The sequence below is a fragment of the Pseudobacillus wudalianchiensis genome (genome assembly GCF_001685015.1).
GTDB lineage: Bacteria > Bacillota > Bacilli > Bacillales > Domibacillaceae > Pseudobacillus > Pseudobacillus wudalianchiensis.
On the sequence record NZ_MAYT01000001.1, the window covers coordinates 1 to 115,343 of the forward strand.

Annotated in this window: 107 protein-coding genes, 20 tRNA genes, 1 rRNA gene, 1 riboswitch and 2 other annotated features (1 of these 131 running past the window's edge); of the genes, 96 read left to right on the forward strand and 32 right to left on the reverse strand. The window is 42.4% G+C overall.

Features of this window, described 5'->3' with window-relative positions; translation table 11 throughout:
• Positions 1–64 precede the first annotated feature (64 nt).
• From rrf to A8F95_RS00105, 21 genes are all read left to right on the forward strand, one after another.
• Positions 65–180 (forward strand): 5S ribosomal RNA (gene rrf, locus A8F95_RS00005).
• 9 nt (positions 181–189) lie between these two features.
• Positions 190–265, forward strand: a tRNA-Val gene (locus A8F95_RS00010).
• A gap of 20 nt (positions 266–285) precedes the next feature.
• A tRNA-Thr gene (locus A8F95_RS00015) sits at positions 286–361 on the forward strand.
• Positions 362–365: 4 nt separating this feature from the next.
• Positions 366–441, forward strand: a tRNA-Lys gene (locus A8F95_RS00020).
• Between the two features lie 7 nt (positions 442–448).
• A tRNA-Leu gene (locus A8F95_RS00025) sits at positions 449–530 on the forward strand.
• A 35-nt stretch (positions 531–565) separates the two neighbouring features.
• Positions 566–640: transfer RNA gene (locus A8F95_RS00030), tRNA-Gly, on the forward strand.
• A 6-nt stretch (positions 641–646) separates the two neighbouring features.
• Positions 647–735: transfer RNA gene (locus tag A8F95_RS00035), tRNA-Leu, on the forward strand.
• 13 nt (positions 736–748) lie between these two features.
• A tRNA-Arg gene (locus tag A8F95_RS00040) sits at positions 749–825 on the forward strand.
• Positions 826–840: 15 nt separating this feature from the next.
• Positions 841–914 (forward strand) — tRNA-Pro (locus A8F95_RS00045).
• Between the two features lie 36 nt (positions 915–950).
• Positions 951–1,026, forward strand: a tRNA-Ala gene (locus A8F95_RS00050).
• An 18-nt stretch (positions 1,027–1,044) separates the two neighbouring features.
• A tRNA-Met gene (locus A8F95_RS00055) sits at positions 1,045–1,118 on the forward strand.
• Between the two features lie 6 nt (positions 1,119–1,124).
• A tRNA-Ile gene (locus tag A8F95_RS00060) sits at positions 1,125–1,201 on the forward strand.
• Positions 1,202–1,217: 16 nt separating this feature from the next.
• Positions 1,218–1,310: transfer RNA gene (locus tag A8F95_RS00065), tRNA-Ser, on the forward strand.
• Between the two features lie 15 nt (positions 1,311–1,325).
• Positions 1,326–1,399, forward strand: a tRNA-Met gene (locus A8F95_RS00070).
• A 4-nt stretch (positions 1,400–1,403) separates the two neighbouring features.
• A tRNA-Asp gene (locus A8F95_RS00075) sits at positions 1,404–1,480 on the forward strand.
• Positions 1,481–1,514: 34 nt separating this feature from the next.
• Positions 1,515–1,587, forward strand: a tRNA-Phe gene (locus A8F95_RS00080).
• Positions 1,588–1,595: 8 nt separating this feature from the next.
• Positions 1,596–1,669: transfer RNA gene (locus A8F95_RS00085), tRNA-Gly, on the forward strand.
• Positions 1,670–1,683: 14 nt separating this feature from the next.
• Positions 1,684–1,757, forward strand: a tRNA-Ile gene (locus A8F95_RS00090).
• Between the two features lie 6 nt (positions 1,758–1,763).
• Positions 1,764–1,838 (forward strand) — tRNA-Asn (locus A8F95_RS00095).
• Between the two features lie 10 nt (positions 1,839–1,848).
• Positions 1,849–1,939 (forward strand) — tRNA-Ser (locus tag A8F95_RS00100).
• 4 nt (positions 1,940–1,943) lie between these two features.
• Positions 1,944–2,015, forward strand: a tRNA-Glu gene (locus A8F95_RS00105).
• Positions 2,016–2,070: 55 nt separating this feature from the next.
• On the opposite strand, the gene A8F95_RS00110 is transcribed toward A8F95_RS00105, so the two are convergent.
• Positions 2,071–2,820 carry a TraR/DksA C4-type zinc finger protein gene (locus A8F95_RS00110; protein ID WP_065408710.1) on the reverse strand — a complete coding sequence of 250 codons (750 nt, stop codon included), beginning with the start codon at positions 2,818–2,820 and terminating at the stop codon, positions 2,071–2,073.
• 254 nt (positions 2,821–3,074) lie between these two features.
• Between A8F95_RS00110 and A8F95_RS00115 the strand changes: the two genes are divergently transcribed.
• From A8F95_RS00115 to A8F95_RS00135, 5 genes are all read left to right on the forward strand, one after another.
• A complete protein-coding gene (locus A8F95_RS00115) occupies positions 3,075–4,490 on the forward strand; it encodes an isochorismate synthase (RefSeq protein WP_065408711.1) in 1,416 nt (471 codons plus the stop codon).
• Entirely contained in the window at positions 4,483–6,246 is a 1,764-nt protein-coding gene (gene menD, locus A8F95_RS00120; RefSeq protein WP_065408712.1) for a 2-succinyl-5-enolpyruvyl-6-hydroxy-3-cyclohexene-1-carboxylic-acid synthase, read from the forward strand. The genes A8F95_RS00115 and menD overlap by 8 nt, the downstream gene beginning before the upstream one ends.
• Positions 6,237–7,046 (forward strand): 2-succinyl-6-hydroxy-2,4-cyclohexadiene-1-carboxylate synthase, encoded by an 810-nt coding sequence (gene menH / locus A8F95_RS00125; RefSeq protein ID WP_342669928.1) that lies wholly within the window; start codon positions 6,237–6,239, stop codon positions 7,044–7,046. Before menD ends, menH begins: the two co-directional genes overlap by 10 nt.
• Before the next feature lie 23 nt (positions 7,047–7,069).
• A complete protein-coding gene (gene menB / locus A8F95_RS00130) occupies positions 7,070–7,882 on the forward strand; it encodes a 1,4-dihydroxy-2-naphthoyl-CoA synthase (RefSeq protein WP_425414966.1) in 813 nt (270 codons plus the stop codon).
• Between the two features lie 225 nt (positions 7,883–8,107).
• The gene (locus A8F95_RS00135; protein WP_065408713.1) at positions 8,108–9,553 is read left to right on the forward strand and encodes an o-succinylbenzoate--CoA ligase; all 1,446 of its coding nucleotides are present in this window, start codon (positions 8,108–8,110) and stop codon (positions 9,551–9,553) included.
• 208 nt (positions 9,554–9,761) lie between these two features.
• Here the strand turns inward: A8F95_RS00135 and yidD are convergent, their stop codons facing one another.
• Together yidD and ytzI are read right to left on the reverse strand one after the other, a co-directional pair.
• The gene (gene yidD, locus A8F95_RS00140; protein ID WP_065408714.1) at positions 9,762–10,031 is read right to left on the reverse strand and encodes a membrane protein insertion efficiency factor YidD; all 270 of its coding nucleotides are present in this window, start codon (positions 10,029–10,031) and stop codon (positions 9,762–9,764) included.
• A 13-nt stretch (positions 10,032–10,044) separates the two neighbouring features.
• A complete protein-coding gene (gene ytzI / locus A8F95_RS21490) occupies positions 10,045–10,209 on the reverse strand; it encodes a YtzI protein (protein ID WP_077247145.1) in 165 nt (54 codons plus the stop codon).
• Positions 10,210–10,338: 129 nt separating this feature from the next.
• Here ytzI and A8F95_RS00145 point away from each other — a divergent pair, with 129 nt between their 5' ends.
• Positions 10,339–10,779 (forward strand): Dps family protein, encoded by a 441-nt coding sequence (locus A8F95_RS00145; RefSeq protein ID WP_049663906.1) that lies wholly within the window; start codon positions 10,339–10,341, stop codon positions 10,777–10,779.
• A 100-nt stretch (positions 10,780–10,879) separates the two neighbouring features.
• Here the strand turns inward: A8F95_RS00145 and A8F95_RS00150 are convergent, their stop codons facing one another.
• Positions 10,880–11,128: a DUF6154 family protein gene (locus A8F95_RS00150; protein ID WP_049663905.1), complete on the reverse strand. Its 249-nt coding sequence runs from the start codon at positions 11,126–11,128 to the stop codon at positions 10,880–10,882.
• A 170-nt stretch (positions 11,129–11,298) separates the two neighbouring features.
• On the opposite strand from A8F95_RS00150, the gene A8F95_RS00155 reads away from it, so the two are divergent.
• From A8F95_RS00155 to A8F95_RS00170, 4 genes are all read left to right on the forward strand, one after another.
• Positions 11,299–11,610, forward strand: a complete 312-nt coding sequence (locus A8F95_RS00155) for a hypothetical protein (protein WP_049663903.1) — start codon at positions 11,299–11,301, stop codon at positions 11,608–11,610.
• A 114-nt stretch (positions 11,611–11,724) separates the two neighbouring features.
• Positions 11,725–12,201: an RNA deprotection pyrophosphohydrolase gene (ytkD, locus tag A8F95_RS00160; RefSeq protein ID WP_065408715.1), complete on the forward strand. Its 477-nt coding sequence runs from the start codon at positions 11,725–11,727 to the stop codon at positions 12,199–12,201.
• 21 nt (positions 12,202–12,222) lie between these two features.
• Positions 12,223–12,999 (forward strand): alpha/beta hydrolase family protein, encoded by a 777-nt coding sequence (locus tag A8F95_RS00165; protein WP_065408716.1) that lies wholly within the window; start codon positions 12,223–12,225, stop codon positions 12,997–12,999.
• Positions 13,000–13,024: 25 nt separating this feature from the next.
• On the forward strand, positions 13,025–13,267 hold the full coding sequence (locus A8F95_RS00170) for a DUF2584 domain-containing protein (RefSeq protein ID WP_049663898.1): 243 nt from the start codon (positions 13,025–13,027) through the stop codon (positions 13,265–13,267).
• A 218-nt stretch (positions 13,268–13,485) separates the two neighbouring features.
• On the opposite strand, the gene pckA is transcribed toward A8F95_RS00170, so the two are convergent.
• On the reverse strand, positions 13,486–15,072 hold the full coding sequence (gene pckA, locus A8F95_RS00175; RefSeq protein ID WP_049663896.1) for a phosphoenolpyruvate carboxykinase (ATP): 1,587 nt from the start codon (positions 15,070–15,072) through the stop codon (positions 13,486–13,488).
• Between the two features lie 238 nt (positions 15,073–15,310).
• Positions 15,311–15,476: riboswitch (SAM riboswitch) on the forward strand.
• A 147-nt stretch (positions 15,477–15,623) separates the two neighbouring features.
• Between pckA and metK the strand changes: the two genes are divergently transcribed.
• A complete protein-coding gene (metK, locus tag A8F95_RS00180) occupies positions 15,624–16,823 on the forward strand; it encodes a methionine adenosyltransferase (RefSeq protein ID WP_065408717.1) in 1,200 nt (399 codons plus the stop codon).
• A 27-nt stretch (positions 16,824–16,850) separates the two neighbouring features.
• Here the strand turns inward: metK and A8F95_RS00185 are convergent, their stop codons facing one another.
• Positions 16,851–17,378 carry a gamma carbonic anhydrase gene (locus A8F95_RS00185; RefSeq protein ID WP_049663893.1) on the reverse strand — a complete coding sequence of 176 codons (528 nt, stop codon included), beginning with the start codon at positions 17,376–17,378 and terminating at the stop codon, positions 16,851–16,853.
• Between the two features lie 135 nt (positions 17,379–17,513).
• Here A8F95_RS00185 and A8F95_RS00190 point away from each other — a divergent pair, with 135 nt between their 5' ends.
• The 3 genes from A8F95_RS00190 to A8F95_RS00200 are packed head-to-tail and all read left to right on the forward strand — an operon-like array spanning position 17,514 to position 20,461.
• Positions 17,514–18,323, forward strand: a complete 810-nt coding sequence (locus A8F95_RS00190) for an alpha/beta hydrolase (RefSeq protein WP_065408718.1) — start codon at positions 17,514–17,516, stop codon at positions 18,321–18,323.
• Between the two features lie 9 nt (positions 18,324–18,332).
• Positions 18,333–19,427, forward strand: a complete 1,095-nt coding sequence (locus A8F95_RS00195; RefSeq protein ID WP_065408719.1) for a tetraprenyl-beta-curcumene synthase family protein — start codon at positions 18,333–18,335, stop codon at positions 19,425–19,427.
• Positions 19,428–19,459: 32 nt separating this feature from the next.
• Positions 19,460–20,461, forward strand: coding sequence for an LLM class flavin-dependent oxidoreductase (locus A8F95_RS00200; RefSeq protein ID WP_065408720.1), 1,002 nt, complete (start codon positions 19,460–19,462; stop codon positions 20,459–20,461).
• A gap of 143 nt (positions 20,462–20,604) precedes the next feature.
• Here the strand turns inward: A8F95_RS00200 and mnmM are convergent, their stop codons facing one another.
• Entirely contained in the window at positions 20,605–21,177 is a 573-nt protein-coding gene (gene mnmM, locus A8F95_RS00205) for a tRNA 5-(aminomethyl)-2-thiouridylate-methyltransferase MnmM (protein ID WP_065408721.1), read from the reverse strand.
• 127 nt (positions 21,178–21,304) lie between these two features.
• On the opposite strand from mnmM, the gene A8F95_RS00210 reads away from it, so the two are divergent.
• From A8F95_RS00210 to A8F95_RS00225, 4 genes are all read left to right on the forward strand, one after another.
• On the forward strand, positions 21,305–25,252 hold the full coding sequence (locus A8F95_RS00210) for a tetratricopeptide repeat protein (RefSeq protein WP_065408722.1): 3,948 nt from the start codon (positions 21,305–21,307) through the stop codon (positions 25,250–25,252).
• Positions 25,253–25,516: 264 nt separating this feature from the next.
• The gene (locus A8F95_RS00215; protein WP_065408723.1) at positions 25,517–26,335 is read left to right on the forward strand and encodes a basic amino acid ABC transporter substrate-binding protein; all 819 of its coding nucleotides are present in this window, start codon (positions 25,517–25,519) and stop codon (positions 26,333–26,335) included.
• A gap of 51 nt (positions 26,336–26,386) precedes the next feature.
• Entirely contained in the window at positions 26,387–27,331 is a 945-nt protein-coding gene (gene mmuM, locus A8F95_RS00220) for a homocysteine S-methyltransferase (protein WP_065408724.1), read from the forward strand.
• An 85-nt stretch (positions 27,332–27,416) separates the two neighbouring features.
• Positions 27,417–27,602 (forward strand): H-type small acid-soluble spore protein, encoded by a 186-nt coding sequence (locus A8F95_RS00225; protein ID WP_049663877.1) that lies wholly within the window; start codon positions 27,417–27,419, stop codon positions 27,600–27,602.
• Positions 27,603–27,623: 21 nt separating this feature from the next.
• On the opposite strand, the gene mnmL is transcribed toward A8F95_RS00225, so the two are convergent.
• Complete coding sequence (gene mnmL, locus A8F95_RS00230) at positions 27,624–28,577, reverse strand: tRNA modification radical SAM protein MnmL/YtqA (RefSeq protein ID WP_065408725.1); 954 nt, start codon at positions 28,575–28,577, stop codon at positions 27,624–27,626.
• 189 nt (positions 28,578–28,766) lie between these two features.
• On the opposite strand from mnmL, the gene A8F95_RS00235 reads away from it, so the two are divergent.
• The 4 genes from A8F95_RS00235 (at position 28,767) to A8F95_RS21495 (ending at position 33,439) form a co-directional block, all read left to right on the forward strand.
• Positions 28,767–29,963, forward strand: coding sequence for an MDR family MFS transporter (locus A8F95_RS00235; RefSeq protein ID WP_065408726.1), 1,197 nt, complete (start codon positions 28,767–28,769; stop codon positions 29,961–29,963).
• A gap of 49 nt (positions 29,964–30,012) precedes the next feature.
• Positions 30,013–30,233: a binding site (T-box leader), on the forward strand.
• A gap of 45 nt (positions 30,234–30,278) precedes the next feature.
• Complete coding sequence (leuS, locus tag A8F95_RS00240; RefSeq protein ID WP_065408727.1) at positions 30,279–32,690, forward strand: leucine--tRNA ligase; 2,412 nt, start codon at positions 30,279–30,281, stop codon at positions 32,688–32,690.
• 16 nt (positions 32,691–32,706) lie between these two features.
• On the forward strand, positions 32,707–33,012 hold the full coding sequence (locus A8F95_RS00245) for a rhodanese-like domain-containing protein (RefSeq protein ID WP_065408728.1): 306 nt from the start codon (positions 32,707–32,709) through the stop codon (positions 33,010–33,012).
• Between the two features lie 271 nt (positions 33,013–33,283).
• Entirely contained in the window at positions 33,284–33,439 is a 156-nt protein-coding gene (locus A8F95_RS21495) for a YpzG family protein (RefSeq protein WP_077247147.1), read from the forward strand.
• A gap of 34 nt (positions 33,440–33,473) precedes the next feature.
• On the opposite strand, the gene A8F95_RS00250 is transcribed toward A8F95_RS21495, so the two are convergent.
• The 4 genes from A8F95_RS00250 to A8F95_RS00265 all read right to left on the reverse strand — a co-directional run bounded on the left by A8F95_RS00250 (position 33,474) and on the right by A8F95_RS00265 (position 37,763).
• Entirely contained in the window at positions 33,474–34,727 is a 1,254-nt protein-coding gene (locus tag A8F95_RS00250) for a BaiN/RdsA family NAD(P)/FAD-dependent oxidoreductase (RefSeq protein ID WP_065408729.1), read from the reverse strand.
• 103 nt (positions 34,728–34,830) lie between these two features.
• On the reverse strand, positions 34,831–36,600 hold the full coding sequence (locus A8F95_RS00255; RefSeq protein WP_065408730.1) for a DHA2 family efflux MFS transporter permease subunit: 1,770 nt from the start codon (positions 36,598–36,600) through the stop codon (positions 34,831–34,833).
• Between the two features lie 13 nt (positions 36,601–36,613).
• Positions 36,614–37,270, reverse strand: coding sequence for an HlyD family secretion protein (locus A8F95_RS00260; RefSeq protein WP_065408731.1), 657 nt, complete (start codon positions 37,268–37,270; stop codon positions 36,614–36,616).
• 67 nt (positions 37,271–37,337) lie between these two features.
• Positions 37,338–37,763, reverse strand: a complete 426-nt coding sequence (locus tag A8F95_RS00265; RefSeq protein WP_065408732.1) for a MarR family winged helix-turn-helix transcriptional regulator — start codon at positions 37,761–37,763, stop codon at positions 37,338–37,340.
• Between the two features lie 180 nt (positions 37,764–37,943).
• Here A8F95_RS00265 and A8F95_RS00270 point away from each other — a divergent pair, with 180 nt between their 5' ends.
• The 3 genes from A8F95_RS00270 (at position 37,944) to A8F95_RS00280 (ending at position 41,279) form a co-directional block, all read left to right on the forward strand.
• Entirely contained in the window at positions 37,944–39,563 is a 1,620-nt protein-coding gene (locus tag A8F95_RS00270; protein WP_065408733.1) for a putative polysaccharide biosynthesis protein, read from the forward strand.
• Positions 39,564–39,635: 72 nt separating this feature from the next.
• Positions 39,636–40,538 carry a DMT family transporter gene (locus tag A8F95_RS00275; RefSeq protein ID WP_065408734.1) on the forward strand — a complete coding sequence of 301 codons (903 nt, stop codon included), beginning with the start codon at positions 39,636–39,638 and terminating at the stop codon, positions 40,536–40,538.
• A gap of 21 nt (positions 40,539–40,559) precedes the next feature.
• Positions 40,560–41,279, forward strand: a complete 720-nt coding sequence (locus A8F95_RS00280; RefSeq protein WP_065408735.1) for a pseudouridine synthase — start codon at positions 40,560–40,562, stop codon at positions 41,277–41,279.
• Between the two features lie 69 nt (positions 41,280–41,348).
• Here the strand turns inward: A8F95_RS00280 and A8F95_RS00285 are convergent, their stop codons facing one another.
• On the reverse strand, positions 41,349–41,570 hold the full coding sequence (locus tag A8F95_RS00285; RefSeq protein WP_041097857.1) for a DeoR family transcriptional regulator: 222 nt from the start codon (positions 41,568–41,570) through the stop codon (positions 41,349–41,351).
• Positions 41,571–41,985: 415 nt separating this feature from the next.
• Between A8F95_RS00285 and pepV the strand changes: the two genes are divergently transcribed.
• A complete protein-coding gene (gene pepV / locus A8F95_RS00290; RefSeq protein ID WP_065408736.1) occupies positions 41,986–43,410 on the forward strand; it encodes a dipeptidase PepV in 1,425 nt (474 codons plus the stop codon).
• Positions 43,411–43,531: 121 nt separating this feature from the next.
• On the opposite strand, the gene cysK is transcribed toward pepV, so the two are convergent.
• Entirely contained in the window at positions 43,532–44,461 is a 930-nt protein-coding gene (gene cysK, locus A8F95_RS00295; protein ID WP_065408737.1) for a cysteine synthase A, read from the reverse strand.
• A gap of 162 nt (positions 44,462–44,623) precedes the next feature.
• Here cysK and thpR point away from each other — a divergent pair, with 162 nt between their 5' ends.
• The 4 genes from thpR (at position 44,624) to trmB (ending at position 47,862) form a co-directional block, all read left to right on the forward strand.
• A complete protein-coding gene (thpR, locus tag A8F95_RS00300) occupies positions 44,624–45,178 on the forward strand; it encodes an RNA 2',3'-cyclic phosphodiesterase (RefSeq protein ID WP_065408738.1) in 555 nt (184 codons plus the stop codon).
• A 6-nt stretch (positions 45,179–45,184) separates the two neighbouring features.
• A complete protein-coding gene (locus tag A8F95_RS00305; protein WP_065408739.1) occupies positions 45,185–46,159 on the forward strand; it encodes an NERD domain-containing protein in 975 nt (324 codons plus the stop codon).
• A gap of 228 nt (positions 46,160–46,387) precedes the next feature.
• On the forward strand, positions 46,388–47,164 hold the full coding sequence (locus A8F95_RS00310) for a phosphotransferase family protein (protein WP_065408740.1): 777 nt from the start codon (positions 46,388–46,390) through the stop codon (positions 47,162–47,164).
• Between the two features lie 56 nt (positions 47,165–47,220).
• The gene (gene trmB, locus A8F95_RS00315; RefSeq protein WP_065408741.1) at positions 47,221–47,862 is read left to right on the forward strand and encodes a tRNA (guanosine(46)-N7)-methyltransferase TrmB; all 642 of its coding nucleotides are present in this window, start codon (positions 47,221–47,223) and stop codon (positions 47,860–47,862) included.
• A gap of 75 nt (positions 47,863–47,937) precedes the next feature.
• Here trmB and A8F95_RS00320 read toward each other — a convergent pair whose 3' ends face one another.
• Positions 47,938–48,513 carry a YhcN/YlaJ family sporulation lipoprotein gene (locus A8F95_RS00320; RefSeq protein WP_065408742.1) on the reverse strand — a complete coding sequence of 192 codons (576 nt, stop codon included), beginning with the start codon at positions 48,511–48,513 and terminating at the stop codon, positions 47,938–47,940.
• A gap of 150 nt (positions 48,514–48,663) precedes the next feature.
• On the opposite strand from A8F95_RS00320, the gene A8F95_RS00325 reads away from it, so the two are divergent.
• On the forward strand, positions 48,664–49,521 hold the full coding sequence (locus A8F95_RS00325; RefSeq protein ID WP_065408743.1) for a YtnP family quorum-quenching lactonase: 858 nt from the start codon (positions 48,664–48,666) through the stop codon (positions 49,519–49,521).
• A 126-nt stretch (positions 49,522–49,647) separates the two neighbouring features.
• Here the strand turns inward: A8F95_RS00325 and A8F95_RS00330 are convergent, their stop codons facing one another.
• Entirely contained in the window at positions 49,648–49,968 is a 321-nt protein-coding gene (locus tag A8F95_RS00330) for a PepSY domain-containing protein (protein ID WP_065408744.1), read from the reverse strand.
• A gap of 163 nt (positions 49,969–50,131) precedes the next feature.
• On the opposite strand from A8F95_RS00330, the gene A8F95_RS00335 reads away from it, so the two are divergent.
• On the forward strand, positions 50,132–51,205 hold the full coding sequence (locus A8F95_RS00335; protein WP_065408745.1) for a M42 family metallopeptidase: 1,074 nt from the start codon (positions 50,132–50,134) through the stop codon (positions 51,203–51,205).
• A gap of 89 nt (positions 51,206–51,294) precedes the next feature.
• Here A8F95_RS00335 and A8F95_RS00340 read toward each other — a convergent pair whose 3' ends face one another.
• A complete protein-coding gene (locus A8F95_RS00340; RefSeq protein ID WP_218060654.1) occupies positions 51,295–52,164 on the reverse strand; it encodes a hypothetical protein in 870 nt (289 codons plus the stop codon).
• Between the two features lie 165 nt (positions 52,165–52,329).
• On the opposite strand from A8F95_RS00340, the gene A8F95_RS00345 reads away from it, so the two are divergent.
• The 12 genes from A8F95_RS00345 (at position 52,330) to motS (ending at position 65,362) form a co-directional block, all read left to right on the forward strand.
• The gene (locus A8F95_RS00345) at positions 52,330–52,848 is read left to right on the forward strand and encodes a DUF84 family protein (RefSeq protein ID WP_065408746.1); all 519 of its coding nucleotides are present in this window, start codon (positions 52,330–52,332) and stop codon (positions 52,846–52,848) included.
• Positions 52,849–53,346: 498 nt separating this feature from the next.
• The gene (locus A8F95_RS00350; protein WP_065408747.1) at positions 53,347–53,658 is read left to right on the forward strand and encodes a thioredoxin domain-containing protein; all 312 of its coding nucleotides are present in this window, start codon (positions 53,347–53,349) and stop codon (positions 53,656–53,658) included.
• An 84-nt stretch (positions 53,659–53,742) separates the two neighbouring features.
• Positions 53,743–54,552 carry a DUF1444 domain-containing protein gene (locus A8F95_RS00355; protein ID WP_065408748.1) on the forward strand — a complete coding sequence of 270 codons (810 nt, stop codon included), beginning with the start codon at positions 53,743–53,745 and terminating at the stop codon, positions 54,550–54,552.
• Between the two features lie 150 nt (positions 54,553–54,702).
• A complete protein-coding gene (locus tag A8F95_RS22865; protein WP_065408749.1) occupies positions 54,703–57,828 on the forward strand; it encodes a DNA translocase FtsK in 3,126 nt (1,041 codons plus the stop codon).
• A gap of 196 nt (positions 57,829–58,024) precedes the next feature.
• Complete coding sequence (gene murC / locus A8F95_RS00365; RefSeq protein ID WP_065408750.1) at positions 58,025–59,329, forward strand: UDP-N-acetylmuramate--L-alanine ligase; 1,305 nt, start codon at positions 58,025–58,027, stop codon at positions 59,327–59,329.
• A 332-nt stretch (positions 59,330–59,661) separates the two neighbouring features.
• On the forward strand, positions 59,662–60,153 hold the full coding sequence (locus tag A8F95_RS00370) for a DUF948 domain-containing protein (protein WP_065408751.1): 492 nt from the start codon (positions 59,662–59,664) through the stop codon (positions 60,151–60,153).
• An 18-nt stretch (positions 60,154–60,171) separates the two neighbouring features.
• On the forward strand, positions 60,172–60,879 hold the full coding sequence (locus A8F95_RS23355; protein ID WP_065408752.1) for a YtxH domain-containing protein: 708 nt from the start codon (positions 60,172–60,174) through the stop codon (positions 60,877–60,879).
• Between the two features lie 63 nt (positions 60,880–60,942).
• A complete protein-coding gene (ytxJ, locus tag A8F95_RS00380; RefSeq protein ID WP_065408753.1) occupies positions 60,943–61,269 on the forward strand; it encodes a bacillithiol system redox-active protein YtxJ in 327 nt (108 codons plus the stop codon).
• 268 nt (positions 61,270–61,537) lie between these two features.
• On the forward strand, positions 61,538–62,614 hold the full coding sequence (locus tag A8F95_RS00385) for a bifunctional 3-deoxy-7-phosphoheptulonate synthase/chorismate mutase (RefSeq protein ID WP_049663821.1): 1,077 nt from the start codon (positions 61,538–61,540) through the stop codon (positions 62,612–62,614).
• A gap of 72 nt (positions 62,615–62,686) precedes the next feature.
• A complete protein-coding gene (gene ccpA / locus A8F95_RS00390; RefSeq protein ID WP_065408754.1) occupies positions 62,687–63,682 on the forward strand; it encodes a catabolite control protein A in 996 nt (331 codons plus the stop codon).
• Positions 63,683–63,833: 151 nt separating this feature from the next.
• Positions 63,834–64,643, forward strand: coding sequence for a flagellar motor protein MotP (gene motP / locus A8F95_RS00395; protein ID WP_065408755.1), 810 nt, complete (start codon positions 63,834–63,836; stop codon positions 64,641–64,643).
• The gene (motS, locus tag A8F95_RS00400; protein WP_065408756.1) at positions 64,640–65,362 is read left to right on the forward strand and encodes a flagellar motor protein MotS; all 723 of its coding nucleotides are present in this window, start codon (positions 64,640–64,642) and stop codon (positions 65,360–65,362) included. The genes motP and motS overlap by 4 nt, the downstream gene beginning before the upstream one ends.
• A 215-nt stretch (positions 65,363–65,577) precedes the next feature.
• On the opposite strand, the gene A8F95_RS00405 is transcribed toward motS, so the two are convergent.
• Genes A8F95_RS00405 through A8F95_RS00415 form a run of 3 tightly spaced genes read right to left on the reverse strand, consistent with a single transcriptional unit; the run spans position 65,578 to position 68,032 of the window.
• Entirely contained in the window at positions 65,578–66,765 is a 1,188-nt protein-coding gene (locus A8F95_RS00405; protein ID WP_425414962.1) for an acetoin utilization protein AcuC, read from the reverse strand.
• Positions 66,735–67,382, reverse strand: a complete 648-nt coding sequence (locus A8F95_RS00410) for an acetoin utilization AcuB family protein (RefSeq protein WP_065408757.1) — start codon at positions 67,380–67,382, stop codon at positions 66,735–66,737. The genes A8F95_RS00405 and A8F95_RS00410 overlap by 31 nt, the downstream gene beginning before the upstream one ends.
• A gap of 17 nt (positions 67,383–67,399) precedes the next feature.
• Positions 67,400–68,032 (reverse strand): GNAT family N-acetyltransferase, encoded by a 633-nt coding sequence (locus A8F95_RS00415; protein WP_065408758.1) that lies wholly within the window; start codon positions 68,030–68,032, stop codon positions 67,400–67,402.
• 201 nt (positions 68,033–68,233) lie between these two features.
• On the opposite strand from A8F95_RS00415, the gene acsA reads away from it, so the two are divergent.
• From acsA to A8F95_RS00445, 6 genes are all read left to right on the forward strand, one after another.
• The gene (gene acsA / locus A8F95_RS00420; protein ID WP_065408759.1) at positions 68,234–69,952 is read left to right on the forward strand and encodes an acetate--CoA ligase; all 1,719 of its coding nucleotides are present in this window, start codon (positions 68,234–68,236) and stop codon (positions 69,950–69,952) included.
• A gap of 120 nt (positions 69,953–70,072) precedes the next feature.
• Positions 70,073–70,284, forward strand: a binding site (T-box leader).
• 57 nt (positions 70,285–70,341) lie between these two features.
• Complete coding sequence (gene tyrS, locus A8F95_RS00425) at positions 70,342–71,604, forward strand: tyrosine--tRNA ligase (RefSeq protein WP_065408760.1); 1,263 nt, start codon at positions 70,342–70,344, stop codon at positions 71,602–71,604.
• A gap of 207 nt (positions 71,605–71,811) precedes the next feature.
• On the forward strand, positions 71,812–72,150 hold the full coding sequence (locus A8F95_RS00430) for a metal-sensitive transcriptional regulator (protein ID WP_049663807.1): 339 nt from the start codon (positions 71,812–71,814) through the stop codon (positions 72,148–72,150).
• 16 nt (positions 72,151–72,166) lie between these two features.
• The gene (gene copZ / locus A8F95_RS00435; protein WP_065408761.1) at positions 72,167–72,373 is read left to right on the forward strand and encodes a copper chaperone CopZ; all 207 of its coding nucleotides are present in this window, start codon (positions 72,167–72,169) and stop codon (positions 72,371–72,373) included.
• Positions 72,374–72,663: 290 nt separating this feature from the next.
• Positions 72,664–75,099 carry a heavy metal translocating P-type ATPase gene (locus tag A8F95_RS00440; protein ID WP_065408762.1) on the forward strand — a complete coding sequence of 812 codons (2,436 nt, stop codon included), beginning with the start codon at positions 72,664–72,666 and terminating at the stop codon, positions 75,097–75,099.
• Between the two features lie 15 nt (positions 75,100–75,114).
• On the forward strand, positions 75,115–75,933 hold the full coding sequence (locus tag A8F95_RS00445; protein ID WP_065408763.1) for a hypothetical protein: 819 nt from the start codon (positions 75,115–75,117) through the stop codon (positions 75,931–75,933).
• 513 nt (positions 75,934–76,446) lie between these two features.
• Here the strand turns inward: A8F95_RS00445 and A8F95_RS00450 are convergent.
• Together A8F95_RS00450 and rpsD are read right to left on the reverse strand one after the other, a co-directional pair.
• A complete protein-coding gene (locus A8F95_RS00450; protein ID WP_065408764.1) occupies positions 76,447–76,896 on the reverse strand; it encodes a hypothetical protein in 450 nt (149 codons plus the stop codon).
• A 306-nt stretch (positions 76,897–77,202) separates the two neighbouring features.
• Complete coding sequence (gene rpsD, locus A8F95_RS00455) at positions 77,203–77,805, reverse strand: 30S ribosomal protein S4 (protein WP_065408765.1); 603 nt, start codon at positions 77,803–77,805, stop codon at positions 77,203–77,205.
• A 422-nt stretch (positions 77,806–78,227) separates the two neighbouring features.
• Here rpsD and A8F95_RS00460 point away from each other — a divergent pair, with 422 nt between their 5' ends.
• On the forward strand, positions 78,228–80,054 hold the full coding sequence (locus A8F95_RS00460; RefSeq protein WP_065408766.1) for a sensor domain-containing diguanylate cyclase: 1,827 nt from the start codon (positions 78,228–78,230) through the stop codon (positions 80,052–80,054).
• Between the two features lie 93 nt (positions 80,055–80,147).
• Here the strand turns inward: A8F95_RS00460 and A8F95_RS00465 are convergent, their stop codons facing one another.
• Complete coding sequence (locus A8F95_RS00465) at positions 80,148–80,630, reverse strand: GAF domain-containing protein (protein WP_065408767.1); 483 nt, start codon at positions 80,628–80,630, stop codon at positions 80,148–80,150.
• A 30-nt stretch (positions 80,631–80,660) separates the two neighbouring features.
• Positions 80,661–81,479, reverse strand: coding sequence for a histidinol-phosphatase HisJ (gene hisJ / locus A8F95_RS00470; protein WP_065408768.1), 819 nt, complete (start codon positions 81,477–81,479; stop codon positions 80,661–80,663).
• A 190-nt stretch (positions 81,480–81,669) separates the two neighbouring features.
• On the opposite strand from hisJ, the gene ezrA reads away from it, so the two are divergent.
• The 5 genes from ezrA (at position 81,670) to rarD (ending at position 88,632) form a co-directional block, all read left to right on the forward strand.
• On the forward strand, positions 81,670–83,358 hold the full coding sequence (ezrA, locus tag A8F95_RS00475; protein WP_065408769.1) for a septation ring formation regulator EzrA: 1,689 nt from the start codon (positions 81,670–81,672) through the stop codon (positions 83,356–83,358).
• 141 nt (positions 83,359–83,499) lie between these two features.
• Complete coding sequence (locus A8F95_RS00480; RefSeq protein ID WP_065408770.1) at positions 83,500–84,636, forward strand: cysteine desulfurase family protein; 1,137 nt, start codon at positions 83,500–83,502, stop codon at positions 84,634–84,636.
• A 5-nt stretch (positions 84,637–84,641) separates the two neighbouring features.
• Positions 84,642–85,844 (forward strand): tRNA uracil 4-sulfurtransferase ThiI, encoded by a 1,203-nt coding sequence (gene thiI, locus A8F95_RS00485; protein WP_065408771.1) that lies wholly within the window; start codon positions 84,642–84,644, stop codon positions 85,842–85,844.
• Between the two features lie 135 nt (positions 85,845–85,979).
• The gene (mbcS, locus tag A8F95_RS00490; RefSeq protein WP_065408772.1) at positions 85,980–87,560 is read left to right on the forward strand and encodes an acyl-CoA synthetase MbcS; all 1,581 of its coding nucleotides are present in this window, start codon (positions 85,980–85,982) and stop codon (positions 87,558–87,560) included.
• A 142-nt stretch (positions 87,561–87,702) separates the two neighbouring features.
• The gene (gene rarD, locus A8F95_RS00495) at positions 87,703–88,632 is read left to right on the forward strand and encodes an EamA family transporter RarD (protein WP_065408773.1); all 930 of its coding nucleotides are present in this window, start codon (positions 87,703–87,705) and stop codon (positions 88,630–88,632) included.
• A 320-nt stretch (positions 88,633–88,952) separates the two neighbouring features.
• Here the strand turns inward: rarD and A8F95_RS00500 are convergent, their stop codons facing one another.
• Positions 88,953–89,753 carry an NAD kinase gene (locus A8F95_RS00500; protein ID WP_065408774.1) on the reverse strand — a complete coding sequence of 267 codons (801 nt, stop codon included), beginning with the start codon at positions 89,751–89,753 and terminating at the stop codon, positions 88,953–88,955.
• Positions 89,754–89,897: 144 nt separating this feature from the next.
• Here A8F95_RS00500 and sppA point away from each other — a divergent pair, with 144 nt between their 5' ends.
• From sppA to A8F95_RS00535, 7 genes are all read left to right on the forward strand, one after another.
• Positions 89,898–90,908 (forward strand): signal peptide peptidase SppA, encoded by a 1,011-nt coding sequence (gene sppA, locus A8F95_RS00505; protein WP_049663778.1) that lies wholly within the window; start codon positions 89,898–89,900, stop codon positions 90,906–90,908.
• 14 nt (positions 90,909–90,922) lie between these two features.
• Positions 90,923–91,513, forward strand: a complete 591-nt coding sequence (locus A8F95_RS00510; protein WP_065408775.1) for an RDD family protein — start codon at positions 90,923–90,925, stop codon at positions 91,511–91,513.
• Positions 91,514–91,653: 140 nt separating this feature from the next.
• Entirely contained in the window at positions 91,654–92,274 is a 621-nt protein-coding gene (locus A8F95_RS00515) for a DUF2953 domain-containing protein (RefSeq protein WP_065408776.1), read from the forward strand.
• A gap of 27 nt (positions 92,275–92,301) precedes the next feature.
• On the forward strand, positions 92,302–92,733 hold the full coding sequence (ytfJ, locus tag A8F95_RS00520; protein WP_049663774.1) for a GerW family sporulation protein: 432 nt from the start codon (positions 92,302–92,304) through the stop codon (positions 92,731–92,733).
• 109 nt (positions 92,734–92,842) lie between these two features.
• Positions 92,843–93,343, forward strand: a complete 501-nt coding sequence (gene tpx, locus A8F95_RS00525) for a thiol peroxidase (protein ID WP_065408777.1) — start codon at positions 92,843–92,845, stop codon at positions 93,341–93,343.
• A gap of 255 nt (positions 93,344–93,598) precedes the next feature.
• A complete protein-coding gene (locus tag A8F95_RS00530; RefSeq protein ID WP_065408778.1) occupies positions 93,599–94,588 on the forward strand; it encodes a class I SAM-dependent methyltransferase in 990 nt (329 codons plus the stop codon).
• 61 nt (positions 94,589–94,649) lie between these two features.
• Positions 94,650–95,840 (forward strand): acetate kinase, encoded by a 1,191-nt coding sequence (locus A8F95_RS00535; protein ID WP_065408779.1) that lies wholly within the window; start codon positions 94,650–94,652, stop codon positions 95,838–95,840.
• Positions 95,841–95,945: 105 nt separating this feature from the next.
• On the opposite strand, the gene A8F95_RS00540 is transcribed toward A8F95_RS00535, so the two are convergent.
• The gene (locus A8F95_RS00540) at positions 95,946–96,518 is read right to left on the reverse strand and encodes a YitT family protein (RefSeq protein ID WP_245671042.1); all 573 of its coding nucleotides are present in this window, start codon (positions 96,516–96,518) and stop codon (positions 95,946–95,948) included.
• A 274-nt stretch (positions 96,519–96,792) separates the two neighbouring features.
• Here A8F95_RS00540 and A8F95_RS00545 point away from each other — a divergent pair, with 274 nt between their 5' ends.
• Positions 96,793–97,644: an EcsC family protein gene (locus A8F95_RS00545; protein ID WP_065408781.1), complete on the forward strand. Its 852-nt coding sequence runs from the start codon at positions 96,793–96,795 to the stop codon at positions 97,642–97,644.
• Positions 97,645–97,734: 90 nt separating this feature from the next.
• On the opposite strand, the gene A8F95_RS00550 is transcribed toward A8F95_RS00545, so the two are convergent.
• From A8F95_RS00550 to A8F95_RS00565, 4 genes are all read right to left on the reverse strand, one after another.
• Positions 97,735–99,387 (reverse strand): b(o/a)3-type cytochrome-c oxidase subunit 1, encoded by a 1,653-nt coding sequence (locus A8F95_RS00550; RefSeq protein WP_065408782.1) that lies wholly within the window; start codon positions 99,385–99,387, stop codon positions 97,735–97,737.
• A complete protein-coding gene (locus A8F95_RS00555) occupies positions 99,384–99,872 on the reverse strand; it encodes a cytochrome c oxidase subunit II (protein WP_065408783.1) in 489 nt (162 codons plus the stop codon). The genes A8F95_RS00550 and A8F95_RS00555 overlap by 4 nt, the downstream gene beginning before the upstream one ends.
• 14 nt (positions 99,873–99,886) lie before the next feature.
• Entirely contained in the window at positions 99,887–100,018 is a 132-nt protein-coding gene (locus A8F95_RS00560; protein ID WP_065408784.1) for a subunit I/II of b(o/a)3-type cytochrome C oxidase, read from the reverse strand.
• A 175-nt stretch (positions 100,019–100,193) separates the two neighbouring features.
• Positions 100,194–100,493 carry a hypothetical protein gene (locus A8F95_RS00565; protein WP_065408785.1) on the reverse strand — a complete coding sequence of 100 codons (300 nt, stop codon included), beginning with the start codon at positions 100,491–100,493 and terminating at the stop codon, positions 100,194–100,196.
• 215 nt (positions 100,494–100,708) lie between these two features.
• On the opposite strand from A8F95_RS00565, the gene A8F95_RS00570 reads away from it, so the two are divergent.
• The 9 genes from A8F95_RS00570 (at position 100,709) to A8F95_RS00610 (ending at position 111,473) form a co-directional block, all read left to right on the forward strand.
• Entirely contained in the window at positions 100,709–101,917 is a 1,209-nt protein-coding gene (locus A8F95_RS00570) for an argininosuccinate synthase (RefSeq protein WP_065408786.1), read from the forward strand.
• Positions 101,914–103,308 carry an argininosuccinate lyase gene (argH, locus tag A8F95_RS00575; RefSeq protein ID WP_065408787.1) on the forward strand — a complete coding sequence of 465 codons (1,395 nt, stop codon included), beginning with the start codon at positions 101,914–101,916 and terminating at the stop codon, positions 103,306–103,308. The genes A8F95_RS00570 and argH overlap by 4 nt, the downstream gene beginning before the upstream one ends.
• Before the next feature lie 416 nt (positions 103,309–103,724).
• Positions 103,725–104,744: a putative 2-aminoethylphosphonate ABC transporter substrate-binding protein gene (locus A8F95_RS00580; RefSeq protein WP_065409406.1), complete on the forward strand. Its 1,020-nt coding sequence runs from the start codon at positions 103,725–103,727 to the stop codon at positions 104,742–104,744.
• A gap of 22 nt (positions 104,745–104,766) precedes the next feature.
• The gene (locus tag A8F95_RS00585) at positions 104,767–105,786 is read left to right on the forward strand and encodes an ABC transporter ATP-binding protein (protein WP_065409407.1); all 1,020 of its coding nucleotides are present in this window, start codon (positions 104,767–104,769) and stop codon (positions 105,784–105,786) included.
• A complete protein-coding gene (locus A8F95_RS00590) occupies positions 105,787–107,544 on the forward strand; it encodes a putative 2-aminoethylphosphonate ABC transporter permease subunit (RefSeq protein WP_065408788.1) in 1,758 nt (585 codons plus the stop codon). It abuts the gene before it with no gap.
• A gap of 10 nt (positions 107,545–107,554) precedes the next feature.
• Positions 107,555–108,358, forward strand: a complete 804-nt coding sequence (gene phnX, locus A8F95_RS00595) for a phosphonoacetaldehyde hydrolase (protein ID WP_065408789.1) — start codon at positions 107,555–107,557, stop codon at positions 108,356–108,358.
• Between the two features lie 15 nt (positions 108,359–108,373).
• A complete protein-coding gene (phnW, locus tag A8F95_RS00600; RefSeq protein ID WP_065408790.1) occupies positions 108,374–109,471 on the forward strand; it encodes a 2-aminoethylphosphonate--pyruvate transaminase in 1,098 nt (365 codons plus the stop codon).
• Positions 109,468–110,658, forward strand: coding sequence for a saccharopine dehydrogenase family protein (locus A8F95_RS00605; protein WP_065408791.1), 1,191 nt, complete (start codon positions 109,468–109,470; stop codon positions 110,656–110,658). Before phnW ends, A8F95_RS00605 begins: the two co-directional genes overlap by 4 nt.
• A 29-nt stretch (positions 110,659–110,687) precedes the next feature.
• Positions 110,688–111,473, forward strand: coding sequence for a DeoR/GlpR family DNA-binding transcription regulator (locus tag A8F95_RS00610; protein ID WP_065408792.1), 786 nt, complete (start codon positions 110,688–110,690; stop codon positions 111,471–111,473).
• A gap of 67 nt (positions 111,474–111,540) precedes the next feature.
• Here the strand turns inward: A8F95_RS00610 and A8F95_RS00615 are convergent, their stop codons facing one another.
• Together A8F95_RS00615 and A8F95_RS00620 are read right to left on the reverse strand one after the other, a co-directional pair.
• Positions 111,541–111,990 carry a universal stress protein gene (locus tag A8F95_RS00615; RefSeq protein WP_065408793.1) on the reverse strand — a complete coding sequence of 150 codons (450 nt, stop codon included), beginning with the start codon at positions 111,988–111,990 and terminating at the stop codon, positions 111,541–111,543.
• Positions 111,991–112,071: 81 nt separating this feature from the next.
• Positions 112,072–113,166 (reverse strand): M24 family metallopeptidase, encoded by a 1,095-nt coding sequence (locus tag A8F95_RS00620; RefSeq protein WP_065408794.1) that lies wholly within the window; start codon positions 113,164–113,166, stop codon positions 112,072–112,074.
• Between the two features lie 144 nt (positions 113,167–113,310).
• On the opposite strand from A8F95_RS00620, the gene A8F95_RS00625 reads away from it, so the two are divergent.
• Both A8F95_RS00625 and A8F95_RS00630 read left to right on the forward strand, forming a co-directional pair.
• On the forward strand, positions 113,311–113,991 hold the full coding sequence (locus tag A8F95_RS00625; protein WP_065408795.1) for a metal-dependent hydrolase: 681 nt from the start codon (positions 113,311–113,313) through the stop codon (positions 113,989–113,991).
• A gap of 114 nt (positions 113,992–114,105) precedes the next feature.
• Positions 114,106–115,343, forward strand: the 5' portion of a protein-coding gene (locus tag A8F95_RS00630; RefSeq protein ID WP_049663747.1) for a DRTGG domain-containing protein. It continues 76 nt past the right edge of the window; 1,238 of the gene's 1,314 nt are visible here — the first part of the coding sequence; it begins with the start codon at positions 114,106–114,108; its stop codon lies off the right edge, out of view.

A 115,343-nucleotide genomic window follows, 5' to 3' on the forward strand; every position in this document is an offset into this window, starting at 1 on the left:
TGAAAGAACAAAAAAAGCTTGCCAAACAAGAGTTTTTTGTTATAATAGTAAATGTCTTTAATAGTCTGGTGGCGATAGCGAAGAGGTCACACCCGTTCCCATCCCGAACACGGAAGTTAAGCTCTTCAGCGCCGATGGTAGTGAGGGGCCTCCCCTTGTGAGAGTAGGACGTTGCCAGGCATACATATCGGAGGATTAGCTCAGCTGGGAGAGCACCTGCCTTACAAGCAGGGGGTCGGCGGTTCGAACCCGTCATCCTCCACCATACATTTTTAATGTGTATATGCCGGTGTAGCTCAATTGGTAGAGCAACTGACTTGTAATCAGTAGGTTGGGGGTTCAAGTCCTCTTGCCGGCACCACTAAGAGCCATTAGCTCAGTCGGTAGAGCATCTGACTTTTAATCAGAGGGTCGAAGGTTCGAGTCCTTCATGGCTCACCATTTATATGCGGGTGTGGCGGAATTGGCAGACGCACCAGACTTAGGATCTGGCGCCGCAAGGCGTGGGGGTTCGACTCCCTTCACCCGCACTTACTATATTTAATAGAAGAAATGCATTTTGTGTGCGGAAGTAGTTCAGTGGTAGAACACCACCTTGCCAAGGTGGGGGTCGCGGGTTCGAATCCCGTCTTCCGCTCCATAAAATGCCGGGGTGGCGGAACTGGCAGACGCACAGGACTTAAAATCCTGCGGTAGGTGACTACCGTACCGGTTCGATTCCGGTCCTCGGCACCATTTACAAAACTAAGCGCCCGTAGCTCAATTGGATAGAGCGTTTGACTACGGATCAAAAGGTTAGGGGTTCGACTCCTCTCGGGCGCGCCATTATATAAAAGTAGCCGGGAAGTAGCTCAGCTTGGTAGAGCACTTGGTTTGGGACCAAGGGGTCGCAGGTTCGAATCCTGTCTTCCCGATATCCAGTACTGCTAGAAGGAGTCGTCATATAAAATGGGGCCTTAGCTCAGCTGGGAGAGCGCCTGCTTTGCACGCAGGAGGTCAGCGGTTCGATCCCGCTAGGCTCCACCAAATTTAATTATTCATTTTGGCGGTGTAGCTCAGCTGGCTAGAGCGTACGGTTCATACCCGTGAGGTCGGGGGTTCGATCCCCTCCGCCGCTACTTATTGGACCTTTAGCTCAGTTGGTTAGAGCAGACGGCTCATAACCGTCCGGTCGCAGGTTCGAGTCCTGCAAGGTCCACCATTTGAATAGTCATAGTGGAGGAATACCCAAGTCTGGCTGAAGGGATCGGTCTTGAAAACCGACAGGCGGGTTAAACCGCGCGGGGGTTCGAATCCCTCTTCCTCCGCCACTATATAATGATCGTCGCGGGGTGGAGCAGTCTGGTAGCTCGTCGGGCTCATAACCCGAAGGTCGCAGGTTCAAATCCTGTCCCCGCAATCTTGGTCCGGTAGTTCAGTTGGTTAGAATGCCTGCCTGTCACGCAGGAGGTCGCGGGTTCGAGTCCCGTCCGGACCGCCATTTATACATATAACTTAAAAACTATTATAATGATGGCTCAGTAGCTCAGTCGGTAGAGCAATGGACTGAAAATCCATGTGTCGGCGGTTCGATTCCGTCCTGAGCCACCTTCTATGCGGGTGTAGTTTAATGGTAAAACCTCAGCCTTCCAAGCTGATGTCGTGGGTTCGATTCCCATCACCCGCTCCATTTTTATTTTAAATGGGCCTGTAGCTCAGCTGGTTAGAGCGCACGCCTGATAAGCGTGAGGTCGATGGTTCAAGTCCATTCAGGCCCACTTCGTTCCGCAGTAGCTCAGTGGTAGAGCAATCGGCTGTTAACCGATCGGTCGCAAGTTCGAATCTTGCCTGCGGAGCCATTATTTTTACGGGGAAGTACTCAAGAGGCTGAAGAGGCGCCCCTGCTAAGGGTGTAGGTCGCGTAAGCGGCGCGAGGGTTCAAATCCCTCCTTCTCCGCCATAAAGGCCCCTTGGTCAAGCGGTTAAGACACCGCCCTTTCACGGCGGTAACACGGGTTCGAATCCCGTAGGGGTCATAAAATTGTTTCAATATAAAAAATCCACTTGTCGCTTAGACGACAAGTGGATTTTTTATTTATGATCTTCTAGATAGCTGTCTTTTTTCTTGTAAGGAATGTTTCCTAATGGTGATTCGATTCCTTCCTCATCTAATTCTTCTACATATCTTTGTTCTTTTGTAGAACGGTAAAAACCTTCATGCTCACCTTCTATATCTGTTGCTGTGAAGTTCTCATATTCTTCTGTAAATCCCTCTGTTACCTCGTCTATGTCTTCGTATAAGTCATTGTAGTCTCGATGGCCTCTCGTAAAGTCAGAAGGGGTTTCTGACGTACCGTATTTTGCTGCTTCTTGAAAGCTATCTTCATAGTCTTTTATTTCCTTATCTCTATGCAAAAAATGACCATTTCCTCCTGGCTGAAGTATTTCTTCTTCTACTGGACGATCGTTAGCTATTGTTTTTTCAGGAGTATGCTCTACACAATAGAGGGAGGTTGGTACGGCTTGCAATCGCTCAAAGGGGATATCCTTGCCGCATTCCAGACACCTTCCATACTGATCCTTCTCCATCGCTTCTAATGCTCTTACTACTTTTTCAAGTTCGTTGTTATGGTGATCACTTAAAGCAAGATTTTTTTCCCGTTCATGCAGCTCTGTCGCTATGTCTGCGGGATGGTTATCATACATAGAGAGTTCGCCTGTTGTGTCTCGTTCACTGCCCGCCTCAGGCTCTGTTCCTTCTCTGTCTTTATGGTGAATAAGCTGTTCTTTTTGCGCAAGCAAATCGTCTTTTAGCAGCTGTTTTTGTTCTTTTGATAACATTACTTTCACATCCTTATCTCATCTACTGGACGATTATTCGAAAAGCTCTTCTTATCTTTCTTATTTCCTTTCTTTCTTTAATTGAAACATAAGATAGTGGTGTGAAAAAATAACGGGTACACTAAACAGGTGATGGTCAAGGAGGTAGGGTGTAAATAAGGGGGAAACATTGACAGGAAGAGTTCTGGAGGTGTATCTTTAAATAGGTTTGACTAGAATGAATAACTGATTTAAGTGCAATGGAGGAGAGTTCATTGTCTACTATAAAAAGCCAGCCGATCAAAGAAGCTTTTATACAATCGATTCGTGAAAAGCAGCATGACAAACAAACTGCTCTATTTAGTTATGTCGAAAAAATTGATTGGATGGATTCTTTACAATTTTATAAATGCGGACGAGCTCTTTATGCGGGAGAACGTTTTTTTTGGAAAGACCGCGATGGAGAAGTGGAAATTGTCGGTTTAGGCAATATTTATACTGTTCGTAATGAGAATAAGGATCAATCACGTTATACAGCGGCCGAGAAAAAGTGGAATGACATGATTGAAAGTGCATTTATTCACAATTCTTTCGATGCTTACGGAATAGGGCCTGTTTTGTTTGGCGGTTTTTCTTTTGATCCAGAGCAGAGACAAGAGGAAGAATGGTCTACATTTTCATCTGCCTTTTTTTATTTGCCAGAGTATATGCTGACAATATATGAAGGAGAATGTTATGTAACGACCAATGTTATTTGCCCTTCTGATGAGTTAGAAGAGCTCATTGATAAATTAGAAGTGAAAAAGGACTGCCTTTTGTCACAGGTTAACATAGAACGTTCAGAAGAGGGAACGACGTTAACTTCTCTAGAAGAGAAAGGTAGAGAGCAGTGGAAACAGGCAGTCGATCAAGCAGTAAAACAAATTCGCTTAGATGGTGATTTGAAAAAGGTAGTTCTTGCTAGAAAAATTGTGGCAAATTTTGATCAAGAAATTGCTCATGATCAAGTATTAGAACGACTCATTGAACAACAGCCTGACAGCTTTATTTTTTCATTAGAAGTAATGGAATCCTGTTTTTTAGGGGCATCCCCTGAACGATTGGTTCGTAAGCGAAACGAGATTGCTTTGTCTACATGTCTTGCTGGTTCAATTAGAAGAGGACAGAACGACATAGAGGATGCAGCATTAGGAAATGAGTTGCTTAACGATCAAAAAAATCGGATTGAGCATGATTATGTCGTTCAAATGATTAAGAAGGAAATGGAGCGCTTATGCTACACGGTAAATATCCCTTCTGTTCCTGGATTAATGAAGGTACGGGACATACAACATTTATATACGCCTGTTACCGGTTTTACCGAGGAGAATCGTTCGATTTTGCAATTTGTTGAAAGGCTCCATCCGACCCCTGCACTAGGCGGACTGCCAAATGAGAAGGCACTTCCTGTTATTCGCCAGCTTGAGGGAATGGATAGAGGGTTTTATGCTGCTCCTGTCGGCTGGATGGATTACCGGAAAAATGGTGAGTTTGCTGTTGCTATTCGCTCAGGCTTATTAAGCAAACAACAGGCCTTTTTATATGCAGGCTGTGGGATTGTTGCCGATTCAGAGGCGGAGAGCGAGCTAGCGGAGACACGAATTAAGCTCCGACCGATGTTGCGGGCGTTAGGAGAAATAGCTCATGAATAATAAACAAAAAGATTTAACGTTATATAACGCCCATTTCATCGATGGGCTTGTGAAAGCAGGAGTAGAAAGCGCCGTGATTAGCCCGGGTTCGCGGTCTACTCCTATGGCGCTTTTGTTAGCTGAGCACCCTGACATAAAAGTATATGTTCAGATCGATGAGCGGTCAGCCGCTTTTTTTGCCCTCGGATTAGCGAAAGCCTCCGGAAAACCGACAGCTTTGTTATGTACATCAGGTACGGCTGCAGCTAATTACTTACCTGCTGTAGCGGAAGCCAAAAATGCGCGCATTCCGCTTATCGTGCTTACATCTGATCGGCCGCATGAGCTGAGAGAAGTAGGAGCGCCCCAATCTATTGATCAAAATCGTCTCTATGGAACCCATGCAAAGTGGTTTGCTGAGATGGCCCTGCCGGATGCAGAGGAGCATATGCTGCGTTATGTCCGGATCACGGCTGCAAAAGCCGTCTATATAGCGAAGCAGTCGCCAGCTGGACCTGTCCATTTGAATTTTCCATTTCGTGAGCCTCTCCTTCCCCAATATGATGGTTTATTTGAGCGGTTAGAGATCGAAGACTTGCCGGCAATCCATCTTAGTGAAGGAATGCGTATGCTTCCCAAGCAGGAGATAGAGGTACTTGCGGCTATTTTTAAGGAAAAGGAAAAAGGTTTGATTGTTTGTGGGGAACAGCAATCTGAGGGATTTGAAAAAGCGGTAGTGGAATTAGCTGAAAAGCTGGGCTACCCTATATTAGCAGATCCGCTGTCTGGCCTACGGAGTGGAGAGGCTCATTCTCACTTAATTATAGACAGTTATGATGCTTTTCTGCGAAATGAGAAAATCAAGCAAGAGGCTTCCTTTGATATTGTGCTTCGTTTTGGAGCGATGCCTGTATCAAAAGCCCTTACCCAATTTATTGGCAGACATGATGCTATCGTTCATTGTGTAGTTGATAGCGGCGGTGGTTGGAGAGAGCCGATTGGAGTGGCTACTCATATGCTTGCTGCCGATGAAAGTGCTTTTTGCCAAGCCTTATCCGCGCGCCTGAACGAGCAAAGAGACAGAAGTTCTTGGTTGGAAAATTGGATGCACATTAATCAAGCAGCTAAAACCATTATGCAGAGTGTAGGGGAACATGCGGAGCTGGATGAGGGCAAGCTGTTTTATGAGGTATTACAGCGCCTTCCTGATCATTCGGCCCTATTTGTCGGCAATAGCATGCCTATTCGCGATTTAGACTCGTTCTTTTTCACAGACGAGCGCAGAATCCGTTTGCTGGCCAATCGGGGAGCGAATGGAATTGATGGACTAGTGTCTAGTGCGCTCGGAGCGGCGGCTGTTACTTCCCCGCTGTATTTAATTGTGGGAGATTTGTCTCTTTTCCATGATCTGAATGGTTTGTTGGCTGCTAAGTTGAATGGAATCAATATAACGGTTATTGTCATTAATAATAACGGCGGAGGCATTTTTTCTTATTTGCCGCAGGCGGGAGAACAGAAGCACTTTGAATTGTTGTTTGGTACTCCAGCAGATCTTGATTTTTCCCATGCAGCGAAACTTTATGGGGGAGATTATGAGCGGGTGACAGATTTAGCTTCTTTAGACAACAGTATGGCTAAAGCAGCTAAAGGGGATGGTTTGCTCATTATTGAAGCGATTACCGATCGAGCAAAAAATGTAGTGGCTCACCGCGAATTATGGGAGAAAGTTTCCCAGGAAATGAATAAATTGACGGCAGGTGAGGGCTTTTGGAAATAGAAGTCCACGGCTGCCGATATTATGTTGAAGTAAGCGGCAAAGGAGAACCTTTGCTATTATTGCACGGATTTACTGGGAATGTAGACACTTGGACAGAAACGATCGCTTATTTAAGAGACCATTACCTGTGTGTAACGGTTGACATTATTGGCCATGGGAAAAGCAGCTGTCCGGCAGATGAAGAAAGATACAAGATGGAGTTAGTCGCCCGGGATATGATCGAACTCATGAACAAGCTAGGTTATGCTAAGCTTCATCTGTTAGGCTATTCCATGGGAGGAAGGTTGGCGCTTACGATGGCTGCCTTATTCCCAGACGCTGTCGAATCTTTGTTGTTAGAGAGTACTTCTCCCGGTTTAAAAACGGAGGAGGAACGCTTACAGCGCAAAAAAGGAGACGCCGCTCTTGCTGAGAGAATAGAGCGGGAAGGAATGGAAGCCTTCATCGATTACTGGCAGGAGATTCCCTTATTTGCGACACAGCGTACATTGCCAAGTATACAGCGAGAAGCGATCAGACAGCAGCGGTTACAGAATTCTGTTAAGGGGCTTAGCTGCTCGTTAAAGGGTATGGGAACAGGTTCGCAGCCTTCTTGGTGGGAAGCTCTGCCCAGGCTTTCTATGCCGGTACTGTTGATCACTGGCACAGAAGATAAAAAGTTTACAAAGATTGCTGCTGAAATGGCTCGGTTGCTTCCTTCAGCTGTGTGGAAAGAAATAAACGGAGCAGGGCATGCGATTCATGTGGAAGATTCCGCGAAGTTTGGTACAATAATAAAGGAGTTTTTATCCCATACATAATAAGGAGGAAATAATAGGTGGCTATTAATTGGGTTAGCGAACGCGAATACGAAGACATTTTGTACGAAACATATAACGGTATTGCGAAGGTAACGATTAATCGTCCTGAGGTACATAATGCTTTCCGTCCTAAAACGGTAATGGAATTAATCGACGCTTTTGCTTACGCACGGGATGATGAAAAAATTGGTGTCATTGTTTTAACAGGCGCTGGAGAAAAAGCATTTTGCTCAGGCGGAGACCAAAAAGTACGCGGTCATGGCGGTTACGTTGGCGAAGACCAAATTCCACGCTTGAATGTATTAGACTTACAACGATTAATTCGTGTTATTCCAAAGCCAGTAGTTGCGATGGTAGCGGGTTATGCAATTGGCGGCGGACACGTTCTTCATGTTGTGTGTGATTTAACGATCGCAGCAGAAAATGCGGTGTTTGGTCAAACAGGTCCAAAAGTCGGCAGCTTTGATGCTGGTTATGGTTCTGGTTATTTAGCTCGTATCGTCGGCCATAAAAAAGCACGTGAAATTTGGTACTTGTGCCGCCAGTACAATGCACAGGAAGCGCTTGATATGGGTCTTGTGAACACGGTTGTTCCATTAGATCAATTAGAAGCAGAAACAGTAAAATGGTGTGAGGAAATGCTTGAGAAGAGCCCAACTGCTTTACGTTTCCTTAAGGCAGCGATGAATGCAGATACGGACGGTCTTGCTGGCCTCCAACAACTTGCTGGGGATGCGACATTGCTTTACTATACAACGGACGAGGCAAAAGAAGGAAGAGATGCGTTTAAAGAAAAACGCAAGCCAGACTTTGGCCAATTCCCTAGATTCCCTTAATAGAAAGTGGGAATACCTGTTTAAAGCAGGTAACAATAAGACAAGCCGGTGAAATAAATAGGCGCTTTTTAGCTATATGTCTAATATATAAAGATTGGCTTGAATAAGAGTGTCACTAATTTTTACCATGAATAAAATATCCCCCGGCTGGCGGGTAAATGTGAAAGCTTGATGGGCAGCCATCAAGCTTTTTTTGTCAGTCAGGTGAGGCAGGAGGAATGAGAAATGGCCGAAAGAGTGCCGAACTGGTTAAAACAGCGGGCTTTCTTAACCCCTGATCGTCCGGCTCTGTTTTTTGAAAAAAGCACCTGGACATTTGCCCAATTGTATAAAAGATCACTGAGCTGGGCAGCAGAATTAGAAAGGGAAGGGTTGAAGAAGGGAAACCGAATCGGGCTTCTTGTCCAAAACACTCCGGATGCTGTATGTGTTATTCATGCTCTTCAGCAATTAGGAGCCGAAGCTGTTCTTCTGAATCATCGGTTAACGACAAACGAATTGATGTGGCAGCTAGAAGACGCTGAAATAGCAGCTATTGTTTATGACCCGGTGTATCAGCAAACTGTCGATCAATTAGACGACACCTTCATTCGAAAAGACGTGACGGCTATTTTATCTCCTATTGAGTTCAAAAGCAGAGATGAGTTTTCCCTTGCTGATACCTGTTCGATTATGTATACGTCTGGTACCACAGGAAAGCCGAAAGGTGTTCGCCAAACATATGGCAACCATTGGTGGAGCGCAACCGGATCAGCCTTCAATCTTGGATTGCACGAGAATGACTGCTGGCTTTGCGCAGTGCCGATTTTTCATATAAGCGGCTATTCTATTTTAATGCGCAGCGTTCTCTACGGCATGCCGCTCCGTTTGTATACTCACTTTGATGAAAATGAAATTAATCAGGCGCTTAAACGAGGAGAAGGGACAATTATTTCTGTAGTATCAGCGATGCTAAGTCGTCTTATAGAGACGTTAGAAGGCAGCTATCATCCTAATTTCCGCTGCATGCTTCTTGGCGGCGGGCCGGCTCCTAAACCGCTGCTTGAGACTTGTGCAGAGAAAAAGATTCCAGTATTTCAAACATACGGGATGACAGAGACCTCCTCACAAATTGTGACGCTGCCGCCAGAATATAGCTTAACAAAGCTTGGATCAGCTGGAAAGCCGCTGTTTCCATGTCAATTAAAGATTGATGCTCCGCCTTGCTCAGAAGGAGAAATCCTTGTTAAAGGTCCAAATGTGACGGCGGGCTATTTGAATCGGGAGGAAGCGAATCAGGCTGCTTTTACGGATGGTTGGTTCCATACTGGGGACATTGGTTATGTAGATGAAGAAGGATTTTTATTCGTACTAGACCGCCGTTCAGATTTAATCATTTCAGGTGGAGAAAACATCTATCCAGCGGAAATAGAAGCTGTTTTGCTCAGTCACCCAGCGGTTAGAGAGGCTGGTGTTGCTGGAGTCGCTGATGAGAGATGGGGAGAGGTCCCGGCAGCCTTTATCGTTGAGAAAACACAAGTAACAATAGAAGAGTTAAGGGCATTCTGTGAGGAACGGCTAGCGAAGTATAAGTGTCCCGCTTATTTTGTGAAGTTAGAATCATTGCCAAGAAACGCTTCTAAAAAGCTGCTGCGCCGTGAATTGAAAACGAGGTTTAAAGAAGAGAAATGATGCGGAAGAACACGTTCCGATCGCTAAAAAAGATGAGGCTAACATCAGTGCCAGCTGATGTTAGCCTCATCTTTTTAAATGATGTATGATTAATGGCTCACACTTATAACGGCAAGCAGACAATGAAAAATAGAAAGAAGACTAGGCTGTTGACAAACGTTCGCTTTCAATCGGTCTCATGATATAACACTTTCAAACGAAGCCTCTCTTATTCATTCGTTTTGCTTTCAGACAACGGCTTCTTTTTCTTGCGATCTGCCCAAGTTTCTGGCACAAGATCAAAGCCGCCCGGATGAAAGGGATGGCATTTTAAAATACGGACAATCGTCAAATATCCGCCTTTCCAGGCACCAAACCGTTTGACCGCTTCCAGGCCGTAATGAGAGCAGGTCGGATAGAATCGGCACGTAGGTGGTTTTAAAGGAGATATTACTTTTTGATAAAAGCGGATAAGGATCATAAAAAGTTTTTTGAGCATAAAACCTCTGCCTTTACTTTAGGTCTGATTCTTTTTTATCGGGTTCCTGCTGTAAATGCGGATTGTTCTCAAGCGGATCGACTGTATGTTTAAATGCATAGCCTTTATTCACTGTGAAGACAGATAGCGCAATAACGACCGCAATAATGATAACCGACAAAATCATGATAATAACCAATTAACTTCCCCTCCCATGACTATCATACCATTTTTTTAGTCCGCTTGCAGAAAAGAATCGTTAGTTTTAAAAGCTGCAAAGAGTGGTAATAACTGAAGAGTAGGATAATTAACAGGAGGAATGAAGAATATGTCTAAACAATTAATAGAAAGTGTAAACAAGCAAATTGCCAACTGGACAGTGATGTACACCAAATTACATAATTATCACTGGTTCGTAAAAGGACCTCAGTTCTTCGCACTTCATGAGAAATTTGAGGAGTTTTACACAGAAGCAGGTGTCCACATTGATGAATTAGCAGAGCGTTTGTTAGCGCTAGAAGGGAAACCAGTAGCCACATTGAAAGAAAGCTTGCAGATGGCTTCTGTAAATGAGGCAGAAGGCGGAGAAACAGCAGAGCAAATGGTCCAATCTACAGTAGATGATTTCACAACGATGATTAATGAATTAAAAGAAGCCATGGATCTTGCTGCAGAGGTAAATGACGAAACAACAGGTGATATGCTGCTTTCGATTCACCAGGGCCTTGAAAAGCACGTATGGATGTTAAAGTCGTTCTTAGGAAAATAAGCATAAAGTTAAAAAGGATGCCCCTAGCCGAGGCATCCTTTTTGTTTATATTAAGATATAAAGAAGAAATGCTCCCATTAAGGGAGCAGTTTTTATGTATTTAATGGTACAGGCGTTTATCACCGAAATCATTTCCGGCATCATACATATCAAATCTCTGTTTTAATGCTTCAAATAGGTAAAGACGGAAAAAGTAGGCTAACTCCTCTTCGTTTAATTCTTTAATAATGTTTAACATCTCTCTTTGCGACAGTTGTTCAAGTACAGCCAATGTAATCATATCTAGGTCTTCTTCTGTTCCCTGAAGCTTTCCACGGTAAATTTCGAATAATTCATCTACCAATTTCAAGTTGATCTTCTCCTTTGCTTTAGGATAGTATATTCGTTCTCTTGTCCCTTTATTAACATTTATACCCCAATTCAGCCGAATAAACCAACGAACCCGCCGAATCAAAAAATGTTCTGTCTCATTCATTTTTATAGGTAGACGGGGAACGATAAGCAGAGGAGGTGTCTAACATGCAGGAAGAAAAAAATGTTTACTATATCGCGATTGAAACGGGGGAGATTATGCGGAATCCGACAGTCTCCCCATGGAACTTCAAAATTTATGCAACAGATGAAGAAATTACGTCTTTAAGGGAGTTATTTGATGCTAACTATTCAGTAGAAGTGGCCAACTTTCTTCGCGCTCATATTCCGTATCGTGAATACCATAAAGATACCGAAAATGATCAGTATGATGCTCATTTAAGAAAAGTCTATCAAACGATTTATGAACTTGGAGATGAAGAGGCAAAACAGCACATAAGAGAAATGGGAGACTTTTAATAAGCAGGTCTTTAATAGCCTTGACAAAGAAAAATAAGGTATAATGAATTCAAACTGAAGAAACTTTACAAGCAATCTGTTTGTGAAGGTTGACGATAGAAGCAGGGGGAAGGCATGGTTGAATTCATCGATAAAAATGGCTGCCGGGTGACACTCGCTTTTCAGCGTGAGGCCTTTTCATTGTCAGCCCGGCATGTCATTGTTTTTTGTCGCTTTGAGGAAAAGTGGCTGCTGACACTTCATCCAAAACGCGGATTAGAATTTCCGGGAGGCAAGGTAGAGGACGGGGAGACAATTGAAGAGGCAGCAAGGCGCGAAGTCTTTGAAGAGACGGGAGCGCTTGTGGAGGAGCTGCAGTTTGTTGGTGAGTATTTTGTTAGGCGGTCCAAAAACCCTTTTGTAAAGGCGGTTTTTTTTGCAAAAATAGGGAAGGTAGAAAGAAAAGATGATTATTTAGAAACAGAAGGCCCGGTTTTGTTCGGAGAGAACTTACTCACAGAAAGAATGAACGACTGTTTTAGCTTTTTGATGCAAGATGAAGTAGTCGAAAAGACGTTAGACTTTCTAAAGGAAAAACAATGGCTGAAATGACGATAAATGTGTGGTGATAATATGAAAAGAATCATTGAGCGCTTTCGTTTTCCTTCTCCGAATCCGCATGTTGTTCTGTCTATGATTACTTATTGGTCAGGGGGACTAAAAGTCAAAGGCTTACTTGCAGAGCCGGCAGCGGAAGGTACATATGATGGTTTTCTTTATTTACGGGGAGGCATTAAAAACGTGGGCATGGTTCGTCCAGCACGTATTGCCCAGTTTGCCTCTGAAGGTTTCATTGTTTTTGCTCCTTTTTATCGCGGTAATCGCGGGGGAGAAGGAAATGAAGATTTTGCTGGAGAAGATAGGGAAGACGCTTTTGCTGGCTTTGAATTATTGCAGTCCCACCCGCGTGTAACGAACCGGGTACATATCTTTGGATTCTCCCGAGGCGGCGTGATGGCTTTGCTTACGGCCATCGAAAAAGAACAGGCTGCTTCTGTTGTGACGTGGGGCGGCGTGTCTGACATGATGTTAACCTATGAGGAAAGAAAAGATTTACGGCGAATGATGAAAAGAGTAATTGGCGCAAGCCCTTACAAGCAGGAAGAGCTATACAGCTGGCGTACACCACTTTACCAGCTTGAAAGGTTAAAAGCCCCTGTGTTAATCATTCACGGGCTAAAAGACGAAAATGTTTCACCTGAGCATGCGTTTCGCTTGGAAGAACGGTTAAGACAGGTGGAACATCCGGTTGAAACGTGGTATTTTGATCAATATGATCATTATTTCCCACCGGCTGTAAACCGGAAAATCGTGACAGATTTATGCGCTTGGATGAAAAAACAACGATAAAAAGAATGCCAAGGAGGGGAAGGGCATGGGGATGCCAATGGAATTAAATACAATCATCGTGACAAAAGGAAGAGAACAGAGAAAGGAAGAAAATTTGTTTTCTCTGAAAAAAGAAGGTTACCGGCTGTATCCAATTGATATTCCAATTAATGTATATAAAACAAAAGACGGGGATATTACCGGAACGGCTGTTATTGAAAAAGTAGAGTGGCAAAAAGATCAAACCGAAATCCTTTACAGGCTCGTTTCCTTAAATTCAATCAACTGATAAAAAGGCACCGGAGTACGGTGCCTTCAGGCTGTTGACAAACGCTCGCTTTCGTCGTTGCTCGTCTGGCTGCGGTGCTCATGACCAGTATGGTCACTCTGCTCCTCACCAGGCTTCGCGCCTCGAAAGACAAGCGCTTTCAATCAGCCTGAGATATTAGAAATAAACTTCGTCTACACACTAAAGGCACCGGAATACGGTGCCTTTTTATCGGATATTTAGATTTGTGGTCCGCCAAGTTCGATAATTTCTTTCGAAACATTGTTGAACTTTTTGAAGTTTTCACGGAACTTGCCAGCAAGTTCTGCAGCCTTTGTCATGAAGGCATCTTCGTCTGCCCAAGCTTTACGCGGAATTAGAACTTCATCCGGTACACCCGGTACGTGAAGCGGAATTTGCAGGCCAAATGTTTTTGTTGTATACGTTTCAACGTTATTTAATTCGCCTTCTAGAGCTGCTTGAACCATTGCGCGTGTATAAGCGAGTTTCATACGAGAACCAACGCCATATTCGCCGCCAGTCCAGCCTGTATTAACGAGGAACACCTGAACGTTGTGCTCATCGATTTTCTCACCGAGCATTTCCGCATAGCGTGTTGCTTCAAGCGGAAGGAATGGTGAGCCAAAGCATGTAGAGAATGTTACTTGCGGAGAAGTGACTCCACGCTCTGTACCAGCAAGCTTAGATGTGTATCCGCTCAAGAAATGATACATTGCTTGCTCTTTTGTTAACTTGCTGATTGGAGGCAGAACGCCGAATGCATCAGCTGTTAAGAAAATGATTGTATTTGGATGACCAGCTACACTTGGGTCAACGATGTTATCAATTGCTTGTAATGGATAAGCAGCACGAGTATTTTCTGTCAAGCTGTTATCATTGTAATCTGGAATGCGAGATTGTTCATCAAGTACCACGTTCTCAAGGACTGAACCAAAACGGATCGCATCAAAAATTTGTGGTTCTTTTTCACGAGAAAGTCCGATTGTTTTAGCGTAGCAGCCGCCTTCAATATTAAACACGCCGCTCGCAGACCAGCCGTGCTCGTCATCACCGATTAAGCGGCGATTTGGATCAGCACTTAACGTTGTCTTACCTGTACCTGAAAGACCGAAGAACAATGCTACGTCACCTTCATAGCCAACGTTTGCTGAACAGTGCATAGATAAGATGTCGTTTTCTGGAAGTAGATAGTTCATTACAGAGAAGATTGATTTTTTCATTTCTCCTGCATATTCCGTTCCGCCGATCAACACAATGCGGCGCTCAAAAGAAATGATAACGAATGCTTCTGATTTTGTGCCATCTACTGCAGGATCTGCTTTGAAGTTCGGCGCGGATACGATTGTAAAGCCTGCTTGATGATCTTTTAATTCTTCTTCAGTCGGACGAATGAAAAGCTGATGAGCAAATAAGTTATGCCATGCGTATTCATTGATCACTTGGATTGGAAGACGGTGAGCTGGATCAGCCCCTGCAAATCCTTTGAATACGAATAGTTCTTCTTGCTCCTTTAAATAGTTGATCACTTTCGTGTATAATTGATCAAATACTTCTGAAGAAATCGGTTCGTTCACGGGACCCCAATCAATTTTATCTTTTGTTGATGGTTCTTCAACGATAAACTTGTCTTTAGGAGAACGCCCTGTATACTTTCCCGTTTCAGCACTTACTGCTCCAGAAGCAGTTAGAACGCCTTCTTTGCGATTAAGTACTTTTTCTACGAGCAGCGGCACAGATGGCTGCATTGTTACGTTAGCACCTTTTAAAAGTTCCAAAATTTCGTTTGAAACACTAGCAGTTTTCATAAATAAATAACCATCCTTTATCTGAATTTAAATGAATTGGTATCTTAATCGTTTACTCAAAAATAGTATAACACATTACATTTAATAGTCTATACTATTCATTTATTTTTTTTTGTGACTTTTTATTAACAAATTGTTCCCTTCTTTATGAAAAGAAACCGGAAAAAACAAAGAGATTTTACACTAAATCTGTTGACATTGCCAGAGGGATTACGTATGATGTAACCTTGAACGGATACTCTTATCCTGAGCTGGCGGAGGGACAGGCCCAATGAAGCCCGGCAACCTGCTTGATTATAGGCGGCAGTCAGAACAGAGACTGACCAGCACTTATATCCTTATAAGATTATTTTCAAGACAAAGGTGCTAACCTGCAGCAAGGGCAAAACCTTGAGCGATAAGAGTGAAAGGCCTATGTTGACAAGACCAACCTTTCCTCTCTTTATTTCAGGAGGGGTTTTTTTATTTTTAAAAGGATAAACTTAGGGAAAATGAGTACCGTACCATTAACGATCGGCAGTTTCGTTGATCATTTTTAAGGAGGAAGTTTCATGACTAAAAATCGGCGTCTCTTTACTTCAGAGTCAGTTACTGAAGGGCATCCGGACAAAATTTGTGATCAGATTTCTGATGCCATCCTGGATGAAATCTTGTCAAAAGATCCAAATGCGCGCGTAGCGGCAGAAACATCTGTTACAACTGGACTTGTACTCGTAGCAGGGGAAATTACAACATCTTCTTACGTGGACATTAATAAAATCGTTCGTGAAACAGTAAGAGAAATTGGCTACACACGTGCAAAATATGGATTTGATGCAGATACTTGTGGTGTGCTGACATCTATTGATGAGCAGTCTCCTGACATTGCAGCAGGGGTAGACGTTGCTCTTGAAGCTCGTGAAGGTCAAATGAGTGATGAAGAAATCGAAGCGATTGGTGCAGGCGACCAAGGCTTAATGTTTGGCTTTGCTTGTAATGAAACAAAAGAATTAATGCCGCTGCCGATTTCACTTGCCCATAAATTGTCCCGCCAGCTGACAAAAGTAAGAAAAGACGAAACGTTAAATTATTTGCGTCCAGATGGTAAAACACAAGTAACCGTTGAATACGACGAGAACGACAAGCCAGTAAGAATTGACACTATCGTTATTTCAACGCAGCATCATCCGGAAGTAACGCTTGAACAAATTCAAAGCGATTTGCGTGAGCAAGTGATTAATCCAGTTGTTCCAGCTGAATTAATTGATGAGAATACAAAATTCTTTATTAATCCAACAGGCCGTTTCGTTATTGGCGGACCTCAAGGGGATGCTGGTTTAACTGGCCGGAAAATCATTGTGGATACATACGGCGGATATGCACGCCATGGCGGTGGAGCATTCTCCGGTAAAGATCCAACAAAAGTAGACCGTTCAGCAGCTTATGCCGCTCGCTACGTAGCGAAAAATATTGTTGCTGCTGGCCTAGCTGATAAATGTGAAGTGCAGCTCGCTTATGCGATTGGTGTAGCACAGCCTGTATCGATTGCAATTGATACATTCGGTACTGGAACGGTTTCTGAGGAGCAGCTTGTGGAACTTGTTCGCAGCAACTTTGATCTTCGTCCAGCCGGTATCATTAATATGCTTGGACTTCGCCGTCCGATTTACAAGCAAACAGCAGCTTACGGACATTTTGGCCGTACAGATGTCGATCTTCCATGGGAAAGAACAGATAAAGCTGACCTCTTAAAAGAACAAGCAGCAAACTAATGAAGAATCAAAAAGCCTGGAGACTTTTTAATAGTCTTCAGGCTTTTTCTGTATGCTCTTATAATATTGTCCCTTTTCTACATACTCTCTTACAATGCGCTCCATGTCTTTTCGGTCTTCCTCATTCACGGGACGAATGACTTTCGCTGGCCGTCCGAATGCGACAGAGTGAGGAGGAATGACCTTGCCCTGTGGAACGAGACTGCCAGCTCCAATAAAGGCACCTTCACCGATTTCAGCATTGTCAAGAATAATGGATCCCATCCCAATAAGAGCGTTTTTTCTAATTTTACAGCTGTGCAGGATTACCTGATGGCCAATCGTGACTTCATCTTCAATGATGAGCGGATTATTTGGGCTTTGGTGAAGCACGGAATTATCCTGAATGCTGACTTTTTTCCCAATCACAGTGGGAGCTACGTCTCCTCGAATAGAGGTATTAAACCAAACATTGGTTTCTTCGCCGATTGTCACGTCGCCGGTAATGGTTACGTAATCCGCTATATAAGCGGAATCAGCAATTTTCGGTGTTTTATTGTTATAAGGATAAATCATCTTTCTCCCCTTCCTTTATTTGTCCCGCCAAAGATAAGCAGGATCAATTTGCTTATTATTTTAACTAAAACGATTTGATTTGTATAATAGAAGGTAAAAAGTATAGGACTATAAAAAGCCGGAGGAAGATGCGTGATGTGGAAATGGGAAACAAAACAACAGCCGAAAGGTGTCATCGTTATGATTCATGGAGCGATGGAGCATCATGGCCGTTATGGCTGGCTGATTGAAATGTGGCGCAGAAACGGCTTTCATGTGGTAATGGGCGATTTGCCTGGCCAAGGTATGACATCGAGAGCACAAAGAGGACACATTTCATCTTTTAATGAATATATCGAGGAAGTAAAAGACTGGGTACAGGCAGCCTACCAGTTTGATTTGCCTTTATTCTTATTAGGACATAGTATGGGAGGGCTAATTGCCATCCGGCTGCTTCAGGAAATGGAAGTAGAAACGGCAGGGGTTATTTTATCCTCCCCTTGTCTTGGGATGATTCACACCCCGCCAAAGATTGTCGACATTCTATCGCATGGGCTAAATTCACTCTCTCCTTCAGTAAAGTTTTCTTCTGGATTGACAGTCGAAATGGCGACAAGAAATGAAGAGGTTAGACAAGCTGATAAAGAGGACATGCTGTATGTGAACAAAGTGTCCGTTCGCTGGTACCGTGAACTGCTTCAGGCGATGAAGACAGTCGACTTAAAGACAGGGGCAGTGCCAGATGTTCCGCTTCTCGTTATGCAAGCAGGACATGACTTAATCGTTGATAAAAAAAGTGTGAGAAAGTGGTTTCATCGTCTTGATTTATCAGAGATGCACTATAAGGAGTGGCCGGGTCTTTATCATGAAATATTTAATGAACCGGAACGGGAAGAAGTCTTTCACTATGCTAAGGGATTTGTAGAAAATAGACTGCGTTTATTAGGGTACGTGATTGAGGAATGAGGTGACAAAATGCCAGTCCCGATGACACCGTTGCACTTAATGCATAGCATGTATAAAAGGGTCTTTCCGATTGTCCATGAACAGCTATGTTATTGGAAAGCAAAAGCGAAAGAGATTCCAAATGAAGAATTGCGCCGCCAGGCTCTCTCCAGTATTACTCATAAAACATTTCATTGCGAGGGAGGGGCTGTGCTGGCATTATTGTCGGGGAAAAACTTTACAGAAGCTATTCGCTTTATTGTTGCCTATCAGACGATTAGTGATTATCTTGATAATCTTTGTGATCGCAGTACGTCGCTTGATCCAGCTGATTTTGCGGCTCTTCATGAAGCGATGGAAGATGCTTTGTCACCAGGGGCGCCGCTGCGCCATTATTATCGCTATCGCTTAGATCAAAATGATGGTGGCTATTTAGTCGAACTAGTCAAGACGTGCCAGTCCGTGCTCGCTGAAATGATGGGCTATGAAATCATTTCTCCTTTTCTCAAAGAATTATGTCGCTATTACTGTGATTTACAAATACACAAGCACGTAAAAAAGGAAGAGAGAGAAGAGCGCTTAATCAAATGGTTCAAAGAGAATCAACGCGATTGGCCGCAGATGGAATGGTACGAATTTTCCGCCTGTGCGGGTTCAACACTTGCCATCTTCTGTTTAGTAGCATATAGCTTAGATGAACCGTTAACGCCTAAAGGGGCACAGCAAATAAAAGAAAGCTACTTCCCTTATATTCAAGGGCTTCATATTTTGCTGGATTATTTTATTGATCAGCAAGAGGATCAAGAAGGCGGCGATTTAAACTTTTGTTTTTATTATCAAAATGAGGAGCAATTGTTCCAGCGGTTCATTTATTTTATAGAGCAGGCGGACGAACGGGTAAATGGAATAAAGCATGAGAAATTTCACCGGCTGATCAATCGGGGGCTACTTGGCATGTATTTATCAGATTCAAAGGCCAATGAGTATAAAGACATTCAAGAAATCTCTAAAAAAATAATTCGCAGAGGCGGAGCAGCCTCTCGATTTTTCTATCTAAATGGACGTACATACAGGCGGATGCAACAGTGGTTTCCGCACTGGTTTGGAAAGTATAGGGTTCATTAGAAGACAGTGAATGAGAATGAAGGAGGTCTACAGTGGGATTGAAGTTAAGCATATTAGACCAATCACCAATTTCAGAAGGAACAACAGCGGAAGAAGCATTAGCGGAAACGGTCAAACTAGCTCGTCATGCCGAAAAGCTGGGATATGAGCGTTTCTGGGTGTCAGAGCATCACGATGCTTCCACCCTTGCCGGATCTTCTCCGGAAGTACTGATGGCCTATTTAGCAGCGAAGACCGAAACTATCCGGATTGGCTCAGGCGGAGTGATGCTGCCTCACTACAGTCCTTACAAGGTAGCTGAAAATTTTCGGGTGCTTGAAGGACTGGCGCCAGGCAGAATTGATGCCGGAATCGGAAGAGCACCCGGCGGCATGCCGATCGCTTCATTGGCACTTAATAGAGGAGAATACCGTCAAGTTGATCGTTTTTCTGAACAAGTGGATGAATTGTTGACCTATCTTGCTGGGGATGAAGAGAGCGGACCTTATCCGGGGCTAAAAGCTACACCACTCGTTCAAACGGTACCGGACGTCTGGATGCTTGGCTCAAGCGGCTCAAGTGCTATGCTTGCCGCGCAAAAAGGGCTTCCGTACACGTTTGCTCAATTTATTAATGGAGACGGAGGGCCAGACTATATGGCTGCTTATTATAGCTCCTTTCAGCCATCCTGCTTATTGTCAAAGCCAAAGAGTATGGCAGCAGTGTTTACAATTTGTGCCGAAACAGACGAAAAGGCAGAACATCTGGCATCGAGCTTAGATTTATCCTTGCTGATGACAGCTCAGGGAATGAAATCAAACGGCGTACCGAGCCCAGAACAAGCAGCAGCTTACCAGTATAGTAAGTATGAACGCCAATTTATCCAGGAGAACAGGAAGAGAATGGTCGTTGGCAGTCCTCGGCGTGTACGAGAACAATACGAGCAAATCAGTGAACAGTATAAAACAGAAAATATAATGGCTGTCTCTATTATGTACGATTTTCAAGACAAGTTAACATCATTTGAACTGCTAGCAGAAGCTATTCGGACATAAAAAAGCGAACACAGGCGTTTATGAGCCGTGTTCGCTTTTTTATTAGCCAAAATAAGGGACTTATTATCGAAGTGGGAGATTTATTATCCAAAGCTGGGCATATATTATCCGAAACCGAAGATATTTTATCCAAGCTGAAAAAGTTATCTTTTCTCGATTGCTATAATAAATGGTGGATTATTCAGCTGATTGATAAACTCATAACGAAGTACGTGAGCTTCCTGCTGATCAATCCTTTCTACAAAGCGGATCAGCTCCTCTTTTTCCACAGCTCCTTCCTCATGGCCGTGATAAATGACGAGGACAATGATCCCTCCAGATGCAAGCATGGAAAAAATCTGTTTCACAGCCGAAATGGTTGTATCCGGCCTAGTCACGATTGATTTATCCCCTTTTGGCAAATAGCCGAGGTTAAAAACCGCTCCTTTCAGCTGTCTTTGCCACTCAGCGGGAATAACGGCAGCTGCTTGTTCATGTCCACAGTCAAATAAAATTACCCGTTCGTTTAACTGCTGCTCCTGCAGGCGGACAGCTGTATTTGTTAATGCTTGCTCCTGGATGTCAAATCCAAAGACACGGCCACGTTCACCGACGAGTTTAGCTAGAAATACAGTATCATGGCCGTTGCCAACTGTTGCATCAATAGCCGCGCTCCCATCCGTTACTGCTTTTTCTAACAGTATGCGTGCAAATGGTAAAATTCCATCTAAGTTCATGATGTCTCCTTTCTTTCCATTAAGCCATCTTCGATGATTATACTTAAAATAAATGATTATTGGTATAATGCAAATAATTAATAGAATGATAGCAATCGAAAAAATTAAAAAGAAGGGGCGTTGCCTTTTGAATATAGTCGTCACAAAGCCGTCTGATATTAAAATGGTCTCTGATCTCATACAGTTAATCAAGCAGCTCTGGACGTTAAAGTCCTATAAAGTGCTTCAGGAGTGGCTGGCACAAATAGAAACAGAAGAGGAATACTACCGCTTGATCCGTTTAGCGGATGCTGGCGGAATGTATCGCTACAGCGACTTTTTAGCCACAGCGGCAAATAAGCGATTTCAATCTATCCGTACGTTTTCTTGGTCTTGTTATCGTCTGCTTGAGCAAGGAAGAAGCTTAGAAGCTGAAACGAAAATGAAACAACGCCTATTTGATGAAGGGGAAGAGTCTTTAACAGCGGACGAGAAAAAACCAGCCTATCTTTTACTCGTCAAAGCACTTTGTCAACTATATCGTTATCAAGAAGCAGCAGATTATATCCGTTTGATTCAAGAAGCAGGTGCTGTTTTATCACCAGACCAACTAGCTGATTTTTATTTGGAAACGAATGATTGGGAGCAGGCAGAACAAGAAGTGAAGAAAGGGCTTGATTTGTCATTCAGTGAGCGAGGAGATGTTAGCTGGATTGTGTACGCTGATCTCTTATCGAGACAAGGTCATCATGAAGAAGCGCTTCGTGTACTGCAAAAAGGAGCTGAAGCTTTTCCGCAATGCCCGGTATTTCAGCTGGAGCAGATGAGAGGATTTCGTTTAACAGATAACTTCCAAGCGATTCTTGATCATGCTGACCAGTGGAACAAAGAAAATCCTTTTCATACAAATGTAGATTATTTTATTTATTTAAAGGCAGAGGCGTTATACAAGCTGGAACAATGGAGCGAGCTGGAACAATGGATTTTAGAAAATAAAGCGGTATTAAAAAAGACAGCACTCGGCGGGCGGACCATTGATCAAACGGGAAGTTACCGGGAAATTGCTATTGAGCCAATTCGGCAAAAGCTAAATTATTGTGTGCCAGCCACGCTGTCGATGATGTTACAGACAGTCGGAAAGGAAATATCACAGGATGAGATTGCTGAACACATTTTTGATGTGACGGGTTCAAAGCTGATGACAGCTATTGATTACATGGCGTCACTTGGCTTTTCATCTGCCTTCTTTAAAGGAACCATTCAACTATATAAGTACTTTATCGACGCAGGCTGCCCTGTCATGCTTGATCTATTGATCGAAAATAATTCACATGTTCAGCTTGTTGTCGGATACGACGATCGGTTGGGCGTGCTGTTAGTCCAAGATCCTAATGAGCTAGAGACGTTGTTTATCCCTTATGAAGAAGTTGCACAAACCTACCGGTTAAAAGAGCAGCTTTCGATCGTATTCGTTCTGGAGGAGCAAAAAGGGCTGCTTGAGCGATTAAATCCGCAAACCCATGAGTTTTTTCAAGAAATATTCATGTACTTGGAAGAAATGGAGAAGGATGCGGAAGGGACTGTTACGGACTTTCTTGCTTATCTCATAGAGAAAGAGGAAGAAGTTTTTTCTTCCATTATTGGTTTAACAATGATTGAACATGTGAAAGTGAAGCCTTATTTGAATAAGTGGATTGATCATGTGAAAAAGCGGTTTGGTGAAGAGGATGAGGAAATCCAGCTGATCATTGCCCATTCTTATTATATGCATGATGAGACCGGCAAGGAGTTTCAGCAAGTGATGGATCAGGTCAAACGAAAAAATGCTTATGCGCACTTTCTTTTAGGAATTGTCGGTTATCAAAATGATCAACCTGAACGCGCTATTTTCCATTTAAAGCGCTCACTTGAAAAAGATCCTTTCCAGCCGTCCGCTTACGCCTATTTAGCCCGATGCTGTACTGAGCTTTCACAGTTTCAGCTAGCACAACATTGGTCGTTTGTAGCACTTGAACAGGCAGAAAAGGATGAATTCACCCGCTCGACGCACGCACTTATTTTGCTGGAGTCGGGTGCCAACCAAGAAGCACTGAGTGAGTTCGAAAAGCTGTCTAAAGATTATCCGAATGATCATTATTATGTGTATGAAGTGGGACGCTGTTATATGGAAATGGACGATAGCCGGGCGATTACCTGGTTCAAACGAGCACTTGAAATGAATCCGGCCGTTCCCTATCCTTATTTGCGAATTGCAGAAATTCGCATGAACGAAGAAAAGTGGGAACGAGCGGAAGCTTATTTGCAAACCGGGTCAGAGGAGGTTCCAAAAGAAGAAACAGGGATCATTTGGTTATATATTGGTCATACGCGCATGGGCCGAGAGCAGTACAGTCATGCAGAGGAAGCCTACAAACGTGCTGCTGAACTTGATCCTAACGGTGACTTGCTGGCAGTTGTATATGAGGCGCAGTCGATTATTCAACAGGGAGACTGGCAGCGGGCAAAGACTGTCATCCGCTCCTATGGACAGCCTTCTGAACATCCTGATATATACGTAAGAGCCGGTGCTATGATGATAGAAGAAGCGGAGGCAGACAGCGAGAAAGAGCTTGGCCTTTGTTTTATGGAGGAGGGCCTTTTGAAAGGCGCTGAGCTGGAAGAGCATGTTTCGCTCTATGTGGAGTACGTAGAAGGGACGCCATTTATCCACCGAGCGCTTGCTTTTCTGCAAAGGCTGCGAGTTCAGTATTCGTTAAGTGACCTTTACTGCTATGAAGCGATCTTTCAAGAACAGTTGGAGAATCTAACTCTTGCTGAAACACTTTTGCTGCAAGCAGTGGAGATGGACACACAGAGTACTTTTCCTCATTATCGTCTCGGAAAGCTATATCGGTCAGTGGAAAAAACGAATCTAGCCGAGCAGCATTTATTCAAGTGTCTAGAACTTGATCCTGACTTTACAGCTGCCCATGATGAATTAGCGAGTCTGTATGAAGAGCTTGGCGAGACGGAAAAGGTAAAAAAATATCGTTTTCGAGTATTAGAGGCCATGCCGCAAGCGTGTGATATGAAGGAGTTTGCAGCGTTGATGTCTTCACCGGCAGAACGGGAGAAGCTGAAAAATCATTTGGAGCATTTGCGGGGAATGATTGATGAACAATGGCGTCTTGGAGCTCTAAGTGAAGTGCTGGAAACAGAAGAAGCGATCCTTTTACTTGAGCAAGAAGAGGCTGTAGAGCTGAAAGCGAAACTAGCGGAGCTGTATTCTGAAAATGGTCAGGTGAAAGAAGCGCTGATGCTCATTACAGCCCTCATTCAAGCAGAACCGGATAATAAATCCCTCTATGAATCTTGGATGAAAATATTATATAGCTCAAAAAAACTGCTAAAAATCGAGAGGCTCATTCAGAAAATGGGATTGTCATCCGAAGATGCAGCGGTTGTGTACAGGAATAGTGGTGATGCGCTCGTTCCTTATGCTGAAAAATTAGAAGAAGAGAAGCAGGGACTATGGAAAAAAATCACGGGAGGCTTAAAAACAGTAGGGCTGATCAGTGTCATCATTGCTTTATATGAAAAAGCGATTGAGTTAGACCCAGATCATCATGAAAGCTATGATCGGCTTGCTTTATTTTATATAGAACGAGAGGTCACCGATGAGGCGTGGAAAGTGCTGAAACGCTATCTCGATGTTCATGATGATGACCATCTGCGTTTTAAAGCGGCAGCTGCTGCCCTAAGTTATGGAGCAGAAACCGGTAAAGAGCAATATACAAAAGAAGCTCAGGAACAACTTCTCTTATTAAAGAAACGCCACCCATCTGATGGAGACGCACGGGAAATGCTGGCTGATTCATTTCTTTTGCTTGGCCAGCTAGAGGAAGCACTAAAAGAATATGAGGCACTTATTGAAAAGGCCCCTTATAAAGTGGAAGGATATGTTGGAAGGATCCTAGCGTATGCGGAGCTCGATCAAACAGAAAAAGCAAAACAGTGTACAGGACAACTGCCGAAAGAAATGCAAGAAAGAGTATGGAACCAACTAGAAGAACTAGCGGACGACCATCCGGCGTTACACGGGATAGTCAATAAGTAAAAGAAAAAAGACCGGCTGCGCTTATGCACCGGTCTTTTTGGTATCATAAGCAGAATGGAATTATCCCTTGAAAAAAGGGCGGAATAATGTATTATGAGAATGAGTTGTTTTTAGAATAATCATTCAATTGTAAAATCTTTTCATTAGGGGATCTCGAAGTGATAGAAGCGGATAGATAGCGCACTGTTTTCTTCCGTGCTTTCTCCTAGTTTAGGAAGCAAATTTACAGTTTGATTTTTTATTACACTAATTGGAGGAAGCGCTATGAGGAAGAGAATTAGCAAACTAATATTAGGTTTAGGGATGGCAGGTCTTTTAGTTTTCCTATCGGCCTGTGGACAAGAAGGGACGAAAACGGGGGAGAAGAATCCAGAGAAAAAGGTCATTGTAGGGACTGACGCAGCTTATGCGCCATTTACATACATGGATAAAGGAAAAATTGTCGGTTTTGATATCGATATCGTAGATGCCATTATGAAAGAGGCTGGCTATGAATATGAGGTGAAAAACATCGGGTGGGATGCTCTTTTTGAAAGTACGCGTCAAGCTGACCAGATAGATCTGGCCGTTTGTGCGATTACGATTAGTGATGACCGAAAACAGACCTATGACTTTTCATCTCCCTACTACCAGTCTACTCATATGATTATGACCAATAAAAGCAATCCTGTTAAAAGCGCAAACGATCTAAAAGGATTAACGGTAGGAGTGTTAAATGGTTCAACGGGACAGATGGCGGCTGAACAGATTTTAGGAAAAAATAGCCCAGATATTAAAAAGTATGAAAGTGATGCAGTGTCTATTATGTCGTTGAAGAACGGTGCTGTTGCTGCCGTCATCGCCGATAACACTGTGATCAATGAATACTTGAAAAATAACCCGAACGAGCAATTTAAAACACTCGAAGATCATAAAAATTTTAATGCAGAGTTTTACGGATTAATGCTGCCGAAAGACAGTGAATTAACTTCTAAAGTTGATAAAGCCCTTAAGAAAATTATCGAAAATGGCACGTATAGCAAAATATACGAAAAATGGCTGGGAACAGAGCCCGACATAAAAGCATTGCAAGCCGCACAATAATTGCCAGCAATGAGAGCTAATTATCAATATGTTGCCAACGGAGGAACAATGATGAACCCTATAGAAGCGATTTTGAAGAAATTTCCGTTAATTGTATTAGATGGAGCAATGGCTACAGAACTTGAGCACTATGGCTGTGATTTAAATAATAATCTGTGGTCAGCCAAGATTTTGATGGAAAAGCCAACTATTATTAAACAAGTCCATATGGATTACTTTCATGCAGGGGCAGATTGTGCTATCACAGCGAGTTACCAAGCTACAATCGAAGGCTTTGCCCAGCATGGTCTAAAGGAAAAAGAAACATTAGATTTGATTCAAACGTCTGTCCAATTAGCAAGAGAAGCACGAGATGAATTTTGGAATCAGCTCGAAAATCTGGATAACCGGCCAAAACCGTTTGTAGCTGCTTCGATCGGCCCCTATGGTGCTTTTCTCGCGGATGGATCAGAGTATCGTGGCGATTACAAGTTAACGGAAGAAGAACTAATTCATTTTCATAGACCGCGTATGAAAGCTTTAATTGAGGCAGGGGCGGAAGTTCTGGCATGTGAAACCATTCCTAATATGATAGAAGCTAAAGCGATTGTTAGGTTGTTAGAAGAGGAGTTTCCTGAAATTTATGCGTGGATTAGCTTTAGTGCAAAAGATGATCTCCATATTAGTAATGGCATTCCTGTTGCGGAGTGTGCATCTTGGCTCGATCAGCATAAACAAGTAGCAGCTGTTGGAATCAATTGTACATCTCCCGAACATATTTCTTCATTGATTAAAAGCATAACGGGTCACACAGACAAGCCTATTGTCGTTTATCCTAATTTAGGTGAAGTATACGATGCCTCCACTAAGACGTGGTCTGGAGCGCCATCTAAAGAAGATTACGCAAGCAACATTGCGGATTGGTATGAGTGTGGTGCACGCTTGATCGGTGGATGCTGTCGAACAAGACCTGAAAATATAAAAACTATTGCCGTTTGGTCAAAAGCTGATAGATGACAAGGTGCTCCCATTTTGTTTGCATGTATAAAATTCTCTTACCTTCAAAAAATAGATTTATTACATCATTTAGGAGGTAAGCAAAGTGGATATCCAACGCGCAAAGCAAATCGTTTCCTCACCGGCAGATATCGATGTAACATTCCAAGGCGTGTCTATTTGGATTGACGAACTGCATGAAGATGAAAAAATGGCAACCGTCCACCTAAGAGGACCGCTAGAAGAAAGAACACAAGTCGCCATCAAAGATTTAGAAGAAGAGAAAGCGTAAGAGAAGGAGTCAGCCCCTTCCTCACTTTAAAGTGATGGAGGACTGACTCCTTTTTCCTTGCCAGCTGTCGCGTCGCTGCAGCTCGGCGTCAATGGCGTTCAGAACGGTCCATTTGTCTACGCTCCACATGGGACCGATCATCAAGTTGATCGGTCCGTCGCCGGTAATGCGATGGATGATCATTTCTGGAGGCAAAATTTCAAGCTGGTCGCAAACGAGGTTAACGTAATCGTCAAGTGATAGGAATTCGAGCAATCCTTTCTCGTATTGCTTGACCATTGGTGTGCCTTTTAATAGGTGCAGCAAATGAATTTTTATCCCTTGCACATCAAGGCTAGCCACCGTCTGAGCAGTTTCCATCATCATGTCCGGTGTTTCAAGAGGAAGGCCGTTAATAATATGAGAGCAGACACGAATGTTATGCTTACGCAATTTTTCTACACCTTCTACGTAAGTAGAAAAGTCGTGTGCCCGGTTAACAAGAGCCGCTGTTTTTTCATGAACAGTCTGCAAGCCGAGTTCTACCCATAAATAGGTCCGTTTATTGAGTTCAGCCAAATAGTCAACGACCTCATCCGGAAGGCAGTCTGGACGGGTGGCGATGGACAGCCCGACTACTCCTTCTTGTTTCAGAACGGTTTCATACTTTTCTTTTAATACTTCTACCGGAGCATGAGTATTTGTATAGGCCTGAAAATACGCCATATATTTGCCGTCTTTCCATTTACGGTGCATTTTCTCCTTGATGTCGTGGAATTGCTTTTCCAGACTAACAGCCCGGCTGCCAGCAAAGTCCCCGGAGCCAGCTGCACTGCAAAAAGTACAGCCGCCGAATGCGACTGTGCCATCACGGTTTGGGCAGTCAAATCCGCCGTCTAGTGCTACTTTAAATACTTTGTGTCCAAAGTGACGGCGTAAATGGTAATTCCATGTATGATAACGTTTATTGTCACTTGCATAAGGAAACGGATTCATGTTTATTCTTCTCACCTCTCTGCCGCATAAAGAAAATTTTATCATGAGTAGCTGAGAGAAAGCGAGCTCCATTTTAAGGGGACTAGTCAGAATTTTAAGTTCAGCAAACAGCTTGAAAATAATGGCTAGACGTTCTACAATACTATTTTGGAACTCGAAATAATTGAATAAAACAGGAGAGGATACAGTATGCCAAAAGCAGTTTGGCTGTTAGTAGTCGGCATGGTGATTAATGTGACAGGTGCTTCATTCTTGTGGCCTCTCAACACCATTTACATACATGGTGAGTTAGGGAAATCCTTGTCAGTCGCAGGGATTGTTTTAATGTTAAATGCTGGGGCTAACGTTGTCGGCAACTTGCTCGGCGGGGCTTTCTTTGACCGGTTTGGCGGCTATCGAACGATCTTACTCGGAGCAGGCTTGAACTTGATGGCGATGGCTGGCATGACCATGTGGCACGGCTGGTCCCACTATGTGATTTTTTTAACGATTGTTGGCTTTGGATCAGGAGTTGTTTTTCCGGCTGTCTATGCGCTTGTCGGTGCTATTTGGCCGGAGGGAGGACGCCGTGCATTCAACGCTATTTATATTTCGCAAAACGCGGGAGTGGCGTTAGGGTCTGCCATGGGCGGATTCGTTGCTTCCTTTTCGTTTAATTACATCTTTATGGCGAACACGTTTCTGTTTGCTGTTTTCTTTCTTATTGCCGCTTTTGGCTACCGGCAAATGGCCAATGTTGCAGGGGTACAGACAAATGTCATTGCGGAAAACGGAAAAGTAAAAAACCGCAGCAAGCTTACAGCTCTCTTTATATTATGTACAGCTTATATGCTTTGCTGGGTTGGCTACGTACAGTGGCAATCAACTATTGCGAACTACACACAAGAAGTGAATATCAGCTTAGGAGAATATAGCTTGTTGTGGACGATTAACGGTTTGATAATTGTATTTGGCCAGCCGCTCGTTAACTTTTTCGTCCGGCCTTTCCAAGATAACTTAAAGAAGCAAATTGTGATTGGCATCCTTATTTTCATGGGATCATTTGGGATCACAGCCTTTGCGAGTGACTTTAAAGGCTTTTTAGCAGCGATGCTCATTTTAACCATCGGTGAAATGTTCGTCTGGCCGGCGGTGCCAACCATAGCCAGCCAGCTGTCACCTAAAGGACGGGATGGATTTTACCAAGGAATTGTGAATAGCACGGCAACAGCCGGGCGGATGTTCGGTCCCGTGCTTGGTGGAATCCTCGTTGACGTATACGGCATGTCGGTATTGTTCGTGACCTTGATTGCCTTCTTGTTCATTAGTATCGGCTTAACAATGGTTTACGACCATCCGTTGAAAAAAAGAAAAGAAGTCCCATCTCCTTCCATATCTTCTCTTTAAGCTTGCAACTGTGGGCAATTTTGTCTAAAATAGTCGTAGATTGAATAAGCAAAAGATGATGACAAGGAATAGTAATGACGACTTTCGGTTTTAGAGAGCTGGCGGTAGGTGCAAGCCAGTCCGGAACCTCATGAACTCGCCTTTGGAATTGCAGGTGCGAACCATAATAAGTAGTGCCTGCCGCCGATCTGCGTTAAAGACGTAAAGCAGGGTGCCGATTAAGGGCACTAATCTGGGTGGTACCGCGGGAACTATACTCTCGTCCCAATTATGGGGCGGGAGTTTTTTAATATTCAACATGGAAGGGTGTTACAGATGAGTTTCGATCATCAGCAGATTGAAAAGAAATGGCAGCAGTATTGGGAAAACAATAAAACGTTTAAAACAACTGAAAAACAAGAACAGCCTAAATTTTACGCGCTTGATATGTTTCCTTATCCATCAGGAGCCGGACTTCATGTCGGCCATCCGGAAGGTTACACAGCAACAGATATTTTATCACGCATGAAGCGGATGCAAGGTTACAACGTTCTTCATCCGATGGGGTGGGATGCGTTTGGGTTGCCGGCAGAACAATACGCATTGGATACAGGAAATGACCCAGCGGAATTTACTGAACAAAACATTAATAACTTCCGTCGTCAAATTAAGTCACTCGGCTTCTCTTACGATTGGGATCGGGAAATTAATACGACAGATCCGGAATATTATAAATGGACGCAGTGGATCTTCCTGCAGCTTTATAAAAAGGGCTTGGCTTATATTGATGAAGTAGCGGTTAACTGGTGTCCGGCTCTTGGAACAGTACTTGCCAATGAAGAAGTGATCGATGGCAAGAGTGAGCGGGGAGGCCACCCGGTTGAACGTCGTCCAATGAAGCAATGGATGTTAAAAATTACAGCATATGCTGACCGTTTACTAGAAGATTTAGAAGAGCTCGACTGGCCGGAAAGCATTAAAGATATGCAGCGCAACTGGATCGGCCGTTCAGAAGGAGCAGAAGTGACATTCGCGATTAATGGTCATGATGAAACATTTACGGTATTCACGACGCGTCCAGATACACTTTTTGGAGCTACATACGCTGTTTTAGCGCCAGAGCATCCATTTGTAGCGAAAATTACAACGGATGAACAGAAAGAGGCTGTTGCTGGCTATTTAGACAAAATTAAAGCGAAAAGTGATCTTGAACGTACAGACCTTGCTAAAGAGAAAACAGGTGTTTTTACGGGTGCTTATGCCATCAACCCAGTAAATGACGAGAAAATGCCGATTTGGATTGCGGATTACGTATTAATGAGCTACGGAACAGGTGCAATTATGGCGGTGCCTGCACATGATGAACGTGATTATGAGTTTGCTAAAACATTTGATCTGCCGATTAAGGAAGTAGTGGCTGGCGGAGACGTTGAAAAAGAAGCTTATACTGGTGATGGAGAACATGTAAACTCTGACTTTTTAAATGGCTTAAATAAAGAAGAAGCGATTCAAAAAATGATCGAGTGGCTTGAAGAAAAAGGTATTGGTACGAAGAAAGTAACGTACCGTCTTCGTGATTGGCTGTTCAGCCGCCAGCGTTACTGGGGAGAGCCGATTCCAATTATCCATTGGGAAGATGGCACAATGAGCACAGTTCCTGAAGAAGAACTGCCGCTTATGCTTCCCGTTACAACGGAAATTAAACCAAGTGGAACAGGTGAATCACCGCTTGCGAACATTGATGATTGGGTTAATATCGTTGATCCGGAAACTGGCAAAAAAGGCCGCCGTGAAACGAATACAATGCCGCAATGGGCGGGAAGCTGCTGGTATTACCTGCGCTTTATCGACCCTCGTAACAGTGAAGCGCTTGCCGCTGAGGACAAGCTAAGAGAATGGCTGCCGGTTGATATTTATATCGGCGGAGCAGAACATGCCGTGCTTCATTTATTGTACGCTCGCTTCTGGCATAAAGTGTTATACGATCTGGGCGTCGTTCATACGAAAGAGCCGTTTCAAAAGCTGTTTAACCAAGGAATGATCCTTGGCGAAAATAATGAAAAAATGAGTAAATCAAAAGGAAATGTTGTAAATCCAGATGAAATAGTAGAAAGTCATGGAGCGGATACACTTCGCCTATATGAAATGTTTATGGGACCGCTTGATGCTTCTATTGCTTGGTCTACAACTGGTTTAGATGGTGCTCGCCGCTTCCTTGACCGTATTTGGCGCTTATTCGTTCAAGAAAAAGGTGAATTGAGCGAAAAGATTACCGGTGCGGGCAATGAGCTTGAAAAAGTATACCATCAAACGGTGAGAAAAGTGACGGAAGACTATGAACACTTACGTTTCAATACCGCGATTTCTCAAATGATGGTGTTCATTAACGAGGGCTATAAAGCAACTACTATTCCTAAAGAATATGTGGAAGGCTTTGTTAAATTACTTTCTCCAGTGGCTCCGCATTTAGCAGAAGAAATGTGGGAAAAGCTAGGACATGAAGGGACGATCAGCTATCAGCCATGGCCGACATACGACGAGTCTAAGCTTGTAGATGACGAGGTAGAAATTGTCATTCAGGTAAATGGCAAAATGAAAGCAAAATTAATGATCTCTAAAGAAGCAACAAAAGAAGAGATGGAACAAATTGCAAGGAACGATGAAAAAGTACAAGAACAAATTGCCGGCAAAACAGTGCGCAAGGTCATTGCTGTACCAGGCAAGCTCGTGAATATCGTAGCGAACTAAAGAAAGGGTGGGGAATATGGAACCAATTCCACAAATTACACCAGAAGAATTGAAACAAAAACTAGCTAACAGAGAAAAATTAGAGATCGTTGATGTGCGTGAAGACGAGGAAGTGGCTGGCGGGAAAATTCCGGAAGCTAAGCACATCGTTATGGGAACTATTCCAGAGCACTTAGATCAGTTTGATAAAGACAAAGAATACATTTTCGTTTGCCGTTCTGGCCGCCGCAGTGAAAACGTCTGCTACTATATGCGAGATCAAGGGTTCAAGGTCCGCAATATGACAGGCGGCATGCTTGAATGGACGGGAGAAACAAAATAAGGTGATCAGCTGTCCCCTATTAATAAGGGGGCAGTTTTTTTGTGGGAAAATGAATGATCGAGCTAATGTTATCTGAAATGAGAGCGGCTATATCTATAGATAAGTGGACGATATCGAGAGTCGGGTAGAATAGATCAGGACTAAAAAGCTTATATCATGACTTCTGCGTTAAAGATTGAGAATCAGTCATACTTCGGTCTATTTAACACATGCTAAAAAAGATATTCAACGAGTGAATATCTTCTTACAAATTTCCGGTGAGGTGAGCGTAATGAGCAGAAAAGATTGGCTTGATCCGAACTCTCAGAAGTTTCACCATAATTGGACGAGACCGAAGCGGACAAATTCACAAGTGAACGGGCACACAGAGGTGTCGTTGCGCACAAGAATTAACCAAAGCGTCTCAAACGAAAACCGGTTTTGTTAGTATAAAGTAAAAGGCAGGGAGATTTCCCTGCTTTTTACTGTGCTGCATTTAAGCCGGCAAGCCGGCCGGTGATAAGGGCAGAAGTAATATTGTAGCCACCTGTATATCCATGGATGTCGAGTACTTCACCGCAAAAAAATAAGCCGGGCATTTTCTTAGAAGCCATTGTTTTCGGATCCACTTCTTTAATCGAGATTCCGCCGCCCGTTACAAAGGCTTTTTCAAGCGGGAGCGTGCCATTAATGGCCAAGCGGAATTGCTTGCATAAATGAGCAAACTGTCGAATCTTTTCGGTGCTGACACCATTGCCGGGTATTTCTTCATCGATGTCCGCTTCGGCAAGTAAAAAGAGTAAATAACGCTCAGGCAACAAGCCCTTTAAGATATTTTTTACTGCTTTTTTTGGATGGTCAGCGAGCAGCTGGCGAACTTCCTCAAATAATTTTTCTTCATTTTTATCAGGCAGGCTGTCAATAGCCATAAATACTTCGCCTGTTTTGCTTTTCTTGAGTGCTTTGACGACAAATTGACTGCAGCGCAAGACTGCCGGTCCGGATAGGCCGAAATGGGTAAAAATCATATCCATTCGATGAGTGATAATGGGCTTGCCTTTAGGATTTAAGACACTGACGGCTACATCGCGAAGTGACAGCCCTTGGAGTTTTTTCTCCTTAATAAAGGGTTCTTCAGAAGTGACCGGCACCTCTGTCGGATAAAGCTCTGTTACGGTGTGGCCAGCTTTTTCTGCCCACGGATAGGCATCGCCGGTAGAACCAGTATGAGGAACGGAGCTGCCGCCTGCCGCTATGACAACAGAGTGGCTGCGGATGATTTGACCATCACGTAAAACAATTCCAGCCGTACGGTCATTTTCAAAGAGAAGATCAGCTACCGCTGTATTGACCCGAATCTCAATATTGAGTTCTTTCATCCGGTTAAGCAGGGCATCCACGACTGATTGGGCTTTATTGCTTACTGGAAACATACGCCCATGGTCTTCTTCTTTAAGAGAGACACCCAAGTTTTCAAAAAACCGAATGATGTCTTCGTTATTAAAAATGGAGAAGGCACTATATAGAAAACGCCCGTTACCGGGGATATGCTTAATAATTTCATCAACAGGCAAACGGTTTGTCACATTGCAGCGGCCGCCGCCTGATATCGCGAGCTTCCGTCCAAGCTTGCTGCCTTTATCAACAAGTAATACGCGCGCTTTTTGCTCACCCGCTGCAATCGCTGCCATTAAGCCGGAGGGACCGCCGCCGACGATAATTACATCATACTCCATTATGGACTCCCTTCTTTCTTGAACAATTCTTTTCATAGTAGTTGATTTATTCACTAGTTGTCAATCATTACAAAAAAAGAGAACCGCTAGAGGGTTCTCTTCATTAAGGTTTTGCTATTCCTTTCTTTTTAGAAGGCAGGAAGAAGGCGAGCAGCAAGGCAATGCCTGCTAAAACGGTAGCCACGACAAAGGCATCATTAATCCCTTTAATCGTTGATAGCTTCATGCCTTCGCTATACAGCGTGAGAACAGACTTCATGTAACCAGACTCTCCGCCGCCAAATGCCTGGCTTAAGGCAGCGACTTTATTTTGAATAAAAGAATTCGTCGTCGTAACCTGGTTTTCATAATCAGCCATATGGAAAGAACTCTGTCTCGTCATGATCGTCACGAGAAAAGCTGTTCCGATCGAGCCGGCAACTTGGCGAATCGTATTAGACATCGCTGTACCGTGAGCGATCAATTTCATTGGCAGCACGTTCATTCCAGCTGTCATAATCGGCATCATGATAAGGGACATCCCGAATGAGCGCAAAATGTAAATCATGAGAATACTGCGGTAAGGGGTGTCGGCTGTCAAATGGGTAAATTCATAGGTTCCATATGTTGTAATCGCCAATCCCACCACAGCAAGCCAACGAATGCCGTATTTATCGAATATCTTCCCGGCAATGGGTCCCATCAGCCCCATAATCAAGGCACCAGGAAGAAGCAGCAAGCCTGATTCCATTGGCGTAAACCCGCGGATATTTTGCAAATAAACAGGCAAGAGCAGCATACCGCCGAACAATGCCATCGTAATGATGGAGTTGATCAAAAGGGTAAAGGTGAACATATTAAATTTAAATACATTCATGTTAAGCATAGGTGTTTCTGAAACAAGCTGTTTCCAAACAAAGATCACGAGAGAGATAATCCCAATCATAAGCGATAAGATAACCTCTGCGCTATCCCATCCATTGTTGCCGGCTTCACTAAAGCCGTATAGCAAACCGCCAAATCCGATAGAAGAGGTAACAAGGCTGAAAACGTCAAGCTTCAAATCAACTGTTTCACTCTTAAGGTGGAACAGGCGGGTCGCCAGAAGGATATCCACTATACCGAGAATGAACATGCCATAAAACATAAGATTCCATTCATAATGCTGGATTACCCAACCCGTAAGCGTCGGGCCGATCGCTGGAGCAAGAATCATCGCAATCCCCATTGTTCCCATGGCGGCTCCGCGCTTTTCCGGAGGGAAAAGCGTCATAAAGACATTTGTTCCAAGCGGCATAAGCACACCTGCACCGATTGCTTGAATAACACGGCCGATCATCATAATCGTGAATGTTCCGGAAACAGCACAGATGAGAGAGCCAATTGTAAAGGAAAGCATAGATAAAATAAAGAGCTTTCGAAAACCGTATTTTAGAATTAGAAAGGCACTGATTGGGATCATGATCCCATTGACAAGCATAAAGCCGGTCATCAACCACTGAGCCGTACTTGTTGATACATTAAAGTCGCTCATCATAACGGGCAGTGCCACGTTAATTAATGTTTGGTTTAAAATTGCAATAAACATTCCGAATAATAAAACGGCCAGAACAGCTCCAGTTCGCTTTTTAGGTTCTTCTTCTGGGGAATGAATTTCACGGGCTACTTCAGCCCCTATTTCTTCCTGAGCTTCTTCCTGAATATTTTCAGGTTCTATTGTTTTCGAAGAGATGGTTTCCTGCTGGACAGCAACAGCTGCTTGTTGAGATGTTTCTGCTTCTATAACAGGCAAAGCTGTTTCTTTTTTTCTGCGTTTCGCGGCTAGACGCTTATTAACAAAAGCGACCACAATAACGGATAAAATAACGTAACCAATTAGAAAAGCTGATGCCATTTATCCCTCCTCCTTATTTGTGAATGCGAACGGAAACATTCATGCCAGGTACGATATCCAATGATTTCTGATCGTTAATTGAAATGGTTACCGGCACGACTTGTGTAACTTTCGTATAGTTAGCTGTTGAATTGCTTGATGGCAGCATGGAAAATACATTCGCTGTCGCAAGACCAATTTTTTTCACTTTTCCTGTTAATGTTGTATCAGGATACGCATCTACATAAATATCTACTTTTTCACCAACAGAAAGATCTTCAACTTTTGTTTCATCTACATTTGCTGTTACCCAAAGGTTATTTAAATCATAAGCATAAGCAAGTGGTGTACCTGCAGCCGCCATGCTGTTTTTAACAGCTTTTTCTTCAACGATTGTTCCATCTTGTGGCAGAGTAACCGGAACTTTTATTGTGCCTGTTCCCGTAGGAGACTGAGTTTCAACTTCACCAAGCTTAGTGCCAGCTCTGTACTTTTTGCCGAATTCTGCATTCCAGCTTACGAGCTTTCCAGCCGCTGGCGCAGCAACTGCCATTTGTTGGCCGTCAATTTTGGCGTTATCCGTTTTTACGTAGTTATTGGTTTGAGTGAAAAAGTAATAACCGAGAAAACCGCCGCCGATTAAAATAACAATCGTTAAGATGTTTAAAAAAATGAGCTTTTTTGCATTCACTTCGATACAACTCCTTTAAATGTTCATAACATTAATAGTTAACTTTATTAACTATTAGTCAAAAAAATCATTGAATCTTTTTAAATAATTCAATGAATGTGGTGAGCTCTTCCGGTGTGAGCTGCCCGAACTTTTCATATAGAAACTCAACATTTTTCTCTTTCAGTTCATTGGTGAGTTCTGTCCCCTTTTTAGTCAGGGAAATCTCAACGATCCTTCTATCTGTTGTGGAACGTTGGCGCCTAATCAGTTCTTTTTTAACGAGTGAGTCCGTTAAATTTGTGATATGACTGACAGATACACTGAGCTCTTTTGAAATTTCTGTGACTGTTTTTACATCCGGAGAGGAGAGCAACTTTAAAACAGAGTATTCGTTATTTGTAAGCTTATCACCAATCATAACCGACAGTTCACGCTTAAATGACCTGAAAGATGCCCGCAGGACAGCCGCCAGTTCATTCATTTTCTCTTTCGTGTGCCGATTGTTCTCCATGATCATCCTCCTTACGGCTTTTTGCCCTAGCCTATTCTAAAAGAGAATACTTAACTAAGTCAACTATTTACTTTGTTAAATAATAAAATTTTTGTTTAATAAATTGCTTGAACGGTAGGAAAGAGGTAAACTGATTTTTAGCATTTGCATTTATTTTAGAAGAATAGAAAGGGAATCTTTATGTCTTCGAAGTTGATTAGAGGAACATTCATTTTAACATTAGGAACATTTATCTCAAAGTTTCTCGGATTGTTTTATGTTATACCATTTTACTCGATTGTTGGAGAAGAAGCGACATCATTATATCAATATGGATATGTGCCGTATACCATCTTCATCAGTATAGCGACAGCTGGTGTACCGCTCGCTGTATCTAAATTTATTGCCAAATATAATGCGCTTGGTGAGTATGCGGTTGGCCGCCGGTTGTTTAAATCGGGCCTTGTGATTATGTCCATTACAGGCTTCATGTCATTTCTTATTATGTATGCTTGTGCTCCGTGGTTCGCTAGCATTATGATCGTTGACCAACAACAAATTTATACGGTAGAGGAAGTAACGTATGTTATTCGTGCGGTCAGCTTTGCTCTTATTATCGTTCCGTTTATGAGTTTAATGCGCGGCTTTTTCCAAGGGCATCAGTCTATGGGACCATCGGCTGTCTCGCAAGTTATTGAACAAATTGCCCGGATTGTCTTTTTACTTGCCGGTGCTTATGTTGTTTTAAACATATTAAAAGGGACGGTTGTGGAAGCGATTGGCGTTGCCACCTTTGCTGCGTTTGTTGGAGCCGTATTCGGTTTGCTTGTGCTGTTTTGGTACTGGAAGAAGCGGAAACAGCATTTGGATGAACTGCTTGAGCAAGACGAAAGCAAGGTAGAGGTGAAGCTGTTCGATATTTATAGCGAGATCGTCGTCTATGCCATTCCGTTTATTTTCGTTGGGATTGCCATTCCGCTTTATCAGCTCGTTGATACAGTGACGTTTAACCGAGCGATGTCAGCCATCGGACAGGCAAAAGTAGCGGATACAGTTTTCGGAATCGTCAATTTCAGTACGCAAAAAATTGTTATTATTCCTGTTTCGTTAGCAACGGCTTTTGCCATGACGCTTGTGCCGCTCGTTACCAGCTCTTTCGTATCGGGTGAAGCCAATAAGGTAAAAAGACAGCTGGATCAGACGTTTCAAGTGCTCTTGTTTTTAACCGTTCCGGCTGTTGTAGGTATTATGCTGCTGGCTGAGCCTTTTTATACAGCCTTTTATGAACATAGCAGTCTAGGTACAGATATTTTACGGACTTATGCGCCTGTTGCGATCTTGTTCGCTCTCTTTACCGTAACTGCTGCTATTTTACAAGGAATCAATGAACAGCGCTTCACTGTGCTGAGCCTGCTGTTCGGTATTCTGTTAAAATTTGCGCTTAATATTCCACTTATTAAATTGTTCCAAGGAGAAGGCGCTATTTACGCAACAGCGATCGGATACGGTGCTTCCATCATTATTAACCTGCTTGTGATTAGATACTATGCCGGTTACTCGCTTCGGTCTATCGGAGGGAAGATCGGTCAGATTACCTTATTTAATTTGATTATGGCAGCTGTCGTGTTTGGTGTGTATGTTGTTCTCCATCCGCTCTTTGCTATCGACAGCAAAATTCAGAGTACGCTCTTGATCGCTATTTGTGCGATAGTTGGAGCAGCCGTTTATTTCTTCTTAAGCTTCCGGACTGGTTTGGCGAATGACTTGCTTGGCGCAAGGCTTGATCGGATAAAAAATAAATTTAGAAAAGCAAAAGCTTGAATGATGGACTAGAAAAGCAGGCTTCCTTTTAAAGGAAACTGCTTTTCTTATTAAAAAGAGAGGAGGAGAAATATGGAAAAAGAGCTTGCCTATCCATCAAGAACAAAGGGAATTATTATGGTTCTCGCCAGTTCCTTATTTTGGGGTGCATCAGGTGTGATCGCCCAGTTTCTTTTTCAAAAACAGGGAGTTGGGGTAGAATGGCTTGTAACAGTGAGATTGCTGCTAGCAGGCTTGCTCTTGCTCCTCTTCGCGGCGATAAAGGAAAAGAAAGCAATCTTTGATATGTGGAGAGACAGGTTCAGTTGGCCGTCTCTTGTTCTTTTTAGTCTGCTTGGCATGCTTGGTGTGCAATATACTTTTTTCGCAGCGATTAAAAGTGGAAATGCCGCCACCGCGACCGTTCTTCAATATCTAGCTCCGGTGTTGATTGTTCTCTACCTCGCTATTCGCTCAAAAGCAAGGCCGGCATCGAAGGAGGTCATCGCTGTTCTTTTATCTCTATTGGGAACGTTCTTTTTAGTAACAGGAGGAAACCTAAACGAGCTGACGATTTCCGGGAAAGCATTAGCGTGGGGATTGAGCTCGGCAGTAGCCCTTACTTTTTATACGCTGCATCCGCTCGAATTGTTGAAAAGATGGGGATCCATTTTAGTAGTTGGATGGGCCATGACGGTAGCCGGTGCAGCATTCAGCTTTATTCATCCTCCTTGGAAATTTGAAGGCACTATTTCCTTGGCGACAGTAGCCGGAGTGAGCTTTGTGATTGTGTTTGGCACCTTATTAGCTTTTTACTTCTATGTGGAGAGTCTTCGTTATTTACGGGCATCAGAAACCAGCCTGCTCGCTTGTGCTGAACCGCTGTCTGCCGTCTTTTTGTCTGTCTTTTTATTGGGCGTTCCATTTGGTTTTGGCGAATGGTTTGGAACAACTTGTATTATCATAACGGTATTAATGTTATCACGAGCGAAGTAATGAAAGGAACGGGGGATTGGGATGAGGATTGATAAATTATTGGCAAATATAGGCCATGGAAGCCGCAAGGAAGTGAAGCAGCTGTTAAAGGCTGGAGCGGTTACAGTCAATGGAGAAGTGATCAAAGATGCTAAGCAGCATGTCGACCCAACGAACGATCATATTATGCTCTATGAGGAAGAAGTGTTTTATCGTGAGTTTATTTATTTAATGATGAATAAACCACCAGGTGTGATTTCAGCGACAGAGGATACGAGGGAGGAAACGGTCGTTGATTTACTGGAAGCCGAACATGCTGTATTTAATCCGTTTCCCGTCGGCCGTCTTGATAAAGACACGGAAGGCTTGCTGCTGTTAACAAACGATGGTGTGCTTGCTCATCAGCTGCTTTCTCCTAAAAAGCATGTACCGAAAACATATTTTGCCGTTATTGACGGTGAGGTAACAGATGCGGACCGTGAAGCTTTTCGGAAAGGTGTGACGCTCGACGATGGGTATGTAACAAAACCTGGCGAATTAACTATTTTAAAAAGCGGTCTGCGCTCAGATATTGAGCTCACGATAACAGAAGGAAAGTTTCATCAAGTAAAGAGAATGTTCGAGGCCGTTGGCAAGAGAGTCGTTTACTTACAGAGAATTTCTATGGGACCGCTTCAGCTAGACGAAGAACTTGATCTTGGCGAGTATCGGGAGCTGACGGAGGAAGAGGTAGCACTTTTAAAAGGTGCCGGGAAAGAATAACAGCAAAGCATTTATGGCTAACAAAGCCTATAACAAAAAAAGCCCTTGCCAATTCAGGCAGGGGCTTGTTCATGACGTCATTCGAACTTTCTTTTGTGTCGTTGTCCACTTGCCACGGCTTGGGCTAATGACCAAGTCGTTGTAAGCTAACACATTCAAATCTCTTTGAATGGTGCGAGGAGTGATACCAAATTCATCCACGATTTCCTGAGTCGAAACAGTCCCGTTTTCTTTAATAAACATATAGACTGATTTGATCCGATTTAGCATCCGATTTGTTGAAGGTTTCAAATAACCACTCCCTCATCTTTTTTCACAGAGGCAATACAACAGACGACGGTTTATAGAGAAGCGGTATGCTTCCCAGTACATATGTAGTTAATGTGTCGCAGACAACTCCTTTACTAAAGATATAAGATGTCTGACAATTGTATTTTACCTCATTTATATTCATTTTTCTAGAAAAAATACTTAAATTCATGATTCTTCATATAGTATGTACCCTTTTTTTTATAAAACTAACAATTAGAGAGAAACTTTTATTGTTAGTTTGAATAGTTGCTTTTCCTGCAGGCGGACGATTTCCGCTCCAATCAAGGATTAAAAGCATTCATTTTTAACAGAGCTGGCAAATAAAGAGGTATTTATTCTTTTTTACGGACAATAAAGGTAAAATAAAGAAAAAGCTGGATGGGAGGAAATATACATGCAAGAAATAAATTGGCAGGCTGAAGTAGAAAAGAGGAAAGAAGAGCTTTTGCAGGATTTACAGTCTTTAATCGCCATCAAAAGTGTGCTTGATGAAAAAAGAGGGACCCCAAATGCTCCACTTGGCGAACAGGTAAAAGAAGCACTTGATTTTATGCTGAACCTCGGGCGGAAAGATGGATTTACAGAAAAAAATGTGGACAACCTAGCGGGTCATGTAGAGTTCGGATCGGGAGAAGAACTTGTTGGTATTTTATGTCACGTGGATGTTGTACCAGAAGGAGATGGCTGGACAACCGCTCCATTTGGTGGAGAAATAAAGGATGGAAAGATATTTGGACGAGGGGCTATCGATGACAAAGGACCAACAATGGCTGCTTACTATGCCATGAAAATTGTGAAAGAGCTTGGTTTGCCTTTACATAAGCGAGTACGAATGATTATCGGTACGGACGAGGAAAGCGAATGGCGTTGTGTGGATCGTTATTTTGAAAAAGAAGAAATGCCAGCTGTCGGTTTTGCTCCGGATGCAGACTTTCCAATCATTTTTGCAGAAAAAGGAATTGCTGATTTTGACGTTGTTCAACAATCTGATGAGCCTGCCCAGGGGCGCTCTGGTGACCTCATTGTTCACTCTTTTGAAGCAGGCAGAAGATATAATATGGTACCTGATTATGCAAAAGCCGCGGTAACCGTGAACTGCGGACAGACAGAAGTGATTCAAAGCTACCGGGCGTTTGTCGATGAGCATGGATTGGATGACCGCTCCTATATTGACAATGGAAGGTTAATTTTAGAATTAAAAGGCGTTTCTGCTCATGGGATGGAGCCAGATCTTGGGAAAAATGCCGGCCTTTATTTGGCAGAGTTCTTAGCTGGCAGAGAACTTGATAAAAAAGCGGCTCACTTTTTTCAGTTCACGAGCCGGTTTTTCTTCGAAGAATCCCGTGGAAGAAAGTTAGGGATAGACTATAGCGATAAAATAACGGGTGACTTAACAATCAATGTAGGGAAGCTGGCATTTCATGAGGATACTGGAGGAAGACTTGGTTTGAATATGCGTTACCCTGTTACGTTTCAACTGGAGGAGCAAAAAGCGTTGTTAACCGAACGCCTGGCTGAGGAGCGCTTCAAGATTGAGAATTTTTCCGACAGTCCTCCACATCACGTCGACCAAGATCATCCATTCATTCAGACGCTTTGCGAAGTGTACGAGGAACAAACGGGAGAGAAAGCAGAGCTTTTATCTATTGGAGGAGGAACCTATGCCCGCAGCTTAAAAACAGGAGTCGCATTTGGCGCGCTGTTCCCTGGACGGGAGGACGTTGCCCATCAAAAAGATGAATATATGTTTATTGAGGACTTGCTAAAAGCGACCGCTATTTATGCTCAAACTATTTGGGAGCTAGCAGGAAAAAAATAATTATTTATGCTTTTGGGGAGGGTTACTAGCCCATAACGGGAGTTTACTGACTAAAAAACTTTAAATACTGACCTGACAACCAAATAAAAACGCCCTTCCACCAGCTGGAAGGGCGTTTTTATTACGACTGGAATAAATCACTTGATAAGTAGCGCTCACCTGTATCACAGGCGATGCATACGACAATATCGTCTTTCGTTAAGGTTTTCGCTGTTTGGATAGCGGCATAGCAAGCGGCACCTGAGGAAGGACCTACGAGGATTCCTTCCTCACGGGCGAGACGATGCACCGTTTCATAGGCATCCTCATCTTCAATTTTATAAATATAATCGTACACATCTTCATGCAGTGTATTTGGAATAAAGCCAGGGCTTGTGCCAACGAGCTTATGCTTACCTGGTTTGCCGCCGGATAAGACAGGAGAACCAGCAGGCTCTACTACGTGAACTTTTAAGTCGGGAATCTGTTCTTTTAAGGCTTCACCTGTCCCGGTAATAGTGCCGCCTGTGCCAGCTGTAGCGACAAAAGCCCCGAGGTTCTTGCCGATTTGCTTTACAGCCTCCAAAATTTCTACTGCTGTTGTTTTCCGATGGGCATCCGGGTTAGCCGGATTATCAAATTGCATCGGAACAAAGCTATTAGGAATCTCTTTGGCAAGCTCTTCTGCTTTTCGAATCGAGCCCGGCATTTTTTCATCGCCTGGTGTCAGTACCACTTCTGCCCCGTACGCTTTTAAAAGGTTAATTCGTTCTTTTGTCATCGTATCAGGCATCACTAAAATAGCTTTATAGCCTCTAGCTGCGGCATTCATAGCAAGCCCGATGCCAGTATTGCCACTCGTTGGTTCGATAATAGTCGCTCCTGGCTTTAGCAAACCGGCTTTTTCGGCCTCTACGATCATGTTATAGGCAGCCCGGTCTTTTACACTTTTACTTGGATTAAAAAATTCCAGCTTTAAATATACATCCGCTCCCTGTTCAGGGGCTAAGCGATTTAATTTTACAAGGGGAGTGTCCCCGATTAACTCAGCAATGTTGTTAACGGTTTTCACTGTTGTTCATCCTTCCATCCATTTTTCTTACTTCTATTATTAGCATATTAATTCGTATTAATCCAATCAATACAGATAGGAATATACGTTTTTTTTCGATTTGGAAACATCCAACGCGTTTGGTAGAATAGAGGGAAAATCACTGATAAAGGGGTAGCTGACATGAGTCGTAATCATTATTTCTTTGCCCTTCCTCTGCCATTGGAATTAAAACAGGATCTTCATCAAAGGATCCAAGAGCAACAGCTTCCATTTGCTCGTTTTGTTCATGAGCAAGATTTACATCTGACGCTCGCTTTTCTAGGAGCAGCAGAAGAAGAGCCGCTTCAGAAGGCTATTTCACTTATGGCTTCTTCTATAAAAGAAATAGAAGCCTTTCCTCTCGTCGTTGAACATCTCGGCTTTTTTGGCAAAAAGACAGAGCCGCGTATTTTCTGGGCGGGTGTGCAAGAAGAAAGCCGCCTCAATCAATTGCAGGCAGCTGTAAGTGCAGCATGTCGAGAAGCAGGTTTTACCCTTGACAACAGACCGTTTCGACCTCACATTACAATCGCTAGAAAATGGAAGGGGGAAACGTCTTTTCAATTGCCGCCATTAGAGCTAAAGGAAAAATTTTTAGCGGAATCTGTTGTTTTATACGAAACTTATTTGGATAGGAGTCCGAAATATAAAATAAAGGAAAAAATAGAATTACATAAAGGTGAGGGAAAGGAATAAAGAAACATGGCGCAGTTGATTAAGCTACAGGATTACATTTCTAGATATGAAACAGACGTTTTTCATTATCCGGCCCAGTTTGCCCGGCTTAAAAAACAACAGTGGGAAAGCATGCGGCAATTCTGGGAGCGGAATCGCTGGAAAGAAGAGCTGGATACCCTAACGATTGAGGAGCCCGCGGAAGAATCCGAAGAACCAGGAATGGTATATAAACTAAAGTCCTTTTTCCGGTTCGGCAAAGACGAGGAAGCTGCGACTGTAGAAGAAGAGCAGTCCTTGTTTGAAACGATTCAAGTTAGCTCAGCGGCTAACTTAGAGGAATTAAAACACCAATTTCTCGAACAGTTATTTACTTTTCAAGTGAAATGGGCCAGCTCAACCGTACGGGAAAAATCGTATATTGACCCAAGATATTTTCATGATGAGCGGTTAAGGTTTTTCCTGCAAAGACTGCCGGACAGTTTTCTTTTGTTGTATGAGCCTGTTCTTCAGTTAAAAAAGGCGCCGATGGAACTGGATGTCATTTTATTAGCCCCAACGGAAGCCTGGTGTTTGACATTTTTGGAAGAGGAAGAACAAGCCGTGTACGTTGGCTCTACAGAGCATTTTTGGCTTAAGAGAAGCGGGAAGGAGGAAGGAAGAGTCCTGAGTCCAATGCTCGCAATGAGCCGGATGGAAGCTGTAGTAAAGAATTTATTTCAATTGCAGGAGCTTGACTTTCCGATAAAAAAAGCGATCGTCTCCCGGAACGGGTTCATTGATTACCCAGGCGCGCCGTATGGGCTGGACATTATAGACAACCGAACTTTTCCAGATTGGTTTAATCGTATGAGAAGCATGCCTTCTCCGTTAAAAAATATTCAATTGAAAGCAGCGAAAAGCATTCTCGACTTTGGGAAAACAACGAGTGTCCGACGGCCAGAATGGGATGAAGACCCTGGATTTTTGTTTATGAGTGAGGCGGAGGATAAGGAAGAATAAAAAAAGTATCTTCTTCATCAAAGGTCTATTCATAAGCATGCGCGAAATACCTAGCCGAAGAAACTATTTCGTGATAAAATATTAGATAACTTTTAAAATGAACGCGTAGATGACAGAATAAAAAATGCAGCCTGTCATAGTACGAAGATAGCTATTGTAGGAAGAATCGATAGCTGTCTTTTTTATTCGGGTGTGAAAGAAGCCCAACAAAAATGAAGGTGACTAACGGTGGAACACTTACTTGGACAAGATTGGGAAATCACTCCAGCCGGCGGAGCAACCGGAAAGGCTTATGCGGCCAAGCATGGAGGACAGCAATTATTCTTAAAAAGAAATTCGTCTCCTTTTTTGGCGGTTTTGTCGGTTGAAGGGATTGTGCCGAAGCTGATCTGGACAAAACGACTGGAAAACGGAGATGTCATTACAGCTCAGCATTGGCTCAAAGGTCGTGAGCTTGCTCCAATAGAGATGGGAGATAGCCGGGTAGCGAGGCTAATGAGTAAGATACATTCTTCCCAGCCGTTGTTGTCCATGCTTGAAAAGCTTGGGAAAGAGCCGGTAGAACCTGAGATGATCCTAGCAGAGATTGAACGGCAGCTTGATGAGGAAATACAAGGTGATGAAGATGTCCAAAGGGCCCTTCGATTCCTTCGAAGCCGGCTTTCCGAGGTTGGCCATGGAGAGTATGTTGTTTGCCACGGAGATATTAATCATAATAATTGGTTATTATCAGATGAAGATGAGCTATACTTAATTGATTGGGATGGAGCGTTAATTGCCGATCCGGCTGTTGATCTGGGGATGATGCTGTATACATACATTGAGGAAAGCCAGTGGGAAAACTGGCTCGCTCAGTATGGCCTCGTCTACACTCCGCATCTAGGCTTACGAATGAAGTGGTATGTATTAGCCCAGACACTTTTATCGCTCCAATGGAATAAAGAAACAGGCCGCAGTCGAGAGGTGAAAGAAGGCTTTCGCGACTTAGCGCATATTCTTTCTTGAATATAACGGATAAGCGTGATATGGTTTGAACGAAACATTTTTAATGAGGTGCCAGAATGCGATTAAGACATAAACCGTGGGCTCGGGAAAAAATCGAGGCCTACCCGCAATATATTGTTCCAAAGCCGGAAGATCATAAAGGCGATTGGAAACAGGTGTTTAATAATGATAACCCGTTGTACATTGAAGTAGGAACGGGGAAGGGCCAATTTGTTACGGAAATGGCAAAAGCTCATCCGGACGTTAACTTTCTCGGAATCGAGCTGTATGAAAGTGTCATTGTGACGGCTTTAGACCGGCTTATTGAAGCAGAGCTTCCGAATGTGAAGCTGTTAAACGTAGATGCTAAAAATCTCGACCAATATTTTGCCAAGGGAGATGTTAGCCGCGTTTATTTAAATTTTTCAGACCCATGGCCGAAAAAACGTCATGAAAAACGGCGCTTGACGTATCGATCGTTTTTAAAGCTGTATGAGGATATTATGCCGGATGGTGGAGAAGTTCATTTTAAAACAGATAATCAAGGCTTATTTGAATACTCTCTGAAAAGTTTTTCTGCTTATGGAATGCTTCTTACATTCTTAAGCCTCGATCTTCACAAGAGTGATTACGAAGGCAATATTATGACAGAATATGAAGAGAAATTCTCACAGAGGGGCCAGCGGATTTACAGGGTAGAAGCGCAGTTTCGTTCATAGCGCTCTTTAAAGTGCAAAAAGATGTCTTAGCAGGTTTAACCTGCTAAGACATCTTTTGTTAGGATAGGAATTATTTTAACGGGCATCCGGGAATACTCGGCGTACCGTTTCTGTAAATTCATCAAATAAACCTGCTACTGGATGACCTGCATTGAGCCGATCTCCATAATCCCGCATCCGTTGCATGAAATCTGGATTGGCTGATACGTACACCTTTTGAACGCTGCGATCCGATTTTCTTACTTCATTCGCGATTTTGTCTTCAAGCTGGTTAGTCAGTTTGTCTTGACTTCCATTATTCAGCATGACCGCTGCATAGGCAGTATGATCTGTGACAATTACTTTAGCGGCGCGTACTTCTTTTAACTTCTCTAATTGGCTCTCTGCCTGATCCGATACTTCCATGCCGTTATTATTGTTGTTATTGTTGTCGTTAACCATGTTGTTACCATTGTTATCATCAGTAGTGAGCGTACGGCTTTGATCGTTCCTATTATTCCGGTCTCCATCAAACGTTTGATTATTTGGAGGGTTATATCGAGCATTTTCAATATCTATGCCTTGGCGTTCATCCACTGAATTTGTCTTGTTACATCCGAATAACAAAACAAACGGTAAAAATGCAATGATCATATATCTTAGCTTTATCATGGGATAGACTCCTTTCGTTAATGTACACCTTTAAGTTGAGCAGAACAGGAAGGAATTATTCATCTAACCGTTTGCAGTCATTCCATTAAATGACACAATATTCTAAGAAATGTTACAATGAATGCGTATACATGAAGGGGGGATTATATATTGGAAGAACTAAAAGTGGGGGGCTTAACATTAACATGGTTAAATGGCGGGGTAACCAACATGGATGGAGGCGCAATGTTTGGGGTGGTGCCGAAGCCGTTGTGGTCAAAAAAATACGACAGTAATGAAAAGAATCAAGTGACATTACGAACGGATCCTATTTTTTTTCAAATGGATGGAAAGAATATTCTAATTGAAGCGGGAATTGGAAACGGCCGGTTAACCGATAAGCAGATTCGCAATTACGGAGTGCATGAAGAATCAAAGGTGGAAGAAGGATTGGCTGAATTAGGCATCACGCCTGCCGATATCGATATCGTTCTGATGACTCACATGCACTTTGACCATGCACTCGGATTAACAAAATGGGCAGGGGGCAAGCTTGTGCCTGCTTTTCCGAATGCTGTCATTTATACATCAGAAATCGAATGGGATGAGATGAGAAACCCTAATATTCGTTCTAAGAACACGTATTGGAAGGAAAATTGGGAAGCAATTGAGGAGCAAGTCCAAACCTATAAGGAAGAGATCGAGCCAATTAAAGGAGTCAAAATGATTCATACAGGCGGCCACAGTAACGGTCATTCCATTATTACAATTGAGCGTAATGGAGAATGGCTCGTTCATATGGCAGATCTGATGCCGACACATGCCCACCAAAATGTGCTATGGGTACTGGCGTATGATGATTATCCAATGGATTCGATTGCAGCTAAACAAAAATGGCTGCCGGAAGGAATGAAAAGAAACGCTTGGTTTTTCTTTTATCATGATGCTGTATACCGTGCAGTGAAGTGGAATGAACACGGAGAGATGATCGAGGCAGTAAAGAGAGAAAAAGCGGCTGTTGAAAATTAATGATCAAAAGGGCTGCCTATTTAGGACAGCCCTCAGGCTGTTAACAAACGTTCACTTTCCATTAAGTTCAGGCCCTGAAAGGCAAAACATTCAATCAGCCTGAGAGTGTCAAAAAGCAGGTTCGGCTTAATAAGTTCTATATACGTCCATAATGGCGCCGGTTTTAGAGTCAGCAATAAATTCAAATTGCTCTCTTTCTTGGCCAATCGTGCGGGAAACTCCGCCTTTGTATACCATTTTGTCCATGCCGACTTTCTTGATTGGTTCTGGCTTCATTTTAATCCAAGATCCATCGATCGTGCCTTCTGATTTAAATGCTTCTTTCACTTCTTTTAATGCTTTTTCCGCGGAGACGTATGTAGTCTTTGTTAAACTTTGCTGTACGAGTACGGCACCTGCAGCACCTGCAACTGCTCCTAAAATAAATGTACCCCAATTCGTATTCATATTTTTCACCCCTATTTTTATAGATTGATATAAGTATACCTTAATTTGAAAAATGCTGAAACTTCTGTCTTTCATGTTCAGAAAATCGTCATAGTCAAACTGGAAGTCTAGTCCAATTTTCTGTAGAATGAAGGCAATCGAGACTTGAAAAGGAGATTAGAGCATGAATAAAGAAACGCTAGAACTCTTTAAGACGTTAACCGAACTGCCGGGGGCTCCTGGAAACGAGCATGATGTGCGCCGTTTTATGCGTACACAGTTAGAAATGTACGCCGATGACCTTGTGCAAGATGGTTTAGGTAGTATTTTTGGCGTAAGAAAAGGTGAAGATCATGATCCTGTTGTGATGGTGGCTGGTCATATGGATGAAGTGGGCTTTATGGTTACTCAAATTACTGATAATGGAATGATTCGGTTTCAACCTCTTGGCGGCTGGTGGGGACAAGTCCTGCTCGCTCAGCGTGTACAAATTATGACGAACAACGGTCCTGTTATCGGGGTTATTGGCTCAATCCCTCCTCACTTATTAAGTGAAGAACAACGCAAAAAACCGATGGAGATAAAAAATATGCTCATTGATATTGGAGCGGATGACAAAGAAGATACGAAGAAAATCGGCATTAAGCCGGGGCAGTCTATCCTACCGGTATCTCCTTTCACTCCAATGGCGAACGAGAAGAAAATCCTGGCTAAGGCGTGGGACAACCGTTACGGCTGCGGACTTGCGATTGAATTGCTGAAAGAGCTGAAGGGGGAAAAGCTGCCGAATACGCTTTATTCTGGTGCAACTGTACAAGAGGAAGTCGGCCTGCGCGGCGCCCAAACAGCGGCTGAAATGATTAAGCCCGATATTTTCTATGCTCTTGATGCCAGCCCTGCAAATGACGCATCGGGGGATAAAAAAGAATTTGGCCAGCTCGGCAAAGGAGCACTCCTGCGTATTTTTGACAGAACGATGGTGACTCACCGCGGTATGAGGGAATTTATCTTAGATACAGCAGAAAGCCACAATATTCCTTATCAATATTTTGTTTCGCAAGGAGGGACAGATGCGGGACGTGTTCATACGTCTAATCAAGGGGTGCCAAGCGCTGTTATTGGCATTTGTTCACGTTATATTCATACACACGCTTCCGTTATTCATGTAGATGATTATGCTGCAGCAAAAGAATTGCTTGTTCGTCTTGTAAAAACAAGTGACAAAGCGACAGTTGCTTCATTAAAGGCAGGAAGTTGAGTAAAGTACAAGATAGATGAAAACAGTCTAAGACCTGCCTTCAGTGAAGCAGGTCTTAGCTTGCTGGAAAGACTCAGTAAATTCACCTTCTATCGTTGCTTGAGACATTTCTCAGGGTCTATTTTTATCGGTATCCACCTCCCAGTGGCTCTCCTTTTAAATTGAGCGATTTCCACATCTGTGCCATTGGTTAATTCAAAAAAGACGAACAGGTAATCGTGGCCGTCTGTCCCGTGAAAATAAATATGTTTCACATAATTATTTTTATAAGTAGGGTATCTCTTCTTTACAAGCTTGCACCATTCACCGTATTTAACGTCTACGACTGCCTCCGCTTCGTGATCCCATCCATGATAAGGTGCACATAGAAAGTCTTCACCGTGAAAGGTCATATCGTGAATTTTATATGATTCCTTTTCTTTTATAACAGTTATAAAACCGTAATAATAAGCAAAAAAAGTAACGTCCTTCGCGCTTCCTTCAATCGTCTCTAACTCAACAAAATAATGCGAAGTTTTCACCTTATTTAATTTAATTAAAGTAATATGGCCGATTCCGCGGAAAGAGTGAAAGAATTTTTCATAGCTCACTCTTTTTTGGTATTCTTTATTAAGAAATTGATAAGCGGCTGGATAAGGGATGGCTGCCATTCCTACTGTGCCGCAACCTCCTCCTTCTCCTTCAGAAAAATAGGCTGCTTCTCGCAATACGCTAAAATAGTTTAAAATTGTATCCTCCGCTGTAGCCATTAAAGTAGAAGGCAACTGGATGTTCTCTGGAGGTTGTGTGTAGTATGGATTAAAAAAAGTAAACGAACGAACGCGGGTGTTCAAAGCAGGCAGGCGGGAGGGACGAAAATATTTCTGGTTCGTATCTTCCCCGCGGAGCTGAGGGGAATTAGCTGTTTTCTTGATCTTTTTTTGAAAAAAGCCTCCCATCCATAAATCTTCAGTATCCACTGTCATTCCTCCTTAATCCATCTTATTAGGAATGCCGGAGACGAATACTCAAAGATCGTGAAGTTGTTTGAATTTTATTCCCGTCTTATAATTTGTAGTGATGATGTTTTCAAAAGGCTGTATTCATCTTGAATACAGCCTTTTATAAAAGAAAGAAGGGATCACTTGAAAATTGCTATCGGTTCATTAAATAGAGCAAAAAAGCTAGCTTTGGAGAAAGCGGTTGAAGCGGCCGGTTTACAAGCAGAAATAGAGAGTGTATCGGTTCCGTCTAACGTAAGTGAACAGCCGTTTTCTGATGAAGAAACGAGACAGGGAGCCGTCAACCGGGCCAAAAATACATTAACGGAAGCGAATGCTGATATCGGGATCGGCCTTGAAGGCGGAGTCATGGAAACAGACGCAGGCTTATTTTTGTGTAACTGGGGAGCGCTTGCTGTTAAAGAGCAGGTTATTATAACAGCCGGAGGAGCTAGGATTTTACTGCCCCCAACGATAGCTGAACAACTTCGCAGCGGCGAAGAGCTTGGCCCTGTTATGGAGCGATTTACTGCCCGCGCAGAAATTCGCCAGCACGAAGGGGCTATTGGCGTTTTTACAAACGGACTTGTTACGAGGGATGAAATGTTTCTGCATGTGGCAAAATTACTGTTAGGACAATTTTTGTTAATAAATAAGAAGTAAGTGCCAGAATGTAGACAAAGTCTATGTTCAATCCCTCAGACTAGTTGAAAATGTTTATCTTTCGAGGCGCGAGACCTGACAAGGAGCGGAGTGACCATCAGGGTCATGAGCACCGCAGGTAGGCGAGCAACGAAGAAAGCGAGCGTTTGTCAACAGCGTGGTAAGTGCTTCCTTTGTCGCAAAAATAAGCTGCCACGGTCTTCTCACTAGCCAAAAGGTGTAAGGAAAAATGATTTTGGAAGCCTATTGGCTGAAAAAAGGATCACGCCCGGCGGATTAGCAGGAAGCTTATGGTGTGGCACTATTGGCATTGTTCGTACGATCATTTAGCCGATGAAGATCTTTTCGGTCATAAGCTTTGAGACAAGGGTGTTTCTGTAAGACTTTCTGCTTCATTTGCGGCACCCCTTATGATAAGCTTACTCATATCTGAGACTATGAGAAAGAAAGGCTGGTCAACCCCAGCTAAATGACCATTTCAATGGGAGGGAAGTAAGGGTGAAGAAACTAGCATCAATGGAAGAATTCAAGCAATTAAGAGAATCAGGGAAGCATATCTTTTTATTTTCCGCTGATTGGTGCCCGGACTGCCGGGTGATTGAACCGGTACTGCCAGAAATCGAAGAAAAATATAACGAATATACTTTTATTTATGTAGATCGGGACGATTTTCTTGATTTATGCATCAGTATGGATATCTTTGGTATACCAAGTTTTGTTGCCTTCCAAAACGGCGAAGAGCTTGGCCGTTTTGTTAGCAAAAATCGGAAGACAAAGGAAGAGATCGAGCAGTTTATCGAAGGACTATAAAGCATATCCGTCTGGTTCACCGGCACAGCCTATTGTCTTAACAGCCGGCTAACCAGGCGTCTTTCTTGAGAAAGGAGAGAAATGGTGGACTCAAAAAAATTAAGACGTATTCTTGAAGAACGGTTACAGCAGGAAAATCGTTCGTTTTTATTTGACCGAGAAAAAGACGAGCTGCGAATTGAAAATGAAGAATCTGGAAAAGGGATAACCGTTTCATTGCCAGGTATTGTGGCTAAATGGCATGAGAAAAAAGAAAAAGCCATTGATGAGGTTATCTATTATGTAGAAGAAGCATTAGCTGTCATGGGTACAGATCATTCTTTATCGGATCAGGAAAAGAATATTTTCCCTGTTATTCGCTCTACTTCATTTCCTAAGGAAGTGGAAGAAGGAGTGCCGTTTTTTATTGATGAACATACAGCAGAAACAAATATTTATTATGCACTTGATCTTGGAAAGACCTATCGTTTGATTGATGAGCGATTAATGAAAAAAGAAGGCTGGACAAAAGAACGGCTTCGTGAAATGGCGCGCTTTAATCTGCGTTCCTTGCCAACAAACGTAAAACGAGACGAAGTAGCAGGCAGCATCTTTTATTTCCTCAATACGAACGACGGCTATGACGCCAGCCGAATTTTAAATGATAAGTTTCTAAAAGAAATGGCGGGGCAGGTACAGGGAGAAATGACGGTATCCGTTCCACACGGCGATGTACTCATTATTGGAGATATTCGTAATGAAACAGGTTATGATGTGCTGGCTCAAATGACGATGAGCTTTTTCACAGGCGGCCATGTTCCCATTACCGCTCTTTCTTTCATTTATGAAGAAGGAACGCTAGAACCGATCTTTATTATGGCGAAGAATCGAGCAGTTGAACGAGAAAATAAATAAGCGGTATTAAAAAAACCTTGAAAGTGGATAGACGCTTTCAAGGTTTTTGTGCTTTTCGGTGCAAAAGTCTCAAATGTCTCTATTTGCTATCATCCTAGCGGAAAAAGCTGTTAAAATAAGAAGGGATTTTAAAAAGAAAAGGTGATTTTAATGAGTTTTTTTAAGAGAATAATCGGATTGTTTCGTGAAGAAATAGATGAAGAAGTTGAACAGCCGGTTGAGCTGCTTCAACAAAAGGAAGTGACTCTGCAAAGAACAGTCGACCAGCCGGACTTTTCTTTGTCCTCTGAACGGCTGCAAGAGTCACAGGAAATGAAAACAAGAATAGCTTATCGCTACCCTTCAAGAGAATTACGAGGCCGTAGACAGGAGGCCATTCAGCCCCGCCGGGAAAGAAAGGTGCGTTTGGAAAAACAAGATTTCCTCGGCAATAGCCCGGAACAAGAGCACCGTTCTGTAAAGAAAGAAGAGCCGCGTCCTAAACAGCCGACTAAACCAATTCCAACTTACAAAGTCTCTCCCGGTCCTTTTAAGCCTACAGAGGTCCCATCTCCTATATACGGCTTTCAAAAACGGCCGAAAAACAAGGCGGAAGATATGGAGGAACCGTATGATCAAGTCGAAGTAACTCCAGTTGCTGCTAGAGAAGAAGAGAGTCTACCTGTTTCTAAAGAAAAAGCAGAGGCGGAAACAATAAAAATCGATAAGGAAGAAAAAGTGATATTTACAGCAGCTGATTCAGCTAAACAGGAAGAGCCAGCACCAACATTACCGGAAAAAGAAGAACCATTGCTTTTATTCAAATCAGAAGAAAAGAAAAAAGCTTTTGATGTAGAAGCTGTTTCATCGTTTGCAAAAGAAGAGATAGCTGTAACCTCAACAAAACCGGAATATAAGGAAGAAGAGATAGCTGCGAAACCAGCAGAATCAGTATACGAAGAAGAAGTAGCTGCAAAACCAGCAGAATCAGTATACGAAGAAGAAGTAGCTGCAAAACCAGCAGAATCAGTATACGAAGAAGAAGTAGCTGCGAAACCAGCAGAATCAGTATACAAAGAAGAGATAACTGCAAGACCAGCAGAACCGGTATACAAAGAAAAGATAACTGCAAGACCAGCAGAATCGGGATATGAAGAAGAAGTAGCTGCAAGACCAGTAGAAAAGGTATACAAAGAAAAGATAACTGCAAGACCAGCAGAATCGGGATATGAAGAAGAAGTAGCTGCAAGACCAGTAGAAAAGGTATACAAAGAAGAAGCAGCTGCGAGACTAGCAGAACTGGCATCCAAAGAAGAAAAGGTAGCTATGAGACCGGCAGAGTCGGTACACAAAGGAGAAGAAGTAGCTGCCGGACCAGTAGAACCGGTACACAAAGAAGAAGTAGCTGCGGAACCGGCAGAATCGGTATACAAGGAAGAAGAGGCAGCTGCCAGACCAGTAGAACTGGTATACGAGGAGGAAGAAGAAGTAGCTGCGAAACCAGCAGACCTAATATACAAAGAAGAACCCGCTGCTCCGATGGTAGAGGAAAGAGCTGTACAAGTTGAAATAACAGAAAAGCCAGCTCCGCCGGAAAATCCAGATGGAAAACTGCCAGAAGAAAAAAGAGTGTCTCGAGCAGAGGAAAGAAGCCGCAAGAGAAAGCAAACACCATTTAATGTTCTTATGCTAAAGCAAGACCGGGAATTATGGAAACAAAGAAAGGAAGAACCGTCCAAGCTACCGGAAGAGCCGGCTGTTGCAGAAGCAAGCGACGTTATTTGCCGTGTTGAAGAAAGGGTAGAAGATACCTTACTGCAACCGACGGAACCTGAGGTGCCTGCAGCAGACAGCGAGGATCGCTCTGAACCCGAATATTACGTGTTTCCTTACGAGGACTACTTGGCTCCTCCTGTTGTAAAAGAAATGAGCGGGGAGTTCGTAGATGCCCAAAGCGAGGTATTAAATGAAACCTTCAAGAACTTTAACGTAAAGGCTTCGGTTGTAAATGTGACTGTCGGACCATCCGTCACCAGGTTTGAAGTAGAGCCGGAGCGAGGAGTGAAGGTAAGCAAGATTACCAATTTAACAGATGATATTAAACGAAGTCTTGCTGCAAGGAATATTCGAATTGAGGCGCCGATCCCGGGAACACAAGTGATTGGGATTGAAGTGCCAAATAAAGAGAGCCGTCCTGTGCAAATTAGCGAAATTATTTCGAGTCAGGCATTTAAAGAGAATGCTTCGCCGCTTACATCGGCGCTCGGCCTTGACATTTCTGGGGAGCCGGTTGTGCTCGATTTAAAGAAAATGCCGCATGGCTTAATTGCGGGAGCGACTGGTTCAGGGAAAAGTGTCTGTATCAACTCGATCCTTGTTAGTCTTTTATATAAAGCAGCTCCGCATGAGCTAAAATTGATGCTGATCGACCCTAAAATGGTAGAACTGGCTCCTTACAATGGCATTCCTCACTTAGTCAGCCCTGTCATTACCGATGTAAAAGCGGCAACAGCTGCTTTGAAGTGGGCAGTGGAGGAAATGGAACGGCGCTATGAATTATTTGTTCATGCTGGCGTTCGGGATATTACGAAATACAATGAGAAAGCAGCGGAGCATGGAAGAAAAAGTGAGCACCTGCCTTATATTGTGATTATTATCGATGAGCTGGCAGATTTAATGATGATGTCGCCAGCTGATGTAGAGGAGGCGATTTGCCGGATTGCACAGAAGGCTCGGGCATGTGGTATTCATTTAATTGTCGCTACACAGCGTCCTTCTGTTGACGTTATTACTGGTTTAATTAAAGCGAATATCCCAACGAGGATTGCCTTCTCGGTGTCCTCACAGGTAGACTCGCGTACAATCATTGATACAGGTGGTGCAGAAAAGCTGCTCGGCCGTGGAGATATGCTCTTTTTAAACAATGGCGCATCAGAAACGGTCCGCTTGCAAGGTACATTTGTGTCTGATGATGAAATTGATACTATCGTCGCGCACGTGCGCAAAGAACAAGCGCCCAATTATTTATTTGAGCAGGAAGAGCTTTTACAAAAAGCCGCCATTTCAGAAACGGAAGATGAACTTTTTCCAGAAGCCTGTGAATTTGTTGTTCAACAGGGAGGCGCGTCTACATCGCTTTTACAGCGTCATTTTAAAATTGGCTATAATCGGGCCGCACGATTAATCGAGATGATGGAAACGCAAGGATTCGTATCTGGACAACGCGCTGGCCGACCGCGAGAAGTTCTTTTAACAGAAGAGGAATTGCAAACACTTCATGATTCAAATGTAAACTGATATTCCCTGTTGAGGAAATATGTGGAGGCGGCAGCCTCCCTTTTTTCATAAGGAGCAAAAGGCTGCATAGTCAGCCGCTCAAAAAAGTGTTATAATGTTTCAATGTAAAATGCTAACTGTCCGTCGTCTATAAAAGGGCAAAACGGCTTAAAATACATATAATGCTTACGGATAGACGAATGCTGGAGGTTCTATTATGACAACATACCACTTTGTTGGAATTAAAGGCTCGGGAATGAGCGCCCTTGCACAGGTACTTCATGATCAAGGTGAACAAGTGCAAGGTTCTGATGTTGATAAATCATTTTTTACTCAAAAAGCACTGGAGGAAGCGGGCATTCCGATCCTGCCATTTCGGGCCGATAATATTCAGCCTGGCATGACCGTTATTGCCGGCAATGCCTTTCCAGATGATCATGAGGAGATTCAACGAGCGAACGAATTACAACTACCTGTAATCCGTTATCACCGCTTTCTTGGAGATTTTATGCAGAGCTTTACAAGTATTGCGGTAACGGGTGCTCACGGGAAAACATCGACGACAGGCTTGCTCGCTCATGTGATTAGCGGAGCAAAGCCAACTTCTTTCCTTATTGGAGACGGTACGGGCAAAGGAGAAAAGGAAGCGGAATATTTTCCCTTTGAAGCGTGTGAATACCGCCGCCATTTCTTGTCTTATGCTCCCGACTACGCCATTATGACGAATATTGACTTTGATCATCCGGACTACTTTTCTGATGTGGAAGACGTATTCTCTGCTTTTCAGGAGATGGCCTTGAAAGTGAAAAAAGGCATTTTTGCGTGTGGAGACGATGAACATTTACAGCGAATCCATGCCAAAGTACCGGTTGTTTTTTATGGATTTGCGGAAGAAAATGATTTTCAAGCCCGCAATATCCAACATGATTCAAGCGGCACAACATTTGATGTTTTTGTGCGCCATACATTCTATGCTTCATTTAAAATTCCGACATTCGGTGATCATAACATTTTAAATGCGCTGGCTGTTATTGCGCTCTGTCAATATGAAGAAATTGATACGGAGATTGTGAAAGAAAGACTGCTTACATTCGGAGGAGTGAAGCGGCGCTTTTCAGAGAAAACAATCGGGACGCAAGTGCTGATAGATGATTATGCTCATCATCCAACGGAGATTAAAGCAACCATTAATTCAGCACGCCAAAAATATCAAGATAGAGAAATTGTCGTGATTTTCCAACCACATACGTTCTCAAGAACACAAACCTTCTTAGACGATTTTGCCGAAAGCCTGAGCGGGGCAGATTCTGTGTACTTGTGTGATATTTTCGGTTCGGCACGTGAACATCAAGGTCAATTGACGATTGAAGATCTACAGAAAAGAGTTCCTGGCTCTGTTTTGCTTAAGGAAGGAGATACTTCTTCCCTTTCTAAACATAAAGATGGCGTCTTAATCTTTATGGGGGCAGGAGACATTCAAAAGTTTCAGTCTGCGTATGAAAAGTATTTGAATGAACAATAATGAGAAGGTGGCAGCTGTCATTTTCTCGTCAGCTGCCGGGATTTTCCGGCAGCTTTTCTTTTTAATAAAAGGTTTTGTTAAGGCGGGAGATTCTTTTTTAATAGTTGATCGCAGCGGAAGGACTATATTTCGCAGCTTTCTATAGCAAAAATTATCAACTAAGTCTAATAAAGCCTAATAAAAAGCTGTGGCTAAACCGTGAACATTTTATGCTTTTTAAGCAAATAAGCAGGAAAAAACAACGTTTGAGAGAAGTTATCAGTGTTTAACCTTTTGTTTGTGGGGTAACTTTAGTGTATAGTAATTAAGAACTTTGTAGGAGGTGTCGCATAGTGGTAATTATTTTGTATTTGAGTGCTGCCATAGCAGCGATTGCTTTTTTAATTCTTGTTTTAAACTTGTCAAAAACTTTAAAATCAGTTGACAAAACTTTAGACAGTCTTTCCAGAACAGTAGACAGATTGGAAGGTCAAATGCAGGGAATCACAGCGGAAACAACAGAGCTATTACATAAGACGAATGCCCTCGCTGAAGATGTCCAGCATAAAACAGAACAGTTGAATACAGTTGTGTATGCTATTAAAGATGTTGGTTCAACAGTTCAAAACTTGAACCAGTCTATTAATAAAGTAACAACAACAGTTGCCTCACAAATGGAGAAAAATCAATATAAAATTTCTCAAGCAGTACAGTGGGGAAATATTGTTAAACAACTCGTCGAAAAATTTAAAGACGGAAAAGAAGAGCAGCCGGCTAAGGTGAATGCCAGAGAATTATCTGCTCCAGAGTCAACTTCACCTGTAACTCGCCAGCCAAACTATTAAGGAAAAGGAGAGAGGAATATGGGACAAATGAAGAAGCCAAACGTAAAGTACGATAATTATGAATCAGGTAACATCTATGATGACGGTACGATGAATACGAAAGACTTTTTAATCGGTGCCCTTGTGGGTGGACTTGTTGGTGCGGCCACTGCGTTATTCATGGCTCCGAAATCTGGAAAAGAACTGCGCGAAGACTTTAATTCTCAAGCTGGCACGTTGAAGGAACGAGCTAGCGGATGGACTGAAATGGCAAAGGAAAAAGGCAGTAATCTTGCAACAGCAGCGAAAGACAAAACAGCTACTTTGTCTCAATCTGTTCAAGAACAATCCGGTGTCTTAATGGATAAAGTTAAAACAGTCATGCCAACAGGCAACGGCAGTACAGATGATATGATGAACAAGGCAAAAGAAACAGCCGACTCTGTTAAAGATTCTGTCACACAAAAGTTAGAAGAAACAAAAAAAGCATTTGATCAAACAGAAAAGAGTGTCAACGGAGCCAATGGATCTTCTAATAGCTCTCAATCAGGCTCAGCAAGCTCCTCTAATCAATCATCGAAGCCATCTCCGTCTGTTTATGCTAATTCAGCAGATGTAGGCGTAGATGAGAAGGTACAGGGCGGCGGCCATAACGCGCCAAATAATGCTGTTAAGAACAATAATGATTTTTCAAATAAAAATAATTCAACTAATGGCAAGCAAAATAATAAGAAGAACAACAAATAAAAAAACAGCGGCTTGTCCGCTGTTTTTTTTATTAATGAAACTTTAAATGGGAAGGTGACTTTTATGGAAAAAGTAGACTTAATTGCTGATTTTGAAAGATTGGTCGAAGAAAACAAGCGTTTCTTTTTTCTAAAGCATAGTACAACTTGCCCGGTAAGCTCGAGCGCTTTTAATGAATATCAGGCCTTTTTGCATGAGCACCCTGAAGAAAAAGGGTATTACCTGGCTGTACAGGATTCAAGAGAGCTATCTAATTACATAGCAGGGGAGTATAATATTATTCACCAGTCCCCACAAGCCTTTTTGTTCGAAAAGGGACAGCCTGTCTGGAATGAATCCCACTGGAAAATTACAAAGGAGCAATTAGAACAAGTATGTTCCCAAAAATAAAATAGGGAGTTTGGAAAGAGGGAAAACCCCTCTTTTTAAACGTTTTACTCACTTTTTTACTTTAACGCTTAAAAGCGTCTAATAATTAAAGAAAAATATTCGTGACATTTCAGAATGTTTGTTTTATAATAATCCCTAACATTAAAAATGATTATTTTTCTCTTGCTTTATTTTTTCAGCCGGCGAAAGAGTAAAGCTTAAACGGGGAAACATAGCAGCTGATTAGAGGGAATTGTGGATAATATATTAGAGCGGAAGGATGATAATTGTGAGTAACCAGGAACTAGACCAGTTAAGACAACGTGTTGATGAAATAAATACGGAATTGCTAAGCCTTATTAGCGAGCGAGCTACACTTGTTCAGGAAATTGGAAGAGTGAAAGAGAAACAGGGTGTCAATCGTTATGATCCTGTCCGCGAAAGAGCGATGCTGAATAAGATTGTTGAAAGCAATAGCGGCCCATTCGAAAATTCAACAATTGAGCATTTGTTTAAAGAAATTTTTAAAGCAGGCTTGGAATTGCAACAAGATGACCATCGAAAGGCACTTCTCGTTTCACGTAAGAAGAAGCCTGAGGATACAATCGTAGAAATTCGCGGCGAGAGAGTTGGAGATGGTTCACCGACATTCGTGTTCGGACCATGTGCTGTAGAATCATATGAACAAGTAGCTGAAGTGGCACAAGCCATTAAAGATAAAGGGTTAAAATTAATCCGCGGTGGGGCATTTAAGCCGCGTACTTCTCCTTATGATTTCCAAGGTCTTGGTTTAGAAGGATTGAAAATCTTAAAGAGAGTAGCAGATGAATACAATCTTGCCGTTGTCAGTGAAATTGTCAACCCAGCTGATATTGAAGTAGCTTGCGAATACATTGATGTGATCCAAATCGGAGCCCGCAACATGCAGAATTTTGAATTGTTAAAAGCAGCTGGAAGCGTGAAAAAACCAGTATTGCTGAAGCGTGGTCTTGCTGCTACGATTGAAGAATTCATTAATGCAGCTGAATACATCATTTCTCGTGGCAATGACCAAATTATGCTTTGTGAGCGTGGTATCCGCACATACGAGCGTGCGACACGGAACACGCTTGATATCTCGGCGGTGCCAATCTTGAAGCAGGAAACTCACTTGCCTGTTTTCGTAGATGTGACACATTCAACAGGACGTCGTGATTTATTGATTCCAACAGCAAAAGCAGCATTAGCTATTGGAGCAGATGGGGTAATGGCAGAAGTTCATCCAGATCCGGCAGTAGCTCTTTCTGACTCTGCTCAGCAAATGAATTTGCAACAATTTGATGAATTTTATAAAGAAGTTCTTCAAAGTATTCCTGTAAAAGCGTAACTCCTGTGTATTCACAGGAGTTTTTTTTGTTAAGATAGAGATAAAAGCTAATATGAAGGAGAAGATATAAAAATGAATGTAACAATTTATGATGTAGCAAGGGAAGCGAGTGTCTCCATGGCTACGGTTTCCCGGGTGGTAAATGGAAACCCGAACGTAAAGCCAGCGACTCGAAAAAAAGTTCTAGAAGTAATTGAGCGACTCGGATATCGCCCTAATGCGGTTGCTCGTGGACTAGCGAGTAAGAAAACAACAACAGTTGGTGTAATCATTCCGGATATTTCAAACATCTTCTATGCAGAGCTTGCTAGAGGAATTGAAGATATCGCTACAATGTATAAGTACAATATTATCTTAAGTAACTCTGATCAAAATAAGGATAAAGAGATCCGCTTAATTCACACGATGCTCGGTAAGCAAGTAGATGGACTCGTCTTTATGGGCAGCCGGATTACACAGGAGCATGTAGAAGAGTTCGAACGTTCTCCTGTTCCTGTTGTATTGGCAGGGTCCCTAGAGCCAACAGGAAAAATACCGTCCGTCAATATTGATTATCGAGAAGCAGCCGTTGATGTGGTGAACTCACTAACAGAAAAAGGCCATAAACATGTTGCCTTTATTGATGGGCCGCTTGATGATACGATTAGCCAATATGTGTTAGAGGGCTACAAAGAAGGACTCGCTGCCGCTAACCTGCCGCTGACAGAGGAATTAGTGGTGGACGGTGATTACACGTATGAATCTGGAATAGAAGCTTGGCACAAGCTAGAAACGGCTTCTGTCAAACCGACAGCCGTCTTCGCTAACGGAGATGAAATGGCACTTGGTGTTATCCATGGTGCCCAGGATAGCGGTGTGAAAATCCCTGAGGAGCTAGAAGTAATTAGCTTTGAAAGCACAAAGCTTGCTTTAATGGTTCGCCCGCAGCTAACGTCTGTTGTGCAGCCGTTGTACGATATTGGAGCAGTTGCCATGAGGCTCTTAACAAAATATATGAATAAAGAAGAAGTAGAAAGTCCAATCGTTGTTCTGCCTCACCGCATTGAAACAAGAGGATCAACGAAATAAGAATTTTTTCAATAACAGTTTCTGTTAAAGAGAAAGAGTTGGTTTTTCACTAGTTGATGGTGGTGGAAAGCGTCCGCCTGCAGTGAAAATCACCAACTAACTATAAATAGAGAGAGAAAATGCAGTTGTAATAGGGGATAGGGGAGAACCAATGAAAAAATTTGATGCATTGACACCAATTGGCATCCTTCTGGGGATTACCTTACTAGCATTTGCCGTTTTAACGAGCGGGGGCTTAAGCAGCTTTACGTCATTTATTCATTTGCCATCGATTTTAATCGTTCTTGGCGGACTTACTGCTGGTTTGTTAATTAACTTTCCATTGAGTGAAATAAAGCATCTGTTTACCGTTGCAAAACAAGCGTTTCGTGAAGAAGAGCTCGATTTAGAAGCACTCATTCAACGATTTGTAGAACTGTCTGAGAAAGCTCGTCGTGAAGGGCTGTTAACACTTGAAAAAGAATTGGAACAAGAAGAGAATCCCTTTTTGAGAAAAGGCATGTTGCTGGCGATTGACGGCATCGAGCAGGATATGCTCGTAGATATTATGAACGCTGAAATTCTTGCTTTAGAAGAACGCCATCGAAAGAAAAGAAGTATGCTGGAAAAAGCCGGGGATTATGCACCGGCCTGGGGAATGATCGGTACCTTAATTGGGCTCGTGCTTATGTTGAAAAACTTGGACGATCCTACTTCCCTCGGTCCTAATATGGCCGTAGCTTTGATCACCACACTTTATGGTTCATTGCTTGCTAATCTTGTTTTTTTACCGATGGCTGCAAAGCTGGAACTAAGAACGGAAAAAGAAGTATTCTTCCGTGAAATCATTATCGAAGGAGTCGTAGGTGTACAATCGGGGCAAAATCCTAAGATTCTTCAAGAGAAATTGCAGGCGTTTTTAGCCGGCAGTGAAGGAAAAATAGTGAGCGCGTTGACTGCGGGTGAGGCGGCAGAGCTATGATTAGTCGTCGCCGTCCCTCCCGCAAACCACCGGAGCAAAAAGGGGCCCCAAAATGGATGGTGACGTTTTCTGACCTTGTCACACTCGTCTTAGTATTTTTTATCTTACTCTTCTCTATGTCGCAAATTGATATGATTAAATTTAAATCAATTGCTCAGTCGTTTAATGAGCAAGCTATCTTTCAAACAAATGATTCGATTGTGCCGGGAGAATATCCATCTGAAGAGATGAATAAGAAAGAAGCCGATCTCAATGAACAATCCCTTGATAAGCTTGCAAGAGAAGTGAAGAAATACTTAAAGGAGAACGGACTTGAAGACACGGCTGCAGCGATTAGAAATGAACAGGGAGTTGTACTTGTCCTGCAGGAGCAAGTTGTTTTCGGCACAGGAGACGCCGTTATTTTGCAGGAGGCTTATCCGTTTCTCGAGAAAACAGGGAAGCTTCTAAAGAACATCCCTAATCTTGTAAAAGTAGAAGGACATACAGATAATCGGCCGATTAAAAACTCGATCTATCCATCTAACTGGGAGCTTTCGAGCGCGCGGGCAAGCAGTGTTATTCGATTTTTTATTGATAATAATGGTCTTGATTCTGAACGGTTCATCGCTGTCGGCTACGGGGATACACGGCCGCTCGTTCCTAATACGAACGAAGAAAATATGCAAAAAAATCGCCGGGTACAGATCGTCATCTCTGATCCAACTTATAAAGAATGAACGAATGACACTAGCCTATCATCAGCAAACAAAAACGCTTGAATCGGTTCAAGCGTTTTTGTTGTTTTTAAATAGACGGGTTGAGTTTTTATTCCATAGATCCCAGCATCAGTGATAGCCAAAAGTAAAAGACCAAATCGACGGATGAGTGAGTTTTGGCATTTCTCCTATCCGCTCCCCGATTCACTATAAGAAGACATAGCTGAGGATGATGCTTATTTTTTGTGCTGGCGAAGCGGATAAAGCATTTTTTCCAAGGTTAGCCGATTTTTCTCCTCAATTTCTGGTTTGCGAGGAATAGCAGGATAGGCGCCTGGAGGATCGTTCCACTCAGCAGGAAGCTGTACCGGTGATTTAGGCTGCCATTGTTCAAGCCACGCTTTTGGCAGGGGGCCTGATACATCTGAGTGTCTAGTCATCGCTAGCCAAATATATGCCCAGGCCCGTGGAACGACCCGCCATATGTCGTAGCCGCCTCCGCCGACAGCGATCCAGCGTCCGTCACAATATTGATGAGCGACTTGATGAGCAACTTCCGGGATACGCTTATAAATGTTCATGGAGGCCGATAAATGGGTAAGCGGGTCATAGAAGTGAGCATCCGCTCCATTTTGCGTTAAGATGACATCGGGTTTAAAAAAGTCGGCTACTTCCCATATAGAGGTTTCATAAGCCTCAAGCCATGATTCATCTTCCGTAAACGCATCTAAGGGGAGATTAAAAGAAAAACCATAGCCCTTGCCTTGTCCGCGTTCATTTACATTTCCCGTTCCTGGAAACAAGTAACGGCCAGTTTCATGGATAGATAGTGTGCACACATCGGGATCGTCGTAAAAAGACCATTGGACGCCGTCGCCATGATGAGCATCCGTATCAATGTATAAAACACGGGCCTGGTACTTTTCCTGCAAATATTTAATGGCGACGGAACTGTCATTGTAGATGCAAAAACCCGATGCTTTCCCCCGGAAACCGTGATGGAGCCCACCTCCTAAATGCAGGGCATGAGCAGCTTTTTCTTGCATGACCCAATCGGCAGCTGTTAAGGTGCCCCCGACAAGAAGGGCGCTTGCTTCATGCATGCCCTCAAACATTGGTGTATCTTCTGTCCCTAAGCCATATCCTTCCGCTATATCAAGAGACAGCTCGCCGCTGCCGGCTTTTTGAACAGCCTCTACGTAGGCAGCATCATGGATAAGCTGTAATTCTTCTTTTGTTGCGCTACGGGGAGGAACGATATCACTTTCTTGAATTTTATCTATTTTTCTTAGCAAGTCGAGAGTTAAGGTAAGCCGGAATTGATTAAAGGGATGATTTTCGGAAAATTTGTAGGAAAGCAGCTGATCCGAATAAACGAATACTGCTTCTTTTTTCATGAAGACATGCCCGGCATATTTGGCCATAGCACATCGTGCCCTTCCTTCTTTAAATCGTCAATTACACCAATTGGATTCATCATTCGTACACGGAATACGACAATTTTCGAATTCTCATCTTCTTTATCCGGATACACCAATACGCTATGAATATTTGCCCGCCGCTTATTAAGAATGCTTACTACATCAAACAGTTCGCCAGGTTTATTAGGCAGCTTAATTTCGATACGGGAGCCAGGTTGATTGGCGCCGGTCAGCTCAACAAACGTATGGAGCACGTCTGTTTCTGTTACAATGCCGACAATTTCTCCTCCTTGAACAATCGGCATGCAGCCAATATTATATTCATAGAAGACGGCAGCAATATCTTCCACAAAATCAAGCGGATGGCCGGTCACAACATCTCTTTGCATAATTAAAGAGAGTGGTTTATTTAGCTCTTCTTCACTTAAATCCTTTTTTAAAATAGACGGTGTGGAGTCTTTCACATCACGATCCGTTACAATGCCGACGAGTGCCCCTTTTTCGTCTACAATTGGCACATGACGGATCTTTTTGTCCCTGAATAATTGCAGCGCTGTACCAATCTTATCGTCCGGAGACAATGTATAGACTGTCTGCTGCATAATTTGTTCGACTATCATTTATCCATCCCCCTTGGTTAATACATAAAGCGATTCATGAAGCGAACTTGATCAAACCGCTCTATTGCCGTTTGATCCACATATTTCCCGATCCGTACCATTAAGCAATTTGCAGGATGTGAACTGATTTCAGGATCATCTGTTGCATACCATACCAAGCCGCCGGCATTCATCATTTTTTCCATTATTTTTCTATACTCCCAAACATTCAATCCAGTCCCTTTCAGATCCCAGTGCCAATAGTATTCGGTTGTAATAATAATGTAGTGCTCCATCATTTCATCAAGCATCGACAGCTGAATCATATTTTTGCCGAGCTGCGCACCGCGGTAAGGAGGAGCAACCTCGACCGCTCCTAGTTCAATCAAGTTATCAAGGTTAGCTTCTGACCATCTTTCCAGCGGATCAGGATAGAGGTAGGTTACATAACCGACAATAACGTCACCATTGCGGGCAATTATAATACGTCCTTCCGGAAGGTTAGCAATTTCTATAAGCGCCTGATGCTGCTGTTTAGGCTGGCGAAAAGCAATCAGCCCTTCATGAAAGGTCATAGCAGCTAATGCTTCTGCAGAAACTGGTCCTTCAATCATGATTTTGCCCTCTGCCATGGTTACTTCTTGTGAATGATACTCTTTTCTGTGCTTCATCAAGTCACCGCCTTCATCATTCCATACCTGTATTATACCTGGTTTTACCTTTTGTAAAGCGTTTTCACTAAATTTTCGTAATTGTCTGCTCTTAAAATGACGAATAGTAGATAAATAGATAACTTTTTGTTTCAAAATTGTGAAAAATGGAAAATTGAGATATAATGGTGGTGTATTCTTACATAGGGGGGAAACGGTCTTATGAAATTGGAAACTCTAACGGTGCAAGAAGGAAATTATAATTTAAAAGATTACGATGAGTTGTATGCTTCGTTCGATTGGAAAGAGGCTGAGGATAAATTTTCTTGGTCTGAAACTGGGAAGATCAATATCGCTTACGAGGCAATTGATCGTCATGCAGAGTCCAATCTTAAAGAGAAAGTCGCGCTCTATTACAGAGATGCTGACAGGAATGAAAAGTATACGTTCGCGGAAATGAAAGAATATACGAACAAGGCAGCTAATGTATTGAAGACAGCAGGTGGAGTGGAAAAGGGAGATCGTGTTTTCGTATTTATGCCGCGTTCACCAGAGTTATATTTCACTGTACTTGGTACAATCAAAGCCGGAGCCATTGTTGGCCCGCTCTTTGAAGCTTTCATGGAAGGAGCCGTTCGTGACCGTTTAGAAGACAGCAGTGCGAAAGTGCTCGTAACCACCCCTGAACTGCTTGACCGTGTGCCTGTTAATGATTTACCCGATTTAGAAAAGATTTTTGTCGTCGGCGATAACGTACCGGCTGGTGAAAAATATATAGATTTTAATGAAAAAATGAAAGAAGCCGATGCTTCGTTTGATATTGAATGGATGGATTTAGATGACGGCATGATCCTTCATTACACATCTGGATCAACAGGCAAACCGAAAGGGGTTCTGCACGTTCACCGAGCGATGGTTCAGCAATACATGACAGCTAAATGGGTGTTAGACCTGCAGGAAGATGATATTTATTGGTGCACAGCTGATCCGGGCTGGGTAACAGGGACATCTTACGGGATTTTCGGTCCGTGGCTGACAGGAACAACAAATGTCATTGTGGGAGGCCGCTTTAAGCCGGAAACTTGGTATCAAACAATCGAAGATTACAAGATTACCGTTTGGTACAGTGCTCCAACTGCGTTTCGTATGCTGATGGGAGCTGGGGATGAGATAGTAAAGAAATTTGATTTAAGCTCCCTTCGTCATATTGTCAGTGTGGGAGAACCGCTTAATCCGGAAGTGATCCGCTGGGGTGCGAAAGTATTTAACCGCCGCATTCATGATACATGGTGGATGACAGAAACCGGTGCCCTTGTGATTTGTAACTACCCGTCTATGGACATTCGCCCAGGCTCTATGGGCAAGCCAGTCCCAGGAGTGAAGGCAGCTATTGTAGATGATCACGGAAACGAGCTTCCTCCAAATCGGATGGGCAATCTCGCTATTAAAAAAGGCTGGCCGTCTATGATGGTGGCGATTTGGAACAATCCAGAAAAATATGAATCTTACTTTATGCCAGGGGATTGGTACGTATCTGGAGACTCTGCTTATATGGATGAAGATGGCTACTTCTGGTTCCAAGGCCGCGTAGATGATGTCATTATGACAGCAGGCGAACGGGTAGGTCCGTTTGAGGTTGAGAGTAAGTTAATTGAACATCCGGCTATTACAGAAGCGGGCGTTATTGGCAAGCCGGACCCTGTTCGCGGAGAAATTATTAAGGCATTTGTTGCTCTCCAGGAAGGTTATGAACCAACGGATGAATTAAAAGAAGAAATCCGCCAGTTTGTAAAAACAGGACTAGCTGCTCATGCTGCGCCTCGTGAAATTGAATTCCGTGACAAACTGCCAAAGACACGCAGTGGAAAAATCATGCGCCGCGTTCTAAAAGCGTGGGAGCTTGATCTTCCTACAGGTGACTTGTCTACAATGGAGGATTAATAATCGTCAACGATATCGGCTTTGAAACGATTCATTAAACGTTTCAAAGCCGATTTTTTTTTGAAAACAGGTTTGACTTTTTTAGATGGCTTTGTTTAAATAGAACCTATACATTTACATACGCAAGCTATGAAAGGATCTAGTAGTTCGCTATCCCTGTTGAAGAGAGCCGATGGTTGGTGGGAATCGGTACAAATAGTTGAATGAATTACCTCCTGGAGCTTTTGCTGTGAACGTTATTTGTAGCAGCAAACGGACGAACCGTTATCGAAACGAAGTGGAGAAATAGATTCTCAAGCTTGGGTGGTACCGCGCTTAATAGCGTCCCTGCAGCAGTGCAGGGGCGTTTTTATTTTTGCAAAAATGCAGGGAAGAAAGGAAGACGACACATGAATTTATTAGAAGAATTGCAATGGAGAGGCATCATTTACCAACAAACAGATGAAGAGGGCATTAAAGAATTGTTAGAAAAAGAAAAGATCTCTCTTTATTGTGGAGTAGATCCAACAGCTGATAGTATGCACATTGGCCATTTACTGCCATTTTTAACATTGCGCCGTTTCCAAAATAATGGGCACCGTCCGATTGTGCTTGTCGGTGGAGCCACTGGTCTAATTGGGGATCCAAGCGGCAAGAAGGAAGAAAGAAAACTGCAGACGCTTGAAATGGTTCAACATAATGTGACTTGCATTAAAAAGCAGCTTGAACAAATTTTCATCTTTGGAGGAGAAAATGGCGCCAAGCTTGTCAATAACTATGACTGGGCAGGGTCCATGGACATCGTGACATTTTTGCGTGATTTCGGAAAGCATATTGGTGTAAACTATATGCTTGCTAAAGACACGATCGCGTCCAGATTAGATACAGGTATCTCTTTCACAGAATTTACGTATACCATTTTACAGGCGATGGATTTTCTGCATTTGTACGAACATCACAACTGTAAAATGCAAATCGGCGGCAGCGACCAATGGGGGAACATTACAACAGGATTAGAGTTAATTCGCAAAATGAAACCAGAAGGCGACAAAGCATACGGCTTAACGATTCCACTCGTTACGAAAGCAGACGGCACGAAGTTTGGTAAAACGGAAAGCGGCGCCATTTGGCTTGATCCGGAAAAAACATCGCCATACGAGTTTTATCAATTCTGGATTAACACAGCTGATGCCGATGTCGTAAAATATTTAAAAATCTTTACCTTCTTATCGCCAGCAGAAATTGAAGAGCTTGAAACAGCTGTTAAAGAAGAGCCGCATTTGCGTAAAGCACAAAAAGCGCTAGCTGAAGAAATGACTCGCTTAATCCACGGAAGTGAAGCACTAGAGCAAGCGCAGAAAATCACCGCTGCTTTGTTCAGCGGTGATGTTAAGAGCTTAACGGCTTTAGAAATTAAACAAGGCTTCAAGGATGTGCCATCGTTTGAGCAGGAAAGCGGAGAAGAAGCTGGCTTAGTAGATTTGCTTGTAGCAGCCGGCATTTCCTCCTCCAAACGCCAAGCACGTGAGGATGTTCAAAACGGTGCCATCTCTATTAACGGTGATAAAGTAACCGACACAGCTTACGTCTTATCTCAAAAAGATAAAATGGAAGACGAATTTACGATCATCCGTCGCGGCAAGAAGAAATACTACTTAATTAAATACAAGTAAGTAAAAAAGAGGAAGTTCCAACTAGTGAGGGAACTTCCTCTTTCTTATTAACGAGAGTAAAATAAAGTAAGCAGGAGAACTATATAATACAAAGGCAGTTCCTCTTTTAGTGAAGTTGTCATTTTGCACTTATATCTTTTAAAAAATTAAAACTCTCTTTACATACATTAGGGGGGTATTGTATATTAATGGTGAGGAGGTCATCCTATGAATAATGAAAACGAAGAGTTGATAGAAACTGAGCATTGTGGTTCCGTTAGTTCTGACCGAAAGAGCCACCATTCTGACAAGGTCAAGAAGAACTTAACAACTCGTTTAAATCGAATTGAAGGGCAAATCCGGGGGATTAAAGGTTTAATTGAAAAAGATACGTATTGTGATGATGTAATCACGCAAATCGCAGCTACGCAGTCAGCCCTCAATAGCGTAGCAAAAATTCTTTTAGAAGGGCATATGAAAAGTTGTGTTCTCGAAAGAATTCAAGAAGGCGACCTTGAAGTTCTCGATGAAGTATTAGTAACAGTACAAAAGTTAATGAAAAAATAATATCGGAGGGAATCACATGAAGACAATCACATTAAAAGTAAGCGGAATGTCATGCGGTCATTGTGTTAAAGCGGTTGAAGGAAGCGTTGGTGAATTACCAGGAGTTGATAGCGTAAAAGTCGCATTAGAAAATGGGGAAGTGCAAGTGCAATATGACGCAGACAAAGTAAGCTTAGATAAAATTAAAGAGACGATTGACGATCAAGGATATGACGTTGAATAAAAGAATGGATGTGCTAAGCACATCCATTCTTTTTGTAGAGGTCCCAACTGTAGAGGCAAAAGTATATTTAAAAAGCACCTCAATATGATTGACATATAGGTTAGGGGGGTATAGTATAAAGGTATAAACAATCACCATAAAATTCTAATGCATCGGTCAATGAGTTTAATATTTCGCTGCATATTAAGTGATGATGATATAACAGGTTTGCTAAGGAAGCAGATAAGACCGTTTAATCAATAATGATAGTTGTCTTTCAGTCAGTAAAAAGCTTTCAAGGGGGAAGTGCAATGAGTTCAGAACAAAAAGAAGTGCAAATGCCTATTGCCGGTATGACATGTGCAGCCTGTGCAACCAGGATAGAAAAAGGTCTTAACAAATTAGAAGGAGTTAATGAAGCGACAGTCAATTTAGCTCTTGAAAAGGCGACAGTGAAATTTGATCCTTCTGTTACAAATGTCTCGGACTTCGAAAAGAAAGTGAAAGATTTAGGATACGATGTTGTGTCGGAAAAAGCGGAGTTCGACTTAATTGGCATGACATGTGCAGCCTGCGCAACAAGAATAGAGAAAGGCTTAAATAAATTAGAGGGCGTGAACAAAGCAACGGTTAATTTAGCTTTGGAAACTGCCACAGTAGAATACAATCCTTCACAAGTCAGTATTCAAGACATGATAAATCGTGTTGAGAAGATTGGCTATGAAGCAAAAGTCAAACAGGATGAAATGAACGAAAGCTCTGATTATCGGGAGAAAGAAATCGAAAAACAAAAAGGAAAGTTTATTTTCTCTTTCATTTTATCTGTTCCGCTTTTATGGGCGATGGTTAGCCATTTTGAGTTCACTTCTTTTATCTGGCTGCCGGACATGTTTATGAATCCATGGGTTCAACTGGCGCTTGCTACACCTGTCCAATTCATCATCGGCAAACAATTTTATGTAGGAGCCTATAAAGCACTGAAAAATAAAAGTGCCAATATGGATGTGTTGGTCGCTTTAGGGACATCGGCCGCTTATTTTTACAGTTTATACTTATCGATCTTATCTATCGGTTCGAATCATCATATGCCGGAGTTATATTTCGAAACGAGTGCTGTGTTAATTACTTTGATTATTCTAGGAAAATTATTTGAAGCCCGTGCAAAAGGCCGTTCTTCAGAAGCCATTAAAAAATTAATGGGCTTGCAGGCGAAAACAGCTACGGTGCTAAGAGATGGATCAGAGATAGAAATATCATTGGACGAAGTAGTCGTTGGCGATGTAATTTACGTAAAACCAGGAGAAAAGATCCCAGTAGATGGAGAAATCATAGAAGGACGTTCTGCACTTGATGAGTCTATGCTTACAGGAGAAAGTGTCCCAGTCGATAAAACGGCAGGGGATCATGTTATTGGTGCAACAATTAATAAAAATGGCTTTCTAAAAGTAAAAGCCACAAAAGTCGGCAGAGACACAGCTTTAGCGCAAATCATTAAAGTCGTCGAAGAGGCGCAAGGTTCAAAGGCTCCTATCCAAAGATTAGCGGATCATATCTCAGGTATATTTGTACCGATTGTAGTAGGCATTGCCGTTATTGTATTTTTCATTTGGTACGTATGGGTAAGCCCGGGTGAATTTGCTGTCGCTTTAGAGAAACTGATTGCTGTACTAGTCATTGCTTGTCCTTGTGCTTTAGGATTAGCCACTCCAACTTCTATCATGGCTGGTTCAGGCCGTGCGGCAGAATATGGTGTTTTATTCAAGGGCGGCGAACATCTTGAGTTAACTCATCAAATTACAACCGTCGTTTTAGATAAGACGGGTACAGTGACAAATGGTAAACCAGTTTTAACAGACATCATCATTGAAGGGGATGTAGAGGAAGAAGTCTTTGCCCAATTAGTCGGTTCGGCTGAGAAACAATCGGAACACCCATTAGCAGAAGCGATTGTCCAAGGCATAAAAGAAAGAGATATTTCACTTTTAGATATTGAGGAATTTGAAGCAATACCGGGCTTTGGCATTAAAGCAAAAGTAGAGAATAAAGAGATATTAATTGGCACAAGAAGATTAATGGCAAAGTTTCAAATTAACATCGGAACGGCTGAAGATCAGATGGAGCAGCTTGAGAAAAACGGAAAAACAGCTATGCTTGTGGCGATTGATGGACTGTATGCGGGAATTGTAGCGGTGGCCGATACTGTCAAAGAAACGTCGAAAGAGGCTATTAAGCGATTAAAGGATTTAGGTCTTGAAGTCATCATGATAACAGGTGATAACGAAAGAACAGCTCAGGCGATTGCCAATGAAGTGGGGATTGATGCAGCGATAGCTGAAGTGTTGCCAGAAGGAAAAGCGGAGCAAGTCAAAAAATTGCAGCAGCAAGGAAAGCGTGTGGCGATGGTGGGAGACGGAATCAATGATGCACCAGCTCTAGCGGTAGCTGATATTGGCATGGCGATCGGCACGGGAACAGATGTAGCAATGGAAGCGGCAGATATTACGCTGATGCGAGGCGACTTGAACAGCATTGCCGATGCTATCGTGATGAGTAAAAAAACGATTAGAAACATTAAGCAAAATTTGTTCTGGGCGTTTGGGTACAACACGTTGGGAATTCCTGTAGCGGCTCTTGGGCTCTTGGCTCCTTGGCTCGCTGGAGCAGCAATGGCGTTTAGTTCAGTATCTGTTGTGTTAAATGCTTTGCGTTTACAAAGAGTGAAATTAAACGAAACGAATCGTGCGTAAAAAAGGGGTGAAACGATGAAGAAGTGGGCAATAGCAGCTATTTTATACTTAATTTCAGTGGTAGGTGTCTATACGATATATGATCATGTAACGTCTAAAGGGAAATCGGTGTCTTCGGAAGTGAATCATCAACAGAACGAACACGAAGCGGCAAAGGAAGCTGCACATGATCATCATGAAAAAGTGCCACCTGTTAAAAGTGATGTAAAGGCGAGTATTGAATATGAGAACAAACATGTAACGATTATGCTTCAGGATCAAAAAGGAAATCCGGTTGACGACCTTGAAGTCAATCATGAAAAGCTTCTGCACTTGATTGTGGTAGATGAAGGACTAGAGCAGTACTGGCATTTACATCCTCAAAGAATAGGAGCAGGAAAGTTCCAAGTAGAACAAGAATTAAAGAAAGGGACGTATAAGGCTTTTGTGGATATAAAGCCTAAAAAGTTATCCTATCATGTTTCACCGTTGGAAATGGTTATAGGAGCTCCATCCTCTCATGGCCATGCGCCTACTATAATTCCAGACAAAGATTTGACGAAGACAGTAGGCAATGAAACGGTCAAAATGAATATGAGCGCCCACACTGCTGGGACGCCTGTTACCTTAACATTTGATCTTGACGAGGAAAAAATTGAACCGTATTTAGGAGCCATGGGGCATGTGGTCATCTTAGATGAACAGGCTGAAAATTACCTTCATGTTCATCCCTTAGAAGGAGAAGCTCCTGTATTTGAAACACAATTTAAACAGCCTGGAATTTACAAAGTATGGGCTGAATTTAAACAAGATGGGAAAGTCCGGGTGTATCCTTACGTTATAGAGATTAATTAGTCTCGAGGCAGACAAAGGAGGTGACAGGAAATTTCATGTCACCTTCTTATTTTATTTGCTATTCAAGCAAACCGATCTTTAGCTTAAGTAAACTGCTTTCTGGAATTTTACACGCCTGTATAAGATAGGTTTCTATATTTCCATATTTCTTCATAAAGATCTCGTGAATGATGCGGGTGTATTTTGAAAAAAGGCTTTAGCCGATCAGGTGACAGTTGAAAGGGACTTATCCACTGAATTAAATTTCCTTATTTTTTCCGTTGGTTTTACATCTTTCTAGTTTGTTGATGACATCCCCTTTTAGAGCGTGTTTTTCAGGAAGAGTTAACTGAAAAAAGAAGCTAGAAACCTAAACAAGCGAGTACCCAATTGGGAACTCGCTCGTTTAGGTTTATTTAGTACGTATCAGTTATTCGTAAGCTAAATTTTTGTTTTGAGCTCTGCTTGGGCACAGCCAATAAAAGGAGGAATACTATATAGGTTAGGATACTTTTAGCTAGAAACACTGTCTGTTTAACGTCCAGATCCATAAAGAAAGTTTGATGTTAAAAAGGCCCCAACAGGCGGCAAGGCAGAAGTGCTCATAGGAGGGCCAGTGAGAGCCGTATTGGTCGTAGCAATCCAAGTCCCGTGCTCACCTGCTTGTAAAGAGGGAGGCTTCATTATAAGCATTCCATTTAAAACAAAATGTCGAACTCCAATAGAGGGATTATCAAATATAGATAATTGACCAGAATACGCGGCATAAGGTGAATCAAATCGTATTTGTTTGGTGCTTTCATTCCAATACCCCCTAATTGGAATAAATGTGCCACGGAAATTGATTGTACCATTTACTTGGTTACCAGTAACAGAATTCATGACGAGTATGCCCGAAACGAGCGGTCTTTCACCTACTGCGGCGTCGATCCCCCACTGAGATGGGGATGGCAAAATTAGCTGAGTGTTCTGAGCAGATTGCAAAGTTGATACCTCCTTACCTGCTTTAGAACAGTTTATGCCGGAGATTTTAAAGTGGGAATAGGGAAAAGTTTATGGGTAACATACCTTTCTATACTGTTGGGGCTTTCAGAGTTGAACATATGAAAAGGAGTTTAATGGGAAAGAAGATTGTCTTATCGTTATAGAATGATTGGGAGTGCTAGCACTAATTCTTTTAATATCAAAATAATTGAGGATGCGTAAAAATACAAAAAAGAAAAACCCTGAGAAACATTGATATAACAACGTTTCTCAGGGTTTTCGTAACCAGGTTTACTACCCGGATTATTAACGAGAGTAGAACTCTACGATAAGAGCTTCATTGATTTCAGCTGGAAGTTCAGAACGCTCTGGAAGGCGAGTGAATGTACCTTCTAGCTTGTCTGCATCAAATGTTAAATAATCAGGTACGAAGTTGTTTACTTCAATTGATTCTTTAACGATAGCAAGGTTTCTAGACTTTTCACGAACAGAGATTGTTTGACCAGGTTTTACTTGGTAAGATGGGATGTCTACGCGCTTTCCATCAACAAGGATATGACCATGGTTAACAAGCTGACGTGCTTGACGGCGAGTACGAGCTAAGCCAAGACGGTAAACAAGGTTGTCTAGGCGGCATTCAAGAAGGATCATGAAGTTTTCGCCGTAAACGCCTTTCATTTTACCAGCTTTTACGAATAAGTTTTTAAATTGGCGCTCATTTACACCGTACATATGACGAAGCTTTTGCTTCTCTTGCAATTGAAGTCCGTATTCAGACAATTTTTTACGTTGGTTTGGACCGTGTTGTCCAGGTGCGTAAGGGCGTTTTTCTAATTCTTTACCAGTTCCGCTTAGAGAGATTCCAAGACGGCGGGAAATTTTCCAGCTTGGGCCAGTATAGCGAGCCATAATATAGCTCCTCCTTTAATGTTTTTATTTTGTTGTAAAATAAAAACCGGGTGAGACAACAATCAAGCCATTTTATTTTCATGTACCATCGCCCCAGCAGCAGAGGGTTACGCGATACACCATTTGCCATAAAAGGCAAAGGAACAAAATGAACGTATGAAGGTGTTCACATAGGCTGCATTATTTTACACAAATGCTAGTATATAATTGACTGGCAGTTCTGTCAAGAAAGGATTACAATATAAGAAAAATAATAAATTTATTAAGTCTTTTGGCTTAGGTATTGTGGTATAATTATCCTATTATTAGTTGCTAGTATTGTTTTTTAAGTATTTAAATTTGCAATAATAGATAACTCTTTGAAATAGTAAGAAAAGGGAAGACAGCTGTTTTGTGCAATTAGAATGGCAGGTGATCACTACATGAATCAGCGTTATGAAAGTAAGTGGGCGATAAGCTGGAAAGCATTGGTATATGACTTGATGTCCGCTTTTCAGGATACTTTTAATATGGAGAATTTTCAAGAGAAGTGGCTCTGTCTTGTAGGCAGACAATTCTGTACTGAACAGTTACAAATATTCCCTGTAAGCAATCCGGAAGCAGTATTAAATAATACCTCTAAAGATCAAGAAGCGTTAAGACAAGTTTTTACACAGCCATATCTTCTCTTAGAAGGAAAGGAACATGACTGGCCAATACCTAGACCTTATAATATAGGATTTCGGTTAACGGGTTTTGGTGAAAGTAAAGAAACTTATTTATTTTTACAGGTAGATAAAAATGTCATGAGCAACCTTACAGAAGAGGATCTGTTATTTTTTGCTGAGGAAAGCAGCCGGCTTATTGACTGGGTAAATTATGTTTACGAGATGGAAGGAAGAGTGGCAAGATATAAGGAGTTATTTAATGTAACAGGAAAACTTCACTCTTCCACAGATGTTGAGTTTGTATTAAGAGAAATTATATTCACTCTGAAGAAAATTTTCCCTTCTTGCTCTTATCATTTTCTTATGGCTATGGAGGGGACGTATACAGATCTGCCGGTCAGTCACTTTAATTTTGATGAAGTAAGTGAAGCAGGCATGGTTTCGTATACGACTGGCACCATTCAGGTTGATGAGGCATCTAGTGTTCTATATGCTCCCTTGATAGGTAAACAAGGAGTATACGGCGTTTTGAAAGTAACTCTGTTGAGGGAGCGTGGCATTCCTGAAACTAAAAAAGAGTTTATTCGCATGCTCGCCGATGCAGGAGGGGGTGCGATCGAAAAGGTCATGCTTTATGATCAGTCAAGACAGCTAAATGCAGATTTACAGTTAATCAATGATGCCTCCCACAAGTTAAATTCAAGTTTGCGTTTTTCAGATGTTACTAACTTCTTACATTCGCAAATTATTCGCTCTTTCCATGCCGGTGCAGTCGGCTTTATCTTTCTAAACGAAACGAAAACTGAAACGATGTCGGGCAGTAGTCCTTTTTTCTATGAACGAGAAGGAAAGGAATTGATTGATTTCGTTTCTGAGAAGCTGAGAAAAGAGAAAGAGGCTTTTTTTATTGGTGAATTAGCGAATAAACTGGACAACATCTGTTTAACCTTTCACGCGATGATGGCTGTGCCCATGGAGCAAGGAGATGAGCTTAGAGGCTTTTGCGTTGTGCTGAAAAAAGAGCCCTATAGTTTTACTTTTGAAATGTACAAGCTCCTGCAGTCGCTTATCCATCATTCCACGCTTGCTTTGGCAAATGCTATGTTAAGAGAAAAATTAGAGAAGATGGTTATAACCGATCATTTGACCAAGCTGTACTCGAGAAATTACTTAGATCAATGTCTTCAGAAATCGCTTGAGAAAGACGAAAAAGGTGTCTTTTTATTAATGGATATTGATAATTTTAAAAAAGTAAATGACACATACGGACATCAGACGGGTGATGAAATCTTGATTCAAATAGCGGAAATTATGAAGAATTCTACTCGAGAAGAGGATGTCGCGGCTCGCTGGGGAGGAGAAGAACTAGCCATCTATTTGCCAAACTGTTCTATAGAAGAGGGAGCCCTAACGGCTAAGAACATTATACGCAAAGTAGCAGTAAGTACAAAGCCTTCGGTTACCATTTCTTGCGGATTGTCCTGTTGGTCAAGGAAGAATCCGTCCTCTCAAAAGCAATTATTTAACGATGCAGATACGGCGCTATACGAGGCGAAGAAGACAGGGAAGAATAAAAGCATTATTAGTCATTGTTGTGTGTAAAAAAGAGCTGAGCGTTCATCAGCTCTTTTTGCTTTTTAAACTAGTGATATTAAAGTTCTGTATTAGCGAGGAAGCTAAGACAGAGATTATCGGTTATTGTAAGTGCTCTACTAAAGCGAAAGCAAAAGCTTCAAGCATTTTTTCATCGATTTCATCAAAGCGGTCTTTTTCCGGGCTGTCAATATCTAATACGCCGAAGACTTGGCCATCCTTTATTAAGGGAATGACGATTTCTGACTGAGAGGCGGCATCGCATGCAATGTGGCCAGGAAACGCATGCACATCCGCAATACGTTGTGTTTTCTTTTCGCTAGCTGCAGTGCCGCAGACGCCTCTTCCGAAAGGAATACGCACACAGGCTGGCAGACCTTGAAAAGGGCCGAGGACGAGCTCGTTTCCTTCCGTTAAGTAAAACCCGACCCAGTTAACCCGCTCCAGAAATTGATTTAACAAGGCAGAAGCGTTGCTTAAATTAGCAATCTGATTGCTTTCTCCCTCAAGTAATGCCCGCAGCTGTTTGATCATGAGGTTATAATTTTCTTCTTTCGTCCCTGTATAACTAGTTGTTTGAAACATTCTTTGTTACTCCTTTATTCAATATGGTGTTTATAATTGAGAAATTGATTTTGATGGCAGAGGAAACAGTTTGTCATACCCCTGGCCAATGTCTTTTGCCTGGTGTGCATCTGACCCATACACAAGCGAAATGCCCATATCCAAAGCTTTTTGAGCGACTTCAGGTGATGGGTAAGACTCTAAACACAATGGTTTCATTAGACCTGCGCCGTTAAAGTCAATCTCATAGCCATTCTCTTTAATGGCTGTTAAAATAGAATCTATTTCTAGGTCGAAATTCACTTCGTTTGGAAAGCGATGCTGAAATTTGTGGACGAGTGTTATATGACCGATACGCTTCGGCTTGAATGGGCCAAGATCGGCTTTAATCGAGCGGTGCACCGTTTCGTAGTATTTTTTGTAAATAGCTGTTAGGGATCCGAAGATTCCGATCATGTTCTCGAATACATCAGCACTATAATCAAGGCAGTACCAGTTAGATTGTTCTTTTAAAAAGTGAACAGACAAAACAGAGTCATCAAGAAGCGGACCATATTCATCTAAAAAAGCGGTCGTTTCTTTTTCGAAGCCTTCGATATAATCAACTTCCAGACCGGCCTGGATCGAGATATCCGCTGCATATTCCTTTTTAACCTGCTGCAAAGCAGAAAAATAAGCATCCAGATCTCCAAGCGCCATCCCGCTATCTTGTGTAGGTGTGCTATCTATGAAGCCGAAAGGCAAAGGTGCATGTTCCGTGAAAGTTAATTGTGAAAACCCCTGATTAATCGCTTCTTCAATATAACTGTCGAGCGTGTCTTTCGTTCCGTGAGGACAAAAGGGTGTGTGAATATGTCCGTCTCTTTTCATAAACATCCCCCTGAAAAAATAGTCATAATTCAAGTGTAACAAAAATTTTAAGCACCAGCTAAAAAAAAACGATTTTTGTCGTCAAAAAATGTCACATCCTATGGTATCATTAGTAATAATTGAGTGAAATTTATATAATACACATAGATGAAACGACTACTTTTGCAGGCAGAAGAACAGGGGGCTTACGATGAAATTCATCATTGCTGCAATTTTAATAGCAGCTATTCTATCAGTTATCGCCTATTTTAATAGAAAAAAAATATACAAAGACATTAACGAATTGGAAAAAAGGAAAGTAGAAATCATGAATCGTCCAGTTACAGATGAGCTGACAAAGGTAAAGCGGCTTAATATGACAGGGCAGACGGAAGAAATGTTTGATCGTTGGCGTCAAACATGGGATGAAGTGCTAGGTGTTGATTTAGCAGACGTGGAAGAAAAATTGTTTGAGGCAGAAGAGCGGGCCGATCAGTTCCGATTTGGCAAATCGAAAGAAATAAATGAATCTATCGAGAATCGATTAGAAGAGGCCGAACAAAAAGTGAACGGGATCCTAACAGAGCTAAATGACTTAATTGGCAGCGAAGAAAGCAATCGCAAGGAAAGCGAAGAGCTAAAGGAAAAGCGCCGGGCAGCAAGAAAGCAACTGCTTGCTCATCGCCATACATTTGGCAAGGCGGCTTCCTTGCTTGAAATCCAGCTTGATGCTTTATCATCTGAATTTGATAAATTTGAAGAATTGACGAATGAAGGAAACTACTTAGCAGCAAGAGAAATTATTTTAAAACTAACTCATGATATGGACACCATCCTACATAAAATGGAAGTCATACCGGTTTTAATGGCCGAAACGACTAATTTATTACCAGCTCAGTTAGCTGAAATTGAATCCGGCTACAAAGAAATGACACAAAATGGTTATTTACTTGATCACTTACAGTTGGAGAAAGAAGTGGCCAGCCTACGCAAGCAGTTGTCCCTTTATAAGGATTTTATCGTAAAGACAGAAACGAGCGAGGTAGAAGCAGGGATTCAAGAGGTAAAAGATAATATAGAATTCTTTTATGAGCTGCTGGAAAAAGAAGTTGATGCTAAACATTTTATTGTGAAAAATGAACAAGCAACAAGAGATCAATTAGAAAATATAAGGAATGCCAATGAGGAGCTGCAAACAGAAACTGAACATGTTCGTCAAAGCTACCAGCTAGCTAAAGAAGAGTGGATTGTTCCTCGGAAGCTGGAAGAAGATATTTTCCGGCTCATTAAGAGGTATGACTTACTTGAAACAAAAATTACGCAGCAAAATACGGCATATTCTTTTTTACATGACGAACTACAAGAGCTGAAAGCTCAGCTTGAAGAATTACAGAAAGAACAAGAAAGCTTCGGCCGCTTTTTAAAGACGCTTCGCAAAGATGAAATGGCGGCACGTGAAAGTCTGGCAGAGCTTCGCAAAAAGATTAATGAGATCTTCCGCATGGTAAACAAAAGCAATATGCCGGGCGTACCGGAGTTTTACCAATCCTTAACGGAAGAGACGACTGGCCGTATTGGAGATGTAGTCCAAGCGTTAAACGAAAAACCGCTGAATATGAAAGCTGTTCAGGAAAAATTAGGGGAGGCTGTTTCTTCTGTAAGCAATCTTGAACGAAAAACAGTCGAAGTAATTGAACAAGCTGAGCTTGCTGAACGGATCATTCAATATGGAAATAGATATAAGCGTTCTCATCCGATGATCGGCGATCAGCTTTCCGAGGCCGAGCGTGCTTTTCGTAATTATGATTATCGTTCTGCTTTAGAAGAAGCGGCTACGGCGATTGATAAAGTGGATCCAAAAGGCTTAAAGCAGCTTGAGGATATGATGAATAAAAAATAAGAGAAGCGATTCCGGCAAAGCAGCTGTCCATTTAGCCGGAATCGCTTTTTTGAGCTGCAACTGGCAAGTGTAAAGTTTTCTTCAAAACGCAGCTATGATATGATAAATAGCTGAACAAACTGACATAAAGCAGGTGCGAACATGATTTATTTTGATAATAGCGCAACGACGAAACCATATAACGAGGCTTTGGCTGCTTTTACAAAGGTGAATGAACAATTTTTTGGCAATCCCTCCTCTCTTCATCAACTTGGTGTGCAGGCGGATCGGCTTTTGAATGAAGCGCGTAAGCAAATTGCCTCACTAATAGGTGGACAGCCCGAAGAAATTATCTTTACATCAGGCGGCACGGAGGCGAATAACCTGGCTTTAAAGGGAGCAGCGCTTGCTTATAAGCAACGGGGAACTCATATCGTTACCCAAACGACAGAGCATCCTGCTGTTTTGAATGCGTGCCGTCAGTTAGAGGATCTGGGATTCCGTGTTACGTATTTGCCGGTGGACGCCGCTGGCAGAATATCCGTGCAAGAACTAGAGAGCGCCCTGACAGATGACACCATTCTCGTTTCAATCATGCATGTGAATAACGAAACGGGCACGATTCAGCCAATAGAAGAAATCAGTCAGTTGTTAAAAAGGTACCCAAAAGTTTTATTTCACGTGGACGATGTACAGGGGCGGGGGAAAGTTGAATTAAACCTTAAAGGCATTCATCTTTGTTCTTTGTCTGCCCATAAGTTTCACGGATTAAAAGGAAACGGTTTGTTATATAAGAAAAAGGGAGTGAACCTTTCTCCGCTTTTATCTGGCGGCAACCAGGAAAGCGGCTGGCGCAGCGGCACGGAAAACACAGGCGGAGTAGTGGCAATGGCGAAGGCCCTGCGTTTGACAGAGGAAAAGCGAGTGGCAGGCTTTTCGAAAATGAAAGAGATTCAGCAATTTTTACGTTCAGAATTAAAAAGAATTAAAGGCACCGTGATTCATACGCCTGAAGAGGGCTGTGCACCGCATATCTTAAACTTCTCGATTGCTGGGACAAAGGGGGAAGTGCTGATTCATGCACTTGAGGAGAGAGGCTGCTATTTGTCTACAACAAGTGCTTGTTCTTCAAAACAGAAAAAGACAAGCACGGTGCTAACGGCGATGGGGGTGCCGGAAAGTGTCGCGGACAGCAGCATGAGGCTAAGCCTATCATATGAAAATACCCTAGAAGAAGCACAAACATTTATCCGTGTGCTAACAGAAACAATTCCTAAATTAACAAAAGTCCAGAGGTGACCATCATGAATTATGACCGTATACTCATTCGCTACGGCGAACTTTCTACAAAAGGGCGGAATCGCAAGCAATTTATTACGAAGCTTAAAAAAAATATTCTGCTCGTATTAAAAGAATTTCGTGATATCAAGATCGAATTAGGACGCGACCGGATGTTTATTCATTTGAATGATACACCGTTTGAAGCGGTGAAGGAGCGGCTGAGCAATGTATTTGGCATTCAATCGTTCAGCCCGGTTGTCCGGACAGACCAGAATATCGAGGAAATGAAAACGGCTGCTTTAGAACTTGTTAAACGGAATTTTAGTCTGGGAAAAACATTTAAGGTTTCTGCCCGCCGTTCCGACAAAGAGTTTGAGCTGGATACAAATGAAATTAATTATGCGATCGGAAGCCATGTGCTCAGAAATATAGGGGAATTAACAGTTGACGTTAAAAAACCCGACATTAACATTCTTGTAGAAGTTCGAAAGGGCGGCGTCTTCTTATCTTGTGAAAAGTATCCGGGAGCGGCTGGATTGCCGTCGGGGGCAAGCGGAAAGGCCATGCTTCTGCTTTCAGGGGGGATCGACAGTCCTGTGGCTGGCTATCTTATGTTAAAAAGGGGAGTTGAAATCGAAGCGATTCATTTTCACAGCCCCCCGTATACGAGTGAGCGGGCCAAGCAGAAAGTCGTGGATTTAGCTGAGCGGCTGACAGCGTATGGAGCTGAAATTAAACTTCATATCGTTCCTTTTACAGCTATTCAGCAAAAGATTCAAGAGCAGGTACCAGAAAATTACACAATGACTTCGACAAGACGGATGATGCTTGCGATCGCTGATAAAATCCGCCAGAAACGCGGAGGGCTTGCCATTGTGACGGGGGAAAGCCTTGGGCAAGTAGCGAGTCAGACGCTTGAAAGCATGAGAGCGATTAATGATGTGACTTCCACACCGGTATTGCGCCCGCTGATTGCTATGGATAAGCTTGACATTATTGATGTAGCCCGCAAAATTGGCACTCATGATATCTCGATTTTACCTTACGAAGATTGTTGTACGATCTTTACACCGCCGTCACCAAAAACAAGACCGAAGCTGGAGAAAGTACAGCATTTTGAGAGCTTTGTTAATTTTGAAGAGATGATTGATGAGGCGATCGAAAACATGGAGACGATCGAGCTTCCGCAGGAAAAAGAAAACAGCGAGTTTTCTGATTTGCTTTAAAAAAAAGCCTTGAAGTCGGAGAGCAGGCGGCTTTAGGGCTTTTTTCTTGGATAAATTTCTTATCCTCGCCTTAAAATATTTCAAAGTTTTCCATTATTCTGTATAATAAAACTATATTATGAAGGGGGTAGGATCATGAAAAGAGAAGACTTGCTTGCGCCTGAAAAGTATAACATTGTGATGGAAGTGGAGAAGTTTGCAAAAGACCCCGATCGACTAGCTTTAAAGTGGGAAAATGAGGCTGGCCAGAAAAAAGAGATTACATATGCACAGTTAATGAAAAACGTAAATAAGATTGGAAACGCTTTCCTTGCGAGCGGTTTAGAAAGAGGGGACTCTATTTTAATTATGGTGCCTCGTTTAATTGAAGCATACGAGGTGTTTCTAGCAGCCCTTAAAATCGGCTTGATTGTTATTCCAAGTGCAGAATTGTTGCGCACGAAAGATTTAAATTATCGAATTGAACATGCTGGTGTGAAGGGGGTTGTCTGCTATGCCCCGTTCGTGGAGCAGTTTAAACAGGTTGATAAAATAGCAGACTTGCTAACCTTCTCATTTGGAGGTGAGGTAGACGGCTGGACAGATCTTGAGAAAGCGATGGAACGAGCGTCTGATGAATTAGAGATAGTGGATACTTCAAAGGACGACATTGCTTTTCTGCCTTATACGTCAGGTACAACAGGCAATCCAAAGGGTGTTGTTCATACGCATGCCTGGGGATATGCTCATTTAAAAATAGCAGCCCCTAACTGGCTTGGAATTAAGGACGGAGATACGGTGTGGGCTACAGCGGGTCCTGGCTGGCAAAAGTGGACATGGAGTCCGTTTTTATCCGTGTTAGGCTCGGGAGCTACTGGTTTTGTCTATAACGGCAAATTTGAGCCGAAAAAGTATTTAGAACTGCTCGAAAGAAACAAAATTAACGTATTATGCTGCACGCCAACCGAATATCGTCTGATGGTGAAGGTCGATAATTTAGCCGACTATGATTTATCGAGCCTTCATAGTGCTGTGTCGGCTGGAGAACCTTTGAACCGTGAAGTCATTGATACATTCCGGAAATATTTCAACGTGGATGTGCGAGATGGCTATGGCCAGACAGAAAGTTCGCTTGTCATTGGAGTGTTAAAAGGAATGGAAGTGAAGCCTGGATCAATGGGCAAACCAACGCCGGGCAACCGGGTGGAAATTATCAATGATGAGGGAGAACCAGTAGAGGCGGGTATTGTTGGAGATATTGCTGTTCATGTCGATACGCCAGCTTTGTTCAAACATTATTATAAGGATCCAGAACGGACGGCTATGCAATTTAGAGGAGACTATTATTTAACTGGCGACAAAGCGAAAAAAGATGAAGACGGTTATTATTGGTTTGAAGGCCGCGGAGATGATATTATTATCAGTTCCGGTTATACGATCGGCCCATTTGAAGTAGAAGACGCGCTTGTGAAGCATCCAGATGTGAAAGAGTGCGCGGTTGTTGCCAGCCCTGACGAAATCCGCGGCCATATCGTTAAAGCTTTTGTTGTGTTACAGGATGGCGTGGATGCCAAAGATACGCAGCTGGTAGAAAGACTGCAAAACCATGTAAAAGAATTAACAGCTCCTTATAAATATCCTAGAAAGATTGAGTTTATTGAAGAATTACCGAAAACCACCTCCGGCAAAATTCGCCGCATTGAATTGCGTCAGGCTGAGCAGGAGGTTAAAAGTTAATCCTGCGCCAGTAAAAGCCCGCTCCTTGAGCGGGTTTTTTAGCTGGTCCAGTTCGATTATTTCTCTATCTGCTCTATTGATTTTTAAAAGGAAAGGAGTATAATGGACTTTATTTCGGGAGTAGAAAGAAATAGGTGATCACATGAACGAAGAGAAAAAGATAGGAGCTCTCTATATATTTTTTGCTTATTTATTGTGGGGGTTGTTTCCAATATATTGGAAGTTTCTTGAGCATGTAACAGCTCATGAAATTCTTGCTAATCGTGTATTATGGTCGTTTGTTTTTATGGCATTGCTTCTCTTGTTTACTAGAAAGCTAGGAAATTTAAAAGCTACACTGAGAACAATGAGAGAAAAGCCGAAGCAAGCGATGACCCTTGTCATTGCTTCTTTTCTTGTAAGCGGCAATTGGTTTTTATTTATATGGGCTATCAACAGTGACCGCGTGATCGAGACGAGTCTCGGCTATTATATTAATCCGCTTATGAGCGTACTCCTTGGGGTTTTTGTATTGAAAGAGTCTTTGTCTAAAGCGCAGGTTTTTTCTGTGTTTTTTGCGGCAATTGGTGTAGCGATTCTTACGATTGCCTATGGCCAGCTGCCGTGGGTTTCTCTCGGTCTTGCGATAACATTTGCTTTATACGGGCTTATGAAAAAAACAATTCAAGTTGAGGCAGCTGTCGGTTTGACACTCGAAACCTTTGCTGTTACCCCCATTGCTGTCGGCTTTTTAATGTATTGGTGGACAAAAGCTGAGCTTTCGCTTTTCTCTGGCTCGCTTTCTACTGATTTATTATTAATGCTCGGCGGGGCCGTCACAGCGTTGCCGTTGCTCCTATTTGCAGCAGGAGCGCCGAGGATTCCATTATCTATGATTGGAATTTTGCAATACATTACGCCAACGATGACCCTTTTATTGGGTGTATTCGTTTACCATGAGCCGTTTTCGGGAGTACAACTCATCTCTTTTGCGTTTATCTGGATTGCGCTCGTTATTTTTACTTTCGCCCAAACGAAATGGTATCAAAAAAGACATCTTATTACGAGGAAACATGAAAAAGGAAGCGCCTAACGGATAAATGTCCGTTAGGACGCTTCCTTTTTGTTTAGGTGGAAAAGACTTGTGGAAACCGTTAGCTTAGCCCTTCATGATCTAGCTGCAGGCGCTAGCACGTACGCTGATTTCGCTCTCTCTGTCGAAGTCTAAAAAGCGACTTCGACAGAGAGAGCTCCAATCCGCTATCGTGCTAAACGAGCGCCTTCCGCTTTTCCTGTCCAGCTGCAGCGGCCAGCCCGTACGGCGGTTTCGGTCTCTCTGTCGGAGTCTGAAGAACGACTCCTTGTCGAGCCCTCCAACCTCCTATCGGGCTGATCAGGCCGCTTCCGCTTTTCTTATAAAAAGGCTCTTTTTACTTTGTGCCAGAAGGAGTTGTCTTTTAGTTTTAAGGTTTTAATGCGTTTGTCGCTTAGTGAGATGTTGATTTCTTCGATATGCTGAATGCTTAGCGCTTCGTTGTCGATGCCCATGATGGGGTAGTTGTTGCTTCCTTTGAGCATTTCTAATTTGAGTGTGCGTTCACCGCTCAAGATAAACGGGGAACCGAGTGTGCGGTAACGTTTATTGTTCAGTGAAGCCAGCTCGCTGACTTGCATGCATGGAAGAAGCGGATCGACAACAGCACCGTTTACCGATTTGTTATAAGCTGTGCTGCCGGTCGGTGTAGCGATAATCATGCCATCACCGCGGAATACTTCAAAATGAAGATCATCGATATAGACATTCATTTCCATTGTTTTGATAATGCTGGATTTTATGCTGAATTCGTTCAAACAATAAAAAACCGCTTCCTCATCTAAGGAAATTTGTAAAACGGGGTAGCGGCGAACTTCCATTTCTGCTTCTGACATCACTTCAATTAAGGTTGCAGTATCGTTTGCATAGAAATCACAATACATATTTAATTCATTAAAGATGGAGATGCCCGCATATAAGCAATCTTCCCGGAAACCGGTTTTTTGGACAGCTTGCAAAAATGTACCGTCGCCGCCTACGCTGACGATAATGTTTGCTTCTTCTGATTTGTTGACGATAATAAAGTTATTTTTCTCCGCAAGCTTTTTTAATTCTGTTACTTTTTCTGCCACATTAGCTCGACGGGTTTCATAAAAATAGACATTGCGACGTTCATCCATAAGAAAGTCTCCTTTTTTTGGGAAAGTTAGTATGGTTATGATTGAATGTTTTGTTAGAATAAGGTGAACCTCTTTTTTAGTGTACCATGTGCCAGTCGATTTTTCGAAGCTGGCAGATTACAGAATAGGGAAGGAGAGAGTAAATTGAGTAAAAAAAGAATAGTTGCCCTCGCGTTGGCTGCTGGTTTATTTATTGTGTCCATTATTGTCAACACAGCTTCTATAGCAGTCAAAACGGATATCTCCAAGGCTCTAGAAACTGCTATGGGCGCCAGTGAAGAAGATTTCACTGAGCAAGTAGAAGAGGAAGGGGATGCCTTCCGTAAAATTGCCGTCTTACCAGTTGAAGGAGTTATTCAAGATACAGGCACGACAGAATCTTTTTTTTCTTCACCCGGTTACAACCACCAGCAATTTATGAAGAAACTCGATAAAGTACAGGAGGATGACACGATCAAAGCAGTCATTCTGCAAGTGAACTCACCAGGTGGAGGAGTAGTAGAAAGCGCACAAATCCACGATAAGATTTTAGAAATAAAAGAAAAAGCCAAAAAGCCAGTTTATGTATCAATGGGCTCTATGGCCGCCTCTGGAGGCTATTATATTTCAGCTCCTGCTGATAAAATTTACGCTAGTCCTGAAACGTTAACCGGTTCACTTGGAGTCATCATGCAAAGTGTTAATTACTCGAAGCTTGCCAAGAAGTATGGAGTGGATTTTGTTACGATTAAAAGCGGTCCTCACAAAGATATTATGAGCCCAACAAGGGAAATGACAGAAGAAGAAAGAAAAATCCTGCAAGCGATGATTAACAATTCTTACAATGGCTTTGTCAATGTCATCGCTAATGGTCGTGGACTGTCAAAAGACCAAGTGAAAAAAATAGCTGACGGACGTATATATGATGGCCGACAGGCTAAAAAGCTAAATTTGATTGATGATTTTGGGTACCTTGAAGATACGATTGCTGCGTTAAAGAAAGACAAAAATTTAAAAGGCGCCCAAGTAGTGACGTATGAGCCAAACTTTGGCTTTCCCTCTTTCTTAACGATGAAAGCACAGCAGTTGATTGGTGGAAATGAAGAAGCCCAGGCGCTCATGAAAATCTTTTCACATCCAAATTCTCCGCGGCTTATGTATTTATACGCGGAATAAAGGAGGGATAGATGATGAAAGAAGATTCGAATCACGAGATTGAAGAACAAAAGCATGTCAAGGAGCAAGGAGATAACGAAGTAGCATCATACGTAACAGAAGAGACACCGCTTGAAGAGAATCTATCAGTAGAAGAGAAGCTGCCACCTGCTGTTTCTGCTTTTCATTATGCTGGATTCTGGATGCGGTTTTGGGCGTATCTTCTTGACTTAATCGTCGTCGGAAGCATTTCTCGCCTTCTCATTTATCCTCTATTCCGAGCATTAGATATTGAGGTGGCAAGCAGTGGATTGTTTTCAGCAGTTAATATTGCCACAGCTCTTGTCTTTTATCTGTATTTTGTTTTGATGACAAAGTGGAAAGGTCAAACGATCGGAAAAATGGTGTTCGGCTTAAAGGTTATTTCATTAACTGATTCCGAACTTTCTTGGAAGACTGTTCTGTTTCGGGAATGGATCGGCCGTTATTTATCCGTAACTATTCCATTTTTGTATATACTTGTTGCCTTTCTATCAAAGAAGCAAGGGCTGCATGATTATTTTGCCGGAACAACAGTCATTCATGAACATACGTTAATGGTTCAGACACCGGCTCCTTCTTTATAAGGATGCTTTATAGGCTGCTGGCGGACTGCCGGCGGCTTTCTTTGTTTTTCCAGGCAGTGATTTGAACCATATGGATTTTTCGTCATGTTTACTTTCTTTTTCCAAAGGACAAACTGTTTAGCGGAAAAGGAGGGAGCGTTATGGCTTATCTGTGGTGGGGACTAGCTATTTTTCTGATCTTTTTATTCATTGCGTGCTTGTTAAAAATCCAACTCCTCTTTTACTTTCTCCGTATGCCTGAGAAGACAGAAGCGTATATTCGTTTTTTCTTCTTTTATGGGCTTTTATCCTACACGTTTTACATTCCATTTACGAAAGGACAAACATCTAAGTCTGTCAGAAAAAAAGAATATAAAGAAGTCTCGCCTAGAGAGGCAGAGGATTTTCTCATACAGGTGAAGGAGAAGCTAGAATATATCGAAAGTCTACAATACATCGTTCGTTCGTTTTTCAAAAAAATAGAGATTCGTACTTTTTCTTGGAGGACGGTTGTTGGAATGAAAGATGCAGCCTGGACGGGGACAGCAGCAGGAGCGCTTTGGGCTCTGAAAGGCAGTGTCATTTCAGCCGCACATCGTATGGTGCAGATGACCGCTAGACCTGAGCTTGAGGTAACGCCCGTTTTCGGCCAGTCCGTATGGAAGGTGGAATGGTCATGTATGATTTCCTTTCGGATAGGGCATGCTATATCTGCAGTTATTCAACTTTTTCTTCACCGGCGCCACAGAAAGAAAAGCTCTACTGCCGGCCTATTTTTTTAAAACGTTTAAACAACTGGAGGGATAAATATGAGTGACCATCCAATCGAAGGATTGATGACGACGGCTATGGAAAATTTAAAAGATATGATTGATGTTAATACCATTATCGGTGATCCGGTAGAGACGCCTGATGGCAGTGTGATTATGACAGTTTCAAAAGTCGGCTTTGGATTTGCGGCAGGTGGAAGTGAGTTTATGATTGATAAACAGGGTGAAGGAAAGGGAAAAAGCCCGTTTGGCGGCGGTAGCGGCGGCGGTGTATCCATTACGCCTATCGCTTTTTTAATCGTGAATTCAAGCGGTGTGCGCATGCTCCACTTAGATGAAAATACACACTTGCTTGATAAAATTATTGATTTAGCACCAGCTGTTATTGATAAAATTCAGAGTATGCTCAATCAGAAAAATCAATCTAAACAATCATCCAATAAAAAACCTTCCTCAGATTATACGATTTAAGAAAAGAGAGTTCATCCTTGCCAGGGAACGGCAAGGCTTTTTCTTGCATTTCTCTCTTTCAAACAAGTATGATATTAAGTGTGAAAAAGATGGAGGAGGGATTAGGAATATGGCAAATGTAACATTCAAAGGAAACCCAATTACGCTGATTGGAAATGAAGTAAAGGTGGGCGATCAAGCACCCGATTTTAAAGTGCTTGCAACGGATTTATCTGAGGTGACGTTAGCTGATTCTAACGGCAAAGTACGCTTAATCAGTGTGATTCCTTCCATTGATACGGGAGTATGTGAGCAGCAAACTCGCAAATTTAACGAAGAAGCGTCTAAAGTAAATAACGTAGAAGTCATTACAATTTCTGCTGACCTGCCGTTCGCACAAAAACGCTGGTGTGCAGGAGAAGGACTTGAAAATGTGAAAATTTATTCTGATCACCGCGAGATGTCATTTGGCGATGCTTATGGCGTTCACATGAAAGAACTTCGTCTATTGGCACGTTCCGTTTTTGTCGTAAATGGCGAAGGCAAAGTTACATACGTAGAATATGTAAGTGAAGGAACAAATCATCCTGACTACGAAAAAGCACTTGAGGCAGCAAAAAACGCCAAGTAAAAATAAAAATGAAAGGCTGGCTCTTTACGGGCCAGCCTTAGGCTGTTGACAAACGCTCGCTATCTTCGTTGCCCGCCTGACTGCGGTGTTCATGATCTTGATGGTCACTCCGCTTCTCGTCAGGTTTTGTGCCTCGAAAGACAAATGTTTTCAATCAGCCTGATAGTATATAAAGTAGACTTTGTCTACATTCTCGGGCTGGCTCTTTATGGGGTCAGTCTTTTTAATCGATAACGGCTTACAGGAGGAGCAAATATGAACGAAATTTCCCCGGTCGAACACTTATTTCATCTTTTTGATGAAACAGCTGCTATTCTTCAACAAGAGCTGGAATGCACATATTTGGATGCTTTAGCAGAAACAGCTGAGAACTTGTTCCAAGAAAAAATTTTACAAGAGGAAATGAGCGATTTTACGAAGAAGCGGGTATGGAAAAAATATGAGGAAACGAAGCTTGCTGATTATTCACAAGAGGAGATCCGTCAAGCTTATCAGTTCGCTATTTTAAAAGGTATGCAAGAGAATGTTCAGCCGCCTCATCAGATGACACCCGATTCTATCGGCTTGTTCATGGGTTATTTGTTAGAGAAATTTATGAGCGGTAAAGAAGAATTCTCTATTCTGGACCCCGCCGTTGGAACAGGTAATCTACTATTAACCGTTTTAAATCGCCAGTCAGAAGCATCGATTACGGCTGCTGGCGTAGAAGTAGATGATTTATTGCTAAAGCTTGCTTGGTGCGGAGCAAATCTGTTGGAGAAATCCGTCCAATTTTATAATCAAGATGCACTGGAACCGTTATTAATTGATCCAGTTGATACTGTAATTTGTGACTTGCCATTCGGCTGGTATCCAAATGATAGAAGAGCAGCAGACTATGAACTGAAAGCAGAAGAGGGACATTCGTACGCTCATCATTTATTTATAGAACAAAGTGTGAAGCATACAAAGCCTGGTGGTTACCTGTTTTTCCTCATTCCAAACGGCTTGTTTGAGGAGGAAGGTGCTGAGAAACTACACCGCTTTTTCCAAAAGTCTGTTCATATTCAAGGGCTGATTCAATTGCCGATGACGATGTTTAAAAATAAACAGGCGGCTAAAAGCATTATGATTTTACAAAAACAGCAAGCAGGTATTTCTGCGCCGAAACAAGTATTTTTAGCGACAATGCCGTCTATGAAAGATCGTCAAGCCATGCAGTCTATCATGCTGAAGTTGGAAGCATGGTTCAAGGAAAATAAGTGATCATTAAACAACTTGGACAAAGGCGGCCGTGCCAGTACTTTGTAAAAATGAGGAGGTCTTTATGTCAAAAGTTATTGCCATCAATGCCGGCAGCAGCTCATTAAAGTTTCAGTTGTTTGACATGCCGGAAAAGCGAGTCATCACAAAGGGCCTTGTAGAAAGAATTGGCCTGCCGCGAGCTTTATTCAATATTACCGTAGACGGACACAAACAAAAAGAGATGATGGACATTCCTAACCATGCAGAAGCCGTTCGAATTCTCTTAGATAAACTGACTGATATGGGGATTATCCAATCACTTGAAGAGATTAATGGCATTGGCCACCGTGTTGTTCATGGAGGAGAAGTATTTACAGATTCTGTGATCATTACAGATGAAGTCATCGAAAAGATTGAACAACTGTCGGATTTAGCGCCACTCCACAATCCAGCAAATGTGACAGGAATCCGTGCGTTTAAAGAAGTGCTTCCTGATGTGCCGGCTGTAGCTGTTTTTGATACAGCTTTTCACCAGACCATGCCGGAAAGCTCCTTCTTATACAGTTTACCTTATCACTACTATACAGATTACGGGATCCGTAAATACGGCTTTCACGGTACTTCCCACAAGTATGTTTCACAGCGGGCAGCCGAATTGCTTGAACGGCCAATTGAACAGCTCCGTCTCATTTCTTGTCATCTCGGAAATGGAGCGAGCATTGCAGCTATTAGTGGCGGTAAATCAATTGATACGTCCATGGGTTTTACGCCGCTTGCGGGTGTTACAATGGGAACGAGATCTGGGAATATCGATCCGGCCCTCATTCCTTTTATTATGGAGAAGACAGGAAAAACAGCGGATGAGGTGCTCGACGTATTGAATAAAGAGTCCGGGATGCTTGGGGTATCTGGTTTCTCAAGTGATCTGCGTGACATTGAAGAAGAAGCATCCAAAGGCAATGAACGTGCAGAACTTGCTCTTGAAGTATTCGCTGGCCGGATACATAAATACCTCGGATCCTATGCCGCACGTATGTCAGGCGTAGATGCTATCATCTTTACGGCTGGCATTGGAGAAAACAGCCCTGTTATTCGCGGCCGTGTACTTCGCGGGCTGGAATTCATGGGAGTGTACTGGGATCCAGCCCGCAATGAGGTCCGCGGGCAAGAGTCTTTTATCAACTATCCTCACTCTCCGGTTAAGGTGATCGTTATTCCGACAGATGAAGAAGTCATGATCGCCTGTGATACAGTAAAATTAGCGGAATTATAAAATTGAAGGATAGGGACCATGAGTTGGTCTTGTCTTTTATAAATGCAATATAACGGTATAAAACCTCTGGTAAAGGACTGCTCGGCTATGTCCATACCAGAGGTTTTATTTAGGATAGGCATTGATTGAGCGAAAAGAGGTAAGGACGGTGACTAGGAAGGCCACGCTCATAACGGTAAATAAAGAATAAATCATCATTCGATCTTTAAAAATCAATAAGCCGGAAGTGAGGATAAGAGAGTCAATAAAGAAAATAAAAAAACCGGCATTAACGGAAAAGTGTTTTGAAAGTAAAAGAGCCAATAAATCGATCCCGCCCGGAGATGAGCGATATCTCAGCATTAAGCCGGTTCCTGTTCCGATGAACACCCCTCCAACGCAGGCACTAATCAAAATGGGGAGCTCAATCATTCCTTTCAGTGGGAGAAGAAGGTCGATCATAATAGGGGTGAAAAGAGTTCCGTATAAACTATTAAAAAAATAAGAACGTTCTATTTTAAAGGCAAGAAGATAAATAGGCAAATTCACACATATAATGGTCATACCGATTTTAAAACCCCATAAATAGTTAATTAATAAACCAATTCCAAAAACGCCTCCTTCAAGAAGCTGAAAGGGCAAGATAAATACATTAATGCCTATTCCGATGAGCACTGCTGCCAATCCGATGGTGATCACTTTTTTAATATGTTCTTCACCCCTTGTCCAACCCTATTGTTAAAAAATATGCAGGTGGAGAATCGGCTATGTCTAGAACGACTAACGTGAATGCTTATATAGATTTAGAAAGTATCCCCTTTTTAATTAGAAGGGAGTAGTGAAATAACCTTTATGCAGGGGGGAGCATAGCTATAAAGTGAGCATTTGCCCTTAAAGGAGCGGAAATTGACAATTGTTCGGCAATCATAGAAAATAAAAAGAACGAGAAACAGCATGGAAGGGGGAAGCAAATATGGCTTGGACGGAACGAGATAAAGTCGTATGGGAAGAAATTATGGCGTGGGAACAGTCTCTTGCTGATTATGATGGCAATGATTTTCAATATACATATTCAAGATGGTTAAACAGTGCACTGGCAGCTATACCGGAAGAGACGCTTTCTGCTTTTTTCGGACAGTTGGATAACGTGCTATTTCATATGCACTCGCTGCTTCAAGGCTCGCAGTTCCAAAATGAAGCAAGAGAACGAATTTTAACGTCGGCTCGTGTATTTAGAGAAGATGTAGAGACACTTGATGATCTAAAAAAGTTAACCATCGATCAGATTCGCTATTTAAATAGTCAACAATCAACAAGACATCGGTTATATTCGCTCATTCAGGGAGGTATTACAGGAACAGGCGGAGCTATTCCAATCAGTACTGACTTTGCGGCTATGGCTATTCTCAATTTGCGGGCTATCCAAATTACGGCTATGACCTATGGCTATGATCCTCAGCTGCCATTTGAAATGATGGCTTCTCTAAAAGTCTTTCACGCTGCTGCTTTGCCGGAACGGTTGAAGGCAGAAGGCTGGCAAGAGCTGCTGATTGAATTAGAAGAACGGGATCATCCTTATTTTTATAATGAAGCGGAACAGTTGACCGATCTGACATGGATGGAAGGTCTGGTGAAGCAGTTAGGAAAGTTACTCGCTATCGCGATGTTTAAAAATAAAAAGATGGCGAACCTGCCGCTTATCAGCTTAGTCATTGGGGCTGGAACAAATTATCGAATGACAAAAAACATGACTGAATTCGCTGAAAAGTACTATCAATATCGCTGGCTGCTCGAAAAGAGAGAAGCGGCAAGCTCTACTAAATGAATAGAACCGGTTGGATACGTGTATCCAACCGGTTCTTAGGTTAAAGCCTATCAAATAGGGCACGGAACAAGCGCCCTTTGCTCTTCTAAATTAACAGAGTCTGTTATACCCTGGGGATCCTGGAGGTGCTTCTTGTATCATATGTGTAAATGGAATGCTGTACGCTAGTAAAATTAATACGACCACGATCGTAATCCATAGCCACCATTTATCAAAGAACAGCGGTGTTTTTTCTGCTGTTTCCTCTGCTTCGCCAATAGGGAATTCTTCTTCCCCTTTTGGTGCAAACCATAAAAGTTGAACGATAATATACAAGACGAGTATAATACCAAGGAAGAGCATAGAGCCGCCGACAGCTTGAGCAATTTGATAAGGAATCCAATCAGCAGCTTGGGCAGAGCCTCCATAGTCAGAGAAGGAAGATCGACGCGGAGCTCCGTATAGACCTACCCAGTGCATAGCTCCTGACATGATTGTCATGCCGACAGACCAGACAACTGCTTGAACAATGGCGAGTTGGTTCAGTTGTTTCGTAAACGTTCTTCCTGTTAAATGGGGGACGAGCCAATAGGCAGCCCCAAAGAAAGTAAGAACGACTGTCGTAGCAATGGTTAAATGGAAATGCCCGGTTACCCAAATCGTGTTATGAATGACTTGGTTTAACTGATGCGATGCATTAATAAGACCACCGGCGCCTCCGGGAATGAAAGCAACCATTCCAATAAAAGGAACAAGGAAGCGAGCATCGTTCCATGGCAGAAACTTTAGCCAGCCGAATAAGCTTGTTGCTCCTTTGGAACGGCCAAACCGCTCAAACGTTGCAAACATACTAAATGCGGTCATAAGAGATGGAATAACAACCATCAATGTTAGTACCACCTGAATGTATTTCCAAGTCGGAGAAATTCCTGGCTCGGTTAACTGGTGATGGAAGCCGACAGGAATAGAAAAGAATAAAAAGAGAATGAATGACATTCTTGCTAGAGAATCAGAGAAAATCTTTCCACCGATGACTTTTGGGATAACAACATACCATACCATGTAAGCAGGAAGCAGCCAAAAGTATACAAGCGGATGTCCGAAATACCAAAATAGTGTACGGCTCACTAATACATTAATGCCCTCTGTCCATCCCAATGTCCAAGGAATAAATTGAAGTAAGACGGTTGCAGCTACCCCTAAGGAACAGATGAGCCAGAGAGCCATATTCACAACAGACATAAAGCTTAATAACGGTCCAACTTGACCAGGGTTTTGTTTTTTCCACCTTGCATAATGGGCAAACATCGCGAATCCTGAAATCCAGCTTCCGACGACGACAAGAGCTAAGCCAATGTAGAAACCAACATGAGCTTGAAGTGGCGCATAGAATGTATAGAGAACAGAAGCTTTTCCGATTAAAATATAAAATGTAGTAAGTGCAGTACCAATCGTCATAATCCAAAAACCAATCCAGCCAGTTAAGCGGGCTTTGTTCGATAAAGCACCGGCAGTCCGGCTCATACCGGCAAACTGGAAGCCGATGATGAAGAATGTTGTTAACACAAGGGCAAGCAGTACACCGTGAGCGGTGAGAACTTGGTAATACCCGATTCCTCCTGGTAATTGTACTTTTCCAGAACGGACTAATACTTGTAGAAATCCGCACAATCCTCCGATAAATAAAGCGATAAATGCTACAATGATATGGGCTAACGCTAATTTTGCATCTTTCTTGTTTACTTTAACTGCTGTTTCGATCATGATTGATCAACCACCTTTATTTTAGCGTGCATCAAATGGTGTCCGCTTCCACAGTATTCATTACATAAGAGAGTAAATTCTCCTTCTTCCCGAAAGGTTTGAGTTGTTTCGCTAATATGGCCAGGTTCAAGCATCATATTAGCGTTTGTACCAGCAATTTCAAACCCGTGAACTACGTCTTTTGTTGTAGCAATAATATGAACCTTTGCACCTTTTGGAATTTCCACTACTTTATCCTGTGTCCCAACATCAAAGGAAAAAGCAGACGTTAGCACAACAAGCTGATATTCATTTTTACCGATTTTCTTCAAACCGGGCTTATTAAAGGGAGCAATCTCTCCCACTACTTGTGGATCTACAGTTTTGTCAGAGCTTGGCGGTTGATGGCCCGTTACAAATGCATTAATCCCAACAATGACAAGAAACAGAATGAGTGAGCCAATTCCAAACGCAAGCCAAATTTTTTCATACTTGTGTAAATGCATAAAACTTCCTCCAGTCATATTCTAGATAAAAATAAACTCCACACCGTAAACCAGGACAATAGGATGAAGCCGCCAACAGCAAGTACAGAAAAGAGCGTGCCTTTTAAGGAATCTTTTTTGTACGTTTTTTCCTTGTCTTTTTCCATGTGATTATGCTCCTTTGCTAATGGGTTAAAATATCTACTGTTATCTTATTGCAAAAACTTGTGATTTTCTTCACATAAATGTGAAGATTATTTCACGGTTATGTGAAGAAGTCGTGACGTTAAAAAAATAAATTAAAGAGACCAGCATTCCTTCCCTGCTGGTCTCTTTAATGTCCTATTCATATTTTAGAGAGGGTGTCGTACGAAACCAAAGCCATAGGTCATTAATAATAGAAGCAAGTTCACTAATTTCTTCATTAAGACGACAAGATAGGATAAAGCTTTCTTCTTGTTCAAGATTTGCCTGTTTGGCAGTAATCTTTTTTTCGAGTTCTCGAATTCGATCGGGAATGCTTCCGCGAATCTTTTCCCATTCATTCAAGATATACTCTTGTTCATTTATAGAGTATTCACTCCAATCTTTCAATGAATAGGGGAGTGAAATACCTAGACGTTCATCGAAAAGAAATTGCATAGGAAACTCCTTTTTTTCTTTTATCGTAGCTGTTTACTAATAATTTGGCAAAAGAAATCAAAAAGATGATTATTTATTCAACTAAATGAATTTTTTTCAAATAAGTACTTGAAAAGCGAAAAATAAAATGGTATATTTTATTCAGAGAAAAGAATAAAAATAAAATTAAATGTATATTTATACTAATAGATGACAGCTCAGAGGAGGAAATAACAATGAACAAGAAAGTAGTCTTAGCTTATTCCGGCGGTCTAGATACATCCGTTGCCATTCCCTGGTTAAAAGATAAAGGATATGACGTAGTAGCCTGCTGCTTAGATGTAGGGGAAGGAAAAGATTTAGAGTTTGTTAAAAACAAAGCATTGCAAGTTGGAGCTGTAGCCAGCTACATGATCGATGCAAAAGAAGAATATGCAAATGAATATGCATTGCTTGCTCTTCAAGGCCATACATTATATGAGGGTAAATACCCGCTAGTATCCGCGCTATCCCGTCCGCTTATTGCAAAGAAGCTAGTAGAGGTAGCTGAACAAGAAAATGCGGTCGCCGTTGCTCACGGATGTACGGGGAAAGGAAACGATCAGGTTCGTTTCGAAGTATCCATTAAAGCACTAAATCCAAATCTTGAAGTACTAGCACCTGTACGTGACTGGAAATGGTCACGTGAAGAGGAAATTGAGTATGCAAAACAAAATAATATCCCAATTCCGATTAACTTAGACAGCCCATTCTCTATCGACCAAAACTTATGGGGAAGAAGTAACGAATGTGGTATTTTAGAAGATCCATGGGCAGCTCCTCCGGAAGATGCTTATGATTTAACAGCTTCTCTTGAAAACACACCGGACGTTCCAGAAATCATTGAAATTCAATTTGAGCAAGGCGTTCCAGTTGCATTAAATGGCCAAAGCTACTCTTTAGCTCAATTAATTCTTGAATTGAATGAAATTGCTGGCAAGCATGGCGTTGGCAGAATCGATCACGTAGAAAACCGTCTTGTTGGCATTAAATCAAGAGAAGTATATGAATGCCCAGGTGCTATGACATTGATTTTGGCGCATAAAGAACTGGAAGATTTAACACTTGTAAAAGAAATGGCTCATTTCAAGCCAGTCATTGAAAAGAAATTAACAGAGCTTATTTATGAAGGTTTATGGTTCTCTCCTTTGAAAAAAGCGCTTGAAGCCTTCTTAAAAGAAACACAAAAGTTTGTGACAGGTACAGTGCGTGTGAAATTGTTCAAAGGTCATGCGATTGTTGAGGGAAGAAAATCTGAGTATTCACTATATGATGAGAAGCTCGCTACGTATACAACAGAAGACCAATTTGACCATGAAGCAGCAGTAGGATTTATCCAACTATGGGGTCTGCCGACAAAAGTGAACTCTATGGTTCAGCAAGAGAAAGTGAAAGTTAATCAATGAGCAAGCTTTGGGGAGGGCGCTTTCAAAAATCAGCAGAAGAATGGGTAGATGAATTCGGCGCCTCTATCCACTTTGATCAGGAGCTTGTTTTTGAAGACCTGCAAGGCAGCATAGCACATGTGACGATGCTTGGAAAAACAGGCATCTTAACAGAAGAAGAAATGCACCAAATCTTGGGCGGCCTTGAAGCTTTACAGCAGAAAGCTTCAAAAGGTGAATTAACATTCTCGGTTGCCCAAGAGGACATCCATTTAAATTTGGAAAAATATTTGATCGAAGAAATCGGCGCGGTTGGCGGCAAGCTGCACACCGGACGCAGTCGTAACGATCAAGTTGCCACTGATATGCATTTGTACTTGAAGAAGCAAGTCAAACTTATCATTGGATTAATTGAGCAGTTTCAAACAGCTCTTGTGGAGAAAGCAGAGCAGCATGTGGAAACACTTGCGCCTGGCTATACTCATCTGCAAAGAGCACAGCCAATTTCATTTGGCCACCATTTAATGGCGTATTTTTGGATGCTGCAACGTGATAAAGAACGGTTTCAAGAAGGATTGAAGCGCATAGATGTTTCGCCTTTAGGGGCGGGAGCGCTTGCTGGAACCACTTTCCCGATTGATCGTGAATTATCAGCAGATCTACTCGGATTCTCCGGGGTGTATGCCAACAGCATGGATGCAGTCAGTGATCGGGACTTCATCCTTGAGTTCTTGAGCGGTTCCTCCATTTTAATGATGCATCTGTCCCGTCTCGCTGAAGAAATGATTCTTTGGTCAAGCCAGGAATTCCAGTTCATCGAAATGGATGACGCCTTCTCGACTGGTTCAAGTATTATGCCTCAGAAGAAAAACCCTGATATGGCGGAATTAATTCGCGGGAAAACAGGGCGCGTTTATGGTAACCTGTTCAGTTTGCTCACCGTATTAAAAGGCTTGCCGCTTGCTTATAACAAAGATATGCAAGAGGATAAAGAAGGCATGTTTGATACGGTACATACGATCATTGGTTCCTTGAAAATCTTTACAGGAATGGTTCAGACAATGAAGGTGAATGAGGGCCGCTTAGAGGAAGCTGTCCACAATGACTTCTCCAATGCCACGGAGCTCGCTGATTACTTAGCGTCAAAAGGCATTCCATTCCGTGAAGCACATGAAATCGTTGGAAAGCTTGTGCTTCACTGCATTCAACATCAATGCTATCTTGCCGACCTGTCTTTAGAGGAGCTAAAGTCAGCGTCTGAGAGCATTGAAGAAGACATTTATCGAGTGTTGTCTCCATATGAGGCCGTTAAAAGAAGGAAGTCTTTAGGCGGCACTGGTTTCGACCAGGTTCAGCTCCAAATCGAGACAGCCAAACGCTTGATTAATGACGAACAGCCCCTTAAGAAGTAAGGGGCTGTTTTTTGTTATTAGTCAATTGTTTATTTTTGCGATCAAACAGCCTGCTCAAGTAGGAGATTAACGTCTCTAAAGAGCAGGCTTTTTCGTGTTTTATTGATTTATGTCTTTCCATTTCGTGTTCTTTGTGAAAAAGCTAAATTGTTTTTGTGGAACTTTAGATGAAATATTAAGCACATGTAAATAGTGCGAAGTTGTCTATGTGGATTTGGTTTGATTTTACGACAAAAACACTGAATTCAAAGGTTTTCCATAAAAAACAAACGATTAACATTTTGCCTAAGCAGCTTTTACTTTCTTTTTTTATAGTGAATGTGTAAAGAAACAGCAAACTTCAAAAAGGGGAGAGGAATGTGAAGGCAAAAAAGCAAAGATTAACGGCTTGTGCAGTTGCACTTAGCCTATCTTTAATGGCAGGGTGTTCGGGCAAAGAGGAGAAAGCGGCCGCAAAAGACGGAGAAGAGAATCTGAAAGGGGAATTAACGGTTTATACAGCAATAGAGGACGAGTTGATTCCTGTCTATCTGGATTCCTTTGAAGAGAAATATCCAAATGTGGATATTAATATTGTTCGGGACTCAACTGGAGTCATTACAGCGAAGCTTCTAGCTGAAGGAGAAAACACGCCGGCAGATGTTATTTGGGGAACAGCCGCTTCTAGTTTGCTTGAGCTTGAGAAAAAAGGAATGCTTGCAGGCTACTCACCTAAAGGGGTCGAGCGGGTGCAGCCCCTATTTAAAGATTCTAATCAGCCAGAAAAATGGGTAGGGAACACAGCGTTTATGACAGGTATTGCTGTAAATAAAGAAGAGTTAAAAAAGAAAAATCTTCCTATGCCTAAATCCTACAGAGATTTAGTAAAACCTGAATATAAAGGAACAATTGTGATGCCGCACCCTGCTTCGTCGGGTACTGGGTTTTTAACGGTTTCTGCTTGGCTCCAAATGATGGGGGAAGATAAAGGATGGAATTATATGAAGCAGCTTCATGAAAATGTTGCTACATACACTCATTCAGGATCAAAACCAGCCAAGCTTGCATCAGCGGGAGAGTATCCAATTGGTATTTCTATGGTTTACAGTGCCGTAAAAGAAAAACAGAAAGGATCTCCTATTGAAGTGATTCTTCCTGAAGAAGGTCTGGGCTGGGAAGTAGAGGCAAATGCCTTAGTTAAAAAAGATGAAAATAGTGAGGTGGCAAAAGCCTTTTTAGATTGGGCCATTTCAGATGAAGCCATGAAGGAGTATTTCGAAGCTAACGGATTTGCTGCTGTTGAAAATACCTTTAAAGCGCCAGAAGGATTTCCAGCGGATGTAGCTAGTCAATTATTTGATCAAAATGATTTGAAGTGGGCTTCAGAAAACAGGGAAGCTATTTTAGAAAAGTGGGAGAAGGAGTTTGGTCAGAAAGCCGAAGCGAACGAAGAATAAGAAGGAAAAGGAGTTAAACTTCATGGAGGATTATTTGAAAATTGACCAAGTGAGGAAAAAGTTTGGGAATGCTATCACACTAAAGAATCTTTCTTTTAGTGTGTCCCAAGGAGAGTTCTTATGCTTATTAGGTCCCAGCGGCTGTGGAAAAACAACATTGCTTCGAATTATTGCCGGATTAGAAAACCCATCCTCTGGAAGAGTTTTCATTAACGGCAAAGATATGACAACTGCTCCACCAGCAAAAAGGAATATTGGCGTCGTTTTCCAATCCTATGCACTTTTTCCTAATCTCACTGCTTTGAAAAATGTTGAGTTTGGATTAAAAGCTAAAAAGATACATAGACGAGAAGTAAGAGAAAAGGCACTAGAGGCACTGGAAATGGTTGGGCTAGCAGAGAAAAAGGATTACTACCCTGCACAATTATCGGGGGGACAGCAGCAAAGAGTGGCTCTTGCCCGGGCTCTCGCCTTATCTCCAGATATTCTGCTCTTAGATGAGCCATTATCCGCTCTGGATGCTAAAGTTCGGGAAACGCTTCGATCTGAAATTCGTTCTCTTCAAGAAAGACTTGGTATTACAACCATTATGGTTACTCATGATCAAGAGGAAGCGTTAACGATGGCAGATAAAATTATTGTGATGAAAAGTGCAGAAATTATGCAAATAGGCACACCGCAAGAAATTTATCAGCTGCCAGCTAACCCATTTGTAGCAGACTTTATCGGAGCCATGAATTTTATTCATCTTCATTCGGCTCATTCAAACGGTCAACTGCTCGCCATCCGGCCAGAACAGATTGTGCTAACAGATGATGGAACAGGTATCCGTGCTACAGTCGAAAAATTAGAATTTAGGGGTCCAATCTACCGAGGAATGGTCACGCTTGAAGATCCTGCTTCGCTGTTACACGGCAAGTTAGTCCTTATTGATCTACCGATAGATATTGTCCAGCAGAGAAAAATCAAAAAAGGTAGTGTGCTTACCCTTTCTTTAGGTGAAAAGCAAATGCTGTCGTATCAGGAGAAAGTGGGCGTTTAAATGGAGTGGTTAGAAAAGAACGGAACAGCAGTAATATTCAAGAGAGTGAAACAAAGAGGCGGAAAAGATGGGTGGCTGCAACGTGTACTTCTTCTTGGATTGATCGGCATTTTTCTGCTGTTGTTGATTCTTCCGCTGTATCAGCTGTTTATTCGAGCATTTTACAGCAAGGATGGTGCATTTGTCGGCTTAGAAAACTTCGTCCAGTATTTTTCTTCACCGACACTTGTCCAATCATTGAAGAACACCATTTTTATATCAAGCGCCACCATGATCATCTCGGTTACCCTGGCATTTATTTATGCTTATGCACTTGTTCGGTCAGCGATTCCGGGAAAGGGATTCTTTAAGGCTGTAGCACTTCTTCCGCTGTTTGCTCCAACAATGATGCACGGAATTGCTCTCGTTTATTTATTTGGCCATCAAGGATTCATCACCAATGGATTTTGGGGAAGCATTCCCGGTATCTCATTTGAATTATATGGCCCTGTGGGCATTATTATGGCGGAAGTCATTTATACTTTCCCGCAAGCATTGTTAATTTTATTAGTTGCTTTTAGAGGAACAGACTATCAGATGTATGAGGCAGCTGATACCCTTCATGCAAGCAGCCTCAAAAAGTTTCTAATCATTACGATGCCTAATGTGAAATACGGTGTCATCAGTGCATCATTTGTTGTCTTTACTTTAAGCTTTACAGATTTTGGAGCACCCAAAATTGTTGGTGGCCAATATAATGTGTTGGCAACAGACGTTTATAAACAAGTGATCGGTCAGCAAAATATAGCGATGGGCGCTACGGTCGGCATCATTTTAATGCTTCCAGCAGTGTTTGCCTTTGTCGTTGATCGGCTCACACAGCAAAAGCATGCGGCGTCTATTTCCGCTAAATCGAAGCCATTCCAAATCAAAAAAGGGTGGTTGAGAGACTCGGGGTTGTTCTTGTTTTGCTTATCTATTATGCTATTTGTCTTATTAATGGTTTCTGCTGTTTTAGTCGCTGCTTTTACAAAGGTTTGGCCGTATGATTTAGGTTTCACTCTCGAACATCTTGGTTTTTCCAACTATACCGGCAACGGGATAGAATCATTTAAAAATAGTTTTCTTGTCGCTGTCATGACAGCAGTAATTGGAACTTGTTTGACCTTTTTATTTGCTTACGGAATTGAAAAAATCCGCCGGCTGTCTAGTTTAAGAAAGATTGGCTACTTTCTATCAATTATACCGCTGGCCGTTCCGGGACTTGTGATTGGCCTTGGATATATTTTTTTCTTTAGTCAGCCGGAGATTGAATTTTTTACATGGAAGTTCTCGAATCCCTTTCATTTTTTATATGGGACCTTCGCCATAATAGTCATGGCAAACATGATCCATTTCTATTCAGTTGCTTTCGTTACAGCGACTACGGCGTTAAAAAAATTAGATAAGGAATATGAAGTTGTTTCCGAATCAATGGGAGTACCTTTTTATAAAACATTTTTTACGATTACGGTTCCTATGTGTTTGCCCGCTATTTTGGAAATGGCGCTGTATTTCTTCGTTAATTCTATGGTAACGATCTCGGCTGTCATGTTTTTATATTCACCGGAGTTTAAATTGGCAGCTATCTCGATCGTTAATATGGACGACGCTGGAAACTTAGCGGCCGCTGCCGCCATGAGCTCACTCATTTTGTTAACGAATATTGCCGTAAAAGTTCTACATGAAATCATCACAAAAATACTGCACTTGCGGGTGTCCCGCTGGCAGCAAAGATAGGAGAGAGAACATGGAAAAGAAAATTAAGGGGATTATTTTTGACTGGGCAGGAACAACAGTGGACTATGGGTGTCTTGCGCCTGTACAGGTGTTTGTACAGATTTTTAAAGAAAAAGGAATCGATATCACGATAGAAGAAGCTCGCAAGCCGATGGGGCTTCTGAAAATCGATCACGTTCGTGCGCTCACTGAAATGCCTCGGATAAAAGAACAGTGGAATACTGTCCATGGGTGTAACCCGGAGGAAAAGGACATTCAAGAGATGTATGACCGATTTGAAGAAGAATTGTTTGCAATTCTTCCAAATTACGCAACTCCTGTCCCAGGATGTATAGAGCTAACAGAAAAGCTTCGTTATCGGGGCATTAAGATCGGCTCGACGACTGGCTATACAGCGGAAATGATGAAAATTGTTGCAGCTGAAGCGAAGAAACAAGGGTACTCTCCTGATTATCTTGTCACGTCAGATGAAGTTCCTGCTGGACGTCCTTATCCGTGGATGTGTTACGCAAATGCTATGGGTCTAGGGATTTATCCAATGAGTTCCATGATTAAGGTGGGGGATACGGTTTCAGATATATATGAAGGGAAAAATGCTGGGATGTGGACAGTGGGCGTTATTTTAGGAGGAAGTGAACTCGGTCTTTCAGAGGAGGAAGTGAAAACGCTGGAGGTCGATGAGTTGGATAGAAGGTTTCAAGAGGTAAAAAAACGCTTTATGGAGGCGGGGGCTGATTTTACGATTTTAGAGCTGGATGAATTGGAAACGGTTATAGACAAGATTGAATTTGAGCAACGAATGACGGTTTCATAAAGGAGAAATGTTCACATGGAAAATACACATTATTTGTTACTAACACCTGGACCGCTTACGACGACTAGAACCGTGAAGGCCGCCATGATGAGAGATTGGTGCACATGGGATTATGATTACAATAATCTCGTTCAGGAAGCTCGTCAAAAGCTTGTAAGACTAGCTGTGAAAAATACGGATCATTATACGGCAGTGCTGATGCAGGGAAGCGGAACATTTACTGTGGAAGCGACGATTGGATCAGTGATCAAGCCGTCTGGCAAGCTATTGGTTTGTGTAAATGGCGCATATGGGAAGAGAATCGTACAGATCGCTCAAGTGCTTGGTATCCCAACGGTTGTATGCAAGGCAGCTGAGAATGAGCCGATAAACGTTGAACAACTAGAAAAAGTATTAAAGGAACAAACAGACATTACTCATGTGGCAGCTGTTCACTGTGAGACGACAACAGGGATATTGAATCCAATACAACAGATTACGAAAATAGCCAAAAGGTATGGAAAATTAACTATCATTGATGCGATGAGCAGTTTTGGCGGGATTGAGATAGACATGGAGAGCTGGCAGATTGATTTTCTTATTAGCAGTGCTAACAAATGCATCCAAGGAGTGCCTGGGTTCGGGTTTGTTATTGCTAGTCGTGACGAGATCAAAAAATGTAAAGGGCAGGCACGTTCTCTGTCGCTCGACCTTTATGACCAATGGGAGACGATGGAGCAGTTTAATGGAAAGTGGCGCTTTACTTCTCCGACTCATGTCGTAAGGGCGTTTTATCAAGCGTTACTTGAACTCGAGGAAGAAGGCGGTGTAAGAGCGAGGCAACAACGTTATGAACAAAATCAAAGATTATTAGTGAAACGGATGAAGGAAGCGGGTTTTCAACCTTTTATTAAAGAAGCATACCATTCGCCTATTATTACTTCATTCTGTTTTCCAACTGAAGATTTTGATTTTGTCTCGTTTTATCACTATTTAAAAGAGCAAGGATTTGTGATTTATCCAGGCAAGGTTTCACAAACGGATACTTTTAGAATCGGCAATATCGGCGATGTGCATATGGCTGATATTCAAGCATTAACAGAAACTATTGAAAAAAGGGCGGTTTGCCTATGAAAGTTTTTTGTCTAGGTGGAGCAGGAAAAATTTGTCGTGAGGCCATTTTGGATTTAGTGCAGTATTCTAAATTTGAAAAAATTACTGTAGCTGATTTCAATGAACAAGAAGGACAAGTCGTTGTAAAGTGGCTCAATGATCCAAGAGTGGACTTTATGCAAGTAGATGTGACGAACGTGGAAGAAACTGTGGCGAAAATGAACGGATACGATATTGTTTTGGACGGAACGACGATCAAGTTGAATGGATTGTCTTCTGAATGTATTGCAAAAGCCGGCTGCCATGGGATTAATTTAAATGGGTTTGGGGAGGAAGCAAAGTGGAACGACCTTTTTGGAAAAAATGGAAAAACACTTCTTCCGGGCTTCGGCATGACTCCCGGGTTAACACAAATGATGGCTATGCATGCCGCCTGTCAAATGGATGCGGTTGAAAGCGTGCGGGTGAGCCATGGTTCTTTCCGACCGATTGCGTTTTCAGCTTCTATTGCTGAGACAACGGCTTATGAATATGATCCCAACTTGCTGACAAGGGTCGTGTATGAAGACGGGGAAATGAAACAAGTACCTCCGTTTGCCCGGCCGCGAAACATTCAATTGCCGGAGCCTTATGGAGAAACGCTGCAATACATTATTCCGCATGCTGAAACGATCACTCTTTCCAAAGCGTTAAAAGAGAAAGGAATTAAATTAATTGAGACACGGGGAACGTGGCCCGAAAAGAATATGAACCTCGTAAAGTCGCTGTTTGATTACGGTATCTTAAGGAACACGCCTATTACCGTGAATGGCAAAGAGGTTGGCATTATGGATTGTATCTCTCAATATTTACTGCAGTCTGAAGAAGGACAAATGACAGAGTTATATGGCTACGCCCTTCATGTAGAAGTAGAGGGAACGAAACAAGGAGGACAGATCCGGCACACACTCTACCATACTCATCCGGCTTCAGATGGATCTGTTCCTGGCTGGGAGAAGCTGAGGGCTTATACTCGCAATGTAGCTATCCCTTTTGCCATTGCAGCCAGCTTGATAGCAGAGGGGCATGTGGAGAAAAAGGGAGTCATCACCCCGGAAGAAGCTTTTTCCGATCCGTCTATCATTTTTGAAGAATTAAAAAGGAGAGGCATTTTTGTTCATGAAGAAATAGAAGCTATCGAGGGAGAAGCTGTTCTGCCGCACATTTAACAGAAAAGATGACTAGTGGAGGTGCAGCAGTGTCTGTTATAAGTGAAGAGAGAAAGCGAATCATCGTTGAAAAAATTGAAGTGAAAGGCAAAGTCAAAGTAGCAGATCTAGCGAATGAATTTGCGGTGTCTACAGAAACGATCCGCCGCTATTTAGAAGAATTAGATAGAGAGCAAAAGCTCAAAAAAGTCTACGGGGGAGCGGTTAAGGCGGCTAACTCTCCCTTAGTGGAGCCATCGATGATTGAAAGAAAGATCTGGAACATAGAACAGAAGAAGAGAATCGCCTATAAAGCCGCCGCCTTTATCCGAGATGGAGACGTGCTGATGATTGATGAGGGAAGCACTACTCTGCAAATGGTACCGTATATGCTTCCTTGTAAAAATTTGACTGTTATTACAAATTCTTTTGCCTTAGCTAATCAGCTTATATCAGCCATTAATAAGAAGTTTTTTAATGGGGAGATTTTATTCATTGGAGGAAAGGTCAGTTCTGAACACTATCGGGTCGCTGGACCACTATCCCAGCAAATTATGAACCAGCTCCATTTTGAAAAAGCCTTTATTTCAGTAGATGGTGTACTTCCGAATTTTGGTCTATCGTGCTATGACTTGGAAAACGCTAAATTATCGGAAAAGATGATTCAGCAGGCTGGCCAGACATTTGTTTTAGCTGATCATTCGAAGATAGGTGTAAAAGCTACTTATCAGATTACTAATTCAAAGGAAATTGATTATGTTCTTTCTAATGAACGTCTTCCTGAGGAATGGAGTGACCGGTTAGCAAAAGAAAAGGTTGAATGGGTAAAATGTTGAAAAATAGCTCTCTGTATTTTCCACTAAAGAAAAAACCCCTGACAAAAAGCTTGTCAGGGGGCTGCTATTATTCTCCTTTATCAGTCCGTACAACGAGAACATCGCAATTGGAAGAACGGGTAATGTGTTCGGAAACACTTCCAATGAGGAAGCGCTCCATGGCATTTAGGCCAGTTGCACCACATACAATTAAGTCTGCTTTTACTTGTTTGGCAGCATCTTTAGGGATGATAACTTTCGGTGAGCCATATTCAACATAGGTGTTAACGGTTGGAACCCCTGCTGTCTCAGCTGTTGCTTTGTATTCCTTTAGCAAGTCGCCGCCATAAGTCGTTGCTCGCTCAGCAATTGAACGGTCATACGCTTCAATTGCTGCAAAAGAACGGGTATCAATCACGTGTACAAGGTTGAGTACAGCATTATTGCGCTTAGCAATGTCGATTGATTTTCGAAAAGCCCATTCCGCTTCTTTTGAACCGTCAACTGCTACAAGAATACTTTCATACTTCATGGTCATCATTGATTCCCCCTTTTCTTTTTATTTTACATGAAAAGGGAAGCAGTTACAGCTCAGACGTGTCCAAAATTATGAAATAATTTAAACAAATGTTAATTGTTTTGGAAAGGACGTTAGAATTTCTACTCCGTCCGCTGTCACATAAACATCATCTTCAATGCGCACGCCGGCTACATCTGGTACATAAATTCCAGGTTCAATCGTAAAAACCATGCCTTCCTGTAACACGAGTTCATTTGTTTCTGTAATGCCCGGGTATTCATGGACACTGATGCCAAGACCATGTCCAAGGCGGTGTGGGAAAAAGTCCCCATAGCCCGCTTCTGCAATGATGTTTCTAGCCGTTAGGTCGATCTCTTTTGCCCTCATTCCTGGTTTTACAGCTGCGACCGCTGCCTGTTCAGCTTTTAAGACTGTTTCATAAATTTCACGCTGTTTGTCCGAAATATCTCCAAAGGCGACAGTACGGGTAATATCGGAGCAATACCCCTCATAGACAACGCCCAGATCAAATAGGACGAGATCGCCTTTTTGCACTCTTGTGCTTCCCGGCGTTCCGTGTGGAGAAGCCGCATTTTTACCGGTTAATACCATTGTAGAAAAAGACATTTCTGCAATGCCTTGTTTCTTCATTTCAAACTCAATTTCCGCAAGAATTTCCAATTCTGATTTGCCTTCGCGAATCGCCTCGGCGCCAGTTTTTACAGCAAAATCAGCATACTCTGCCGCTTTCTTTAAGAAGGCGAGTTCCTCTTTGTCCTTTATCATGCGGAGCTGTTGCATTTTTTCTTCAGCCGCCACAAACACGGCACCAGGAAAGCGTCCAGAAAGTTCTTCGTAGCGTTCCACATTCAAATGTTGTTTTTCCACAGCTAGACGCTTGACGCTGCTTACACGGCTTTTCACTCGTGTCTCAATCATTTCCCATGGATTTTCAATATCCGAATGGCTGACGATTTCAAATGTCCAACCGCTGTTTTTAGCATCAGATGCGTCTAGTTTTGGACAGACGAGAAAAGGCTCATCCTCAGGGAATATGGCAACACCGAGAAGCCGTTCGTGAGGGTCACTTCTGAAGCCGGTTAAATAAAAGACGTTTTCAGGAGCGGTAATAAAGGCAAAGGAAATTTCTTTTTCCTTCATCCAATCCATTAATTTCGCTAGTCGTTTGTTCATGCTGTTTCCTCCTTAGACAATGCATTTACCAACTAAAAGGGTATCAATAAATCATGAGTAAGTAAATAAGTAGACATGAAGGGGAATTTAGTGTTTCATCGAATAGTAGGAGTGGAACTATTTTTTAGAAAGGGGTTTTTACATATGAAAATATCTTACCATGGACATTCAATCGTAAAGGTGGAAACAAACGGGAAGACGATTTTGATTGATCCATTTATCACAGGCAATGACTTAACAGATTTACAGGTGGAAAACGAGAAGCCGGACTTCATTATTTTAACGCATGGACATGGCGATCATGTGGGTGATACAGTAGAGCTTGCTAAAAAGAGCAATGCACTTGTAATTGCTGTAAATGAACTGGCTACTTATCTTAGCCATCAAGGCGTGAATGCGCACCCTATGCACATTGGCGGGAGCCGCGAGTTTGAGTTCGGCCGTGTGAAATTTACGCAAGCGTTCCATGGGTCAGGAATCGAGCAGGAAGACGGCACGTTCCTTTATATGGGGATGCCAGCGGGTGTCTTATTAATGGCTGAAGGAAAAACGATTTATCATGCCGGCGATACCGGAATTTTCTCTGATATGAAGCTAATTGGTGAATTGCATCCAATTGATGTGGCTTTTCTTCCGATTGGTGACAATTTTACAATGGGGCCGGATGATGCAGCATTGGCCGCAAAATTTTTACAGGCAAAGCAGGTAGTTCCAATCCATTTCGATACGTTCCCGCCGATCAAACAGGATCCACATGCATTTGTTGAAAAGCTGGAAGCGAAAAATGGCACAGTGTTAGAACCTGGACAATCCATTGAATTGTAACAGTCTTTAGGCTGCAAGAAGAACCTTGCAGCCTTTTATTAATTGAATTGAATCCCTATCCTTTTCAAAGTATAATAACTGTATTAGCGAGTCTAAAAGGGACAGGTGAAACAGTTGATTACAAAACATGAACAAATTTTACAATACATAGAGGGACTGCCGATTGGAGAAAAAATTTCTGTTCGGCAAATTGCGAAAGCGCTCTCGGTCAGTGAAGGAACGGCTTATCGAGCGATAAAAGATGCGGAAACGAAAGGGTTTGTTTCAGCTATTGAGCGTGTTGGGACCATTCGGATAGAACAGAAAAAGAAAGAGAATATCGAAAAGCTGACCTTTGCAGAAGTCGTGAATATTATTGATGGCCAGGTGCTTGGAGGACGTGCCGGTCTTCATAAAACGCTAAACCGTTTTGTGATCGGTGCGATGAAGCTTGAAGCGATGATGAGATATACTGGACCGGATAACTTATTAATTGTTGGTAACCGGACGAAAGCACATGAGCTGGCTTTACAAGCCGGAGCAGGGGTATTAATTACTGGCGGGTTTCAAGCGGACGATCATGTAACGAAACTTGCGGACGAATTAGAACTGCCGGTCATTACGACAACGTATGACACATTTACCGTGGCTACTATGATCAACCGGGCCATCTATGACCAACTCATTAAAAAAGAGATTGTGTTAGTAGGCGATATTTTTACTCCTTTTGACCAGACTGTTTCGCTGACAATCGGCGATAAAGTCAGTCATTGGATGGAAAAAAATCAAACAACCCTTCACAGCCGTTTTCCTGTGCTGGATCGCCAGTTAAAAGTGCAAGGGATCGTCACCGCAAAAGACATCATGGGAGCTGAGAAAGAAACCCCTATTGAAAAAGTTATGACCAAACAGCCAATTACCGTCACCATGAATACAAGTGTAGCCGCTGCCGCGCATATGATGATTTGGGAAGGCATTGAACTTTTGCCAGTGGTCGATGATCAAAACCGTATCCAAGGAATTGTTAGCCGGCAGGATGTATTGAAAACACTTCAGATGGCTCAAAGACAGCCGCAAATGGGAGAAACCCTTGACGACACCATTACCAATCAAATTGATTTGTTGGGCGATCGAGCGGAAGAAATTTATACATTCGAAGTCACACCGCAAATGACTAATCAGCTCGGTGCCATTTCGTATGGCGTATTTACTACGATCGTGACAGAGGCTGCAAGACGCTCCCTGCGTGCCAAGAAAAAAGGCGATATTGTGGTGGAAAACATTACTATTTATTTTTCAAAGCCAGTACAAATGGAAAGCTTGCTGGAGATTCGCCCAAACTTGCTTGAAGTCGGCCGAAAATTCGGAAAGGT

Excerpts from the sequence above, each read along its gene's own strand:
- hisJ (WP_065408768.1), bottom strand. The coding sequence starts at position 81,479 with ATGAAAAGAGACGGACATATTCACACACCCTTTTGTCCTCACGGAACG.
- A8F95_RS00430 (WP_049663807.1), top strand. The coding sequence starts at position 71,812 with ATGAATAATGAAAACGAAGAGTTGATAGAAACTGAGCATTGTGGTTCC.
- A8F95_RS00445 (WP_065408763.1), top strand. The coding sequence starts at position 75,115 with ATGAAGAAGTGGGCAATAGCAGCTATTTTATACTTAATTTCAGTGGTA.
- A8F95_RS00305 (WP_065408739.1), top strand. The coding sequence starts at position 45,185 with ATGGCGCAGTTGATTAAGCTACAGGATTACATTTCTAGATATGAAACA.
- mnmL (WP_065408725.1), bottom strand. The coding sequence starts at position 28,577 with ATGAATCCGTTTCCTTATGCAAGTGACAATAAACGTTATCATACATGG.
- A8F95_RS00590 (WP_065408788.1), top strand. The coding sequence starts at position 105,787 with ATGGAGTGGTTAGAAAAGAACGGAACAGCAGTAATATTCAAGAGAGTG.
- A8F95_RS21495 (WP_077247147.1), top strand. The coding sequence starts at position 33,284 with ATGAGCAGAAAAGATTGGCTTGATCCGAACTCTCAGAAGTTTCACCAT.
- metK (WP_065408717.1), top strand. The coding sequence starts at position 15,624 with ATGACTAAAAATCGGCGTCTCTTTACTTCAGAGTCAGTTACTGAAGGG.
- A8F95_RS00615 (WP_065408793.1), bottom strand. The coding sequence starts at position 111,990 with ATGACCATGAAGTATGAAAGTATTCTTGTAGCAGTTGACGGTTCAAAA.
- A8F95_RS00440 (WP_065408762.1), top strand. The coding sequence starts at position 72,664 with ATGAGTTCAGAACAAAAAGAAGTGCAAATGCCTATTGCCGGTATGACA.
- A8F95_RS00170 (WP_049663898.1), top strand. The coding sequence starts at position 13,025 with ATGGGGATGCCAATGGAATTAAATACAATCATCGTGACAAAAGGAAGA.
- thpR (WP_065408738.1), top strand. The coding sequence starts at position 44,624 with ATGAGTCGTAATCATTATTTCTTTGCCCTTCCTCTGCCATTGGAATTA.
- A8F95_RS00605 (WP_065408791.1), top strand. The coding sequence starts at position 109,468 with ATGAAAGTTTTTTGTCTAGGTGGAGCAGGAAAAATTTGTCGTGAGGCC.
- A8F95_RS00190 (WP_065408718.1), top strand. The coding sequence starts at position 17,514 with ATGTGGAAATGGGAAACAAAACAACAGCCGAAAGGTGTCATCGTTATG.
- A8F95_RS00320 (WP_065408742.1), bottom strand. The coding sequence starts at position 48,513 with ATGATAAAGCTAAGATATATGATCATTGCATTTTTACCGTTTGTTTTG.
- A8F95_RS00550 (WP_065408782.1), bottom strand. The coding sequence starts at position 99,387 with ATGATCGAAACAGCAGTTAAAGTAAACAAGAAAGATGCAAAATTAGCG.
- A8F95_RS00560 (WP_065408784.1), bottom strand. The coding sequence starts at position 100,018 with ATGGAAAAAGACAAGGAAAAAACGTACAAAAAAGATTCCTTAAAAGGC.
- phnW (WP_065408790.1), top strand. The coding sequence starts at position 108,374 with ATGGAAAATACACATTATTTGTTACTAACACCTGGACCGCTTACGACG.
- ccpA (WP_065408754.1), top strand. The coding sequence starts at position 62,687 with ATGAATGTAACAATTTATGATGTAGCAAGGGAAGCGAGTGTCTCCATG.
- A8F95_RS00255 (WP_065408730.1), bottom strand. The coding sequence starts at position 36,600 with ATGGCATCAGCTTTTCTAATTGGTTACGTTATTTTATCCGTTATTGTG.
- A8F95_RS00110 (WP_065408710.1), bottom strand. The coding sequence starts at position 2,820 with ATGTTATCAAAAGAACAAAAACAGCTGCTAAAAGACGATTTGCTTGCG.
- A8F95_RS00135 (WP_065408713.1), top strand. The coding sequence starts at position 8,108 with ATGGCCGAAAGAGTGCCGAACTGGTTAAAACAGCGGGCTTTCTTAACC.
- A8F95_RS00145 (WP_049663906.1), top strand. The coding sequence starts at position 10,339 with ATGTCTAAACAATTAATAGAAAGTGTAAACAAGCAAATTGCCAACTGG.
- A8F95_RS00530 (WP_065408778.1), top strand. The coding sequence starts at position 93,599 with ATGAACGAAATTTCCCCGGTCGAACACTTATTTCATCTTTTTGATGAA.
- motP (WP_065408755.1), top strand. The coding sequence starts at position 63,834 with ATGAAAAAATTTGATGCATTGACACCAATTGGCATCCTTCTGGGGATT.
- mnmM (WP_065408721.1), bottom strand. The coding sequence starts at position 21,177 with ATGAACTTAGATGGAATTTTACCATTTGCACGCATACTGTTAGAAAAA.
- ytkD (WP_065408715.1), top strand. The coding sequence starts at position 11,725 with ATGGTTGAATTCATCGATAAAAATGGCTGCCGGGTGACACTCGCTTTT.
- thiI (WP_065408771.1), top strand. The coding sequence starts at position 84,642 with ATGAATTATGACCGTATACTCATTCGCTACGGCGAACTTTCTACAAAA.
- ytxJ (WP_065408753.1), top strand. The coding sequence starts at position 60,943 with ATGGAAAAAGTAGACTTAATTGCTGATTTTGAAAGATTGGTCGAAGAA.
- leuS (WP_065408727.1), top strand. The coding sequence starts at position 30,279 with ATGAGTTTCGATCATCAGCAGATTGAAAAGAAATGGCAGCAGTATTGG.
- rpsD (WP_065408765.1), bottom strand. The coding sequence starts at position 77,805 with ATGGCTCGCTATACTGGCCCAAGCTGGAAAATTTCCCGCCGTCTTGGA.
- A8F95_RS00565 (WP_065408785.1), bottom strand. The coding sequence starts at position 100,493 with ATGCAATTTCTTTTCGATGAACGTCTAGGTATTTCACTCCCCTATTCA.
- motS (WP_065408756.1), top strand. The coding sequence starts at position 64,640 with ATGATTAGTCGTCGCCGTCCCTCCCGCAAACCACCGGAGCAAAAAGGG.
- trmB (WP_065408741.1), top strand. The coding sequence starts at position 47,221 with ATGCGATTAAGACATAAACCGTGGGCTCGGGAAAAAATCGAGGCCTAC.
- A8F95_RS23355 (WP_065408752.1), top strand. The coding sequence starts at position 60,172 with ATGGGACAAATGAAGAAGCCAAACGTAAAGTACGATAATTATGAATCA.
- pckA (WP_049663896.1), bottom strand. The coding sequence starts at position 15,072 with ATGAAAACTGCTAGTGTTTCAAACGAAATTTTGGAACTTTTAAAAGGT.
- pepV (WP_065408736.1), top strand. The coding sequence starts at position 41,986 with ATGCAAGAAATAAATTGGCAGGCTGAAGTAGAAAAGAGGAAAGAAGAG.
- A8F95_RS00460 (WP_065408766.1), top strand. The coding sequence starts at position 78,228 with ATGAATCAGCGTTATGAAAGTAAGTGGGCGATAAGCTGGAAAGCATTG.
- rarD (WP_065408773.1), top strand. The coding sequence starts at position 87,703 with ATGAACGAAGAGAAAAAGATAGGAGCTCTCTATATATTTTTTGCTTAT.
- A8F95_RS00335 (WP_065408745.1), top strand. The coding sequence starts at position 50,132 with ATGAATAAAGAAACGCTAGAACTCTTTAAGACGTTAACCGAACTGCCG.
- A8F95_RS00155 (WP_049663903.1), top strand. The coding sequence starts at position 11,299 with ATGCAGGAAGAAAAAAATGTTTACTATATCGCGATTGAAACGGGGGAG.
- tyrS (WP_065408760.1), top strand. The coding sequence starts at position 70,342 with ATGAATTTATTAGAAGAATTGCAATGGAGAGGCATCATTTACCAACAA.
- A8F95_RS00245 (WP_065408728.1), top strand. The coding sequence starts at position 32,707 with ATGGAACCAATTCCACAAATTACACCAGAAGAATTGAAACAAAAACTA.
- A8F95_RS00545 (WP_065408781.1), top strand. The coding sequence starts at position 96,793 with ATGGCTTGGACGGAACGAGATAAAGTCGTATGGGAAGAAATTATGGCG.
- A8F95_RS00515 (WP_065408776.1), top strand. The coding sequence starts at position 91,654 with ATGGCTTATCTGTGGTGGGGACTAGCTATTTTTCTGATCTTTTTATTC.
- murC (WP_065408750.1), top strand. The coding sequence starts at position 58,025 with ATGACAACATACCACTTTGTTGGAATTAAAGGCTCGGGAATGAGCGCC.
- A8F95_RS00465 (WP_065408767.1), bottom strand. The coding sequence starts at position 80,630 with ATGTTTCAAACAACTAGTTATACAGGGACGAAAGAAGAAAATTATAAC.
- A8F95_RS00555 (WP_065408783.1), bottom strand. The coding sequence starts at position 99,872 with ATGCATTTACACAAGTATGAAAAAATTTGGCTTGCGTTTGGAATTGGC.
- phnX (WP_065408789.1), top strand. The coding sequence starts at position 107,555 with ATGGAAAAGAAAATTAAGGGGATTATTTTTGACTGGGCAGGAACAACA.
- A8F95_RS00405 (WP_425414962.1), bottom strand. The coding sequence starts at position 66,765 with ATGGCCAAATATGCCGGGCATGTCTTCATGAAAAAAGAAGCAGTATTC.
- A8F95_RS00235 (WP_065408726.1), top strand. The coding sequence starts at position 28,767 with ATGCCAAAAGCAGTTTGGCTGTTAGTAGTCGGCATGGTGATTAATGTG.
- A8F95_RS00580 (WP_065409406.1), top strand. The coding sequence starts at position 103,725 with ATGGCAGGGTGTTCGGGCAAAGAGGAGAAAGCGGCCGCAAAAGACGGA.
- ezrA (WP_065408769.1), top strand. The coding sequence starts at position 81,670 with ATGAAATTCATCATTGCTGCAATTTTAATAGCAGCTATTCTATCAGTT.
- A8F95_RS00165 (WP_065408716.1), top strand. The coding sequence starts at position 12,223 with ATGAAAAGAATCATTGAGCGCTTTCGTTTTCCTTCTCCGAATCCGCAT.
- A8F95_RS00215 (WP_065408723.1), top strand. The coding sequence starts at position 25,517 with ATGAGGAAGAGAATTAGCAAACTAATATTAGGTTTAGGGATGGCAGGT.
- mmuM (WP_065408724.1), top strand. The coding sequence starts at position 26,387 with ATGAACCCTATAGAAGCGATTTTGAAGAAATTTCCGTTAATTGTATTA.
- A8F95_RS22865 (WP_065408749.1), top strand. The coding sequence starts at position 54,703 with ATGAGTTTTTTTAAGAGAATAATCGGATTGTTTCGTGAAGAAATAGAT.
- A8F95_RS00480 (WP_065408770.1), top strand. The coding sequence starts at position 83,500 with ATGATTTATTTTGATAATAGCGCAACGACGAAACCATATAACGAGGCT.
- argH (WP_065408787.1), top strand. The coding sequence starts at position 101,914 with ATGAGCAAGCTTTGGGGAGGGCGCTTTCAAAAATCAGCAGAAGAATGG.
- A8F95_RS00265 (WP_065408732.1), bottom strand. The coding sequence starts at position 37,763 with ATGGAGAACAATCGGCACACGAAAGAGAAAATGAATGAACTGGCGGCT.
- yidD (WP_065408714.1), bottom strand. The coding sequence starts at position 10,031 with ATGCTCAAAAAACTTTTTATGATCCTTATCCGCTTTTATCAAAAAGTA.
- A8F95_RS00410 (WP_065408757.1), bottom strand. The coding sequence starts at position 67,382 with ATGATAGTCGAACAAATTATGCAGCAGACAGTCTATACATTGTCTCCG.
- tpx (WP_065408777.1), top strand. The coding sequence starts at position 92,843 with ATGGCAAATGTAACATTCAAAGGAAACCCAATTACGCTGATTGGAAAT.
- A8F95_RS00585 (WP_065409407.1), top strand. The coding sequence starts at position 104,767 with ATGGAGGATTATTTGAAAATTGACCAAGTGAGGAAAAAGTTTGGGAAT.
- A8F95_RS00625 (WP_065408795.1), top strand. The coding sequence starts at position 113,311 with ATGAAAATATCTTACCATGGACATTCAATCGTAAAGGTGGAAACAAAC.
- menD (WP_065408712.1), top strand. The coding sequence starts at position 4,483 with ATGAATAATAAACAAAAAGATTTAACGTTATATAACGCCCATTTCATC.
- A8F95_RS00620 (WP_065408794.1), bottom strand. The coding sequence starts at position 113,166 with ATGAACAAACGACTAGCGAAATTAATGGATTGGATGAAGGAAAAAGAA.
- ytfJ (WP_049663774.1), top strand. The coding sequence starts at position 92,302 with ATGAGTGACCATCCAATCGAAGGATTGATGACGACGGCTATGGAAAAT.
- copZ (WP_065408761.1), top strand. The coding sequence starts at position 72,167 with ATGAAGACAATCACATTAAAAGTAAGCGGAATGTCATGCGGTCATTGT.
- A8F95_RS00415 (WP_065408758.1), bottom strand. The coding sequence starts at position 68,032 with ATGAAGCACAGAAAAGAGTATCATTCACAAGAAGTAACCATGGCAGAG.
- A8F95_RS00195 (WP_065408719.1), top strand. The coding sequence starts at position 18,333 with ATGCCAGTCCCGATGACACCGTTGCACTTAATGCATAGCATGTATAAA.
- A8F95_RS00250 (WP_065408729.1), bottom strand. The coding sequence starts at position 34,727 with ATGGAGTATGATGTAATTATCGTCGGCGGCGGTCCCTCCGGCTTAATG.
- mbcS (WP_065408772.1), top strand. The coding sequence starts at position 85,980 with ATGAAAAGAGAAGACTTGCTTGCGCCTGAAAAGTATAACATTGTGATG.
- A8F95_RS00510 (WP_065408775.1), top strand. The coding sequence starts at position 90,923 with ATGAAAGAAGATTCGAATCACGAGATTGAAGAACAAAAGCATGTCAAG.
- A8F95_RS00185 (WP_049663893.1), bottom strand. The coding sequence starts at position 17,378 with ATGATTTATCCTTATAACAATAAAACACCGAAAATTGCTGATTCCGCT.
- A8F95_RS00535 (WP_065408779.1), top strand. The coding sequence starts at position 94,650 with ATGTCAAAAGTTATTGCCATCAATGCCGGCAGCAGCTCATTAAAGTTT.
- A8F95_RS00570 (WP_065408786.1), top strand. The coding sequence starts at position 100,709 with ATGAACAAGAAAGTAGTCTTAGCTTATTCCGGCGGTCTAGATACATCC.
- A8F95_RS00330 (WP_065408744.1), bottom strand. The coding sequence starts at position 49,968 with ATGAATACGAATTGGGGTACATTTATTTTAGGAGCAGTTGCAGGTGCT.
- A8F95_RS00500 (WP_065408774.1), bottom strand. The coding sequence starts at position 89,753 with ATGGATGAACGTCGCAATGTCTATTTTTATGAAACCCGTCGAGCTAAT.
- A8F95_RS00280 (WP_065408735.1), top strand. The coding sequence starts at position 40,560 with ATGAGGATTGATAAATTATTGGCAAATATAGGCCATGGAAGCCGCAAG.
- acsA (WP_065408759.1), top strand. The coding sequence starts at position 68,234 with ATGAAATTGGAAACTCTAACGGTGCAAGAAGGAAATTATAATTTAAAA.
- A8F95_RS00270 (WP_065408733.1), top strand. The coding sequence starts at position 37,944 with ATGTCTTCGAAGTTGATTAGAGGAACATTCATTTTAACATTAGGAACA.
- A8F95_RS00275 (WP_065408734.1), top strand. The coding sequence starts at position 39,636 with ATGGAAAAAGAGCTTGCCTATCCATCAAGAACAAAGGGAATTATTATG.